This window comes from Rhodococcus sp. NS-SX18 (assembly GCF_057367935.1).
Genome location: NZ_CM170633.1, coordinates 686,892 through 799,337 on the forward strand (window position 1 = coordinate 686,892; position 112,446 = coordinate 799,337).

The 112,446-nt window shown below is 69.5% G+C and carries 108 protein-coding genes and 1 pseudogene (2 of these 109 running past the window's edge); 49 read left to right on the forward strand and 60 right to left on the reverse strand.

The features are described 5' to 3' along the window. The 4 genes from AC2IPW_RS03175 to AC2IPW_RS03190 form a co-directional block, all read right to left on the reverse strand. A protein-coding gene (locus AC2IPW_RS03175) for a hydantoinase B/oxoprolinase family protein (protein WP_486376265.1) crosses the window boundary here: on the reverse strand, positions 1-291 show its start. Its footprint begins 3,345 nt before the window's first position; 291 of the gene's 3,636 nt are visible here — the first part of the coding sequence; the start codon lies at positions 289-291; the stop codon falls past the left edge of the window. Between the two features lie 47 nt (positions 292-338). Beyond that, entirely contained in the window at positions 339-1,253 is a 915-nt protein-coding gene (locus AC2IPW_RS03180; RefSeq protein WP_486376266.1) for a metal ABC transporter permease, read from the reverse strand. Continuing rightward, positions 1,250-2,062 carry a metal ABC transporter ATP-binding protein gene (locus AC2IPW_RS03185; RefSeq protein WP_052033949.1) on the reverse strand — a complete coding sequence of 271 codons (813 nt, stop codon included), beginning with the start codon at positions 2,060-2,062 and terminating at the stop codon, positions 1,250-1,252. The genes AC2IPW_RS03180 and AC2IPW_RS03185 overlap by 4 nt, the downstream gene beginning before the upstream one ends. A gap of 135 nt (positions 2,063-2,197) precedes the next feature. Then, positions 2,198-3,265: a metal ABC transporter solute-binding protein, Zn/Mn family gene (locus tag AC2IPW_RS03190; protein WP_486376267.1), complete on the reverse strand. Its 1,068-nt coding sequence runs from the start codon at positions 3,263-3,265 to the stop codon at positions 2,198-2,200. A gap of 154 nt (positions 3,266-3,419) precedes the next feature. On the opposite strand from AC2IPW_RS03190, the gene AC2IPW_RS03195 reads away from it, so the two are divergent. Continuing rightward, positions 3,420-4,529, forward strand: coding sequence for a LacI family DNA-binding transcriptional regulator (locus AC2IPW_RS03195; RefSeq protein ID WP_040781927.1), 1,110 nt, complete (start codon positions 3,420-3,422; stop codon positions 4,527-4,529). Here AC2IPW_RS03195 and otsB (AC2IPW_RS03200) read toward each other — a convergent pair. Then, entirely contained in the window at positions 4,517-7,111 is a 2,595-nt protein-coding gene (gene otsB / locus AC2IPW_RS03200; RefSeq protein WP_486376268.1) for a trehalose-phosphatase, read from the reverse strand. The genes AC2IPW_RS03195 and otsB (AC2IPW_RS03200) overlap by 13 nt on opposite strands. A 93-nt stretch (positions 7,112-7,204) precedes the next feature. Then, positions 7,205-7,867 carry a cholesterol catabolism transcriptional regulator KstR gene (gene kstR, locus AC2IPW_RS03205; RefSeq protein WP_003935941.1) on the reverse strand — a complete coding sequence of 221 codons (663 nt, stop codon included), beginning with the start codon at positions 7,865-7,867 and terminating at the stop codon, positions 7,205-7,207. Between the two features lie 92 nt (positions 7,868-7,959). On the opposite strand from kstR, the gene AC2IPW_RS03210 reads away from it, so the two are divergent. The 11 genes from AC2IPW_RS03210 to otsB (AC2IPW_RS03260) all read left to right on the forward strand — a co-directional run bounded on the left by AC2IPW_RS03210 (position 7,960) and on the right by otsB (AC2IPW_RS03260) (position 22,621). Then, positions 7,960-10,104 carry an acyl-CoA dehydrogenase family protein gene (locus tag AC2IPW_RS03210; protein WP_486376269.1) on the forward strand — a complete coding sequence of 715 codons (2,145 nt, stop codon included), beginning with the start codon at positions 7,960-7,962 and terminating at the stop codon, positions 10,102-10,104. 65 nt (positions 10,105-10,169) lie between these two features. Next, positions 10,170-11,228, forward strand: a complete 1,059-nt coding sequence (locus AC2IPW_RS03215; RefSeq protein WP_486376270.1) for an acyl-CoA dehydrogenase family protein — start codon at positions 10,170-10,172, stop codon at positions 11,226-11,228. Beyond that, positions 11,213-12,364: an acyl-CoA dehydrogenase family protein gene (locus tag AC2IPW_RS03220; protein ID WP_486376271.1), complete on the forward strand. Its 1,152-nt coding sequence runs from the start codon at positions 11,213-11,215 to the stop codon at positions 12,362-12,364. Before AC2IPW_RS03215 ends, AC2IPW_RS03220 begins: the two co-directional genes overlap by 16 nt. A 14-nt stretch (positions 12,365-12,378) precedes the next feature. Further along, entirely contained in the window at positions 12,379-13,416 is a 1,038-nt protein-coding gene (locus tag AC2IPW_RS03225) for a bifunctional MaoC family dehydratase N-terminal/OB-fold nucleic acid binding domain-containing protein (protein ID WP_486376272.1), read from the forward strand. Next, positions 13,413-13,814: a MaoC family dehydratase gene (locus AC2IPW_RS03230; protein ID WP_486376273.1), complete on the forward strand. Its 402-nt coding sequence runs from the start codon at positions 13,413-13,415 to the stop codon at positions 13,812-13,814. Before AC2IPW_RS03225 ends, AC2IPW_RS03230 begins: the two co-directional genes overlap by 4 nt. Then, positions 13,811-14,983, forward strand: a complete 1,173-nt coding sequence (locus tag AC2IPW_RS03235) for a lipid-transfer protein (protein ID WP_486376274.1) — start codon at positions 13,811-13,813, stop codon at positions 14,981-14,983. The genes AC2IPW_RS03230 and AC2IPW_RS03235 overlap by 4 nt, the downstream gene beginning before the upstream one ends. Before the next feature lie 81 nt (positions 14,984-15,064). Continuing rightward, the gene (locus tag AC2IPW_RS03240; protein WP_003935934.1) at positions 15,065-15,781 is read left to right on the forward strand and encodes a TetR/AcrR family transcriptional regulator; all 717 of its coding nucleotides are present in this window, start codon (positions 15,065-15,067) and stop codon (positions 15,779-15,781) included. Positions 15,782-15,839: 58 nt separating this feature from the next. Continuing rightward, the gene (locus AC2IPW_RS03245) at positions 15,840-16,658 is read left to right on the forward strand and encodes an SDR family oxidoreductase (protein ID WP_054371540.1); all 819 of its coding nucleotides are present in this window, start codon (positions 15,840-15,842) and stop codon (positions 16,656-16,658) included. Between the two features lie 77 nt (positions 16,659-16,735). Then, on the forward strand, positions 16,736-17,719 hold the full coding sequence (locus AC2IPW_RS03250) for a daunorubicin resistance protein DrrA family ABC transporter ATP-binding protein (protein ID WP_003935932.1): 984 nt from the start codon (positions 16,736-16,738) through the stop codon (positions 17,717-17,719). Continuing rightward, on the forward strand, positions 17,716-18,519 hold the full coding sequence (locus AC2IPW_RS03255; protein WP_416062624.1) for an ABC transporter permease: 804 nt from the start codon (positions 17,716-17,718) through the stop codon (positions 18,517-18,519). Before AC2IPW_RS03250 ends, AC2IPW_RS03255 begins: the two co-directional genes overlap by 4 nt. Before the next feature lie 145 nt (positions 18,520-18,664). Then, complete coding sequence (gene otsB / locus AC2IPW_RS03260; RefSeq protein ID WP_416062625.1) at positions 18,665-22,621, forward strand: trehalose-phosphatase; 3,957 nt, start codon at positions 18,665-18,667, stop codon at positions 22,619-22,621. Between the two features lie 15 nt (positions 22,622-22,636). Here otsB (AC2IPW_RS03260) and AC2IPW_RS03265 read toward each other — a convergent pair whose 3' ends face one another. The 6 genes from AC2IPW_RS03265 to AC2IPW_RS03290 form a co-directional block, all read right to left on the reverse strand. Beyond that, positions 22,637-23,038, reverse strand: coding sequence for a TIGR02611 family protein (locus tag AC2IPW_RS03265; RefSeq protein ID WP_003935927.1), 402 nt, complete (start codon positions 23,036-23,038; stop codon positions 22,637-22,639). A gap of 205 nt (positions 23,039-23,243) precedes the next feature. Further along, on the reverse strand, positions 23,244-23,591 hold the full coding sequence (locus tag AC2IPW_RS03270) for a hypothetical protein (protein ID WP_486376275.1): 348 nt from the start codon (positions 23,589-23,591) through the stop codon (positions 23,244-23,246). 105 nt (positions 23,592-23,696) lie between these two features. Then, complete coding sequence (locus AC2IPW_RS03275; protein WP_486376276.1) at positions 23,697-24,770, reverse strand: patatin-like phospholipase family protein; 1,074 nt, start codon at positions 24,768-24,770, stop codon at positions 23,697-23,699. A 100-nt stretch (positions 24,771-24,870) separates the two neighbouring features. Further along, entirely contained in the window at positions 24,871-25,908 is a 1,038-nt protein-coding gene (locus AC2IPW_RS03280) for a DUF5914 domain-containing protein (RefSeq protein ID WP_486376277.1), read from the reverse strand. Next, positions 25,905-27,470, reverse strand: coding sequence for an FAD-dependent oxidoreductase (locus tag AC2IPW_RS03285; protein WP_486376278.1), 1,566 nt, complete (start codon positions 27,468-27,470; stop codon positions 25,905-25,907). The genes AC2IPW_RS03280 and AC2IPW_RS03285 overlap by 4 nt, the downstream gene beginning before the upstream one ends. Positions 27,471-27,571: 101 nt before the next feature. After that, a complete protein-coding gene (locus AC2IPW_RS03290) occupies positions 27,572-27,808 on the reverse strand; it encodes a hypothetical protein (RefSeq protein WP_289377150.1) in 237 nt (78 codons plus the stop codon). Positions 27,809-28,092: 284 nt separating this feature from the next. Between AC2IPW_RS03290 and AC2IPW_RS03295 the strand changes: the two genes are divergently transcribed. From AC2IPW_RS03295 to AC2IPW_RS03315, 5 genes are all read left to right on the forward strand, one after another. Next, positions 28,093-29,526: a glycoside hydrolase family 140 protein gene (locus AC2IPW_RS03295; protein WP_486376279.1), complete on the forward strand. Its 1,434-nt coding sequence runs from the start codon at positions 28,093-28,095 to the stop codon at positions 29,524-29,526. A 234-nt stretch (positions 29,527-29,760) separates the two neighbouring features. After that, on the forward strand, positions 29,761-30,663 hold the full coding sequence (locus tag AC2IPW_RS03300; protein WP_486376280.1) for a hypothetical protein: 903 nt from the start codon (positions 29,761-29,763) through the stop codon (positions 30,661-30,663). Next, entirely contained in the window at positions 30,660-31,079 is a 420-nt protein-coding gene (locus AC2IPW_RS03305) for a phage holin family protein (protein WP_486376281.1), read from the forward strand. Before AC2IPW_RS03300 ends, AC2IPW_RS03305 begins: the two co-directional genes overlap by 4 nt. Next, positions 31,076-31,672 carry a DUF3618 domain-containing protein gene (locus tag AC2IPW_RS03310; RefSeq protein ID WP_486376282.1) on the forward strand — a complete coding sequence of 199 codons (597 nt, stop codon included), beginning with the start codon at positions 31,076-31,078 and terminating at the stop codon, positions 31,670-31,672. The genes AC2IPW_RS03305 and AC2IPW_RS03310 overlap by 4 nt, the downstream gene beginning before the upstream one ends. Before the next feature lie 546 nt (positions 31,673-32,218). Then, positions 32,219-32,500, forward strand: a complete 282-nt coding sequence (locus AC2IPW_RS03315; RefSeq protein ID WP_486376283.1) for a hypothetical protein — start codon at positions 32,219-32,221, stop codon at positions 32,498-32,500. 208 nt (positions 32,501-32,708) lie between these two features. Here the strand turns inward: AC2IPW_RS03315 and AC2IPW_RS03320 are convergent, their stop codons facing one another. Beyond that, complete coding sequence (locus AC2IPW_RS03320) at positions 32,709-33,650, reverse strand: ADP-ribosylglycohydrolase family protein (protein ID WP_486376284.1); 942 nt, start codon at positions 33,648-33,650, stop codon at positions 32,709-32,711. 137 nt (positions 33,651-33,787) lie between these two features. Here AC2IPW_RS03320 and AC2IPW_RS03325 point away from each other — a divergent pair, with 137 nt between their 5' ends. Both AC2IPW_RS03325 and AC2IPW_RS03330 read left to right on the forward strand, forming a co-directional pair. Further along, positions 33,788-34,534 (forward strand): flavodoxin family protein, encoded by a 747-nt coding sequence (locus AC2IPW_RS03325; protein WP_289377160.1) that lies wholly within the window; start codon positions 33,788-33,790, stop codon positions 34,532-34,534. 128 nt (positions 34,535-34,662) lie between these two features. Next, positions 34,663-35,034, forward strand: coding sequence for a COG4315 family predicted lipoprotein (locus tag AC2IPW_RS03330; RefSeq protein WP_235157221.1), 372 nt, complete (start codon positions 34,663-34,665; stop codon positions 35,032-35,034). 61 nt (positions 35,035-35,095) lie between these two features. Here the strand turns inward: AC2IPW_RS03330 and ligD are convergent, their stop codons facing one another. Further along, positions 35,096-36,073, reverse strand: a complete 978-nt coding sequence (gene ligD / locus AC2IPW_RS03335; protein ID WP_486376285.1) for a non-homologous end-joining DNA ligase — start codon at positions 36,071-36,073, stop codon at positions 35,096-35,098. Between the two features lie 241 nt (positions 36,074-36,314). Between ligD and shiA the strand changes: the two genes are divergently transcribed. Then, positions 36,315-37,676, forward strand: a complete 1,362-nt coding sequence (shiA, locus tag AC2IPW_RS03340; RefSeq protein WP_486376286.1) for a shikimate transporter — start codon at positions 36,315-36,317, stop codon at positions 37,674-37,676. A 243-nt stretch (positions 37,677-37,919) separates the two neighbouring features. Here the strand turns inward: shiA and AC2IPW_RS03345 are convergent, their stop codons facing one another. Beyond that, complete coding sequence (locus AC2IPW_RS03345) at positions 37,920-38,699, reverse strand: IclR family transcriptional regulator domain-containing protein (protein ID WP_486376287.1); 780 nt, start codon at positions 38,697-38,699, stop codon at positions 37,920-37,922. Positions 38,700-38,856: 157 nt separating this feature from the next. Between AC2IPW_RS03345 and AC2IPW_RS03350 the strand changes: the two genes are divergently transcribed. Next, complete coding sequence (locus AC2IPW_RS03350) at positions 38,857-41,430, forward strand: non-ribosomal peptide synthetase (RefSeq protein WP_486376288.1); 2,574 nt, start codon at positions 38,857-38,859, stop codon at positions 41,428-41,430. A 33-nt stretch (positions 41,431-41,463) separates the two neighbouring features. Here AC2IPW_RS03350 and AC2IPW_RS03355 read toward each other — a convergent pair whose 3' ends face one another. Genes AC2IPW_RS03355 through kstD form a run of 3 tightly spaced genes read right to left on the reverse strand, consistent with a single transcriptional unit; the run spans position 41,464 to position 45,888 of the window. Further along, complete coding sequence (locus AC2IPW_RS03355; RefSeq protein ID WP_486376289.1) at positions 41,464-43,209, reverse strand: cholesterol oxidase substrate-binding domain-containing protein; 1,746 nt, start codon at positions 43,207-43,209, stop codon at positions 41,464-41,466. A gap of 55 nt (positions 43,210-43,264) precedes the next feature. Beyond that, positions 43,265-44,125 carry a MaoC/PaaZ C-terminal domain-containing protein gene (locus AC2IPW_RS03360; RefSeq protein ID WP_486376290.1) on the reverse strand — a complete coding sequence of 287 codons (861 nt, stop codon included), beginning with the start codon at positions 44,123-44,125 and terminating at the stop codon, positions 43,265-43,267. A gap of 50 nt (positions 44,126-44,175) precedes the next feature. Next, the gene (kstD, locus tag AC2IPW_RS03365; protein ID WP_486376291.1) at positions 44,176-45,888 is read right to left on the reverse strand and encodes a 3-oxosteroid 1-dehydrogenase; all 1,713 of its coding nucleotides are present in this window, start codon (positions 45,886-45,888) and stop codon (positions 44,176-44,178) included. Between the two features lie 130 nt (positions 45,889-46,018). Between kstD and AC2IPW_RS03370 the strand changes: the two genes are divergently transcribed. Genes AC2IPW_RS03370 through dmpG form a run of 3 tightly spaced genes read left to right on the forward strand, consistent with a single transcriptional unit; the run spans position 46,019 to position 48,827 of the window. Then, a complete protein-coding gene (locus AC2IPW_RS03370; protein ID WP_289377175.1) occupies positions 46,019-46,804 on the forward strand; it encodes a 2-keto-4-pentenoate hydratase in 786 nt (261 codons plus the stop codon). 29 nt (positions 46,805-46,833) lie between these two features. Further along, positions 46,834-47,763: an acetaldehyde dehydrogenase (acetylating) gene (locus AC2IPW_RS03375; protein ID WP_003935901.1), complete on the forward strand. Its 930-nt coding sequence runs from the start codon at positions 46,834-46,836 to the stop codon at positions 47,761-47,763. A 5-nt stretch (positions 47,764-47,768) separates the two neighbouring features. After that, complete coding sequence (dmpG, locus tag AC2IPW_RS03380) at positions 47,769-48,827, forward strand: 4-hydroxy-2-oxovalerate aldolase (protein ID WP_003935900.1); 1,059 nt, start codon at positions 47,769-47,771, stop codon at positions 48,825-48,827. A gap of 84 nt (positions 48,828-48,911) precedes the next feature. On the opposite strand, the gene AC2IPW_RS03385 is transcribed toward dmpG, so the two are convergent. From AC2IPW_RS03385 to AC2IPW_RS03400, 4 genes and pseudogenes are all read right to left on the reverse strand, one after another. Then, positions 48,912-49,223, reverse strand: a complete 312-nt coding sequence (locus tag AC2IPW_RS03385; RefSeq protein ID WP_486376292.1) for a DUF6191 domain-containing protein — start codon at positions 49,221-49,223, stop codon at positions 48,912-48,914. A gap of 138 nt (positions 49,224-49,361) precedes the next feature. Beyond that, positions 49,362-50,794: pseudogene (locus tag AC2IPW_RS03390) on the reverse strand (DUF1254 domain-containing protein). A 463-nt stretch (positions 50,795-51,257) separates the two neighbouring features. Beyond that, positions 51,258-51,950, reverse strand: coding sequence for a response regulator transcription factor (locus tag AC2IPW_RS03395; RefSeq protein WP_289377181.1), 693 nt, complete (start codon positions 51,948-51,950; stop codon positions 51,258-51,260). Further along, positions 51,947-53,188, reverse strand: coding sequence for a sensor histidine kinase (locus AC2IPW_RS03400; RefSeq protein ID WP_486376293.1), 1,242 nt, complete (start codon positions 53,186-53,188; stop codon positions 51,947-51,949). Before AC2IPW_RS03400 ends, AC2IPW_RS03395 begins: the two co-directional genes overlap by 4 nt. Before the next feature lie 229 nt (positions 53,189-53,417). Here AC2IPW_RS03400 and AC2IPW_RS03405 point away from each other — a divergent pair, with 229 nt between their 5' ends. Together AC2IPW_RS03405 and AC2IPW_RS03410 are read left to right on the forward strand one after the other, a co-directional pair. Then, positions 53,418-53,813 carry a DUF6223 family protein gene (locus AC2IPW_RS03405; protein WP_486376294.1) on the forward strand — a complete coding sequence of 132 codons (396 nt, stop codon included), beginning with the start codon at positions 53,418-53,420 and terminating at the stop codon, positions 53,811-53,813. Positions 53,814-53,899: 86 nt separating this feature from the next. Further along, a complete protein-coding gene (locus AC2IPW_RS03410; protein WP_486376295.1) occupies positions 53,900-55,408 on the forward strand; it encodes a protein adenylyltransferase SelO in 1,509 nt (502 codons plus the stop codon). A 165-nt stretch (positions 55,409-55,573) separates the two neighbouring features. On the opposite strand, the gene AC2IPW_RS03415 is transcribed toward AC2IPW_RS03410, so the two are convergent. Then, the gene (locus AC2IPW_RS03415; RefSeq protein ID WP_486376296.1) at positions 55,574-56,218 is read right to left on the reverse strand and encodes a dihydrofolate reductase family protein; all 645 of its coding nucleotides are present in this window, start codon (positions 56,216-56,218) and stop codon (positions 55,574-55,576) included. A gap of 672 nt (positions 56,219-56,890) precedes the next feature. Here AC2IPW_RS03415 and AC2IPW_RS03420 point away from each other — a divergent pair. From AC2IPW_RS03420 to AC2IPW_RS03430, 3 genes are all read left to right on the forward strand, one after another. Further along, the gene (locus AC2IPW_RS03420) at positions 56,891-57,547 is read left to right on the forward strand and encodes a TetR/AcrR family transcriptional regulator (protein WP_003935892.1); all 657 of its coding nucleotides are present in this window, start codon (positions 56,891-56,893) and stop codon (positions 57,545-57,547) included. Positions 57,548-57,576: 29 nt separating this feature from the next. Further along, a complete protein-coding gene (locus AC2IPW_RS03425) occupies positions 57,577-58,836 on the forward strand; it encodes a hemerythrin domain-containing protein (RefSeq protein ID WP_486376297.1) in 1,260 nt (419 codons plus the stop codon). Positions 58,837-59,295: 459 nt separating this feature from the next. Beyond that, positions 59,296-60,627, forward strand: coding sequence for a class I SAM-dependent methyltransferase (locus tag AC2IPW_RS03430; protein WP_450120985.1), 1,332 nt, complete (start codon positions 59,296-59,298; stop codon positions 60,625-60,627). Positions 60,628-60,808: 181 nt separating this feature from the next. On the opposite strand, the gene AC2IPW_RS03435 is transcribed toward AC2IPW_RS03430, so the two are convergent. Next, complete coding sequence (locus AC2IPW_RS03435) at positions 60,809-61,321, reverse strand: GAF domain-containing protein (RefSeq protein ID WP_486376298.1); 513 nt, start codon at positions 61,319-61,321, stop codon at positions 60,809-60,811. Between the two features lie 17 nt (positions 61,322-61,338). Here AC2IPW_RS03435 and AC2IPW_RS03440 point away from each other — a divergent pair, with 17 nt between their 5' ends. The 3 genes from AC2IPW_RS03440 to AC2IPW_RS03450 all read left to right on the forward strand — a co-directional run bounded on the left by AC2IPW_RS03440 (position 61,339) and on the right by AC2IPW_RS03450 (position 63,575). Beyond that, positions 61,339-62,028: a hypothetical protein gene (locus AC2IPW_RS03440; RefSeq protein WP_486376299.1), complete on the forward strand. Its 690-nt coding sequence runs from the start codon at positions 61,339-61,341 to the stop codon at positions 62,026-62,028. A 465-nt stretch (positions 62,029-62,493) separates the two neighbouring features. Next, complete coding sequence (locus tag AC2IPW_RS03445; protein WP_450120988.1) at positions 62,494-62,871, forward strand: hypothetical protein; 378 nt, start codon at positions 62,494-62,496, stop codon at positions 62,869-62,871. A gap of 203 nt (positions 62,872-63,074) precedes the next feature. Beyond that, positions 63,075-63,575, forward strand: a complete 501-nt coding sequence (locus tag AC2IPW_RS03450; protein WP_486376300.1) for a hypothetical protein — start codon at positions 63,075-63,077, stop codon at positions 63,573-63,575. 144 nt (positions 63,576-63,719) lie between these two features. Here AC2IPW_RS03450 and AC2IPW_RS03455 read toward each other — a convergent pair whose 3' ends face one another. Both AC2IPW_RS03455 and AC2IPW_RS03460 read right to left on the reverse strand, forming a co-directional pair. Then, positions 63,720-64,214, reverse strand: coding sequence for a hypothetical protein (locus AC2IPW_RS03455; RefSeq protein WP_486376301.1), 495 nt, complete (start codon positions 64,212-64,214; stop codon positions 63,720-63,722). Between the two features lie 73 nt (positions 64,215-64,287). Next, on the reverse strand, positions 64,288-64,569 hold the full coding sequence (locus AC2IPW_RS03460; RefSeq protein ID WP_486376302.1) for a hypothetical protein: 282 nt from the start codon (positions 64,567-64,569) through the stop codon (positions 64,288-64,290). Positions 64,570-65,289: 720 nt separating this feature from the next. Between AC2IPW_RS03460 and AC2IPW_RS03465 the strand changes: the two genes are divergently transcribed. Then, a complete protein-coding gene (locus AC2IPW_RS03465; RefSeq protein WP_486376303.1) occupies positions 65,290-65,667 on the forward strand; it encodes a VOC family protein in 378 nt (125 codons plus the stop codon). A gap of 277 nt (positions 65,668-65,944) precedes the next feature. Here the strand turns inward: AC2IPW_RS03465 and AC2IPW_RS03470 are convergent, their stop codons facing one another. From AC2IPW_RS03470 to AC2IPW_RS03480, 3 genes are all read right to left on the reverse strand, one after another. Further along, on the reverse strand, positions 65,945-66,310 hold the full coding sequence (locus tag AC2IPW_RS03470) for a histone-like nucleoid-structuring protein Lsr2 (RefSeq protein WP_003935884.1): 366 nt from the start codon (positions 66,308-66,310) through the stop codon (positions 65,945-65,947). Between the two features lie 781 nt (positions 66,311-67,091). Beyond that, positions 67,092-67,373 (reverse strand): GlsB/YeaQ/YmgE family stress response membrane protein, encoded by a 282-nt coding sequence (locus tag AC2IPW_RS03475; protein ID WP_003935883.1) that lies wholly within the window; start codon positions 67,371-67,373, stop codon positions 67,092-67,094. 383 nt (positions 67,374-67,756) lie between these two features. Further along, complete coding sequence (locus AC2IPW_RS03480) at positions 67,757-68,602, reverse strand: sulfurtransferase (protein ID WP_003935882.1); 846 nt, start codon at positions 68,600-68,602, stop codon at positions 67,757-67,759. A gap of 233 nt (positions 68,603-68,835) precedes the next feature. Here AC2IPW_RS03480 and AC2IPW_RS03485 point away from each other — a divergent pair, with 233 nt between their 5' ends. Further along, positions 68,836-68,976 (forward strand): hypothetical protein, encoded by a 141-nt coding sequence (locus AC2IPW_RS03485; RefSeq protein ID WP_486376304.1) that lies wholly within the window; start codon positions 68,836-68,838, stop codon positions 68,974-68,976. 405 nt (positions 68,977-69,381) lie between these two features. On the opposite strand, the gene AC2IPW_RS03490 is transcribed toward AC2IPW_RS03485, so the two are convergent. The 4 genes from AC2IPW_RS03490 to AC2IPW_RS03505 form a co-directional block, all read right to left on the reverse strand. Next, complete coding sequence (locus tag AC2IPW_RS03490) at positions 69,382-69,675, reverse strand: IS3 family transposase (RefSeq protein WP_003935880.1); 294 nt, start codon at positions 69,673-69,675, stop codon at positions 69,382-69,384. Between the two features lie 645 nt (positions 69,676-70,320). Beyond that, a complete protein-coding gene (locus AC2IPW_RS03495; protein WP_486376305.1) occupies positions 70,321-71,127 on the reverse strand; it encodes an ABC transporter permease in 807 nt (268 codons plus the stop codon). Continuing rightward, positions 71,124-72,050: an ATP-binding cassette domain-containing protein gene (locus AC2IPW_RS03500; protein WP_486376306.1), complete on the reverse strand. Its 927-nt coding sequence runs from the start codon at positions 72,048-72,050 to the stop codon at positions 71,124-71,126. The genes AC2IPW_RS03495 and AC2IPW_RS03500 overlap by 4 nt, the downstream gene beginning before the upstream one ends. Positions 72,051-72,952: 902 nt before the next feature. Further along, positions 72,953-73,159: a zinc-ribbon domain-containing protein gene (locus AC2IPW_RS03505; RefSeq protein ID WP_486376307.1), complete on the reverse strand. Its 207-nt coding sequence runs from the start codon at positions 73,157-73,159 to the stop codon at positions 72,953-72,955. Between the two features lie 133 nt (positions 73,160-73,292). Here AC2IPW_RS03505 and AC2IPW_RS03510 point away from each other — a divergent pair, with 133 nt between their 5' ends. Beyond that, positions 73,293-73,577: an MGMT family protein gene (locus AC2IPW_RS03510; RefSeq protein ID WP_003935876.1), complete on the forward strand. Its 285-nt coding sequence runs from the start codon at positions 73,293-73,295 to the stop codon at positions 73,575-73,577. 73 nt (positions 73,578-73,650) lie between these two features. Here AC2IPW_RS03510 and AC2IPW_RS03515 read toward each other — a convergent pair whose 3' ends face one another. Both AC2IPW_RS03515 and AC2IPW_RS03520 read right to left on the reverse strand, forming a co-directional pair. Further along, on the reverse strand, positions 73,651-73,989 hold the full coding sequence (locus tag AC2IPW_RS03515) for a hypothetical protein (protein ID WP_003935875.1): 339 nt from the start codon (positions 73,987-73,989) through the stop codon (positions 73,651-73,653). Positions 73,990-73,991: 2 nt separating this feature from the next. Next, positions 73,992-75,134: a 3-ketosteroid-9-alpha-monooxygenase, oxygenase component gene (locus tag AC2IPW_RS03520; RefSeq protein ID WP_486376308.1), complete on the reverse strand. Its 1,143-nt coding sequence runs from the start codon at positions 75,132-75,134 to the stop codon at positions 73,992-73,994. 190 nt (positions 75,135-75,324) lie between these two features. Here AC2IPW_RS03520 and hsaA point away from each other — a divergent pair, with 190 nt between their 5' ends. Genes hsaA through hsaB form a run of 4 tightly spaced genes read left to right on the forward strand, consistent with a single transcriptional unit; the run spans position 75,325 to position 78,872 of the window. Then, positions 75,325-76,500: a 3-hydroxy-9,10-secoandrosta-1,3,5(10)-triene-9,17-dione monooxygenase oxygenase subunit gene (gene hsaA / locus AC2IPW_RS03525; protein WP_486376309.1), complete on the forward strand. Its 1,176-nt coding sequence runs from the start codon at positions 75,325-75,327 to the stop codon at positions 76,498-76,500. A gap of 11 nt (positions 76,501-76,511) precedes the next feature. Continuing rightward, positions 76,512-77,396, forward strand: a complete 885-nt coding sequence (gene hsaD, locus AC2IPW_RS03530; RefSeq protein ID WP_289377216.1) for a 4,5:9,10-diseco-3-hydroxy-5,9,17-trioxoandrosta-1(10),2-diene-4-oate hydrolase — start codon at positions 76,512-76,514, stop codon at positions 77,394-77,396. A 1-nt stretch (position 77,397) separates the two neighbouring features. Continuing rightward, a complete protein-coding gene (gene hsaC, locus AC2IPW_RS03535) occupies positions 77,398-78,300 on the forward strand; it encodes an iron-dependent extradiol dioxygenase HsaC (RefSeq protein WP_003935871.1) in 903 nt (300 codons plus the stop codon). Next, positions 78,297-78,872 carry a 3-hydroxy-9,10-secoandrosta-1,3,5(10)-triene-9,17-dione monooxygenase reductase subunit gene (gene hsaB, locus AC2IPW_RS03540; RefSeq protein ID WP_003935870.1) on the forward strand — a complete coding sequence of 192 codons (576 nt, stop codon included), beginning with the start codon at positions 78,297-78,299 and terminating at the stop codon, positions 78,870-78,872. The genes hsaC and hsaB overlap by 4 nt, the downstream gene beginning before the upstream one ends. Before the next feature lie 27 nt (positions 78,873-78,899). On the opposite strand, the gene AC2IPW_RS03545 is transcribed toward hsaB, so the two are convergent. The 10 genes from AC2IPW_RS03545 to AC2IPW_RS03590 all read right to left on the reverse strand — a co-directional run bounded on the left by AC2IPW_RS03545 (position 78,900) and on the right by AC2IPW_RS03590 (position 89,436). Beyond that, the gene (locus AC2IPW_RS03545; protein WP_486376310.1) at positions 78,900-79,400 is read right to left on the reverse strand and encodes a DUF4190 domain-containing protein; all 501 of its coding nucleotides are present in this window, start codon (positions 79,398-79,400) and stop codon (positions 78,900-78,902) included. Then, entirely contained in the window at positions 79,397-80,065 is a 669-nt protein-coding gene (locus AC2IPW_RS03550) for a PRC-barrel domain-containing protein (RefSeq protein WP_486376311.1), read from the reverse strand. Before AC2IPW_RS03550 ends, AC2IPW_RS03545 begins: the two co-directional genes overlap by 4 nt. Before the next feature lie 76 nt (positions 80,066-80,141). Next, positions 80,142-80,834, reverse strand: coding sequence for an acetoacetate decarboxylase family protein (locus AC2IPW_RS03555; protein ID WP_486376964.1), 693 nt, complete (start codon positions 80,832-80,834; stop codon positions 80,142-80,144). Positions 80,835-81,032: 198 nt separating this feature from the next. Then, complete coding sequence (locus AC2IPW_RS03560) at positions 81,033-81,908, reverse strand: aldo/keto reductase (protein ID WP_486376312.1); 876 nt, start codon at positions 81,906-81,908, stop codon at positions 81,033-81,035. Positions 81,909-82,102: 194 nt separating this feature from the next. Beyond that, complete coding sequence (locus tag AC2IPW_RS03565; protein ID WP_486376313.1) at positions 82,103-83,533, reverse strand: DUF1254 domain-containing protein; 1,431 nt, start codon at positions 83,531-83,533, stop codon at positions 82,103-82,105. Between the two features lie 300 nt (positions 83,534-83,833). Then, a complete protein-coding gene (locus AC2IPW_RS03570) occupies positions 83,834-84,883 on the reverse strand; it encodes an acyl-CoA dehydrogenase family protein (RefSeq protein ID WP_486376314.1) in 1,050 nt (349 codons plus the stop codon). Beyond that, entirely contained in the window at positions 84,880-85,848 is a 969-nt protein-coding gene (locus AC2IPW_RS03575) for an acyl-CoA dehydrogenase family protein (protein ID WP_054371640.1), read from the reverse strand. Before AC2IPW_RS03575 ends, AC2IPW_RS03570 begins: the two co-directional genes overlap by 4 nt. Beyond that, positions 85,845-87,005 carry an acyl-CoA dehydrogenase family protein gene (locus AC2IPW_RS03580; RefSeq protein ID WP_003935862.1) on the reverse strand — a complete coding sequence of 387 codons (1,161 nt, stop codon included), beginning with the start codon at positions 87,003-87,005 and terminating at the stop codon, positions 85,845-85,847. The genes AC2IPW_RS03575 and AC2IPW_RS03580 overlap by 4 nt, the downstream gene beginning before the upstream one ends. Continuing rightward, entirely contained in the window at positions 87,005-87,892 is an 888-nt protein-coding gene (locus AC2IPW_RS03585) for an enoyl-CoA hydratase (protein ID WP_010594488.1), read from the reverse strand. The genes AC2IPW_RS03580 and AC2IPW_RS03585 overlap by 1 nt, the downstream gene beginning before the upstream one ends. Further along, entirely contained in the window at positions 87,889-89,436 is a 1,548-nt protein-coding gene (locus AC2IPW_RS03590) for a FadD3 family acyl-CoA ligase (RefSeq protein ID WP_450121001.1), read from the reverse strand. The genes AC2IPW_RS03585 and AC2IPW_RS03590 overlap by 4 nt, the downstream gene beginning before the upstream one ends. Before the next feature lie 44 nt (positions 89,437-89,480). Here AC2IPW_RS03590 and AC2IPW_RS03595 point away from each other — a divergent pair, with 44 nt between their 5' ends. The 4 genes from AC2IPW_RS03595 to AC2IPW_RS03610 all read left to right on the forward strand — a co-directional run bounded on the left by AC2IPW_RS03595 (position 89,481) and on the right by AC2IPW_RS03610 (position 93,352). Further along, positions 89,481-90,704: an acyl-CoA dehydrogenase family protein gene (locus AC2IPW_RS03595; protein WP_486376315.1), complete on the forward strand. Its 1,224-nt coding sequence runs from the start codon at positions 89,481-89,483 to the stop codon at positions 90,702-90,704. Further along, positions 90,701-91,501, forward strand: a complete 801-nt coding sequence (locus tag AC2IPW_RS03600; protein WP_450121003.1) for an SDR family oxidoreductase — start codon at positions 90,701-90,703, stop codon at positions 91,499-91,501. Before AC2IPW_RS03595 ends, AC2IPW_RS03600 begins: the two co-directional genes overlap by 4 nt. A gap of 66 nt (positions 91,502-91,567) precedes the next feature. Then, the gene (locus AC2IPW_RS03605; protein ID WP_003935857.1) at positions 91,568-92,170 is read left to right on the forward strand and encodes a TetR/AcrR family transcriptional regulator; all 603 of its coding nucleotides are present in this window, start codon (positions 91,568-91,570) and stop codon (positions 92,168-92,170) included. Between the two features lie 33 nt (positions 92,171-92,203). After that, complete coding sequence (locus tag AC2IPW_RS03610) at positions 92,204-93,352, forward strand: acetyl-CoA C-acetyltransferase (RefSeq protein ID WP_486376316.1); 1,149 nt, start codon at positions 92,204-92,206, stop codon at positions 93,350-93,352. Positions 93,353-93,418: 66 nt separating this feature from the next. Here AC2IPW_RS03610 and AC2IPW_RS03615 read toward each other — a convergent pair whose 3' ends face one another. Together AC2IPW_RS03615 and AC2IPW_RS03620 are read right to left on the reverse strand one after the other, a co-directional pair. Next, on the reverse strand, positions 93,419-93,823 hold the full coding sequence (locus tag AC2IPW_RS03615; RefSeq protein WP_486376317.1) for a hypothetical protein: 405 nt from the start codon (positions 93,821-93,823) through the stop codon (positions 93,419-93,421). Positions 93,824-93,886: 63 nt separating this feature from the next. After that, complete coding sequence (locus AC2IPW_RS03620; RefSeq protein WP_486376318.1) at positions 93,887-95,284, reverse strand: cytochrome P450; 1,398 nt, start codon at positions 95,282-95,284, stop codon at positions 93,887-93,889. Between the two features lie 88 nt (positions 95,285-95,372). On the opposite strand from AC2IPW_RS03620, the gene AC2IPW_RS03625 reads away from it, so the two are divergent. Continuing rightward, a complete protein-coding gene (locus AC2IPW_RS03625) occupies positions 95,373-95,957 on the forward strand; it encodes a TetR/AcrR family transcriptional regulator (RefSeq protein WP_003935853.1) in 585 nt (194 codons plus the stop codon). Positions 95,958-95,980: 23 nt separating this feature from the next. Further along, positions 95,981-96,250, forward strand: a complete 270-nt coding sequence (locus AC2IPW_RS03630) for a DUF2277 domain-containing protein (protein WP_003935852.1) — start codon at positions 95,981-95,983, stop codon at positions 96,248-96,250. A 91-nt stretch (positions 96,251-96,341) separates the two neighbouring features. Here AC2IPW_RS03630 and AC2IPW_RS03635 read toward each other — a convergent pair whose 3' ends face one another. From AC2IPW_RS03635 to echA20, 4 genes are read right to left on the reverse strand one after another with little or no spacing between them, the layout of a single operon-like run. Next, positions 96,342-97,421 (reverse strand): NAD(P)H-dependent flavin oxidoreductase, encoded by a 1,080-nt coding sequence (locus tag AC2IPW_RS03635; RefSeq protein WP_371384546.1) that lies wholly within the window; start codon positions 97,419-97,421, stop codon positions 96,342-96,344. Next, positions 97,418-98,194, reverse strand: coding sequence for a cholesterol ring-cleaving hydrolase subunit IpdB (gene ipdB, locus AC2IPW_RS03640; RefSeq protein WP_486376319.1), 777 nt, complete (start codon positions 98,192-98,194; stop codon positions 97,418-97,420). Before ipdB ends, AC2IPW_RS03635 begins: the two co-directional genes overlap by 4 nt. After that, positions 98,191-99,072, reverse strand: a complete 882-nt coding sequence (ipdA, locus tag AC2IPW_RS03645) for a cholesterol ring-cleaving hydrolase subunit IpdA (RefSeq protein WP_486376320.1) — start codon at positions 99,070-99,072, stop codon at positions 98,191-98,193. The genes ipdB and ipdA overlap by 4 nt, the downstream gene beginning before the upstream one ends. A 19-nt stretch (positions 99,073-99,091) precedes the next feature. Continuing rightward, the gene (gene echA20, locus AC2IPW_RS03650; RefSeq protein ID WP_054371628.1) at positions 99,092-99,853 is read right to left on the reverse strand and encodes a (7aS)-7a-methyl-1,5-dioxo-2,3,5,6,7,7a-hexahydro-1H-indene-carboxyl-CoA hydrolase; all 762 of its coding nucleotides are present in this window, start codon (positions 99,851-99,853) and stop codon (positions 99,092-99,094) included. 150 nt (positions 99,854-100,003) lie between these two features. Here echA20 and AC2IPW_RS03655 point away from each other — a divergent pair, with 150 nt between their 5' ends. Continuing rightward, complete coding sequence (locus tag AC2IPW_RS03655) at positions 100,004-100,918, forward strand: SDR family oxidoreductase (RefSeq protein WP_289377253.1); 915 nt, start codon at positions 100,004-100,006, stop codon at positions 100,916-100,918. 58 nt (positions 100,919-100,976) lie between these two features. Here AC2IPW_RS03655 and AC2IPW_RS03660 read toward each other — a convergent pair whose 3' ends face one another. From AC2IPW_RS03660 to AC2IPW_RS03670, 3 genes are all read right to left on the reverse strand, one after another. After that, positions 100,977-101,636 carry a GNAT family N-acetyltransferase gene (locus tag AC2IPW_RS03660; protein ID WP_416062655.1) on the reverse strand — a complete coding sequence of 220 codons (660 nt, stop codon included), beginning with the start codon at positions 101,634-101,636 and terminating at the stop codon, positions 100,977-100,979. A gap of 79 nt (positions 101,637-101,715) precedes the next feature. Further along, positions 101,716-102,189, reverse strand: coding sequence for a nitroreductase family deazaflavin-dependent oxidoreductase (locus AC2IPW_RS03665; RefSeq protein ID WP_416062656.1), 474 nt, complete (start codon positions 102,187-102,189; stop codon positions 101,716-101,718). A 1-nt stretch (position 102,190) separates the two neighbouring features. After that, positions 102,191-103,354, reverse strand: a complete 1,164-nt coding sequence (locus AC2IPW_RS03670; RefSeq protein ID WP_486376321.1) for a steroid 3-ketoacyl-CoA thiolase — start codon at positions 103,352-103,354, stop codon at positions 102,191-102,193. A 182-nt stretch (positions 103,355-103,536) separates the two neighbouring features. Between AC2IPW_RS03670 and AC2IPW_RS03675 the strand changes: the two genes are divergently transcribed. The 3 genes from AC2IPW_RS03675 to AC2IPW_RS03685 all read left to right on the forward strand — a co-directional run bounded on the left by AC2IPW_RS03675 (position 103,537) and on the right by AC2IPW_RS03685 (position 108,248). Next, positions 103,537-104,790, forward strand: a complete 1,254-nt coding sequence (locus AC2IPW_RS03675; RefSeq protein ID WP_054371623.1) for a cytochrome P450 — start codon at positions 103,537-103,539, stop codon at positions 104,788-104,790. A gap of 322 nt (positions 104,791-105,112) precedes the next feature. Beyond that, positions 105,113-106,714 (forward strand): FAD-binding protein, encoded by a 1,602-nt coding sequence (locus AC2IPW_RS03680; protein WP_486376965.1) that lies wholly within the window; start codon positions 105,113-105,115, stop codon positions 106,712-106,714. 97 nt (positions 106,715-106,811) lie between these two features. Further along, the gene (locus AC2IPW_RS03685; RefSeq protein ID WP_081005103.1) at positions 106,812-108,248 is read left to right on the forward strand and encodes an MFS transporter; all 1,437 of its coding nucleotides are present in this window, start codon (positions 106,812-106,814) and stop codon (positions 108,246-108,248) included. Here the strand turns inward: AC2IPW_RS03685 and AC2IPW_RS03690 are convergent. The 6 genes in view from AC2IPW_RS03690 to AC2IPW_RS03715 are tightly spaced (at most 16 nt apart) and all read right to left on the reverse strand, a layout consistent with a single transcriptional unit that may run on beyond the window. Then, on the reverse strand, positions 108,229-108,828 hold the full coding sequence (locus tag AC2IPW_RS03690; RefSeq protein ID WP_140188279.1) for a nucleotidyltransferase family protein: 600 nt from the start codon (positions 108,826-108,828) through the stop codon (positions 108,229-108,231). The two genes, AC2IPW_RS03685 and AC2IPW_RS03690, sit on opposite strands and share 20 nt — an antisense overlap. A 9-nt stretch (positions 108,829-108,837) precedes the next feature. Next, positions 108,838-109,266, reverse strand: a complete 429-nt coding sequence (locus AC2IPW_RS03695) for a nuclear transport factor 2 family protein (RefSeq protein ID WP_486376322.1) — start codon at positions 109,264-109,266, stop codon at positions 108,838-108,840. Next, on the reverse strand, positions 109,263-110,141 hold the full coding sequence (locus tag AC2IPW_RS03700; protein ID WP_289377273.1) for a TIGR03619 family F420-dependent LLM class oxidoreductase: 879 nt from the start codon (positions 110,139-110,141) through the stop codon (positions 109,263-109,265). Before AC2IPW_RS03700 ends, AC2IPW_RS03695 begins: the two co-directional genes overlap by 4 nt. Positions 110,142-110,153: 12 nt before the next feature. Further along, positions 110,154-111,329 (reverse strand): thiolase domain-containing protein, encoded by a 1,176-nt coding sequence (locus AC2IPW_RS03705; protein ID WP_054371618.1) that lies wholly within the window; start codon positions 111,327-111,329, stop codon positions 110,154-110,156. Continuing rightward, positions 111,329-112,390, reverse strand: coding sequence for a thiolase domain-containing protein (locus tag AC2IPW_RS03710; protein WP_416062660.1), 1,062 nt, complete (start codon positions 112,388-112,390; stop codon positions 111,329-111,331). The genes AC2IPW_RS03705 and AC2IPW_RS03710 overlap by 1 nt, the downstream gene beginning before the upstream one ends. A gap of 16 nt (positions 112,391-112,406) precedes the next feature. Further along, positions 112,407-112,446 carry the 3' portion of a Zn-ribbon domain-containing OB-fold protein gene (locus AC2IPW_RS03715; RefSeq protein ID WP_486376323.1) on the reverse strand. The gene runs 938 nt beyond the window's last position, so the window shows 40 of its 978 coding nt (coding positions 939-978); its start codon lies beyond the right edge, outside the window — the gene reads right to left on this strand; it ends in the stop codon at positions 112,407-112,409.

Consider the following 112,446-nt stretch of genomic DNA (forward strand, 5'->3'; position numbering starts at 1 on the left):
GTCGCCCGTGCGCTCGAGCAACGCATTCGTCGCGACGGTGGTGCCCATGCGCACCTGCTCGACGAGGCCGGGGGTGACGGGTTCGCCGACCGGTACCCCGAGCAGCTCCCGGATCCCGGCCACGGCCGCGTCCCGGTAGCGGGACGGGTTCTCCGACAGCAGCTTGTGGGTCACCAGGGTGCCGTCGGGCCGACGGGCGACCACGTCGGTGAAGGTGCCGCCGCGGTCCACCCAGAACTCCCAGCGCCCGGGTGCCCGGTCTCGTCCGCTCGTCTGCTCCGCTGTCGCCATGCCAGCAGGTTAGTCACCGCGTACGGGACGGCTCCGGACCCCGGGACTCAGGTGGTGACGGCAGCGGCCGTCGCCGGGGCCGGCGCGATCTCCCCGCGTCCGATGCCGCGCCGGGCCCGGGCCGCGCCGATCCCGCGGCACGCCAGGTAGATGACGAATGCGATGGCGGTGATGAACGCCGAGACCGGCACCCCCGGTGCGAGGGCGAGCAGGATGCCGCCGACCGCGGAGACCTCCGCGAAGAGTACGGCCAGCATCGTCGCGGCCAGCGGGCCGCTCGCCACGCGGGCCGCAGCGGCGGCCGGGGTGATGAGCAGCGCCATCACCAGTAGCGCCCCGACGATCTGCACGCCGAGGGCGGCGGTGATTCCGACCAGAACGGCGAAGACGATGGACAGCGCCCGCACCGGCACTCCGCGTGCCGCGGCGACCTCGGGGTCGGTGCTGGCGAACAGCAGTGGCCGGTAGATGACCAGCATGGTGCCGATGACGCCGACGGCGCAGGCGGCGAGCAACGCGATGCCGGTGCCGCCCGGCGCGACGATCTGGCCGGTGAGGAGGGAGAACGCGGCGCCGGTGCGGCCGTCGTAGGCCCAGAGCAGGAGCACGGCCAGCCCGAGCCCGAACGCCATGACGACGCCGATGACCGAGTCGCGTTCGCGGGCTCGGGTACCGAGAACGCCGAAGAGGACGGCCGCCACCACGGCACCGACCACCGCACCGAGCCCGACGGAGACCCCGACGATCAGGGCCGCGGCGGCACCGGTGAGGGAGAGTTCGGAGGTGCCGTGCACGGAGAACGCCATCTGACGGCTGATCACCAGCGGCCCGATCACGCCCGCGAGCAGGCCGAGGATCGCGCCGGCGAGCAGTGCCTGCTGTACGAAGTCGTACTGGAGCAGGTCGACGGTGGCCTGCACGTCGAACATCCGGCCCATCGCGTCGGTGAACTTGCTGCTCAATGCTGATCCTCGTGATGGTCGTGGTGGACGCCCTCCCCGGGGCGTAGTCCGCCGGCACTGCCGAGTGCGTCGATGGCGTCGCCGGTGCCGACGACGACGAGACGGCCGCGGATCTCGAGGACCTCGACGTCGGTCCGGTACAGCTCGGAGAGCACCTCGGAGGTCATCACCTCGGCCGGGGTGCCGATGCGGAACTGTCCGTCGACGAGATAGAGCACGCGGTCCACCAGCGGCAGGATCGGGTTGATCTCGTGGGTGACGAACAGCACGGCGGTGCCGTGTTCGCGGCGGCGACGGTCGATGAGGGACGACACGAGGTGCTGGTTGGCCAGGTCCAGGCTGAGCAGCGGTTCGTCGCAGAGCATGACCCGGGGGTCGCCGACGAGTGCCTGCGCGATGCGCAGCCGTTGCTGCTCGCCGCCGGAGAGGGAGCCGATCGGGGCGTTTGCGTAGGCCTCGGCGCCGACCTGCCGGATCGCGGCGTCGACGGCGCCCCGGCGGGCCTTCCAGTAGCGCAGGCCGGTGCCCCAGCGGTGGCCGTCGACGCCGAGCCCGACGAGGTCGCGTCCGCGCAGCGGCACACCTTCGTCGAGCGACTTCTGTTGCGGCACGTAGCCGACGTGCGAGTTGCCCGTGCGGGCGGGCACGCCGGCGATCGTGGCGGTGCCGCCGCTGAGCGGGAGCTGGCCGAGCAGGACCTTCAGCAGCGTGGACTTGCCCGCGCCGTTGGGGCCGAGCACCGCGACGAACTCGCCGGGCTCGACGGTGAGATCGAGATCCCGCCACAGGACACGGTCGCCGAAGGCCATGCCCGCGTTGCGGAGTTCGACGGCGGCGCTGAGGCCGGGGGCCGTCGCAGGCGCGCCCGGTGCCGTGGCGGTGCCGTCCGGGGTGACGTCGGCCGGTGTGGTCACGGAAGTGATGTCCTTGCCCTGCTCGAAGGGTCAGCGGGCGGCGTCGAGGGCGGCGGAGAGCGCCTCGGCCGTCTGCTTCTGCCACTGAATGTAGTCCACACCCTCGGGCAGGGTCTCGGTGACTTCGACGACGGGGATGCCCGCGGAGTCCGCGGTCGCCCGCATGTCGCGGCTGACCTTGTCCTCGGTCTGGGGGTTGTGGATCAGGACGTCGACCTGCTTGTCGAGGAGCAACTGGCGGGTCGCGGCGATCGCGGCGGGCGACGGGTCGGTGCCGTTCTCGATCGCGTTCGTGAAGTCGGTGGGGGTGCGGTCCTCGAGCTTCGCGGACGTGACGAGGTAGTGGCCGATGGATTCGGTCTGCGCGACGGGGGTGTTCGCGTGGGCGGCGGCGATCGCGGCGGTCACGTCGGTGACCTCGTGCAGCTGCGAGTGGAACGCGTCGGCGTTGGCTCGGTAGGTGTCGGCCCCGGCCGGATCCAGCTCGGCGAGCCGGTCGGCGACGGCATGGGCGACGGCGTCGGCGGCGGCCAGGTCGTACCAGACGTGCTCGTTGATGCCGCTGTGGTCGTGCCCGGCGTGTGCGTCGCCTTCCTCGGCGGCAGGGGACTCGCCCTCGTGTTCCTCGGCCGCATGGGTCTCGCCCTCGTGGGTCTCGTCCTCGGGCGCGCTGCCCGCCGAGTGGTCGTGGCCGTCGTCGAGATCACTGCCGGTACCGGACTCGAACAGGGCCATGGCGTCGACCGTGGCGGCGCCGGCTCCGGTGGAGTCGAGGATGTCGTCGACGAACTGGTCGTAGCCGCCGCCGTTGTAGACGACGAGCGAGGCGTCGCTGATCGCGGCCGCGTCGGCGGGGCTGGCTTCGTACGAGTGCGGGTCGGCGGACGGTTCGGTGATCAGGGACTGCACCTCGATGCGGTCGCCGGCGACGGCCTGCGCGACCGAACCCCACACGTTGGTGGAGGCGACGACGCGGATCTCGCCGGATCCGGTGGCCCCGTCGCCCGAGTCGCTGCCGCACGCGGCGAGGGTGAGCGCGGCGGCGCAGGTCAGGCCCACGGTCGCGGTGGCGGCGCGCATTCGGCGAGGCAGTCGCACTGTTCCATCTCCTGTGATCACGTTCGGCCGGACGGCCGGGAGGGGCGCGGTTCTCCTTATTGGAAACCGTTACCGTTCCACTTTAGCGGATGTCCGGGTGTGCGCCCATCCGGCCCGATTCGTCGCCGCGGCGCCGACCGGATACCGTCCGTTCATGCCCAGGTCTCGTCAGCCGCGTCCCCAGGCCACCCTGGCGTCGATTGCTGCCGAGCTGAAGATCTCCCGCACCACCGTCTCCAACGCCTACAACCGGCCGGACCAGCTGTCCGCCGAGCTTCGCGAGCAGATCCTCGAGGTCGCCAAGCGCCGGGGCTACGCCGGCCCGGACCCGATGGCCCGGTCGCTGCGTACCCGCCGGGCCGGGGCGGTGGGCGTGCTGCTCACCGAAGCGCTGAGTTACTCGTTCCGGGATCCGGCCGCGATGAGTTTCCTGTCCGGCCTGTCCGAGTCCTGCGAGGCCGCCGGTGAGGGCCTGCTGCTCATTCCCGCCGGACCGGACCGCGACGAGGAGGAGGCGGCGCAGGTCGTGCACGGCGCCGCGGTCGACGGCTTCGTCGTCTACTCGGTGCCGTCCGACGATCCGTATCTCGCCGCGGTCCTCGAACGGAACCTGCCCCTGGTGGTGTGCGACCAGCCCCGCGGCATCGCGAGCGCGCCGCTGGTCGGCATCGACGACCGCGGTGCGATGCGCGGGCTCGCCGAGCACCTCATCGGTCTGGGCCACCACCGGATCGGGGTGCTGTGCATGCGTCTCGGCCGTGACCGCCGCGACGGCGTCGTCGATACCGCCCGGTTCGAGTCCGACCGCTTCCACGTCCAGCACGAGCGGATCCTCGGCGTGCAGGAAGCCCTGCGGGCGGCGGGGATCGACCCCGCGAGCCTCACCGTCGTCGAACGCTATGCGCACACCGCGGAGGACGGCGCCTCCGGTGCCGCGCAGGCGCTGGCGGCGGACCCGGCGATCACCGCCCTGATGTGCACGACCGACGTGCTCGCGCTCGGCGCGCTGGCGTGGGCGCGCAGTGCCGGTCTCGAGGTACCCGGACAGTTGTCGATCACCGGCTTCGACGGGATCGGCGAGGCCCTGCGCGAGGGCGTGACCACCGTGCGCCAGCCTCAGGAGGAGAAGGGCAGACGCACCGGCGCCCTGCTCATGGCCGCACCGTCACATTCCGGGGTCGCGACGGTGGAGACGCTCCCGACGGAACTGCTCATCGGCCAGACCACCGGCGTGCACGACGAGACGTCGATCTACGCCGAGTGATCGACGGCCGACAGTGTCCGGTCCGTCTCCGCAGGTGCCGCCAGCAGCTGCGCGCACCGCAACAGCCCGAGGTGGCTGTACGCCTGGGGGTGGTTGCCGAGTGACCGCTCTGCCACGGGGTCGTACTCCTCGCTGAGCAGGCCGGTGGGCCCTGCCGCGTCGACGAGCTGCGCGAACAGCGCCTCCGCCTGCGGACGGGCACCGACGAGGAGATATGCCTCCACCAGCCACGCCGCGCACAGGTGGAAGCCGCCCTCGGTGCCCGGGAGGCCGTCGTCGTGCAGGTAGCGGTACACCGTCGAACCGCTGCGCAGTTCCGCCTCCGTCGCGACGACCGTCGCGTGGAATCGCGGGTCGTCGGGGTCGATGAGTCCGGACAGGCCGATGAACAGTGTCGCCGCGTCGAGATCGGTGCCGTCGTAGGCCGCGGTGTAGGAACTCACGTCGTCGTTCCAGCCCTTCTCCAGCACCTCCTCCGCGATCTCGGTGCGCAGCCCGACCCAGCCGGCGCCGGCGGGGCGCCCGAAGTTCTCGGCCAGCGTCAGCGCGCGGTCCACGGTCAGCCAGCCCATGACCTTCGAGTAGACGTGGTGGCGCGGGTTGTCGCGGATCTCCCAGATGCCGTGGTCGGGCTCGAACCAGCGGCACTCCACTGCAGTGACCATGGCGCACACCAGTTCCCAGTCCCGGTCGGTGAGCGCCTGATCGTGCGGGACGCCACGCTCCTCGCGGCGGTGCGCCAGCGCCGAGATCAGATCCACGATCGGACCGAACACGTCGAGCTGGACCTGCTGACTCGCGGCGTTGCCGACCCGGACGGGCCGGGAGCCCGCGTAACCGGGCAGCGTGTCGATGACCGCCTCGGGTGGCAGGGCACCGCCCGCCAGCGTGTACAGCGGGTGCAGGCGCTCGGGGCCCGGAACGGTCTCGAGCACTCGGTGCACCCAGTCCAGATAGGCGTCCGCCTCGGCGAGCGATCCGACGCTCACCAGCGCGTGCGCGGTCAGCGCGGCATCGCGCAGCCAGCAGTAGCGGTAGTCCCAGTTGCGGACGCCGCCGATCTCCTCGGGCAGCGACGTGGTCGCGGCCGCCATGATGGATCCCGTGGGTGCGTGCACGAGACCGCGCAGGGTCAGTGCCGACCGCTTCATCAGGTCCCGTTTGAGCGGCGGCAGGTCCAGACCCGCCGCCCACTTCCACCAGTACTCCTCCGCGGAGGCGCGCCGCTGCACCTCGGCGACCGGGTGCGGTCCGATATCATCTGTGCCACAACGGAATTCGAGGATGATGTCGCCGTCCGACGGGTCGACGACGGCGTGGGCGGTCTGATGGGCACCGTCGGTGGTGATGTTCCACTCGACGCCGGGGGAGCGCAGCACGTACGGCTCGTTGAAGCCCAGTATCCGCAGGCCGTCCGCCACGGGCTCGAGCCCGACCTGGCCCTGTCCGAACTCGGGGCGCGGGGCGAACGTCACCACCGCCCGGGCCTTGCCGGTGATGACGCGGGTCAGGTCGGTGCGCCCCGGTTCGACGTCGTGCGGCAGGTAGTCGATCACCGCGAGACTCGCCCAGCGGGTCACCACGGTCATGGTGCCGTCGATGTAGCGCTGGCTCAGGGGCAGGGCCTCACGGCTCGGCCCGATGGTGAAGTGCCCGGCGGGTTCGCCGCCGAGCAGGTGCGCGAACACCGCCGCGGAGTCCGGCTCGGGATGGCACAGCCACGTCACCGTGCCGTCCGGGGTCAGCAGGGCCTTCGCGCGCGGGCTCGCCAGCATCGTCAGCCGCTCGATCGGGCAGGCCGCCGCCCCCGAGAGCCAGGTGCGGCGCTGCTCGAGCAGGAACGCGAGCGCGGCCGCGACGTCCTCGACCGTGCCGATCCGGTACTGCGCGGCGGTCTCGCCGTCGCCGACCTTGACCCCCACGTCCGGGCCGTGGAGGGACGCGAAGGCCTTCTCGTCCGTCACGTCGTCGCCGAAGAAGACCGCGGCGCTCGCCGACTCCTGATGGCGGATGATGTCCAGTGCGTGGCCCTTGTCGGTGGGCACGACCGCCAGTTCGATGACGGCCTTGCCCTCGGTGACCTGCACACCCGGATGCCGGGCGAGATCACCGCGGACCAGCGACAGTGCCTGCTCGGCGTCCCCCGGATCGGCGTTGCGCACGTGCAGCGCGGCACTCGCCGGCTTGGACTCGACGTGCACGCCGTCGTAGCGGGCGGCGATCACCTCGAGCTCGGCGACGATGTCGCGCAGCAGCTGCCGGGCATCGCTGTCGATGGCGTGGACGAAGCCGATGTCGAACTCCGAGCCGTGGCTGCCGACGAGCTGCACCTCGGCGGGCAGGCGGGAGAGGGCGGCGAGATCCTTCAGGGCCCGGCCGGAGATCACGGCTGCAGCCGTGGACGGCAGCCCGGCGAGCGCGCGCAGGGCGCGGACCGACTCGGCGTTCGGGAACGCCTTGTCCGGATCCGAGACGATCGGCGCGACGGTTCCGTCGTAGTCGGAGGCCACGAGGAGTCGCGGGGTCCGCGCCAGCGCGACGAGGGCACGGCGCAGGTCGATCGGGAGGTCTTGGGCGCTCACTCACTCAAAGGTAGGTGATCGGGCCGCCGGCGTCGTCTCCCATGTCCGGTTCGGGACGTGTTTCCTGTTACATTCTGCGTCTCGCGGCGCAGGTCAGCCTTCCTGGACCGGAATCGAGGCCGGACGGTGGGATCCGTCGCCGAGCAGCAGCTCGACGGTCAGCTCCAGCCGCCGCGCGACGTCGGTCGCGGACGAACGCCGCGTCAGCCACGCCACGAGGTTCGACAGCCACACGTCGCTGATGACGCGGGCGATCGCGAGCTCCTCCTCGGTGGGCTCGCCCTCGTTCATCGCGCGGGCGAACAGCCGGTCCATGAGCAGGCCGACCTGATCGACCTCGGCAGCGGCAGAGGCGTCGGCGAACATGAACGCCCGGGTCATGGCCTCGGTGAGCAGCGGGTCGCGCTGCATGGCCTTCGTGATCAGACTCAGGATGAGCTGCATCCGCTCGAGCGGTGTGTGACCGGGCGGGATCTTGCCCTTGCCTTCGATGCGTGCGAACTCGCGACCGAGGGCGGAGACGAGCAGATGCACTTTCGACGGGAAGTACCGGTACAGGGTGCCGACTGCCACGTCGGCCTTCTCGGCGACGGAGCGCATCTGCACGGCCTCGTACCCGCCCTTGGACGCGAGCGCCAGGGTGGCGTCGAGTATCCGCTTGCGGCGTTCCTTCTGGGCGTTGGAACTGAGATCGTCCTCGGTGAGGGCGGTAAGAGTTCCGCTGCCGGTGGAACGCGAGCGCGACGATGTCGTCATCGAGATGTCTTCCTCTGCCTTGACTCTGAACCGGCTGTCATATTAGAACACGTTCTAGGCATTGTGTCATTCCCGAAAGGCGGAAACCCGCTGTGAGCATCGCCACCACCGACGAACAGCTGGCCGCCCAGGCCTCGGTACGATCCTGGGCGCGCGCCATGCCGCCGATCCAGAACCTACGTGACCACCCGGCCGGAATGTGGCAGCCGGGGTGGGCGTCGCTCGCCGAACTGGGGATCTTCGCCGTCGCCGTGCCCGAGGCGGCGGGCGGCGCCGACGCCACCGTCGTCGACCTGGGGACGATGCTCGAAGAGGCTGCGTACCACCTCGCGACCGGGCCGGTGCTGCCCACCGCCCTGGCCGCCCTCGTCTTCGGCCGGGCCGCCGGCTCCGACGGCGTCAAGTGGGCGGAGCTGCTCGCCGAGGGCGCCCTGCCCGCCGCGGTCGCACTGGACGGTGCGCTCACCGCCACCGCGCGGGAGGGCGGGTACGACCTCGACGGCGATGCGGGACCGGTGATCGGCGGCGAGCCCGGGGTCGCGGTCCTCGCCCGTATCGGCGTCGACGACGGAACCGAACGCTGGGCGCTGCTCGATGCGGACGCCCCCGGGCTGAGCCTCGAACCGCTCGACACCCTCGACAAGTCCCGGGCCCTGGCACGAGTGCGGCTCACCCGCGTCGCCGTCACGTCCGACCGCGTCGTCTCCGTTCCGGCAGGTCTGGTCCGCGACCTCGCCGCCACCCTCGCCGCGGTCGAACTGTCCGGGGTCGCCGGGTGGGCCCTGACCACGGCCGTGGAGTACGCCGGGATCCGCGAACAGTTCGGCAGACCCATCGGCTCCTTCCAGGCGGTCAAGCACCTGTGCGCCGAGATGCTGTGCCGCACCGAGAAGATCCGGGCGACGGCCTGGGACGCCGCCGTGGCGGCCGACGCGGCGCCGCACGAACTGCCACTGGCCGCGGCCGTCGCCGCTGCCGTGGCGCTCGACGCCGCCGTGCAGAACGCCAAGGATGCCATCCAGGTGCTCGGCGGCATCGGCTTCACGTGGGAGCACGACGCGCACCTGTACCTGCGCCGCGCCGTCGCCACCCGTCAGCTGCTCGGCGGCTCCGCCGCCTGGCGGGCCCGGGTCGCCGGTCTCGCCCGCTCGGGGGCGCGTCGGCACCTCACCGTCGATCTGAGTGCCTTCGACGACGAACGCGCGCGTATCCGCGCCGAGATCGCACAGCATCTCGATCGGCCCGAACCGCAACGGCGGGCCGCGCTCGCCGAGGCCGGGCTCCTGGCTCCGCACTGGCCGCCGCCGTACGGACGGGGCGCACACGCCGCGCAGCAGATCCTCATCGAGGAGGAACTCGCGGCCGCCGGGGCGGAGCGGCCCGACCTGGTCATCGGGTGGTGGGCTGTGCCCACCATCCTCGAGCACGGCACCGCCGAGCAGATCGAACGTTTCGCCGCACCGACCCTGCGCGGGGAGATCGTCTGGTGCCAGCTGTTCTCCGAGCCCGGCGCAGGATCCGACCTGGCGTCGCTGCGCACCACCGCGGAACGGGTCGACGGCGGCTGGCGCCTGCAGGGGCAGAAGGTGTGGACGTCGCTCGCGCAGGAGGCGGACTGGGCGATCTGCCTGGCCCGCACCGATCGTGAGGCCCCGAAACACAAGGGCATCACCTACTTCCTCGTCGACATGAAGTCCGCAGGCATCACCGTCTCGCCGCTCCGGGAGATCACCGGCGACGCACTCTTCAACGAGGTGTTCCTCGACGGCGTGTTCGTTCCCGACGAGTGCGTCGTCGGTCCGCTCGGCGGCGGGTGGCGGCTCGCGCGCACCACGCTCGCCAACGAACGGGTCGCGATGAGCGGCGGGTCCTCGCTCGGGAAGGCGGTCGAGCAACTGCTGGACCTGGTGGCGCCCGGCGACCCGGTGGCCGAGGACCGGATCGGCGGGCTCGTCGCCGAGGCCACAGCCGGTTCGCTGCTCGAGCTGCGGACCACCCTTGCGCAGCTCGACGGTCAGGATCCCGGTCCGGCGTCGAGCGTGCGCAAGCTGATCGGCGTGCGGCAGCGTCAGGACACCGCGGAACTCGCGATGGATCTCGCCGGCGAGGCCGGCTGGGTCGAGGGGCCGCTGACGCGCGAGTTCCTCAACACGCGTTGCCTGACGATCGCCGGGGGCACCGAGCAGATCCTGCTCACCCTCGCGGCTGAGCGCCTGCTGGGTCTGCCGCGCGGCTGACCGGTACTTCCACGTGCCGCGCCGAGGTGATACAACTAGAACACGTTCTAATCGAAGGTGGATTCGTGGACTTCGCTCGTGACGACACGCAGGAGGCCGTGGCCGAGGTCGCGGTGGGCCTGCTGGCCCGCGACCTGGGCCCGGACGAACTGTGGCGTGCCCTCGCCGACGCCGACCTGCTCTCCCTCGCCCTGCCCGCGCGGCTCGGCGGTGACGATCTCGGCGTCGCCGAGGTCACCGCTCTGCTCACCGAGATCGGGCGTGGCGCCGCACCCGTACCGGCCCTGGCGACCCTGGGCTTCGGCGTGCTGCCCGTCCGGACTCTCGCCACCGAGGCGCAGCAGGACGAACTGCTCGCGGGCATCGGTGCCGGCGCCGTCCTCACCGCCGCGCTCGCCGAGGCCGGCCGCGCCTTCCCGGCGTCCCCCGCCGCCTCGGCGGTGCCCGACGGGGACCGCCACACCGTCACCGGGCACTTCGTCGGCGTCCCGTACGCGGCGACGGCGCGACGGATCCTGGTGCCCACCGCCGCCGGCGTGATCGCCGTCGAACCCACGGCGCCGGGCGTCACCCTCACCGAGAGCCCGTCGTCGGCCCGTTCCCCCGAGTTCTCGGTGCGGCTCGATTCCGCGCCGGGCCTGCGCCTCGGCGACGGCGCCGACCCGGCCGCCGACGTTGCCGTCCTGTACCGTCTGGCACTCGCCGCGGTGGGCGCCTACGCGGACGGACTGCTCTCGGGGGCAACGCGACTCACCGCACAGCACGTGAGTACCCGGCATCAGTTCGGCAGGCCGCTCGCGACGTTCCAGGCGGTGGCCCAGCAGATCGCCGACGTCTACGTCACCTCCCGCACCCTGCACGTCGCGGCACTCGCCGCGGCCTGGCGCGTCGCGCAGGACGCCCGCAGCACCGGCGCGGACGACGACCTCGACGTCGCCGCGTACTGGATCGCAACGGAGCTGCCGCCCGCGATGGGCGTGCTGCACCACTTGCACGGCGGTCTCGGTGTGGACGAGACGTACCCGCTGCACCGCTATTCCTCGACCGCAAAGGACTTGGCGCGCCTGCTCGGCGGCGCCTCGTACCGACTAGACCTCGTGGGGGCCCGGTGTTCATCGATCTGACCGACGAGCAGCGCGCGCTGCAGGCGGAACTGCGACGGTACTTCGCCGACCTGATCTCGCCCGAGGAAGCCGCGGTCATGCGCACCGAGCGTCACGGACCCACCTACCGGGAGGTCGTGCGCCGGATGGGCAAGGACGGCTGGCTCGGTGTCGGCTGGCCCGTCGAATTCGGCGGCCGCGGCTTCGGTGAGGTCGAGCAGCAGATCTTCGTCAACGAGGCCGTGCGCGCCGACGTGCCGCTGCCCAGCGTGACCCTGCAGACCGTCGGACCGACCCTGCAGGTCTACGGGACCGAGGAACAGAAGCGGAAGTTCCTGCCCGCCATCCTCGCCGGGGAGGTGCACTTCGCGATCGGCTACTCCGAGCCCGACGCCGGAACCGATCTCGCGGCGCTGCGCACCACGGCCGTGCGCGACGGCGACCACTACGTGGTGAACGGGCAGAAGATCTTCACCACCGGCGGCCACGACGCCGACTACATCTGGCTCGCGGTACGCACCGGCAGCGCCGACTCGCGGCATCGCGGTATCTCGATCCTCATCGTGGACACCAAGGATCCCGGCTTCGGCTGGACGCCCATCATCACCTGCGACGGTGCGCATCACGTCAACGCCACCTACTACAGCGACGTGCGCGTCCCGGCCGAGATGCTCGTCGGCGAGGAGAACAAGGGCTGGCGACTGATCACCACCCAGCTCAACCACGAACGCGTCATGCTCGGCCCCGCCGGTCGCGTGGGCGGACTCTACGATCGGTTGTCCGCCTGGGCCCGTTCCCGGGACCTGCTCGGCGAGCCCGACGTGCGGCGCGCGCTCGGCGAGATCCATGCGACGTTCCGGCTCAACGAACTACTCAACTGGCAGGTCGCCGCGAGCCGATCCGAGGCAGTCGACATCGCGGACGCGTCGGCCACCAAAGTGTTCGCCACCGAACGCATCCAGCGCGCGGGCCGGCTCGCGGAGGAGATCGTCGGCCGATTCGGGGACCCGGGCGACCCGGCGACCGCGGACCTGCTGCGCTGGCTCGACACGCAGGTCAAGCGGAACCTGGTGATCACCTTCGGCGGCGGTGTCAACGAGGTGATGCGCGAGCTGATCGCGACGGCGGGCCTGGCCATGCCCAGGGTTCCGCGGTGAAGGAGGACGTGTCGATGAGCACCGGCGTGCCGGATCCCAACGACGAGATCCGCGCGGCCGCCGAACGCATCCGCGCGGACGGCCCCTCCAAACCCCGCGCGGGCCGGGACCCGGTGAACCTGCCGCTGATTCGCAACTGGCTCGAGGCGATCGGCGACGAGAACCCGATCTACACGGACGACGCCGCCGCGATCGCGGCCGGCCACGACGGCGCCGTCGCGCCACCGGCGATGGCACAGGTGTGGACCATGCGGGGCCTCGGCGCCAAGCGCGAGGAGGACGATCCGCTCCGCCGGATGACGGAGATGCTCGACGAGGCGGGCTACACGTCGGTCGTCGCCACGAACTGCGATCAGGTCTACCACCGCTATCTGCGCCACGGGGAGGAAGTGACGATCGAGTCCACCCTCGAGGATCTCGCCGGACCGAAGAAGACCGGCCTCGGCGAGGGCTGGTTCTTCACCACCCGCAGCGTATGGAAGGTCGGCGACGAGGTGGTCGCCGAAATGCTCTTCCGCATCCTGAAATTCGCGCCCCCCTCCCGCGCTACCGACCGAATGTCACATTCCGTCGGTTCGATCGAACCGATGTCACATTCGGCCCCCACGGTTCCGGAGGATCTCGACCCCGGTCGCATGCTGCGGCCGTCCGCGTCGCAGGACACCCGGTTCTTCTGGGACGGTGTCGCCGCGCACGAACTACGGATCCAGCGGCGCCCGGACGGCACGCTGCAACACCCACCCGTGCCGGCCCTGTGGCTCGACAAGGACGAGACGACGGAATACGTCGTCGCGTCCGGCAGGGGCACCGTCTTCAGCTACGTGGTGCACCACGCGCCGAAGGTGCCGGGCCGGACGGTGCCGTTCGTCGTCGCCCTCGTCGAACTCGCCGAGGGCGTCCGGATGCTCGGCGAACTGCGTGGCGTGGACTCCGGCGACGTGCGCGTCGGGATGCCCGTCGAGGCGATTTTTCTCGATTTCCCGGGCGACGACGACACCGGCGGTGCCCCCTGGACCCTGTACGCCTGGCAGCCGAGCGAGGAGCGCGAATGAACGTGGCAACGGTCGGACAAACCCTGCCATCGTTGACGATCCGGGCCGACCCGACATTCGTCGTCTCGACTGCGTTGGCCACCAGGGACTTCCAGGATGTGCACCACGACCGCGACAAGGCACAGCAGCGCGGATCGAAGGACATCTTCGTCAACATCCTCACCGACACCGGACTGGTGCAGCGGTACATCACCGACTGGGCGGGCCCCCGCGCGGTACTGAAATCGATTTCGTTGCGGCTGGGGGTGCCCTGGTACGCGTACGACTCGCTCACGCTGACCGGAACCGTCGCCGCCGTCGAGGACGACGGTCGCCTCACCGTCGACGTCGTCGGAAAGAACGGTCTGGGCGATCACGTCACCGCGAAGGCCGTCCTCGTGATCGGAGCCTCCGCATGAGCGAACTGTCCCGTCGTGCTGCCGTCGTCGGCATCGGTGCCACCGACTTCTCCAAGGACTCCGGCCGCAGCGAACTGCGCCTGGCCGCGGAGGCGGTGCGGGCGGCGCTGGCCGACGCCGGACTGCGCCCTGCCGACGTCGACGGCCTGACCTCCTTCACGATGGACACCAACACCGAGATCGCCGTCGCCCGTGCGGTGGGCATCCCGAGCCTGAAGTTCTTCTCCCGCGTCCACTACGGCGGCGGCGCGGCCTGTGCCACCGTGCAGCAGGCGGCCATGGCCGTCGCCACGGGGGTCGCGGAGGTCGTGGTGGTGTACCGGGCGTTCAACGAACGCTCCGGTGCGCGGTACGGCCAGGTCGACACCGCGCTGTCCAGCCAGGTCAATTCCTCCGGCACCGACTACGCCTTCTCCTATCCACACGGTCTGAGTACTCCGGCGTCGTTCGTGGCGATGGCGGCCCGGCGCTACATGCACGTCACCGGCACCACCAGTGCGGACTTCGGGAAGGTCGCCGTCGCCGCGCGCAGGCACGCCGCGACGAACCCGCAGGCCTTCTTCCACGGCAAGCCGATCACCCTCGAGGATCACCAGAATTCGCGGTGGATCGCGGAACCGCTGCACCTGCTCGACTGCTGTCAGGAGTCCGACGGTGGTGTCGCACTCGTCGTCACCACCACCGAACGGGCCCGGGACCTGCCGCAGCCGCCGGCCGTGGTGGCGGCCGCCGCGCAGGGCAGCGGACCGGACCAGTACATCATGGCCAGCTACTACCGGGACGGGCTGACGGGGCTGCCCGAGATGGGTGTCGTCGGCCGCCAGTTGTGGGAACAGTCCGGCCTGAGCCCGCAGGACGTGCAGACGGCCGTGCTCTACGATCACTTCACCCCGTACGTGCTCATGCAGCTCGAGGAACTCGGCTTCTGCGCGCCCGGCGAGGCGAAGGACTTCGTCGCCGACGGCGCGATCGAGCTCGGCGGCCGGCTGCCGCTCAACACCCACGGCGGTCAGCTCGGTGAGGCGTACATCCACGGGATGAACGGCATCGCCGAGGGGGTGCGTCAGCTCCGCGGCACCTCCGTCAATCAGGTTCCCGACGTGGAGAACGTACTGGTCACCGCGGGCACCGGGGTGCCGACGTCGGGACTGGTGCTGACGCGGGCCTGAGGGCGGTGACTCCTGCCCGGACCCGGAAGGATCCAGCGGGACATCACGGCCGGGAATCGAGCGGGACGGTATAAGTAGGACATGAATTCCGCCTCACACTCAGGCCGCGGCGACGCGGGCCGCGACGCCGACTGGGACGGCCCGGCGCCGTCCATGGCGCCGGCGGACCTGCTGCACGACCCGCCGGTCACCCAGCGCGGGGCGCGCCGCCGTGCCGAGCTGATCGCAGCGGCGCGGGTCGTCTTCGAACGGTCCGGATTCCTCGACAGCAAGCTCACCGACATCACGCGTGAGGCCAAGTGCTCGACGGGGTCCTTCTACACCTACTTCAACAACAAGGAGGAGGTGTTCGCAGCCGTCCTCCAGGAGGCCCAGGAGGACATGCTGCACCCGGGGATGGGCCGGGTCGCCGGGACCGACGATCCCTACGCGGTGCTCGAGGCCAGCAACCGGGCGTACCTCGAGGCGTACCGGCGCAACGCCCGTCTGATGGTGCTGCTCGAGCAGGTTGCCAGCATCGATCCGCGGTTCCGGGAGCTGCGGCGCCGGCGCGGTGAGACCTTCATCCGCCGCAATGCGCGCAGCATCGCGGACCTGCAGAAGCGGGGCATCGCCGATCCGGAGATCGATCCGATGCTCGCCTCGCGTGCGCTGTCGGGCATGGTCAGCCGCCTGGCCTACTCGACGCTCGCACTGGGCGACGGCGACGGTGTGGATTTCGACGTGCTGGTGTCCACTTTGACGCGGCTGTGGGCGAACGCCCTGCGGATTCCGGAGCGAGCCGCCGCAACTACTTGAACTTGAAGTCTGATTCAACTAAACAGGGGGGACCATCCCGCGACGAGAGGAACGCCCCGTGCACGTCGAAGACAAGGTTGCCGTTGTCACCGGAGCCGGGAACGGAATCGGCGCGGCACTCGCTGCCCGGCTCGTAGCCGCGGGAGCACGGGTGCTCGTCGCCGACCTCGACGGCGACGCCGCGCGCCGGGTGGCCCGCGAACTCGATCCGGAGGATGCCGGTCTGGCCGTGGGCGTCGGTGCCGACGTCTCCGATCCCGACCGCATCCGCGAGATCGTCGATCGCGCCGAGGCCGACCTCGGTCCCGTGGCGCTGTACTTCGCCAATGCCGGGATCGCGGGCGGAGCGGGACTCGAAGCCGACGAAGCCGCCTGGGATCGGGCGCTCGATGTGAATCTGCGCGCGCACGTGCGTGCCGCGCAGCTGATGGTGCCGCGGTGGCTCGAGCGTGGGGAGGGCTACTTCGTGAGCACCGCCTCCGCCGCGGGACTGCTCACCCAGATCGGGTCGGCGACCTACTCGGCCACCAAGCACGCCGCCGTCGGATTCGCCGAGTGGTTGTCGGTCACTTACGGCGGCAGGGGAATTGGTGTCAGTTGTGTGTGCCCCATGGGGGTGAACACCCAGTTGCTGCACGAGGGTGAGACCGCCGGCGACAGCCTGGGCGCGGCGGCCACGCGGGCCGTCACCTCCGCGGGCGCGGTCCTCGAACCGGCCGACGTCGCGGAAGTGGTACTCGCGGGTGTCGAGGCCGAGCAGTTCCTGATCCTGCCGCACCCCGAGGTCCTCGACATGTACCGGATGAAGGGGGCCGACTACGACCGCTGGCTCGCCGGAATGCGGCGCTACCAGGAACGTTTGCTGGCCGGAATCTGACGGACCGGGAAAACCGCTCGAAACCTGTCGGAGGTCTGTAGCACACTGGGGCGCACATCCGACGACGGGGAGGACTCATGGCCGACGCCATAGTCGCCGAGGGGTTGATCAAGAGGTACGGACAGGTCACAGCCCTCGACGGAATCGATCTGCGAGTCCCGGAAGGGACGGTGACGGCGCTGCTCGGGCCCAACGGTGCCGGCAAGACGACCACGGTGCGGGTGCTCACCACCCTGCTCGTGCCGGACGAGGGCCGGGCCACCGTAGCGGGACTCGACGTCGTCGCCGATGCGCGCGCTCTGCGTTCGCGCATCGGCGCCTCGGGCCAGTACGCCGCGGTCGACGAATACCTGACCGGCTTCGAGAATCTCGAAATGGTCGGCCGCCTCTACCATCTGGGCATCAAACGCAGCCGTGAACGGGCCCGTGAACTGCTCGAGCAATTCGACCTGGTCGAAGCCGGGGACCGTCCGGTCAAGGGTTACTCCGGCGGCATGCGCCGCCGCCTCGACCTCGCCGGTGCGCTCGTGGCACGACCACCGGTGCTGTTCCTGGACGAACCCACCACGGGTCTGGATCCGCGGGCCCGGCTCCAGCTGTGGGAGGTCATCGACCACCTCGTCGCCCAGGGAACGACGCTGCTGCTCACCACGCAGTACATGGAGGAGGCGGAGCGGCTCGCGGACCGGATCGCAGTCATCGACCGGGGCGTCGTGATCGCCCGCGGCACCGCCGACGAACTCAAGAGCCTCGTCGGTGGGGAACGCATCGAGTTGGGAATCGCCGACGCCGCGACGATCCCGGTGGTACGCCGCGAACTCGACGATCTCGCCGTCGGCGAGATCCAGGTCGACACGGGCTCCGGTCGCGTCACCGTGCCGGTCAGCGACACCGGCTCGACCGGCAGCGGCACCGAAGCGCTGGCCACGGCGCTCGGCCGGCTCTCCGTGGCCGGGGTCCGGGTCACCGATGTGGCACTGCGCAAACCGACGCTGGACGACGTGTTCCTCGCCCTGACCGGGCACGAGGCGGACGAGAAGATCGAGGAGGCGGTGGGATGAACGCGGCTCAGATGATGGTGTCGGACGGCGTCACCATCGCCAAGCGCAATGTCATCAAGATCAAGCGGGTGCCCGACCTGATCGTCTTCACGATGCTCTCGCCGATCATGTTCGTGTTGCTGTTCGCTTACGTGTTCGGCAGCGCGATCCAGGTTCCGGGGATGTCCTACCGCGAGTTCCTCATCGCCGGCATCTTCACCCAGACGGTGATCTTCGGCGCCACCTGGACCGGTCTCGGCATGGTCGAGGACCTGCAGAAGGGCATCATCGACCGGTTCCGCTCGCTGCCCATGGCACCGTCGGCGGTGCTGGTGGGCCGCACCTCCACCGACGTACTCATCAACGTGCTCAGCCTGGTGGTCATGTCGCTGACGGGCCTGCTCGTCGGGTGGCGGATCCACTCGTCGTTCGGGGAGGCCCTCGCCGGATACGCGTTGCTGTTGCTGTTCGCCTACGCGCTGTCCTGGGTGATGGCGGTGGTGGGGATGTGGATCCGCACCCCGGAGGTGTTCAACAACGCGAGTTTCATGGTGATCTTCCCGCTGTCGTTCGTCGCCAACACCTTCGTCGACATCTCCTCGCTGCCACCGGTGCTGCAGACGATCGCGGAATGGAACCCGGTGTCGGCGCTGACGCAGGCTGTGCGGGAGCTGTTCGGCAACACCAATCCGATGATGCCCGTCTCGGATGCGTGGCCGTTGCAGAACCCGATCCTCGCGTCGCTGCTGTGGACGGCCGCCATGCTGATCGTGTTCGTGCCCTTCGCGATCCGTCGCTACCAGAAGGCCGTCAGCCGCTGAGGGACCTTGGACCGGAGACTCAGGTCCCCGGTCGGCGCCGGATGTCCCAAGGAGCCGGAGCGAGGCCGGTCCGCGTGGGATAGTGGGCCTGCCGAGCCAGGACAGGGAAGCAGGCCGACATGGACGAAGCGACCGGGAGAGACCGATGAGCGGGCCGGTGATCGACCCGCGTCGCTACGATGCGGTGATCTTCGACCTCGACGGAGTGGTCACCGACACCGCAGCGGTACACGCCGCGGCCTGGGCGCAACTGTTCGACCGGTATCTCGCACAGCGTCCCGACCACGACGGTGAGAACCACCGTGAGTTCACCGACGAGGACTACCGCAAATTCGTCGACGGCAAGCCGCGTGTCGACGGCGTCGCGGACTTCCTGGCCTCGCGCGGGATCACGTTGCCGTGGGGGAATCCCGACGACGGCCCGGATGTGGAGACCGTGTGTGGCCTCGGTGCCCGCAAGGACGAGATGTTCCGGGAGCGCATCCATCGCGACGGTGTCCCGGTGTTCGAGTCCAGTGTCGAGCTCGTGCGCCGGGTGCAGGAGGCCGGACTCGACACCGCGGTCGTCACCTCGAGCCGCAACTGCGCCCTCGTGCTCGAATCCGCCGGGCTCGCCGATCTGTTCGGCGTCCGGGTCGACGGCGTGGTCTCCGACGAACTGGGGCTGCCCGGCAAGCCCGACCCGGCAGCCATGCTCGAGGCCGCACACCGGCTCGGAGTCCGGCCGGCCCGGTCCGTCGTCGTCGAGGACGCGGAGGCGGGCGTCGCCGCGGGCCGACGCGGGGGATTCGGGCTCGTCGTCGGCGTGGACCGCGTCCACCATCGCGAGGAACTGCAGCGCCGGGGCGCCGACGTGGTGGTCGAGGACCTTGCCGAGCTGGTGGTGCGCACCGGTGACCGCCGGATGTCCCAGATTCCGGATGGTCTGGCGTCGTTCCAGCAGCTGACTGCACTCCTCGGCAAACGTCGGCCGGCAGTCTTCCTCGACTTCGACGGCACGCTCTCCGAGATCGTGAACGATCCCGCGGCTGCCGCGCTGGTCGACGGCGTGTCGGCGGTGCTGTCTGCCCTCGCGAGCGAATGCACCGTGGCCGTCGTCTCCGGACGGGACCTCGCCGATGTGCAGACCCGGGTCGGACTGCCGGGTCTGTGGTACGCGGGAAGTCATGGCTTCGAACTGACCGGACCCGACGGGCAGCACCGGCAGCACGATGCGGCGATGGCCGCCGTGCCCAGCCTCGAACGGGCCGCCGTCGCGCTGCAGGAACGGCTCGACGACGTGCCGGGTGTCGTGATCGAGCACAAGCGGTTCACCGTGGCCGTGCACTACCGCAACGTCCCCCCGGACCGGGCCGACGGGCTCGTCGCCGCGGTGCGCGAGATCGCCGCCGAGGACCGTCTCCGTGTCACGACCGGCCGCAAGGTCGTCGAGCTCCGCCCCGATGTCGACTGGGACAAGGGCCGAGCCCTCGAATGGGTGCTCGAGCACGTGCGCGACGACGACAACCCGATCCCGGTCTACATCGGTGACGACATCTCGGACGAGGACGCGTTCGACGCGCTTGCCGGCACCGGACTCGGAATCGTGGTGCGCCACACCGAGGACGGTGACCGCCGGTCGGCAGCGCAGTTCTCGCTGGACGGTCCCGAACAGGTCCGCCGGCTGCTGCAGCAGCTCGCCGAACTCTGGGGCGAGAACCAGGAGGTCGGTCCGCGCCACGACGCCTGGACGCTGTACTTCGAGGGTTACGATCCGCCGGCCGAGAAGCTGCGCGAGGCCGTGTGCACCGTCGGCAACGGGTACTTCGCCACCCGTGGCTGCGCCCCCGAATCCCGGGCCGGTGCCGTGCACTATCCCGGCACGTACGCCGCCGGGATATTCAACCGCCTGACGGACGAGGTGGCGGGTCGCACCATCGACAACGAGAGCATGGTGAACCTGCCGAACTGGCTGCCGGTCACCTTCCGCATCGACGGCGGACAGTGGTTCGACATCGACGCCGTCGACGTGCGGGAGTACTGCCAGTACCTCGATCTGCGCCGGGCCGTGCTCACCCGACGGTTGCGTTTCCGCGACGCTGCGGGCCGCACCACGACGGTCGTGCAGCGACGGTTCGTCGCGATGCACCAGCCGCACGTGTGCGGCCTCGAGACGACGATCGTCCCGGAGGACTGGACGGGACGGCTCGAGATCCGGTCGGAAATCGACGGCGCGGTCCGCAACACCCTCGTCGAACGCTACCGCCACCTGGACGGCAACCACCTGCGGCTGCTGCACACCGCCCGGCTGTCCGAGGACTCGGTGTGTATGACGGTGCTGACCAACCAGTCCCGGATTCCCGTCGCGGTTGCTGCCCGCAGCACCCTGTGGCGTGACGGCGAACGCGTGCCTGCCGAGTACACCCTTCTCGATTCGGGCGGACGGGTCGGACACGTCATCGCGCTCGACGTGGCGGCTCGCCAGCCCGTGACCCTGGAGAAGATGGCGACCCTGTTCACCGGGCGTGACCTTGCGATGTCCGAGCCGTCGGAGGAAGCGGCACGCAGGCTGGCCCGCACGGGGCGCTTCGAGGAAACACTCGAGGGACATGTGCTCGCCTGGGTGCACCTGTGGGACCGGGTGGACATCTTCCTGGGTGGCGACGGCGAAGGCCTGCGCATCGTGCGGTTGCACCTGCTGCAGATGTTGCAGACACTGTCGCCGAACACCGCCGAGCTCGACGTCGGTGTTCCGGCGCGGGGCCTGCACGGTGAGGCGTATCGCGGGCACATCTTCTGGGACGAGCTGTTCGTGCTGCCGGTGCTGAACCTGCGGTTGCCGGGACTGACCCGCTCCCTTCTGCGCTACCGGTACCGCCGGCTGGACGAGGCCCGCCGCGCGGCGCGGGAGGCGGGGCACGTCGGTGCGATGTACCCGTGGCAGTCGGGCAGCGACGGGCGTGAGGAGAGCCAGCAGGTACACCTCAACCCGAAGTCGGGCCGGTGGAATCCCGATGCCAGCTGGCGCCAGCACCACATCGGGGTCGCGGTCGCACACAACGTGTGGCAGTACTACCAGGTGACCGGGGACCTCGGGTTCCTCGCGGACTACGGTGCCGAGATGCTGGTGGAGATCGCCCGGTTCTTCGTCGACATCGCCACCTACGACCACGCTCGCGATCGATACGTCATCCGGGGCGTCATCGGCCCCGACGAGTTCCATTCCGGTTACCCGGACGCGCCGTTCGACGGGATCGACAACAACGCCTACACCAATGTCATGGCGGTGTGGGTGATCCTGCGGGCTCTCGATGCGCTGGAGATCATCCCGCTGCGGATGCGCACCGAACTGGTCGACACCCTCGGCCTGACCGCTCGCGAGACGGCGCGCTGGGAGGATGTCAGCCGCCGCATGTTCGTGCCCTTCCACGATCAGGTCATCAGCCAGTTCGAAGGCTACGGGGACCTCGCCGAACTCGACTGGGAGGGATACCGGCGCCGGCACGGCGACATCCAGCGTCTGGACCGGCTCCTCGAGGCCGAGGGTGACGACGTCAACCGCTACCGCGCCTCCAAGCAGGCCGACGTGCTCATGCTGTTCTACCTGCTGTCGGCGGACGAACTGCGGGAGTTGTTCGAGCGGCTCGGCTACGAGCTGACGGGTGAGACCATCCCGCGGACGATCGACTACTACATGGCACGGACGTCGCACGGATCGACGCTGAGCGCGGTCGTCCACTCGTGGGTGCTGGCGCGGGCCCACCGTGGTCAGGCCATGGAATTCTTCGACCGCGTGCTGGCCTCCGACATCGCCGACATCCAGGGTGGCACCACGTCGGAGGGGATCCATCTCGCGGCCATGGCCGGCAGCGTCGACCTGCTGCAGCGTTGCTTCTCCGGTCTCGAGGTGCGCGGTGACCGCCTGGTCTTCGGCCCGCAGTGGCCGGAGGAACTCGGAGTGCTCGCATTTCCGATCTTCTATCGGGGACACCACCTGCAGGTGCGGATCTCCGGCCGTCAGGTCGAGGTCAGTGCGGGGGCGGGCATCCAGCGGCCGATCGAGATCGAGTGCCGGGGCCGGGTCGAACGCCTGCATCCGGGCGACACGGTCCGGATGCTGTGACGGTCCGGCAACCGGTCAGAGCGGGCTCTCGAGCCACGAGTAGTCGACCCCCACCCAGCCGCCGGCCAGGCTGAGGGTGCCGAGCAGCCACAGGGTCATGATCACGATCGCGCCGGTCGTGAGCGCCCCCGCGCCCCGCACCACCAGCGACTGCTGCCCGAACCAGTGCATGAACCGGTCGTAGCGGCCCCGCGCGAAGTGCAGCAGACGGTGTGCCCAGGCGAACTCCGAGGCCAGGATCCCGAGGCCGGCGAAGACGATGAGCCAGCCCGGGCCGGGGTAGGGGATGGCCACGATGCCGGCCAGGAACACCAGTGTTCCGAAAGTCCCGACGGTGATGCGGTACGTCAGGTTCAGCGAGGGACGCCTCTCGATGCGCCGACGCCAGCGGAGCCACCGCTGCTTCAGTCGGCGCAACGATGATGCCGGGGTCCGGGTCTCGGCCCGGCCGGGCGCAACCGCGTGCCCACTCCGTCCTTCACTCACGATCTACCGAGCCTGCTTCTCGTCATACCAGGGGTGCCGTGCACGGCAGGGTCGACCTTCAGTCTACCGGTGACCGGCGGTCACGGCGGAGCCCGGGAACGCGGACCTGCACGTCGCGGGCCGTTGCGCCGGCCGGTCAGGCTGCCGCGACATCCGTCGGAACGCGGCCGGCGGCGGTGAGCCGGTCCAGGTAGGCGGTGAAGACGGCGCCGAGGGCCACCGCGGTGTCGATCGTGTCGAGTCCGTGTATCGCCCCGACGAAGCACTCGTAGACGAGGGCGGCCGCCTGCGACGGGAACAACCCGCCCTCGTCGGCGGTGAGCACCCGCACCGCGTCGTCCACGCTGCTCGCCACCGTGCCGGACACCGACCCGTGCAGCGGCACGTCGGCCGCCGCAGCGACCAGAGCCCCCGCGAGCGCGGAGGAGGGGAACGCCACCGCGGTCGGCGCGATCACCCGACGGAACATCGTTACGTTCGCCATGTCGAACCTCCCGTGGAATCTCCCGAGCCGTTCGGTCGAGTGGTACCCGTACGGGCACGCTCTACACAGTGCCGGAGGGGTCCGACAAGTTCGGTGGCCGACGAGTCATGCCGCCAGGGCACGCCGGGCGGCGGCACGTCCGGCCCGCATGAACTCCGCCCAGTCCCGGGTGCCGAGGAACTGCCGGTAGAAGCCGACGCCCCGCACCTTCGCGTACGGAACCGGCTCGACCATCGTGACGTCGGAGGCCGCGCGCAGCCGCGCCAGGTTCTCCCGTGCCAGCTCGACCTGCTGGGACGTACGGACCTGAGAGGCGATGTAGAGGATGCTCGCGCGACGTTCGGCCCACCCGGTGGCGTCCTCGCCTTCGAAGCCGGGCGGATAGAAGCCGTTCACGCCGAGGGTCACCTCGCACGGCTGTTCGAGGTCGAGCAGCGGGTGGACGGGGAAGATGTCGACGATCCCGCCGTCGCACCAGTGGAACCCTCCGAGCTCCACGGGGGCGACGAACAGGGGCAACGCGACCGCCATGTGCACGGCCCGCGCCACCGGCAGGTCGGGATACGTTCGCGGCCCGAGGTACTCGAGGCGGTTCTGCTCGATGTTCCAGATCGGCGCGTAGGCGGGCACGGGCATCGCGGCGAGCGTCATGTCGCCGAGCAGACGCCGGTACGTGGCCTCGAGCGCATCGCCGCGCAGGATGCCGGCGAAGCCGCGGCCCACGGTCGGTGCGACGGTGAGGAGCCGTCGCCAGTCGACGTCGACATAGTCCGCGGGGTCGAGCGCGAGGGTGAATGCCGCGACCTCGTCGGCGGGGACGCCCGCTGCGATCGGGAAGCCGAAGAGCGCGGAACCGGAGCACACCGAGACGACCGACGGCCGGATCCCACCTTCCTCCAGGGCGCGGGCCACCCCGACCAGCGAGGCGAGCGCTCCGCTGCCCCCGGTCGCGGCCAGCGCAATCCGATCGCCCTCCCGGATCCGGACCCGGAAGGGCTCGAACGGGGGAAACGGATGCAGTTCCCGGTCCAGCGTGCCCGACGGGCGCTGCAGGGCTGCCCGCGCGACGTCGACGAGGAATCCGGTGTCGGTGCGCACGCCTTCGACCACGTCCCGGCCGCGGGCGAGAACATCGAAGTACTGGCGCACCCGGAAGATGTCGAGAACGGTGTCGAGCATGCCTCGACTGTGCGCGCGAGCCGCGGCGCGGACCAGGGTCCTCGGACCCGAATCCGAGCCGACGTGGGCGCGGTGCGGCGGATCACCGACGCGGCGGCAGCTACCGGCCGGGGACGTGGCCCGGCGAGGTCGCGGCACGGAGCTGATAGCGGCGCTCGGCGTAGTCCAGGTCGTCGCGCCACAGCCGGGTGGCCGTGCGCTGCATGAGGGGGCGGAGGGCGGCGGCGACGCGCCGGGTGGCGATGCCGAACCCCGGGCGCGGGGAATCGGCGACGACGGCCTCGACGATCGCGGTGCGGGGACGGCCGTCCGGGCCGGTGCCCCGCGGGGTCGCGTGGGTCTCGACCACGCTGCCGACGCCTTCGCCCGAGACGATGCGCATGACGACGGTGCGCGGTTCGGGGCTGGTGAACTCGGCACGGACCGGAACCCCGATCCGGCCGGCGACCCGGAAGGTGACGTCGACGAGGAATCGGTCCTCTCCGTCCGGGCTGCCGTGGGTGGAGGGTGCCTCGACCACCTCGAGGTGGGCGAACGAGTACGGATGGAACCAGGCGCCGTGCCACGGGTCGAGGCGGTTGGCGACGATGTCGTCGGGTTCGCACACCCCGACGAGGGTGGCGACGGCTGCGATGCGGGACTCGGCGGTCGGACGCTCGGGGACGACGGGAAGTTCCGTCGGTGTCTCGCCGCCGACGTGGTCGAGCCGGACCCATACGAGCACCCCGTCGTCGTGACTGGGGAAGGGTTTCCAGCCGTACGCGCCCGCGGCGTCGATGCGCAGACCGTGCCAACGGCAGATCAGCGCACCACAGTCCACTGCCGCCAGCGACATCGGCGCGCCGAGGTGAGGGCACGCGCCGGGTCCGACGATCACCTGATCGCCGTCGCGCCAGGCGACGAGCTCGACATCGGCGACGGTGATGCCGAAGGGACGTTCCGTACCGATGTCCCGACTGGCGGCTACGACGTACCAGTTGCCGGAGGGCCGGCGCTGCGAGCGGTCGAGGATGGCGTTGATCAGTTCGGGCCGGGCGCCCCGGTAGGTGGGCGCCTGTGCGGCCCAGCGGTCCGGATCCATGGGCTGGACGGGCCACGTGGCGGGCCAGCGACGGTACAGCGGATCGAGCACGCTCATGCGGGACGCCTTTCCAGGGCGGCGAGCCGGCGCAGGACCGTCGAGCGGCCCCGGGTGGGAACCGTGTACAGGTCGTGGCCGGCGATGTTCCATTGGGCGAGAAGGGAATTGGCGGCCTCCCACCCCGTGGTGGCCGCACGTTCCATGAGGGCGACCGGCAGGTCGATCCGGATGCCGTCGCCGGCGAGCATCAGCCGCTCGTGCGGGGTGCGGACGGTCGGCCGCTGCGCGAAATCGCCCACCCCGAACAGGGGGCAGTCCTGGCGCCACAGCGTGCGTTCCTCGACGACGCGGGCGGCGGCCGTCTCCGGATAGATCGCGTGCAGGCGCGCGAGCACCTGCGCCTGCACATCCTCGGGCGAACGCGATTGGCCGACTCCGTCGCCCGTGGCGGCGTACGCGTGCAGCTCCACGACCGAACCGCCCGTGCGTGCGGCCCAGGCGCGGGCCTCCTCCTCGTAGCGCTCGAGCACGCTGATGTTGTCGAGCGGGCGCAGGCCGCCGGTGCCGAGGAATGCCGGGCGGTCCGCGGCGACGGGACGGTCCAGCCAGAGCCGCTGCACCAGGAACGGGGGAGCGGACCGCAAGTGCTGCACCTGCGAGCGCCATCCGGAATCGCCGAGGTCGGGCGAGGCGTCGACGAGGGCGCGCAATCCGGCCACATCGAGGGCGAGGACGAGGCCATCGGCGTCGGTGCTGCCGCCGGTGTCGTCGTGGATGCGGAAGGTGCGGGTGCCGCCGGGTTCGATGCCGGTCACCGCGGTGGCGGTCCGGATGCGCGCGCCGTGGCCCTCGAGATACCGGCCCAGCGGTCCCCACAGGGCGGTGTCGAAATTGCCGGTGGCGACGTCGAACAGCAGGCCCTCCGCGGAGCCGAGGAAGTAGATGTGGAACATCGTGGCCAGCTCGGCGGCCGACATTCCGGCCGGGGGAGCGAAGAAGCTGCGCGAGAACACCTCGAACGCCAGGTGATTGGCTGCCTCCGGAAAGCGGATGCGCTGCAGGAACGTCTGGGCGTCGACGCCGTCGAGCCGGTCGTAGATCTCCGGCACGGACACGGTCGCGAGCGGAGCCGCGGCCCGCACGTCGATGCGCACCAGGTCCTGCAGCCGGAACGTGGGGCTGCGCAGCGCGAACACCAGAGCGTTCCACGGTGGGGTGTTGGGAATTCCGCGAAAGGTGTCGCGCCGGCCCGCGCCGTCGACGAGCGGATAGTCGTCGACCGCCGTCAGCCGCTGCAGATCGGGGTCGGTCCGTCGCAACAACCGGCGCAGGTTGTAGTACTGCCGGAAGAAGGCGTGGAACCCGCGGTTCATGGCGAGCCCGGTGCCGTCGTCGAGACGCTCACGCCACCCGCCGACCCGCCCGCCCAGGTATGCCTCGCGTTCGAGTACCTCGACTTCCACGCCGCGCTCGGCGAGCGCGGTGGCGGCTGTCAGTCCTGCGATGCCGGCGCCGACGACCACCACGCGGGGCCGCTGCGGCAGATGCCCGGTGTCGGGCGCACCCCTGACGGCGGGGTGGTGGGCGATCCGTGGGTCGCTGCCGACGGCACCGTTCATGTAATTGCCTCCTGCGGCGCCGGTGTGGGACCGGCCGTCGTGGTCGAACAGTGGCGAGCCCGAGCCTACCGCGACGATGTCCGTTGCGGCGGTCGACGAGGTCAGCCGCGGAGGCGTGCCGCGTGCGACGCGGCAGCTTCGAGGTGCTTGTCCGCCGTACTCAGATCCAGATGGGCGTCGCTGAGGCTGTCGATGACCTCCCGCAGGTTGGCTTCGCCGGTGTCGTCGTCCGGCGCCGGCTCCACCAGGTCGAACGCGTCGGCGAGGGAACGCACCCGCCGGTCCAGGTCCTGCAGATCCGTGCGCAGTTCGGCGACCTGCCGGAGGAGATCGTTCATCGTGCCCCTCTCCGTGCGGCCGGTGATCGTCCGGGCGCGAACATGCCGCCGCACGCTCACGGTAAGCCGGACCCGGCGGCGTTCGCGGCGGAACGGGCACTCGGTTCACGGCGCGGGGACCGGGCCGGACCGGTCGGCATCCTGGGTACGGCGGGCCGGGGCACGAGGGCATAGACTCGGCTGAGCGCATCCGGAGTCGAACCATACGACACCGGGGTCGCTGGATCGGCTGAAATCTCGGCAGGCGCGCACTTCTCCGGGGAGCGCAGCCGGGTGGGAGAAGCGTGAACAGACACTCTGCTCTGGCCCTTCCGGTCCTGCTCTGTGTCGCCGGTTGCACGGACGGCGGCGGACCGCAGATGCCCTCGTCGCCGCCCGCGACCGTCCTGGCGGCCGCCGCGTGCGACGTCGCCGAGAGCGCCGGACACCGCTACGTCTCCTCCGTCGGTCGCAACGGCCGCTACTTCGAGGATCAGCACGGTGACCCGATTTCGATCCGCGGGGACTCGCCGTGGTCCGGCATGGCGGACTGGTCGCCCGAGCAGGCCGAGCTGTACTTCGCGAATCGCGCGGCGCACGGATTCGACGCCGCCATCATCTCCGCGATCGCCGTCCCCGACAACGGCGGGCCGAACGAGAACGGAGCCACCTTCGACGGCATCGAGCCGTTCGTCGACGGCGACATCACCGCATGGAACGAGCCGTACTGGGAACGCGTCGACGAGTACGCCCGAATCGCTTGCCGGTACGGAAACACGTTGTTCCTGTACCCGATCGACGGATGGAACCTCTCCAGCGTGTTCGCCTCGACAACCCCCGAACAGGCGGAGGTCTACGGCCGGATGATCGCACAGCGATACGCTCGGTTCCCGAACATCGTGTGGCTGACCGGCGGTGACTATTCGCCCGACACGGACGATCCCGCCGCCGGTGCCGAATCCGACCGGGTCCTGCGCGCCGTGCTCGAAGGGATCAGGGCGGCCGGCTCCGACAGGCCGTTCTCGATACAACTCGGGCCCCAGAAATCGCTCTCCACGGACAACCCGTTCTGGGAACCACTGGTGGACTGGAACTTCGTCTACACCTACCTGCCGACCTACGAGGCGGTGCTGGACGGGTACGAGCGACCGGCAGGCATCCGGGATCCACGTCCTGCAGTGTTCGCCGAGGGCAACTACGAGGGCGAGAACAACCAGCCCGAGACCGCCCCGACGACCGACGAGACGCTTCGCCGCCAAGCCCTCTGGGCGTTGACATCCGGCTCCCCGGGGGAATTCCGTGGCTCCGACGACTGGGAGTTCCGGGACGGCTGGGAAGCGCGCCTCGATACCCCCGCCGTCACGCAACTCCGAGCCATCCGGGACCTGTGGGCGTCGTGGGCGTGGTGGCAGTTGGTGCCGGACGTCGACGAGCCGTTCGTCCTCGACGGGCGCGGGACCCGCTCGACGGACGACGAGATGGTGGACGTCCTGGACAACGACTATGTCACCGCTGCACGTACGCCGGACGGCTCCCTCGCCGTCGTCTATGTGCCGACGGAGCGGACGATCCGGCTCGCGCTCTCCCTGATCCCGCAGGGAGCGCGCTACGCCTGGATCGATCCCGCCGATGCCGCGGCGCCCTCGTTGCCGGCGCAGGTGGACCGGGACGGAAACGTGTCCACGCCGGGATCGAACTCCGGTGGCGCCGGAGATTGGCTGTTGGTGATCACCGGCTGATGCGGGCCCGGGGTGGGTGCTTCCGGTGGGCTGCCGGGACTGCCCGAACCGTCGTTAATGCCGGATATGCGGCACGTTTGCCTCTTCCGGACCCGGGTAAACGGGGGGCGTACGGCTGGTGGAGATCGACGACCATCGGCGACCGCCGGTGACACGGCGGGACGGCCCCGGCACATGCAGGACCGTGTAGAAGTGCCGGCCGTAATTCCCGATCCCCTCGGAAGGACAACACTGATGACGTACAGCGGATACCCGGACCCGGGTGGACGGAGCACCGACCCGCTCACCGAGCAACCCTTCACCTCCCCGGACGGGCCGATACCGGAGCCCCGGCACCGTCTCGACGAGTATCGGACGGCACGCGGCGAACCGGACGATGCCTCGTCGGCGCAGGTCGCACAGGAACAGGCCGGCCGGGTCGCCGGTCGAGCCGCGGACGCAGGCCGGGATGTGGCCGGAACGGCCGGCGATCAGGCCGCCCGGGTGAAGAACGAAGCGACTGCGCAGGCCCAGGACGTGCTGCGACGCACCCGGGACGAGCTGACCGACCAGGCCGCTCGACAGCAGAAGAAGGTCGCCGAGGGGTTGCGCACGCTCGGAGCACAGTTCGGCTCGATGGCGCGTGACTCGGAGCAACCCGGCATGGCCGGCGACCTCGTCCGTCAGGCGGCCGATCGAGCGGACACCGTCGCCTCCTGGCTCGAGCAGCGAGAGCCGGGTGGAGTCCTGCACGAGGTCAGCGGTTTCGCTCGGCGCCGGCCGGGGGCCTTCATCGCCCTCGCTGCGGGAGCGGGATTCGTCCTGGGCCGGCTCGGTCGCGGACTGAAGGACGCGGACTCCGGATCTGATTCCGCGACAAGGGATTCCTCCGCTTCGTACTCGTCGGCGCCCCATTCTGCGGTGCCACAGCCTCCAGGGGTCGCGCACCCCGGCTTCACCGCCGCCGATCCCGGCGCCGGCGGGCCCGCCGGATACGCGTACCCGGCACAGGGACCCGGCACGTCGGTGCCCGGAACGTATCCTGCGGGACCCGCGACGGGCGCGCCGATGCCCGGCGGCTACTCGGCGCCGGGGACAGGCACCCCGCCGCCCGGCGGATACGCACCGCCGTATCCCGGTGGTGAGGTGTGGCCGTGACTCTTCCTCCCACAGACCACAATCGAGCTGGCGACCAGCGCTCCCTGGGCGAGTTGCTCGCCGATGTCAGCGGTGACCTGTCCACTCTGATGCGGCAGGAGCTGGCACTGGCGAAGGCCGAGGCGACCCAGACCGCGACCCGTGCCCGCAAGGGCGCCGGCATGCTTGCCGGCGCCGCGGTGGCGGCGCACTTCGTGCTGCTGTTCCTGTCCATCGCCGCATGGTGGGCGCTGGGCAACGCGATCGGCCGCGGCTGGTCGGCGCTCGTCGTGACCGTCGTATGGGCGGTGGTCGCGACGCTGCTGGCCGTGCTGGGACGCTCGGAGATGGCTCGCGCCAGAGGACTTCCCCGCACCACCGAAACCCTTTCCCAGGTGCCCGGAGCACTTGCCCCTCATCCTCAGGAGAAGCGATGACGAACACCGATGATCCGGATCGGATCCGCGCCGAAATAGACCGTACGCGACGCAGCCTCAGTGCCGACGTCGACACTCTCGCCGATCGGGCGCGGCCCTCGACGATCGCCCGGCGCAAGGTCGGCGGGATCGGCGGCTCGCTGTCCCGGATGCGGGACAGGGTCATGGGCACGGCGCAGGACGCGACGTCGCAGTTGTCGGACACCGGCCGTTCGGCCGTGTCGTCGGCGACCGACGCGGCACGCGGCGTGCCCGCCACCGCGCAGCAGCAGGCGCAGGGCAATCCCCTGGCAGTCGGGCTGATCGCGTTCGGCGCCGGTCTCGTGGCCGCCGCGCTGGTGCCCGCCAGCCGGTCCGAGCAGCAGGCCGCCGTCGCGCTGAAGGAGACCGCGGAGCCCGCATTGCAGGAAGCCGCCGGCGCCGCCCAGGAAACCGCTCAGCGGCTCACGCAGCCCGCCCAGGAGGCGGCGCACGCTGTCGCCGCCACGGCTCGGGATGCGGCGACGACTGTCGCCGAGGAAGGTGCCGACGCTGCGCGTGCGGTGCAGGGCGACGCACGCGACGCCGCACACACCGTCCGCGACCAGCGCTGAGCCGACCTGGAAACGTCCCGCCCTGGCCGAGGGCGGGACGTTCTCGGTTCGGACCGACGTGTCGTCGTCGCGAGGAAGAACGCGATCCGGCTGTGCCGAGTCCTCGACGCCCCGGACGAGTCCGGTCCCCGTGACGTCAGATCATGACGGCGGCGATGGCGACAGCCACCAGAACGGATACCGCGATCGCGAGTCCGAGCAGCGCCGAACCGGTGACGGCCACCGTCATGGCTGCCGCTACCGCGCAAGCGACACCCGCCGTGCCGGACGTGTGCCGTAGACGCGAGCAGGACTCGCCGGCATCGTCGTTATCGGTCGGTAACCTGTGCCGACCCTCGAATGTATGGATCACTGATGTACCCCCTGCCGTACCACAGTGTGATCGCTCTCACATTATGCACTGATTTGTATCGCATCACAAAACGATGTCGCCAGTCGAACGCGTATCGCGTTCGTTGCGGTGTCTCTCGGGTTCGTGCACCCGGGGTGTGGATTCCGTCCGAGCGGGGTATCGGATACCGAGACGGCAGGAAAGGAGACGGGCGTATGGAGCCGAAACGGCAGGGCAACGACGAACCGCTGGTTGCGCATCCCACGATGGCTTTCGTGCTGGACGGCATGCTGCTACTGGCCGTGGCAGTGGTGGGGATGTGGATGTTCGGTTCGCTGCTGTGGGCAGTACTCGGTGGGATCTTCTGTGCGGCCACACACCTGTTGTGCAGGGCGACCGGGCACTGCGGCGCGGCCCCGACCGTTACGCAGGCGGAATCGCGGACATCGATCCCTGTGGCGGCAAGTGCCCCGGCCGAGGTCGCCCAGGCGGCTTGACGCTCTCGGCGCCGCACCCCGGCGACTGCTCCGCCGGTTCTGTGCCGGCAGCCGAGGCCGGCAGCCGAGTCCGAGTTCCACGGTCTCCGGTACAGACGCCACATCCGTTCCTGTCGACCGTCACGGACGACACCGATATGAACGTCGCGACGCCTTCGCCTCCCGGCCGGTGACGCCGTACCGAGATCACGCCCTGTGACCGGCGGGTCTACCGGACGGCGGCACGCGCCGAGGCGAGACCGGCCGCGAATCCGGTGACGACGGCCGCGTCCGGCAGCAGCACCGCGGACGACCAGGGGATCTGCGTGAGCGCTGCCTCTGCGGACGGGAATCGGGCACCGAGCAGACCGCCCACGAGGGCGGCGACCGTGTCGGTGTCCCCGCCGAGCGCGACGGCGGCGAGCATGGCGTCGACCGGCGACCGCACCGTGACGATGCAGTGCAGCACGGCGGCGACGGTGTCGTACGGTTCGAGCGAGACACCCGACGGTGCGGCACTCCAGCGGTCCGCCGCGACCGCGGCGAGGAGGTCCTCGAGAAGACGGCTACCACCGAATTCCCCGGTCGCGATGCGCGCCTCGTCGCGAGCTGCCTCGAGCAACCGCTGCGCGTCCGCGCCTTCCAGCGACCACGAGGCGCACGCCGAGATCACCGCTGCCGCGCACTGCGCGTCCGGTGACGGATGCGTCACCCGGGACAGATTCAGGGTGAGTGCGCGCCGGCGATCCGGGTCGTCGACCGGAACCGCCCAACCGGCCGGAAGAGCCCGCATCGCAGCACCGTTCGTGTCGCCACCGGCCTCGGGACGCCGGCCCGATTCGCGGAAGGTCCGGATCGCGGCCAGTGTGGAGGGCCCCATCCCCGGGACGGTCTCGGCGCGCTCGCTGAGCAGACGCAGGAACATCGAGCCCGGATCCTCGTTCGCGGCCGTTGTCAGCACCTCGGTCACGAGGAGGGTGAGCGCCGTGTCGTCCGACGTCACACCCCGGGGCCAGCCGGGCCGGACGGGCAGGGTTGCCGCCGTCCCGAGGTCGATGTCCGCCGCGGCCGCGCCCTCCCAGGGAACGCCGAACGCGTCGCCGCAGGCGTACGTGGTCAGCGCGGCCGCGATCCGGTCGCGGTAGGAGGTTGCGTCGAGTTCGTCCGTCACCGGTGCCGGTCCCTCTCCCTGGGCCAGATGTTCCGCACGTTACCGGAGGGCGCCCGCAGCCGGCCGGACACGGAACCGCTTCCGTGCGACGTTGCCCCGGCTTATCGTGGGTGTGCGGATCTCGTATGGGAGGACCCATGACCGAACCGGCGTTCGAGGGGTTGCAGGGCGCGGATGGATCGCGCCGGTTCGAGGGACTGCGCGCCATGTTCGTCAACTGCACCCTCAAACGGTCGCCCGAGACCAGCAATACGCAGGGTCTGATCGATCGCAGTGTGGCGCTGATGGAACGGGAAGGCGTCACTGTGGACCAGATCCGGGCCGTCGACCACGACATCGCGACGGGCGTGTACCCCGACATGACGGAGCACGGGTGGCCGAGCGACGAATGGCCACAGTTGTTCGAGCGGATCCTCGCCGCGCACATCCTCGTCGTCGCCGGGCCCATCTGGCTGGGTGACAACTCGTCGGTCACCAAGAAGGTCGTCGAACGTCTCTACGGCTGTTCGTCGCTGCTCAACGAGCACGGCCAGTACGCGTACTACGGACGCGCGGGCGGTTGCCTGATCACCGGCAACGAGGACGGCGTCAAGCACTGCGCGATGAACATCCTCTACAGCCTCCAGCACCTCGGATACGTGATCCCGCCGCAGGCCGACGCCGGCTGGATCGGGGAGGCCGGTCCGGGCCCGTCGTACCTCGATCCGGGGTCGGGCGGTCCGGAGAACGACTTCACCAACCGCAACACCACGTTCATGACCTACAACCTCATGCACACCGCCGCGCTGCTCGTGCAGGCCGGTGGATTCCCCGTGGGTGGCAACCAACGCTCGCTGTGGGATGCCGGTTGCCATCCCTCCTTCGAGAATCCCGAGCACCGGTGAGATCGGCGCGGATCCGTGGCCGTGCGGACGTGCGGTGCTCGGTCCTCCTGCTCGCTGTGTTCGGCGCCGCGGCCTGTGGGACGTCGGACGAGGGCCCCTACGATGCCGTGCCGGCGTCGGAACCGGCGGTGACCACGACCGGAGAGTCGACGGTGGTCACCACGGCGAACGGTCCCCTCGGGGAGATGCTCTTCGACCGGACGGACCAGGCGATCTACATCTTCGACCGGGAGGTGGGCACGGTCCCCGACTGCTACGGCGACTGCGCGGTGGCGTGGCCGCCGGTGCTCACCGTCGGCGCCCCCGTCGCGGCCGGCGACGCCGACCAGGGGCTGCTGGGGACCACGGCGCGCACCGACGGGACCACCCAGGTCACGTACGCCGGGCATCCGCTGTACTTCTATGCCGACGAGGACCCCGGGCAGGTGCTGTGTCACCGGGTCGAGGAATTCGGCGGGCTGTGGCTGGCGATCGACGAGGCCGGCGTGCCACTCCCGTGACCCGAGGCCTTCATCGGCCGCCGTGACGGTGCGGGGCTCGAGTCCGGGAGATCGGGCACCGCTACGTCAGCGGTGGAATCAGAATCTCGCCCGGTTCCCTGTCGGGCCGCAACCCCTTCCAGCTGGGGTGCCGGAGACTGTCGCCGGTGAACTCCCGGTACTCGACGTCGCCGACCAGCACGGGTTCGGCCCACCGGGCGGCCCGGACGACGGGCGCCGGCGGCGTGACGTCGAACGGATAGGTGGGCCGCTCGAGTTCGTCGAGCCGCTCCCACAGCGCCCGTCGCCCGGCGGTGGTGAAGCCCGTGCCGAGGTTGCCGATGTGGACGAGACGACCGTCGTCGTCGTGAGCGCCGAGGACCAGGGATCCGAAGGTGACGCGGTGCGGCCCGGTGCCCGGCAGCCACCCGGCGACGACGACCTCGGTGTTCTTGCGCAGCGCCGTCTTGATCCATGCCGGGGACCGGCGCCCCGGCTGGTAGGTCGAGTCGGTCCGCTTGCAGACGATGCCTTCGAGACCGTGGTCGCGGGCGAGGTCGAGCAGGATCTTCGTGTCGGTGCCGACCCAGTGCGGTGGGGTGCGGACGAGAGGACCGGACATCGACAGGTCGATCAGCCGGCGGCGGCGTTCGAGGTACGGCAGCCTGGTCGTCGGTGCGCCGTCGAGCGCGAGCAGGTCGAACGCGTAGAACTCCACGGGTGTGGTCCTGATCAGCGCGGCCGTCGGTTTCGCCACGTGGATGCGGCTCTGCAGCCGGGGGAACGACGGCGCCCCGGTCCGCGGGTCGGGCGCGACGATCTCCCCGTCGACGACCATCGGACGGCCGCGAGCCAGCGCCGACAGCGCGATCGTCAGTTCCGGGTAGATCCCGGAGACGTCCCTGCCGTTGCGGCTGAAGAGCCGGCACCGCTCGCCGTCGCACATCGTCACCGTGCGTGCACCGTCCCACTTCATCTCCACCGCCCATCCGGTGCCGATCGGCGGCCGGCCGGCGGCGGCGAGCATCGGAGCGGGGACCGCGGAGCGAGAGGCGGGCATGGAGGGAATTATCCGGTCTCCCGTGCCGGGCCGCATGGTAACGAATCGGAATAGCCCTGCGCCGGAAAGAATTACACCGTTGTATTCCGACGACCTTCGTCGCTGTGGTGCGGGCTGTCGTCGGCTCGGGCCGGGGCTGCCGCTCCTCGTCTTGACGGCACTCCTGCCGAGTGGCTACCGTCACATGTATCCACTCAGCGGACATGCGTTCGCATTACGAACAAACGGATAGAGGATCGGTATGCACGACCGCCCCACCGGCACCGACGAGCGCCAGGCGCGGCGCGCCGCGTTCGGCAGTTTCGTCGGCGCTGTCATCGACTGGTACGACTTCATCCTTTACGGCCTGGTGGCCGCGCTCGTCTTCAACAAGGAGTTCTTCCCGAACGTCAGCCCGGCCATCGGCACGCTCGCCGCGTTCGCGACATTCGGTGTCGGGTTCCTCTTCCGGCCACTCGGCGGAGTGGTCTTCGGTCACTTCGGTGACCGCCTCGGCCGCAAGCGGATGCTCGTGCTCACCATCGTGATCATGGGAAGCGCCACCGCCCTGATCGGTCTGCTGCCGACCTTCGCGTCGATCGGGTGGTGGGCGCCGGTCCTGCTCGTCGCGCTCCGGGCTGTGCAAGGATTCGCGGTCGGCGGCGAATGGGGTGGTGCCGCTCTGATGGCGGTGGAGAGTGCTCCGCCGAAGAAGAAGGCTCTCTACAGCAGCGGGGTTCAGGTCGGCTATTCGGTCGGCCTGATTCTGGCCACCGGATTCGTCATGCTGATGAGCAGCGTCACGACCGACGAGGCGTTCGCCCAATGGGGGTGGCGGGTCCCGTTCGTCGCCAGCATCGTGCTCGTCGCCTTCGGCCTGTGGGTCCGCGCGAGCGTGGAGGAGAGCCAGGAGTTCACCGAGACGGTCGAGGAGATCGAAGCGGAGCTCGGTGAACGCAGCCGCAAGCGCATCCCTCTCCTGGAAGCACTGACCAAGCATCCGAAGGCGTTTCTGCAGATCATCGGTTTGCGCTTCGTCGAGCTGTTCTCGATGTACATTGTCACGACGTTCGCACTGAGCTACTCCACCAACGAACTCGGCATGGAACGTAGCTTCATGCTCAACGTAGGGCTGCTCGTCGGCGCCCTCGGAATGGTGACGATCCCGGCGTTCGCATGGTTGTCCGACCGGTACGGACGTCGCCGGGTGTACATGCTCGGTTCCGCGCTCGGTGCCGTCTGTGCGTTCCCGTTCTTCGCGATGCTCGAGGGCGGCTCGATGATCGGAACGGTCGTCTTCGCGGTGCTGTTGGTCAACATCGCCCACGACATGGTCGTCAGCGTGCAGCAACCGTTGTTCACCGAGATGTTCGGCGCGGAGTACCGCTACAGTGGCGCCGGGGTCGGCTACCAGGTCGCCAGCGCGGTCGGGGGTGGTTTCACCCCGTTCATTGCGGCTGCCCTGGTCACCGTCTCCGGCGGGTCGTGGCATCTCGTGGCGGTCTACCTCGCGGGCGGATGCGTGATCTCGGGGCTCATCGCGTGGCGGCTCGGACACGACCATCGCGACGCAGGCCGGACCGCTCCGGCGTCACGGACATCCGGTGCCGTGACGATGCACTGAAGCGCGGATCGGCCGGAGACGACGGCGAGCGAGGGCCACTGGCGGCGTCTCCGCGTGGAGAAGCCGGCAGTGGGTCGACGGACAGTTCTCTCCCTCTGCCCGCCGCTCGGGATCCGACGGTCGAGAATGTGGAATCTCCTGCTGAAAGGTAACTTTCGAACCACGGTGGCTGTGATCGGGTGCATCCGCCTCGTCGAGCGGGGTGCGGCCCGGCCGGGGAGGGACGCCGGTACCGCGCACGGCTCAAGGTCCGCTGATCGCGAGATCGGCGCCGATCAGCCGGGCCGCGTCCTGCAATCGGGGGACCACTCGTGACTCGACGTCGTCGCCGGAATGCGCAGTGTTCTGCAGGGAGGAGTTGAGCGCGGCGACGATCCGGCCGGTTCGGTCCCGGATGGGCACGGCGACGCCGCGAATCCCCACTTCCAGTTCGTCCTCGGACAGTGCCCATCCCCGCTCGGCCGTGGCCCGGATCTCGGCGCGCAGCCGGTCCGGGTCCACCAGGGTCCGGTCGGTGAACGCCCGCAGTTCCGTCGTCTCGAGGTAGCGGTCGAGCTCCTCGTCGGTGAGTCCGGCCAGTAGGACCCGGCCGTGCGAGGTCGCGTACGCAGGGAAGCGCATGCCGACCGAGATCGCGATGCGCACGATCCGCGGCGAACGGACTCGCGCGACGTACAGTGCGTCCGCTCCGTCGAGCACGGTGACCGAGACGGTCTCCTCGAGCTCGGCGGCGAGTTTCGCCAGGTGCGGTTCGGCCAGCTGCGGAAGGCCCAGCCCGGACAGGTAGGAGAAGCCGAAACGTAGGACCCGCGGGGTCAACATGAAGCGACGGCCTTCCTGGCGGAGGAACCCGCGATCGACGAGGGTCAACAGGATTCTTCGCGCGGTCGATCGAGTGATCCCGACAGCTCGGGCCACTTCACTGAGAGTGCGCTCGCGGTGCTGTTCGTCGAAGCACTCGAGTACCGCGAGCCCCCGATCCAGAGACTCGAGAAAATACCGTTCACCCGCGGCCGCTCCCATGGGCCAATCCTAGGCACGAGCGGACTGTGCCCCTCGGGTGCCGCCGCCCACCTCGAAGCCCCGGAAGCGCGCCGACGCTCTGGCTCGGCCACCTCGCCCTGCCGCGTGAAAACCCCGAGCCTGGATTCAGGACAGCCAAACCTTATAGACTGCCGCGGTGTCACCACGTTCCACCGAGCTCGTCGACTGTCCGACGGTTCCGTTCGTCCGACACCTCGCCGAGCACGGCGAACGGACCGCACTCGTCTGCGACGGCGCCGAGATCACCTATTGCGACCTGGCCGAGCGGGTCGCCGACGTCGCCGACCGCCTCGGCACGACCCGGCGTCTCGTGCTCGTCGTCGGCGCCAACACCGTCGACGCGATCGTCGCCTACCTGGCGGCGCTGTCCGCCGGCCATCCCGTGCTGCTCGTGCCCGGCGACCGGCCCGATGCCCTCGCCGCGACGATCGAGGCGTACCGCCCCGACGTCGTCGTCGAGGACGGCCGCCTGAACGAACGCGCCGAGGACACCAGCCACGACCTGCACCCCGACCTGGCGCTGCTGCTCAGCACCTCCGGCTCGACCGGCTCGCCCAAGCTCGTCCGCCTATCGCAGCACAATGTGCAGGCGAACGCCGAGGCCATTGCCGACTACCTCGACATCCGCGACACCGACCGCACGATCACTACGCTGCCGATGCACTACTGCTACGGCCTGTCGGTGCTGCACAGCTACCTGTTGCGGGGCGCCGGCATCGTGCTCACCGACCGGTCCGTCGCCGACCCCGGATTCTGGGACCTCGTGCACCGGCACCGGGTCAGCGCACTCGCCGGCGTGCCCTACACCTTCGATCTGCTCGACCGCGCCGGGTTCGCGGACATGGACCTGCCCCATCTGCGCTACGTCACCCAGGCCGGCGGTCGTCTCGATCCCGACCGCGTCCGCCGCTACGTCGGCCTCGGCCACCGCCGCGGGTGGCAATTCTTCGTGATGTACGGGCAGACCGAGGCCACCGCCCGCATGGCCTACCTGCCTCCGCACCTCGCCGCGGAGCACCCCGACACGATCGGCGTCCCCGTCCCCGGCGGCGCCTTCCGCATCGACCCTGTGCCCGAGGCCGGCGACGGTGCCGGCGAACTCGTCTACACCGGGCCCAACGTCATGCTCGGCTATGCCACCGACCCGGACGATCTGGCCCTCGGGCGCACCGTCGACGAACTGCGCACCGGTGATCTCGCCGTCCGCACCGACGCCGGGTTGTACCGGATCGTCGGCCGCCGATCGCGCTTCGCGAAGCTGTTCGGTCTTCGCATCGATCTGCAACGCATCGAATCCGTCCTCGCGCGCCACGAACTCGTCGCGTGCTGCGCCGGCGGCGACGACGAACTGATCGTCGCCGTCGAGTCCGCCGACGCCGCGCACGTGCGGGCGGTCGCGGCGCGCGCGAGCGGGCTGCCCGAGTCCGCGGTGCGGGTGTGCGTCGTGGCCGAGATGCCCCGCACCCCGAACGGCAAACCGGACTACCGCGCTGTCGCCGCCCTCGGCGCCACCCCGGAACCGCCGCGGCCGGCGCCTGCATCGCGGACCGCCGACCTACGGCAGCTACGGGAGCTCTACGCGGACGTACTCTGCAGCGACGACGTCACCGACGACAGCACGTTCGTCGGCCTCGGGGGCGACTCGCTGTCGTACGTGCGCATGTCGGTGCGGCTCGAGCGGCTGCTCGGCCACCTGCCCGCGGACTGGCCGACGACGCCGCTGCGCGAGCTGAGCCCGTCGTCGCGCCGGACACCGCAAGGCTGGCGGACCGTCGAGACCAACGTGCTCATCCGTGCCGTGGCGATCGTGCTCATCGTCGGCTCGCACCTGCACCTGTTCGCCCTCGTCGGGGGAGCACACGTGCTGCTCGCAGCCGCGGGCTACAACTACGCGCGGTTCCAGCTGCCCAAGCCCCGTGTCGAACGGCTGCGCGCCACCCTCCTCAGTGTCGCGCGGATCGCCGCGCCCGCCGTCGCGTGGATCGGGGCGGTGCACGTGATCACCGGCGAGTACCGCTGGTCGAGTGTGCTGCTGCTCAACGGGGTCTTCGGGCCGCCCGCTTGGACGAGGGAGTGGCGGTACTGGTTCGTCGAGGCACTGGTGTACGCGCTGGTCGCGGTGGCTCTGCTGCTCGCCGTGCCGTGGTTCGACCGACGCGAGCGACGATTCCCGTTCGCGTTCCCGCTCGGACTGGTGGGTCTGGGGCTGCTGACCCGGTACGAGGTGCTCGGGCCGGACATGCCGACCAGTCAGATCCTCGCCTCGTACGTGGTGTTCTGGCTCTTTCCGTTGGGCTGGGCGGCAGCCCGGGCCGACGCGGGGTGGCAACGGCTGGTGGTGTCCGCGGTGGCGGTCGCGACCGTGCCGGGATTCTTCCACGCCGAACCCGAGCGCACCGCGCTCGTGATCGGCGGGCTGCTCCTGTTGATCTGGGTGCCACGGACGTGGTGGCCCGCGCTGCTGGTGCGGCCGGCCGAGGTGCTCGCCGCCTCGTCGCTCTACATCTACCTGACCCACTTCACGGTCTATCCGCAGCTGCGGGACATCGACCCGTGGTTCGCGTTCGCGGCGTCACTCGTCGTGGGTGTGGCGTACTGGCAGCTGTGGGTGCGGCTGGGACAGCTGTGGGGCCGCTTCGGCAGGAGATCCGTCGTCGCGATGCTCGCGCGGTCCGGTGCTACCCGCGCGCGTGAGGACGCGCGCGGGTAGCACCGGTGGGCGCGGATACCGGCCGGCTTCTCGTCAGGGCAGCAGCCGGTCGATGAAACTGTTGCTGAAGATCCGGTGCGGGTCGAGGCGGTTGTACACCGCTCGTGCGGAGTCCCAGTTCTCGTCCGCGGGCACGCCCTCGCGGTAGGTGTCGGGCAGGACCTGCTCGACGATCCGCTGGTCCGTGTAGGGCAGCTCGGGACCGAACGCCCAGCCCTTGGACCATTCGGGCCGGAATGTGGAGTCGTCGTTGTCGTAGTGTCCGCGCATCCACTGCTCCATCTCGCGGTAGAACGCGAACATCCCGGGTGTGCCGGGCACCCCGAGCACGTTGAGCCAGATCGCGGTGTCCCATTCGGGGTGGTCGGGTCGCGGGCGGGTCGCGGAGATTGTCGGCGGCCCGGCGGACGGGACCTGCACGTCGTCGGGCCGGTCGAGGCCGCAGCATCGGATCTCGACGGGGCCGTTGAGCGGGTACTGCCCCAGTGCCCGGTAGTGCTCGATGCGCTGATGGAACCACTGCGTGAAGTCGTGGATCACGTTCGCGATGTTGGCTCGATTGGTGAGGACTGCGCCGCCACCCTCCGTGAGCCGCAGGGTGGTGGCCTTGATGTAGAACTGCAGATCCTTCGACCAGCCCCAGATGTCGCTCGAGTTCGTGGCGGCGAGGCCGGCGACGGTGGTGTTGTAGTAGACCTGGCCGAAGGCCGGCGCGACGGCCGGATTCCCGGCGGTCATCTGCCCGAGCACGTCGGTGACCGGCTCGGGGACGTTGTCCGAGAACGGGTAATTGTAGGGGCCGAACACCTCGCGGGACGTGGCCGGCCGTTCGGGTGCGAGGGACCACACCTTCATCCACGGCTTGTCGGTGAAGGGGTACCAGATCGCCTCCGCACGCCCGGTAGCACGGACGAAGCTCTCGAAGGTGCGTCCGGCGGCGCCGGCGGGGGCGAAGAGTTCGCGCCAGTCGATGTCGGTGTAGCTCTGGCACCGCATCCGCGTGTTCGGCCCGGCCTGCAGGGTGACCGAGGTGACGAACGTGCGGCCCAGGTGCGTGAGCAGTGCGGTGCTGTCGGCGTCCGCGCGCGTGACGGTGCGCAGCGCGTACTCGCTCCCGTTCCACGCCACCACGGTCAGTTCCGTGACGAGGTTGCTCAGCGAGCCGAAGGTGTTCCCCGGCACGCGCGCTTCACCGTCGGCGGGCAACGCGGCGCCGTGGGCGTTGACGGCCAGGGAGCCGGCGATGGACAGCACGCCGGGCGCGGGGAGATTGGCCCAGCCGAGGCCGTTCGCCTGCAGTGCCGTGGTGATCGCGTCGAGCGTCGCGCCCGCACCGGCCGTGACGGTGGCGGGTGCCGATCCGGGATTCACCGACACCCCGTTCAGGTGCACCATCGTGTCCGCCAGGATCACCTTCTCGATCGGTGCGCCGTTGACGATGGTCAGCGGCGTCCACCCGTGCATCGCACCGCGTGGCCGGATGGTGTAGCCGTGGGCGTGGGCCCAGTTCGCGAGGCGGACGACGTCCTCGGGACTGCGCGGGGCGCAGGTCCAGATCGCGTCCAGCATGATCTCCTTGGACCAGTTCTGGTAGGCCTGCTGGTACAGGGCGATGCCGTCGGGGAAGGCGGCCGGGGTGGGCAGCGTGGCGCCGGACGAGCCGGCCGGCACGGCATGGACCGGGGTCCAGCCGCCGAGCGCGGTGGCCGCGAGGGCGCCCGCGCCGGCTGCGAGGAAACCGCGGCGGGACAGGCGCAGAGGTTCGGTGCGAATCGTCATGGATGCGCTGCTTTCTCACCGTCCCGTACCGGAACGGTGCTGAGGGAGGACGGGGTCAGGCGATGGTGAGGACGACGTCGGTGAGGGCGGGCGCGAGGTCACGCTCGACCACCGCGGCTGCCGCGAGCACGCGGTCGCCGGTCCGCCAGGCGCGCACCCTCAGTGTCTCGCCGGGGAAGACGACGCCGGCGAATCGAGCCTTGAATTCCCGCACGGCCGCGGCATCCCCGGCGAGGGCCGCATCCGTGATCGTCTTGCAGACGATCCCGTAGGTGCACAGTCCGTGCAGGATCGGGGCGGGAAATCCGGCGGCTGTCGCGAACTCCGGGTCCGAGTGCAGCGGGTTGCGGTCGCCGCACAGCCGGTACAGCAGGGCCTGCTGCGGCAGCGTCGCGACGTCCACCTCGAAATCGGGTGCCCGGTCCGGAAGTTCGACGGACTCGGACGGTCCGCGTTCGCCGCCGAAACCGCCCTCGCCGCGGGCGAAGATGGACGAGCGGGCCGTCCACAGCGGAGTGCCGGCCGGATCCGTGGTCGTCGACTCCTGGACGATGACCGCGGCCTTGCCCTTGTCCCACACCTCGGCGATCCGGGTCACTGTGCAGCCCTTGCCTTCCGGCGGGATGGGAGCGTGCACCGTCACCTCCTGGCCGCCGTGCACCACCTTCGCCAGGTCGATCTCGACACCGGGGAACGACACCTTCGGTGGCTCGGTCGCGTGGAACGTCGCCGCGACGGTGGCGAAGGTGGGCAGGACCTGCGGGTCGTCGTCGCGTAGGTAGCGCAGCTCACCGAGGTCGGTGGGACGGGCTCCGGCCCCGAGACCGAGGTGATAGAGCTGGACGTCGCTGCTGCTCCAGGTGAATTCCTGGACGGGCAGTTCGGCGCCGAGCGCGACGGCGGGATCGATGGGCACGGGTGAGCCTTTCTGTTCGGCGGACGGAGAGCGGCGCGGCCGGGTGCGGTTCAGTGTTGTTCGACGGTCTCGGAGACCTCCGGCGCCGCCGGCTGCTCCGGCCGGGCGAGCGCATCGAGGACCGCAAGATAGGCGAACGTCATGGCCGGGCCGATCGTGGCGCCGGGTCCGGCGTAGGTGTGGCCCATGACGGGGCCGCTGGCATTGCCGACCGCGTAGAGTCCCTCGATCACGGACCCGTCCTCGCGCAGGACCCGGGCGTCGGCGTCGGTGCGCAGGCCGCCTTTGGTGCCGAGATCACCGGGCACCACCTTGATCGCGTAGAAGGGGGCCTTGTCGATGGCGCCGAGACTCGGGTTGGGCTTGTTGCGCGGGTCGCCGTAGTAGTGGTCGTAGCCCGATTCCCCGCGCCCGAAGTCCTCGTCCCGGCCCGCCCGGGCGAAGCCGTTGAAGCGTTCCACCGTCGCGGTGAGGGCGTCTGCCGGCACCCCGATCTTCCCGGCGAGCTCGGTGATCGAGCCGGCGCGGACGACGACACCCGCCTTCAGCCACCGCTTGGGGAAGGGGCTGCGGGGCGTGATGCCGGCGAAGGTGTAGCGATTGCGGTAGCGCTGGTCGAGGATCATCCAGCACGGAATGTTCTCGCCCGGTCCGTCGCCCCGGCCGTGGCGACCGCCGTACATGGCGTGCACCGCCTCGACGTACGGGGCGGATTCGTTGACGAAGCGCCGGCCCGCCGCATTGACCATCATCGAGCCCGGCAGGCTGCGCTCGGACAGGGCGAACCACGGGCCGCCGGTGAGCGGAAACGACGGGCCCCACCAGGCGTCGTCCATGAAATCGACGGCGGCGCCGAGAGACTGGCCTGCGCGGATGCCGTCTCCGGTGTTGGCCTTCGCGCCGACGGTCCATTCGGTGCCGATCGGGGCGCGTTGGTACTGCCTCCGCATCTGCTCGTTGTGCTCGAAGCCGCCGGAGGCGATCACCACGCCGCGACGCGCCCGGATGGTGCGCTGCTGTCCGTCCGACTCGACCCGCACACCGCTTACCACCCCGTCCTCGACGACGAGGTCCGTCAGGGCGGTGTTCAGCAGCAGCGGCACTCCGGCGTCGCGCAGACCCGTGCGGAGTCCGGCCATGAGCGCCTGGCCACGGACCAGCAGGTGCTTCCTGCGTGCCCGCGCCCACAGGTACCGCACGCAGACCTTCGCGGCGCGAACCGGTCCGCGGGGATTGCGCACGAGCAGGTTGAGCCACTTGTAGTCGGCCTGGGTGATGACGAAGTTGGGTGGGCCCTCGACGTAGTCGGGTTCGAGCAGGGCGAGATCGTCGCCGAGTCGCTTGCCGTCGAACGGTTTCGGCTCGACGGACCGCCCACCGAGCCTGCCGCCGGGGGCCTCGGGGTAGTAGTCGGAGTAGCCCGGCACCCATTGCAGTTCCAAGGCGCTGTGTTCCAGGACGAAGGACAGCATCTCGGGACCGCGGTCGATGTAGGTGTCGATCTTGTCGGCGGGCACGACGTCGCCGATGATGCTGTGCAGGTAGGTGCGGGCCGCATCCGGGGTGTCGGTGACGCCGGCCGCCTCGAGGACCTCGTTGTTCGGAATCCACACGCCGCCGCCCGAGCGGGCACTCGAACCGCCGTAGTGCGGTGCCTTCTCGACCAGGACGACGCTCGCGCCCTGGTGCGCGGCGGTCAGCGCGGCGGTCATTCCGCCGGCACCGCTGCCGACGACGACGATGTCGTATTCCTGCTTGATCATGTAGAACACGTTATAGAATGATGGCGCGGTGAGTCCATCCCTTCTGCCAGGAAGATCACCCGCACACCACGCGCCGAACGGAAACAGGTTGCAGAATCTGCCGGTCGCCGGTGAACAGGAAGGAACCGCAATGCTGCCGACGCAACTGCGCACCCGGCTGGCGGACGAGCTCGAGGCCGCCGAGCGCGACCGTACCCCGATCGACCCGCTCGTGGCCCGGTACTCGGACATCGACGTCGTCGACGCCTACGAGATCCAGCTGATCAACATCCGGCGTCGCCTCGCGGCCGGTGCTCGCGTGGTCGGCCACAAGGTCGGGCTGTCGTCGCTGGCCATGCAGCAGATGATGGGTGTGGACGAGCCCGACTACGGTCATCTGCTCGACGACATGCAGGTCTTCGAGGACCGGCCCGTCGACACCTCGCGGTACTGCTTCCCGCGGGTGGAGGTCGAGGTGGCCTTCGTGCTCGGCAAGGACCTGCCCGGGGCGGACTGCACCGAGAACGACGTCCTCGATGCCACCGTCGCGTTCGCGCCGTCCGTCGAACTGATCGACAGCCGGATCAAGGACTGGAAGATCGGCCTCGCGGACACCATCGCCGACAACGCCTCGTCCGCCGGCTGGGTGCTCGGCACGCAGCGGGTCGCGCCGTCCGACATCGATATCAAAGGCATCGACGCGGTGCTCACCCGCAACGGCGAGCGGATCGCCGAGGGACGCAGCGACGCAGTGCTCGGCAATCCCGTCACCGCCGTCGCGTGGCTCGCTCGCAAGGTCGACAGTTTCGGAGTGCGGCTGAAGGCGGGTGACATCGTCCTGCCCGGTTCGTGCACGCGGGCCGTCGATGCGCGCCCCGGCGACGAGTTCCACGCCGAATTCGCGGGACTGGGCTCCGTCTCGCTCACGTTCTCGTGACCACCCGGTCCCGACTGCAAGGAGAAACCATGGCCAAGGCACGTGTCGCGATCGTCGGCTCGGGCAACATCAGCACCGACCTGCTCTACAAGCTGCAACGCTCGGAGGTGCTCGAGCCGCGCTGGATGATCGGTATCGACCCGGCGAGCGAGGGACTCGCCCGCGCCCGCACGCTCGGCCTGGAGACGTCCGCCGAAGGGATCGACTGGTTGCTCGCGCAGCCGGAGAAGCCGGACCTGGTGTTCGAGGCGACGTCGGCATACGTGCACCGGGAGGCCGCACCGAGGTACGAGGCGGCCGGCATCCGGGCGATCGATCTCACCCCCGCGGCCGTCGGGCCGGCCGTCGTGCCGCCCGCGAACCTCGGTGCGCACCTGGACGTGCCCAACGTCAACATGATCACGTGCGGCGGCCAGGCAACCATCCCGATCGTGCACGCCGTCTCCCGCGTCGTGGACGTGCCCTACGCCGAGATCGTGGCGTCGGTGGCGTCGGTGTCCGCCGGGCCGGGTACCCGCGCCAACATCGACGAGTTCACCAAGACCACCAGCCGGGGCATCGAGACCATCGGCGGTGCGCGCAGAGGCAAGGCGATCATCATCCTCAACCCCGCGGACCCGCCGATGATCATGCGCGACACCATCTTCTGTGCCATCCCCGAGGACGCCGACCGGGACGCCATCGCCGAATCCATCCACCGCGTCGTCGCCGACGTGCAGCAGTACGTGCCCGGCTACCGGCTGCTCAACGAACCGCAGTTCGACGATCCGACCGTCGTGTCCGGCGGGCACGCCACCGTCACCACCTTCGTCGAGGTCGAGGGCGCCGGCGACTTCCTGCCGCCGTACGCCGGCAACCTCGACATCATGACCGCGGCCGCCACCAAGGTGGGCGAGGAGATCGCCCGCGCACTCCTCTCGGCGGACGCCCTCCCTTCCAACACCTCCGTGAAGGCGTGAATCCGATGACCGCTACCGACCGCCGCGACGACATCTTCTTCGAACCGTCGTGGGACATCCGTGTGACCGACACGTCGCTGCGCGACGGCTCCCACCACAAGCGTCACCAGTTCGACCGGGAGGAGGTGCGTGCCGTCGTCGCCGCCCTCGACCTCTCGGGCGTCCCCGTCATCGAGGTCACCCACGGCGACGGCCTCGGCGGCTCCTCGTTCAACTACGGGTTCTCGAAGGTGCCCGAGCAGGAACTGATCAAGATCGCCGTCGACACCGCGCAGCACGCGAAGATCGCATTTCTCATGCTCCCCGGCGTCGGTATCAAGGAGGACATCGTCGAGGCGCAGGACAACGGCGCGTCGATCTGCCGCATCGCCACGCACTGCACCGAGGCCGACGTGTCCGTCCAGCACTTCGGGCTGGCCCGCGAGCGCGGACTCGAGACCGTGGGCTTCCTGATGATGGCGCACACCGTCACCCCGGAGAAGCTCGCCGAGCAGGCCCGCATCATGGCCGACGCCGGCTGCCAGTGCGTGTACGTCGTGGACTCCGCCGGCGCGCTCGTTCTCGAACAGGTCACCGAGCGGGTCGAGGCGCTCGTCGCCGAACTGGGTTCGGACGCCCAGGTCGGCTTCCACGGCCACGAGAATCTCGGCCTGGGCGTGGCGAACTCGATCGCGGCGGTCCGGGCCGGCGCCAAACAGATCGACGGATCGGCGCGTCGCTTCGGGGCCGGAGCCGGCAACACGCCCGTCGAAGCGTTCGTCGGGGTGTGCGACAAGGTGGGGATCAAGACCGGCATCGACTTCTTCGCGATCGCCGACGCCGCGGAGGACGTCGTGCGCCCGGTGATGCCCGCCGAATGCCTCCTCGACCGTCAGGCCCTGATGATGGGCTACGCGGGGGTGTACTCGAGCTTCCTGCGTCACGCCGAGCGCCAGGCCGAGCGGTACGGGGTCTCGGCTGCGGAACTGTTGGTGCGGGCCGGCAAGCGCAAGCTCATCGGCGGTCAGGAGGACCAGCTGATCGACATCGCCCTCGAACTCCAGCGCGAACAACAGTCCGCCTGACCGACCGACTGACCGACCGAATGTCACATCGCGTCGATCCGATCGACGCGATGTGACATTCGGCCACGGGGGGTGTGGGTGCCGCTACGGCCGACTGCCCCCGAACCGGGCCGTTCCGGACTCCACGTCGACGCTCAGCCATCCGGGCTCGCCGCCGGTGGCGTCCTCCCGGTCCATCAGTGAGGTCTGTCGCTGTTCGAATTCGAATCGCCGCGACCCTTCGAACACCGCACCGACCTCCTCGAACCCCGTTGCCGCCACCGGCCGTGTGCGACCGTCCCCGCTGCGCCGGAGGAGGCGACGACCCGTCAGGCGGCTCCACAACACCTCCACCACGGCCGCGCCCACCAGCAGGCAGGCCAGTCCCGGAATCGTCATCGCGAACAGCGCGCCCATCGTTCCAGGGTATCGAGCCCCGGAATGCAGCAACGATTCCAGGAACGCTCAGCGACGAGGTGTTGTGGGACTTCTGCCGCTTGCAGAACAGGTCGATCCACATGAACACGGCAGAGGCGGCCCGCTTCCTCGCCGACGCTACCCGACCGGTTCGATGTCCGGGAGTTTCCAGGTCTTGTCGAACCACGGCTCCAACGGCCCGTAGAGGCGGAACGCCGCGAACCAACTCTTGCCGGGCAGGGTCTGGACCCAGTTGTGACCGTCGGTGGGCGGTTCGGGCCCGTAGTGGACGTCGACCGAGCCGTCCTCGTTGGTGGTCACGTCCGCGTCCTCGCTGGTCACCGACGGCCACTGCTGATCGGTCTGCAGCATCGACCGGGTCTGGGTGTCGTAGACCAGCACCGACCAGAAGTTGTTCACCGGAACCTGCGGGGGCACACGCAACCGGTAGCTCCGGCCACCGTCGAACGGCGCGCCGGTGGCATCGACGAACGCGAGGGCGTACTGCGACCCGGTCCCGACCGTCTTCTGCTCCCACGACGGGCTCGTGCTCCCGTACAAGAAGTAGAGCTGGGCGGCGGCGTCGAGCAGCAGGACCCCGTCCTCCGTGCACGAATAGCCGCCGAGGAAGCCCGAGCGCCAGGCGCTGCCGGGGTAGTAGTACGCCTCCGGTTGGCGGAACCGGTAGGTCAGTGCGCGGGCGGTCGCATCCCCCACCGTGGCGGCCTCGGTCAGGATGGCGCGCATCCGCTCGTCCGGGGCGAACGGCCTACCCCGGCGGATCCCGATCGAGGCGAACATTCCCAGGGTGAGCGGGTCGGCCGAGTCCGGCGGTTCGGACTGCACCACCTCGTCGAGCATCTCCCAGAACCGGAAGTCGGCCGGGCGACGGCGCACATCGGCTCGGCCGAGACGTTCACGAACCGCGTCGACGGGGGGTCGGCGGCCTGGGAGAGCGGATGGATCCGGGTGTGCGCCTCGACCATCTCCACCGCCGGGCGCGGATCGCCGTGCTCGTCCCGGAAACCCCGCCAGCCCACCCACAACCCGATGGTGCGTGACCGCACCACGAGGTCACCGTCCGGCACCTGCCCGGCGTAACCGGGCGGCACGAACAGGTAGCGGCCGCCGCGGCCCTGATCCGGTCCGGTGATACCCACGTCGATCACCCACCGGCACCAGGAGTCGATCGCGCTGCCGTACACCTTCGGGGGTACCTCGACGACGACGGGCCCGTCGCGCAGGTCGAGCCAGGCGTAGTGGTACGAGGTGCTGGTGTTGTAGGCCAGGCCGATGAACCGCGGATGGGCCAGGTCCGCCCACATCACCAGCGTCGAGTTCGCCGGCCCCCACTGCACCAGCGCCTGCCGCATCGCCGCGATGGCCACCGGGGCCAGTCCCAGCAGGTAGGCCTGGACCGCCCGTTGGAAGTCCAGGTTGTCGAACAGCGTCCGGGTCGTCTCGTCGTCGGGGAACCCGTCGAAGAACCGCAGGGTGCCCAACCGGGTGCGGACCTCGTCCGGCGTCGCGATCCCGGGTGGAATCGGTGTGGTGTTCGCATGCGAGGTCATCGATATTCTCCTGTGTAGATAGCGCTTTCGAGATTCTCCGTCGCCGGCCAGACCGCCCACGTCACCCAGTGGGGATGGGTCATTCCTGTCCTCACTGTCTGCCGGCTCGACGAGAAGACACGTGACGACGTCGTACCCCGTCACGGACTCGAGGTCGCCGGAGGTCCATCGGAAACTGCAACTCGACCTGCTCGGCCCGCGGGCTCCGCACGCACCGCCGCGATCGCCGCCGGAAGTCCGATTTTCGTCATCGATACCTCCAACAGTCGCTCGTTGTGCTTCCAGCGCCCGCCACTCGCCCGACTGGTCCAGGATTGTCCGTAGCAGAACCAGAACGAGCCCCGTGGTTGGGACGATATGTCCTGGGGGAGCTTGGTGACAGGGTCCAATGGCCCCCTCCGGATCTCTCCGCGTGCCTGGCGCAGCGGAGAAGATCCGGAGCAAGGGGCGACGGGCTGATCGCTTACGGCTTCACAAGTCCTGTTCGGTAGGCGACGACGACCAGTTGCGCGCGGTCGCGAGCCCCGAGTTTCACCATGGCGTGGCTTACGTGGGTGCGGGCGGTGGCCGGGCTGAGGCAGAGTTCGGCGCCGATTTCCTTGTTGCTCATACCCATACCTACGAGCGTCAGGACCTCGCGTTCCCGATCGGTGAGAACCTCGAGCCGATGATCGGCGGCCTTGTCGGCGGTGCGCTGTGCGGTGAACTGGGCGATGAGGCGGCGCGTGATGCGCGGCGCGAGCAGAGCTTCTCCGGCGGCGATCACGCGGATACCGTGCAGGAGCTCGGCGGGGCCGGCGTCCTTGAGCAGGAAGCCGCTGGCGCCGGCCTGCAAGCCTTCGAAGACGTAGGCATCGGTGTCGTAGGTGGTCAGGATGAGGATGCGTACGTGCTGGAGCCCGGGGGTGGTGGCGATCTGCCGGGTGGCCTCGATCCCGTCCATCTTCGGCATCCGGATATCCATGAGGACGACATCCGGGCGCACGGCTCGGGCCTGCTCCACGGCCTCGGCGCCGGTTGTGGCTTCCCCGACTACCGTGATGCCGTCCTCGACCTCGAGCAGGATCCTGAAACCGGATCGCACGAGATGCTCGTCGTCGACGAGCAGCACCTTGATGGGAGCGTCGGGGCCGGATGCGCCCGTCACCGCGTTCATACGTTCACCGTTCCGGTCGGGGCCAAGGGCAGCCGGGCGGTGACGGCGAAGCCACCGCCGGGGAGCGGACCGGCGTCGAAGTCTCCGCCCAGCAGGTGGCAACGCTCGCGCATCCCCACGATCCCGTGGCCGCGTGTGTCCGTGCCGGCCAACCTGTCGTCGGCACGGTCGGCTGCCCCCTCGGTGTCCCCACCCGTGCGCGGGCCGTCGTTCGTCACACGGACTTCCACCGCGTCGGGGCCGTAGTTCAGTACGACCGCGACCCGGGTCGGGCCCACATGGCGGATCACATTGGTGATCGACTCCTGCAGGATCCGGTACACGGCGCTGCCGACCGCGCCGGGTACGGGCGGAGGGGGCGAGATCGTTTCCAACTCGACGTCGAGCCCGGCTTCGCGCGCCCTGGCGGTGAGTTCGCCGACCTGCCCCAGACCCGGGGGTGGAAGGCGGTCGTCGTGGTCGTCGCGAAGGACTCCGAGGATGGCCCGCATCTCCTGCAGTGCCCGGGAACTGGTTTGCTCGATGGTCTCGAGCGTTCGGCGCGCTTGTTCGGGTCGCTTGTCCAGCACGTGCGCGGTGACACCGGATTGGACGTTGATGACGGCGATGGCGTGCGCGACGGTGTCGTGGACCTCACGCGCGATCCTGAGCCGTTCCTCGTCGACCCGGGCGCGTGCTTCGTCCTCACGGGAGCGTTCTGCCAGTTCGGCGCGCTCGAGCGCTTCCTCCGCGATGACTCTCCTCGAGCGGACGCTCTCCCCGAGGGCGGCACTCATGCCCGCGGCGCCGATCCGGAAGTACACCCAGCCGACCGCGGCCGGGGGTTCGATGTCGGCCGCGGCGGTCAGCCACACCGCGGACAGTGCTGCAATGCCCACCCCGGCCGTCACCAGCGAGCGACGTCCGTCGCCGTAGGCGGTGAGGGTGTAGAGGGCCACGAACAAACCCAGCCATCCCGGGCCGTCCGGGAAATCGAGCGCGTAGTACACCATGCTGGCGAGCGCGGTCACGACGAACACTGCGACGGGCCGGCGGCGGCGCCAGAACAGGACTGCGCCACCGGCGATCAACAACAGATAGCCGAGATTTCCGAGGTCGGACAGCGGACGCAACACTGCCTCGGGTTCCCCGCTGTTGCGGACGACGGTTCCCTGGACCTGCATCACCGCGATGAATACCGCCAGCAGCGCATCCTGCGCCCAGGCGGGCGGGCGGAACAACGTGACGCGCTCCTGCATGGCGTGATCATATGGCTCCGGGTCGGGGAGACAACTCCTCCGAACTGCGCAGTCGCCTACGTCGAGGAGCGTGATTACGCGCGAGCGACTTACGTCGAACTGCGTATCCGCCGCCGCCCGCCGCCCGAGGACACCGCGCTGCCGAGACGCGACGATCGAGTGTGTCCGCTCGACGCCGCAGGCCTCCCGGAGGGCGGCCGGAGCCGTCGCTCGACCGAAAGGAACCGCAATGACTGTCCTCGACTTGCTTGCCGCACCGGCGATGACACCGGTCCCCGTTCTCGCCGCCGGTTACGAAGTCGGCGTCGGACGAACCGTGCCCACAGCGGCAGCCGCACTGGGCTTGATCAGCGCCGTCGCCGGTGGGCTGGCTCTGGCCCGATACCGCCGGCCCGGCACCGGACGGGCCCGGGCGATCGTGGCCGTGGTGCTGGGGTCGCTCAGCGTGATCGCCGGTGGGTTGCACGGGGTCAACTCCGCCGGGGGTCTCGGCACCGGCAACGGGCTCGCCGGTGCCGTCGTCGCCGTGGCGCTGGGGCTGATCGGCACGATCCTCGGTGGGCTGGCTCTGGCCCGCTCTCGTCGCCGATCCGGCCATGACTCCGGTCCCGTGCCCGCGTCGTGAACTCGGCCCTTCCGTCCGCCGCCACGGGGTGCTGCGAGGCGACCGGCGCTGCCGACGGCCGGTAGCGCGGTGGTTACCCTCGATTGATGACTGCATTCCCGGAGTCCACGCCGAGCACGAACCCGGCGATCGCCGGATTCGAAAGCACGTTTGCCGACGAGCTGGGTGCTCTGGCGGTGCCGTGGCAGGGCGTTCATGCTCCCGACCCGCAGTTGCTGGTGCTCAACGAGCAGCTCGCCGCGTCGCTGCGATGGGACGTGGCGGTGCTGCGGAGCGAGGTCGGGGTCGGGGTGCTGTCCGGATCGACGACACCGGCCGGGGCCACACCGGTGGCGATGGCGTATGCGGGACATCAGTTCGGCGGGTATACACCATTGCTCGGGGACGGCCGGGCGTTGCTGCTCGGCGAAGTGGTGGGCAGTGACGGTCGGCGGATGGATCTGCACCTGAAGGGTTCGGGGCCCACGCCGTTCTCCCGAGGCGGTGACGGCTTCGCGGTCCTCGGCCCGATGCTGCGCGAATACCTGGTCAGCGAGGCTATGCATGCCCTCGGTATTCCCACGACGCGCGCGCTGTCGGTGGTCGCGACGGGGCGTCGTGTGCGCCGAGACGGCGCCGAGCCCGGTGCCGTGCTCGCCCGGGTCGCGGCCAGTCACCTGCGGGTCGGCACCTTCGAACTCGCGGCCCGACAGGAGGGAGTCCTGCAGCGGCTGGCCGACTACGCGATCGCCCGCCACTACCCGGAGACGGCCGAGCTGCCGGCGACAGGTGCGGGCAGTCGCTACCTGGCATTCTTCGAAGCGGTGGTCGAGGAACAGGCAGCACTGGTGGCGCAGTGGACGCTCATCGGTTTCGTGCACGGGGTGATGAACACCGACAACACGACCATTTCGGGACAGACCATCGACTACGGTCCGTGCGCCTTCCTCGATGCGTTCGACCCGACGGCGGTGTTCAGTTCGATCGATCACAGCGGCCGTTATGCGTTCGGCCACCAGCCCGCTGTCCTGAAGTGGAACCTGGCCCGCTTCGCGGAAACGCTGCTGCCGCTGATCGACTCCACACCGGAGAACGCGATTGCGGCGGTGTCGGCAGTCCTCGACACCTTCGAGGAGCGATACGAGGGCCACTACGCGGCCGGGATGGCGGCCAAGCTCGGGGCGTCCGGCATGCTCCTCGACCGTGCGCTCGTCGACGACCTGCTGAGGCTGATGGCCGAACACGGCGCCGACTGGACGGGCAGCTTCCGTGCGCTCGCGGACGAGCTGCGCGGACATTCGGCGCCGCTGCACGCCCTGGTCCCGCGCGAGCGCATCGGGCCCTGGGTGCAACGCTGGCGTGGCACGCTGACCACGCAGGGGCGCGGGGCGGCGGCGGCCGCGGAGGCGATGGACCGGGTGAACCCGCTGTACATCCCGCGCAATCATCAGGTCGATGCCGCCTTGCGTGCCGCGACCGACGGTGAGTTCGCCGCGTTCGAGAAGCTGCTCGAGGTCGTCACACATCCGTTCGACCGCCGCGACGAGTGGACCGACTACACCACACCCGCCCCGCCGTCGTTCAACGCGACGTTCCGAACCTTCTGCGGCACATGACGTCCCGAGTACACGCCGCTGGGCGCGGCCGTGTTCGGGTCGGGGGACTCCCTCGCCGGTGATGCGCCGACGGGAACGACGGCGGTGTCGTCGTTCCCGTCCGCTCAGTTCGTGGTGTCGCCGACCTGGCGGAGGCACCGCGGAGGACACGGACCCAGGGCGGCTTCAGCCGTCCCGCCCGACGCCGCGGTCGGGTGCGCTCATGTCCCCGGTACCGGGTATGCCCTCGGCGAGCGCGTAGCGCAGGTACACGGTGCCCGTCGGGCCGGAGACCGGCGGTGCGAGGAGGGTGAGGTTGGTCGGCACCGCGCCGGCCTCGAACACCTTCTTCCCGACGCCGAGCACGATCGGGTGCACCCACAGGTCGAGCCGGTCGAAGAGTTTCTCGCGCAGCAGGGTCTGGACCAGATCCAGACTCCCGACAACCTTGACGTGCTCGTGCCGGTCCCGGATCTCGCGCACCGCGGCGGCCAGATCCGGGCCGAGCTGCGTGGATCCGGCCCAGGAGAGGTCGGGCCGGCCGCGGGAGGCCACGTACTTCGGGACGCGGTTGAAGAGCGTGGCAATCTCGTGGTCCTCTCCGCTGTCCTGGTGCGGCCAGTAGGCGGCGAAGATGTCGTAGGTCCGGCGGCCGAGCAGCAGGGCGTCGGTGCCTTCGTAGGCGGCCCCGATCTGCGCGCCGGTGACCTCGTCGAGCAGCGGTGCCTGCCAGCCGCCGAACGGGAACCCTTCCGGGTCTTCGTCGGGGCCGCCGGGTGCCTGTCCGACGAGGTCGAGGGTGGTGAACAGTTCGATGTCGATCAGGCCCATGGCTCAGCTCCCGGTGAGATGGTGTGTCTCGGTCGTAAAGGTAGACCCGCGGGCGTGGGCGGATTCATCGCTCGCCACGGCGCCCAGTGTGTCGACCGGCTGAGGCTGCCCCATGGGCTGGATACCTCGGCAATGGTTCGAGCGCCGCGGTGCGAATCGTCGGGAACTGCGTCGGAACGGTCGTCGACGGTAATGCCCACGCGGTCGGCCGGGGGACCGGTGGGGGCATCCGTCAGGGCGCGCCACGGACACTCGGGCGGAGTCGTCGCTGCACGTGCTGTGGCAGGTCGATGCCCGCAGCACACGCCCGACACGGGGCAGCTATCGGACGAGTCGGACCTCGGCCAGAGGAGCGTCCGGGAAGGTCTTGTCGGTTCCGCCGGGCATGAACCCATGATCCGTTCTGGGGACGAAGTCGTGGGTCGGGGATAGGTGTCTGCCGGCTCGGCGGAGGGGAGCGCCGTGGTGTGGCGGCTGCGGTGCTCGGTCGATCCGTTGCAGGACGGAGCGTCGAGTTCCCGGTTTGTGGGCAGCGGGACAGGGGGCGTGCAACGGGCCGGTCCGAGGTGACGAATGGGGTGGCCCTGTGGAGGTATTCGCGTACGAACAGGTGTGCCCGAATTTCACTGGAACGATGTTGTATCGAAAACGCAGACGTTCTAGAATCGGGGCATGTCCACGGTCGAGCACGACTCGACGGCCGGCGGCTCCGGAACCCGCCGGTACCGCTCTTCGCTGCGCCGGAGGCAGGCAGCCCAGACACGGGCGGTCGTCCTCGAGGCCGCCACCCGGTTGTTCGCCGAGCGCGGCTGGGTCGGCACCGGGATGAGGGATGTCGCGCGGGCCGCGGGGGTGTCCGTCGAAACCGTGTACGCGACGTTCGGATCCAAGGCGGATCTGCTGAAGTGGGCGCTGGAGGTAGCCGTCGTCGGCGACGATGCGCCGGTGCCGTTGGCTGCCCGGCCCGTCTACACGGCGATCGGTGCCGGGCGCACGACCGGCGAGCGCATCGAGATCACCGTACGCATGGTTGCCCTGATCAACGCGCGCCTCCACCGCCTGGCCGCGGCACTGCGCCAGGGGGCGACGGTCGATCCCACGCTCGCCGCGGTGGGCGCCGACCTGGAGGCGCAGCGCAGGCGCTCGATCACCGACGTTGCCGGCGTGATTCTGGGCCGCCGTCCTGATCCCGGTCAGGTCGACGAACTATGGGTCCAGACCGGCGACCAGGTCTACGCCCTCTTCATCGAGGGATGCGGCTGGAGTCGGGTCCGCTACGAGGCGTGGCTCATCGACCGCATCGAAGAAATTCTCGACCGCCCGGGGTGAGACTCGGGCGCTGTTGTCTGGAGTAGGTCATGACAACCGACACTCTGCCCCCTGCCGACACGCGGATCATGCGTATCGTGCACAGCGCGCTGCGCCGCGATCTGGCGCGCGCCGCCCAGGTGCTGCGCACCGAGCCTGCGCCCGAACGGACCCAGCGGGTCGCCCTGGCCGATCATCTGGTGTGGATGATGCAGTTCCTGCACCTGCACCACAGCGGCGAGGATCAGGGACTGTGGCCCCTGGTCCGCGCCGTGAACCCGGCCGCCGAGGCCCTGCTCGACGCGATGGACGCCGACCATGCGCGGATCGGTCCAGAGATCGAACGGGTGACCGCCGCGGCAGCCGACTACCGTGCCGATCCCGCAGCCCGGGAAGATCTGGTGCGTGCCCTCACCGCACTCGAACAGGTGCTGCTGCCGCATCTGCGGCGCGAAGAGGACGAGATGATGCCGGTCGTCGCCCGGACCCTGACCCGTGATCAATGGGACGAGGTGGAGCAGCGGGTATTCATCGCCTCGAAGACGAAGCGGGAGTTGGGGATCGAAGCGCACTGGGTGGTCGACGGGGTCGATCGGGACGACTACGCCGTCGCCGTCGGCAAGGTCGGGCCCGCCACCCGGTTCCTGCTGCTGCATGCGTTCGCGCGACCGTATCGGCGGGCATGCGCCGCTCGGTGGGGCGCCGACGTCGATGTGGGCCCGCGGCTGCACCGGCCGCCCCGCACCGACGGGTCGGTGGAACTGTGGATCGACGCCCCGGCCCGGCAGCTGTACGACGCGGTCGCCGACGTCACACGCATCGGCGAGCGCAGCCCCGAGTGCCGCAGCTGCGAGTGGCTGCCGGGGCGGCCGCCGGGGACAGTGGGGGCCCGCTTCCGTGGACGCAACCGCGCCCACCACATGCGCTGGTCCCGGGTCTGCGAGGTGACCGCCGCCGATCCCGGCGAGCGGTTCGAATTCCGAACCGTCTCGGATCGGCGCAACCCGCTGTACCACGACTCGACCACCTGGTCCTACGTGTTCCGGGCGGACGGCCACGGGACCCGGGTGACGCATTCGTACCGGATCGACGTACTGCCGTATCGTCCGCTGCTCGCGCTCTACTCCCGCCTGCACCCGCAGCACCAGGACATGCGGCCACAGATGCGACAGAACCTGGAGACGCTAGGGCGGCAGGCCCGCGCCGGCAGGTCTTCGGGGTCGGCCCTGCCGCGGACGCCCGTCGGGCAGCGGCTCGAGGGCGGGGACCGTCAGGAGTTCGCTGGATCCGGCTCCGACACAAGGGATTGATTGCTGTTCGGGATGATGCGCCCTGCGCCGGTGCCACCCGGATGATTCGCGATGGGCAGCAGTCCGCGTGAACGGAACCGACGAGTAGGTCGAGATCCCTGCCCCATTGGGACGTCCGAGACCGGGGGTCACCTGCCCGGATGACAACCGAGATTCCCGACGTCGACGTGGCGACGTCCGGACCCGGGTCGGTCGACGGTCTCCCGGTGTTGTCGACGCCGTCGGCGTGACCGCAGCCCTACCGGCTCACAGCCGGTTCCGCGGCGAGGTCCGGCACGCGAAGACGCGGTGGTGACGTGCGGAAAGTGGTGTGATGGTGTGCGGCGAGGGTTGCCTCGACTCCCTCGACGAGGGGGCGGCGGGAGGTCGGGGCGGGTCGACCGTGCCGGCCGGCACGACGTGGGACGTGAACCGAGCCGGCGCGATGGCGGACGGATCCCACGCGGGATGGAGGTGGGTATGACGGTGGCGGAGACGGTGGCGCCGTTGGTGCGTGCGGTGCTCGGCACGCAGGTGCCGGTGGGGATCAAAGGTTGGGACGGTAGCCGCGGCGGGCCGCCAGACGCCCCGTGGCAGGTGCACCTGGTCAATCGGCGTGGGTTGCGGCGGTTGCTGTGGGCACCCGACGACCTCGGTTTCGCACGGGCCTACGTTTGCGGCGACATCGACATCGAGGGCGACCTGCTCGCCGGCCTGGAGGCGCTCGAGCAGGTGTCGGATCCGAGCCGTGGCCCCGGCGTCCGGATCGACGGGCACACGAAGAAGGCACTGTTGACGGCGGCGCTGCGGCTGGGGATCCTCGGTCTGCCACCGAAGCCCCCGGCGGAGGAGATGATCCCGGCGCGCGGGCGCCGGCACGACAAGGGGCGCGACGCCGCCGCGATCAGTCACCACTACGACGTCGGCAACGACTTCTACCGCCTCGTGCTCGGTGAGTCGATGACCTACTCGTGCGCGTACTGGGGGCAGCCGAGCGCGGACCTGGATGCGGCCCAGTACGCCAAATGCGATCTGGTGGCCCGCAAACTCGGTCTGACGCCTGGCATGCGGGTACTCGACGTCGGCTGCGGGTGGGGGACCTTCGCACTGCACGCGGCCCGTCACTACGGCGCGCGTGTCGTCGGTGTGACCCTGTCCCGGGAGCAGGCGGACTATGCCCGTGCGCGGATGGTCGGCGCGGGCGTGGACGAGTCGGTGCAGATCCGGGTCCAGGACTATCGCGACGTCACCGACGGCCCCTACGACGCGATCGCGAGCATCGGCATGGCCGAGCACGTCGGTGCCGCGATGCTGGCGACCTATGCCGCGGACCTGTTCGCGCTGCTGCGCCCGCAGGGGCGGCTGCTCAATCATGCGATCTCGCGGCGACCGGGCACCTCGGCCACATTCTCCAAGACCTCGTTCATCGACCGCTATGTGTTCCCGGACGGGGAGATCCTGCCGCTCGCGACGATGATCGAGGCGCTCGAAGGGGCCGGTTTCGAAGTGCGCGACGTCGAGTCGCTGCGCGAGCACTACGCGGCGACGCTGCGCGCGTGGGTGGGGAACCTGGAGGCGAACTGGGACGAGGCGGTCGCACACAGCAGCGCCGGGCGGGCACGGGTGTGGCGGCTGTACATGGCCGGTGCGGCGTTGAGTTTTGCGGCGAACCGGCTCGGGATCAATCAGGTCCTGGCAGTCAAGTGCACCGACCGAGGCCGCAGCGGCATGCCCGGCACCCGCACCGAACTGCTGCAGCCAGCAGTGCCCGCACCGAAATCCTCTCCGCCGGATCACCTTCACTCCCAATGAGTGTTGTTCTCGACGTATCCGAGCGCATCGCAGCCTGCGGACGTGCAGTGATCATCGACGTGCACTCCTCCCCACCCCGTCCCTCCGGCTTCGAAGATCCCACCCTGGAGACGCTGATGAGACACCGACTTCGACCGTCCGACGAGCCGGGGCTGTCCTGCCGTGACCGGTGACGCCTCATCTACAGGCAGAGCCTTGCGCCCGAGGCGTGTCCCTTCGGGGGAGACGACGGTTCCGGAGTGTGTCCGGACTGGGGCGGATGTTCGGTTTCGGCAAGCTTGCGGAGTGATTTCGCCGAGCGGTTCGTTGCAGTCTTTGCGAGAGCGCGCGCAGTGGCCCGAAGGCGCGGTCGGCGTCGACGGAGAAGTGTTCCATCAGGATGCCTCTTGTGGCTGATGATGTCCCGGGAGGTCATGGCGGCGCGGAACTGCTCTTCGCGTTGCGCGGCGATCACCGCGATAGCGGCATGGGTGGCCACGGTGCCCCCCACGCTGATGCTGGTGTCGTCGAACGCGTTCGGCCGCGAGCTGTGCGGGTTCAGCGCGCCGAGGGTGTCATCGGTGATGAAGAGCTGGAACGCCGGCATCGACCCGGCGCCCAACGCGGCGGCCTGCGGCGCGAACGTCGGCCAGCTCTGCTCCTGGTCATGTCGTCGACCCGGATGGTGGTGTGCTCCCGGACCGAGTGCACGCACGGCCCGTCCTGCACCCGATGCTGCAGTTCGTCGATATGCTTCGGCAGCTCCGAGGTCGCGACCCGCGATTCGACGCGGGCGCGACGGGTGGCCAGGGTGATGCCTGCGTGCTCGACCCCGGGAATCAGGTCAACGGCGGCGTGGGTGATCACCTCGAGGGTGCGGTCCAGGCCGGCGTGCTCGTCGCGCATCTCGCGGTCGGTGTGTTCGAGTGCCTCGCACAAGCGCCGCTCGAACGAATCCACCTCCGGCTCGCCGCTGCCGGTGCTGCTGTGCTCACCGGCCAGCACCCCATGATCCTACGCAGGCTCGGCGGGCGGCCGGTTACCTGCGCCGGAAACGGGTTCTGCCGTATCAGCCGGGTGTTGCTTAAGCGGCGCCGCGGTCAGGCGTGGCCGGTTCAGCAGCGCAGCCGGTGGCGCCGTCCGCGGGGCGAGCAGACCCGGAGATCGGCCCCGGTCCTGGCTGGAGTCGGCGCAGCGATTTCGCAAGGCCAGACGAGGGATCTTCGCAGTGTCGTCAAGCGGGTACGCGGTACCACTCACCTGGTGCTTTTCGACGAGGACTGGGCCGATTCCGATGACGCGCGGGGGGTGCATGCAATCACTGAAAGCGAAGCAGGGCTTGGTGTCCGCACGGCCGTCTTCGACTGGGACGACGCGCGTTACACGTCGACCTATCGCGTGGAGCGCGACCCCTTCGGCTGACGAATACGAGGATCCCTGCCATAACCCGGACTCATCCAGCGCAGCGATATTGCATTTCGGATAGTTTCGGGAAATGGCAGGGATGCCTTTGCGCTGCTTCTGCGGTCCATGTTGTGAAGGAAGAATTGGGACGACGGTGCTGGTGGAAGTCCATTGTTCGGAGAAGAACTATTGATCTGAGCGGTTCTCAATACCCGGGTTACCTGGGACGATTCACTGCCATCCACCATATGCTGGCTGCCCGCTCTCGGTCCCCGTCCAGTCGGTCGCCACAGCACCCAGGCTCACTCCTGTGGTCTCGACCCGATTCATCGTCCTTTACCGATCTTGACTGTCCGTACGATGTGATGGATGCGCGATCGGTTGAAGGCTCGGGGCCCGCAGGTCCGCAACGTATGGTTGTGGCTCGTATGTGGGGTAATAGTGGTTGCTCTCCTCCTCACGGGTATGTCTACCGTTCCTCAGGTGTTTCATAACGACCCTTGCGACTCCGCTCTCTCCTTCGCGTCCGAGCTGGGACTGCATCTGTCCGGCGACGACGATGTCGTCTCCTGCGAATGGCACTCGGACTTCCCGGACTCCTCCGGAACTGTCATGGTGCGTACCGCATCACACGCCACGCGAGATGCTTTGCTGGAGCGGTCCGGTGTCAGCGAGGAGCTTGACCGATGGAGAGTGAGTATCGACGACGGCCCGTTCCGCGAAGAGATTCGCAGCCCGAACCTCGAACGCAGCGAGCAGGTGTACATAGCAACCGCACCGAACGGCCACCAGCTGAGAATCAGCTATGACGAGGATATGGAGTCCGGACTCCTGCTCACGGTGCGGGCTATCCAGGTGTGACTGCTCTTCCTGTCTCATCGCGTCTCGTTAGCGGTCAGCAAGTGCAACAGCATATTTGAGACTTCGTCGGAGCGCCGGACGAGTTCGATCATTGCGGAATGTTGATTTTGCGCAAGTAACGCCGACTGAACCCCACCCGAAGGAGGGGCGCTGTTGTGCGTGTCGCCGTCTCGAGTGCATGTCATCGATAGGAGACTTCTCGTATGGGCAGGACCGAAATGACGGCACTGTGGATGATCGAGGACCTCGAACCTTGGCCGGACGAGCCGGACGTCGGCCAGGTGTGTGAACCCGCCACGCAATGGATCACACCCGACATGATGGATATGCCCGCCGAACTGGTGCGCTCGATCTCGGCACGGGTGGAGGAGATCGAGACCGATGCGGGTGTCGAGCGCAGGGCCCATCTCGGTCACGGATTCTCCACGATGCTTCCCCCCGGTCTCGACATCACCGGTGACACGACGTTGACCGGCTGCCTGTTCTGGGACCGATACCTGTGGACGAGCTACCGCACCCAACCTGCAGGCCGTGTCCTGGTCACCGACCGGCGCCCGGTGATCCAGCGGGCCGTGGGGGCCCCGACCGAGTATGCGGACTTGTACAGCGTCGAATACCAGGGACCGCGGACTGTGCACCGAGACGGCCCGATTCCCGACGGCTACTCCGTCGTCGCGTATGCGCTGGCGGTGACGCTGCAATGACAGGCATGAGCGGGAGCCACGCTCCCGAGCCAGCGCGGTCCGCCGACAGCAACCGCCCACCGCGGCCACCGGCACAGCACCGGCCACACGACACCCTCCGATCAGCCTGTTGCGGTACTGCATGACGCGACAGGCGAAGTGAGGTCACCACACGGCTTCGCAGAGCCCGCCGATCGGGGCCACCATCTGGCCTGTGTGGCGATCGAACCACACCGCCACATCGTCCATGCACCGCGGGCTCAGCAGATGCCATCCTTGCGAAGGCCATTGCACGAAGTCGTAGCCCGCCAGTTCGGTTTGTGCCGTGTCCGCCACCCACCTCGCCGCCTGCGCGAACGAAGCGTCCGTCCGCATCGTGCCGTCGCACAGTGAGAATCCGCTGATCCCGGCGGTTCCGTTCCATCCGATCATGACGGTGTCGCCATGTCCGACGGTCAGCTCCCACATCAGCCGATCCGGGTTCACATCGCGGCCGTACCGGAAACATCGAAGATCACGCGCGACCGCCACGATCGCGTCCACCCATGCTTCGGGCGGATCACCACCCGCGGTGGGGTTGTCGTAGAAGTCCGGTTCGTCAACGACGACCGTGAACCGCCAGGTCAGCTGATCCTCATCTCGAATATCGGGCCAGGGCATGACTCCTCCTCGAATGGTGTGTCCAGTTGGTGTGCGTAATGGTGCTGCCCACCACGTCCGTGCCTCGTCTCCGTCAATCGAGATAGCCGGTCCCGGGGTTGATGTTGCTGAGGAAAGTGCTGATCGACGTGCGGTGCTCGGCGATCGTCATCAGGTACTTCGCGTTCGGATCGCCGACGGTCCGCACCGGGCCACCGCCGAAGCCATAGCCCTCGTTCGGCCCGGATTCCCAGTAGTAGTCGTCACCACCGTCTGGACGCATGCGGAGGGTGAAGACCTCTCCGTCGACGATGAGGGTTATCGGTCCTTCTCCTGGTTGCGGTCGATAGTCGCCCGGTAGCGCATCAGCATTCATCCGTCCGATTCTGTCGGATGGGACTCGCGTAATGCGATCTCGACATCCACGTTCTGACACCCTTCGAATCGGGTGGCATGGGCGGGTCGGGACTCATGCGCGATCGTCCCCATGCCGATTCGGTTGAAGATCGTCGGGCCGACCAACCAATAGACGAGATCACGCGATCTTATCGAGTTCGTGACTTCGTCGCAGTTCGTGGATCTGCACCATCTAGGCTCGCCTGAAGCAGCGCTCCAGCACCGTGTTGCATCGGGCCGAATAGTTCCCGGTTCCGCATTCATGATTCCCATACCTGCAACACGTGTATGGATATGTGGGTCTTTCCTCGGGAAGAGTGCGACCTCGTTCCCCCGCGCACCGCATCGATACAGCCCCGCTCGAGTCGAGGGCGAGGTTCGGGCAGCTCGTCGGGACGAGACGGCCTCACCCGGTCTCAGGCCTCGGCGTCATGCCGGGCGCGCTCGTCCGGGGGATCCATCAGTGCGTGCACGCCGGCCCGGGCCACCCGGCGCCGCTGGTGCCGCGGGTGGTGGCGTCGACGGTCACCTCCGGCAAGGTTGCCGTGGTCGTCTGTGCTGTCGGCGCTGTGGGCGCGGCGTCGGCCCGGCTACGGTGTGGGTGACGACCGTGTACCGAGCCGGCCGGACTGCCGCGACCGCGTCGGTGCGACCGGCACGTGGCCGCCCTTTGTCCCATGGATTTCAGGAGAAGTGCTCAATGTCGGTGCAGTTGAACCACACCATCGTCCACGTCCGTGACCGCGCAGCTTCGGCGCGGTTCTATGCGGACATTCTCGGGCTCCCGGCCCCGGAACCCTTCGGCCATTTCATGGTCCTGCCGCTGAGCAACGACGTCTCGTTGGACTTCCTCGACGCTCGTCGGGACATCTCGCCCCAGCACTACGCCTTCCTGGTCTCGGAGGACGAGTTCGACCGGATCTTCGAGCGGATCACGCAGCGGGGCTTGGACTACTGGGCTGATCCCGGGCATCAGCAGCCCGGCACGATGAATCACAACGACGGCGGCCGGGGTGTGTACTGGTCCGACCCGGACGGGCACAACCTGGAGATCATCACCCGCCCCTATGGCGGCTGACCGACGACCGGCAGACAGGGCGCATCATTCGGTTGAGGGGAGCGGGGCTGACTACGACTGGCGCGGAGATGAATCCGGCCTGCCGGGGTCGAGTTTCCGATCAAGTTGCGGATACTGTCGAACGATGTGGCGCGGGCCCCTGGGAAGATCTGCCCCGGGGGCGTCGGTCAGTGTCTCCGGGTGTGGGGTCCGGCAGGGGAGCGTGGGCAGTGGGTGTCCGCGCGGCCATGGGCACGCGGTCGGAGCTCTGCGCGGTGAAGTCGTTCGGCGGGGGTGGTCAGCGATGGGCCGCCTCGAACTGGTCGATCACGCGCTGGGGAATGCGGCCGCGGTCGGAGACTTGGTAGCCGTGGGTCTTGGCCCAGGCGCGGATGGCGGCGAGCTGCTCTTTCGTCCCGGCGACGGTCTTGTGGCGCTTCCGGGTGCCGGTGACGGGGGGCCGGCGGGTCGCGTCACGCTTCTGGCGTTGGGCGATGGTGATCCAGTGGGTGAGGTCTTTGCGGAAGGCGTCGGCGTTGGCCGGCCGCAGGTCGAGTTCGTATGTGACACCGTCGACGGTGAATTCGAAGGTTTGGGCCAAGCCGTCGTCGATCGGTTTGCCGTCGAGATCGTCGTAATAGGTGACAATGGTGCGTCGTGCCACAATCCCCGTCCTTTCCTGTCCATCATATCCACTTGCCACCGTACCGATATCCGACGCTCCAGCTCGAACAGCCGGGGCCAGTGCACATCCTGGATCCTGGCGATGCGCGGAACGTGCGGGAAACGAGTCACCTGTCGACACGGGTGAGCGGACTGTCCACGGTATCGGTCCACGTCGGACTCGACGCGTGGTTTGTCCGATGTGGTGATGCCCGCACTGTGCGTTCCGGTCGGTTCGGTGCGCCGCCGCGGCGAGGCTGGACGGGGACCGGGTAGTGCGAAGTGTGCGGCGGCGCTGGTCGAGCATCGCCGCGCGGTGCTCGGCGCCGGCAACCGTCTGCTGTCGATGCCGGCGCGGGTGAGCACATCGCAGATCGTGCCGACGTGGTGGTGCGGGACCGGAGCCGGGCGGTGGCGACGAGGGTGGCGGCGGCGCGGGTGGCGGCCACGGCCACAGCCCGATCCACGCGGATATGGTGCTCGCGTAACGCTTCTCGGATGGCGGCGGTGGCGAGGGCGTGGCACAGTCGGTGGTGCCGGCTGGTGCGGCCGGACCAGATGAGGACGGGGGCGTGCTGACCGTCCGGCCGCGTGGCCGAACAGTCTTCCGACACCGGGAGGGAGGATCTCCACATCCTGACGTCGACGTGGGCGACGCCGCGGTTGTCCGGTCATGGCCTCCCTCCGCAACTGCAGCGGCCGATCCGGTGGTCGGGAGGGCGTCGACCTCGACCGAGCTCACCTGCAACAGGCATGCCCGCCGCGGTCGACGCCGAGCACCCTCAGCGGTAGTGGTGTGCGTGGCGTCGCCCGGTGACGGCCTTGACCACGAACAACAGCAGCGCCGCTCCGAGCAGGCAGGTCAGGAAGCTGAAGATCAGTCCGCCGCCTGCGACGTCGACACCGAGGAGACTCAGTAGGAAGCCGCCGAGGAGGCCGCCGACGACGCCGACGACGATGTTGAGCAGAATTCCTTGTTGTTCGTCGGTGTGCATGATCTTGCTGGCGATCCAGCCGGCCAGTCCGCCGATGATGATCCAGCCGATGATTCCGAGTCCTAGCATTGCGGATGTCCTTTCGGGCGCACCGGCGAGATCCCCTGCCGGTGCTGCTGGCACGTCGAACCGGATGTCAACGGCCTATGTTGCATCGAATACCCTCGACTGCGGTAACCCACACCTGCCCACAGGCACCCTGCCGGATCCACCACCCGGTGTCACTGCCCCAGATTTCGTGGCGCGCCGGTGCCACTTTCGGAGGGTCGTCTCACGTGAGCATCGAAGCGTGCCTCGACCCAAGCCTGCGAGGTCGGGTCCGCACCCACGCTGAGGTGCATTGCCTGATGCTGGGCCGCAGACCAGCGCGACTGGCGGCGGTATGACGCACCATTGGTTTCCCGCGTCGGTTCGCCTGCTCGGCGCGTTTGCCGGTGCTGCGTATTGCCTCGCTACGAGCCCGTTTCGAGTGGCAGGTGCCGATCGGCGCACCACTCGAGCAGTCCGCCCTCGTAGATGGCGACATGTGGGTGGCCCAGACGGACGAGGACGTGCGCAAGGCTCGACGCCGCGGCGCCGGCGCCGCAGTAGGTGATGACGCGTTCTGCCTCCAATGCCGAGCCGACCTTGCTGCGGAGTTCGGGGAGGGGCCGGTAGCACTGGGTGGTTCGATCGAGGATCTCCCAGGCGGTGACGTTGCGGGATCCTGGGATGTGCCCGCGTCGTCCGTACTCGTTCACGTCGCCGCGGTGTTGGCGTCGGCCCAAGGCGTTGATCAAGACGACGTCCGGGTCCTCGAGTGCCTCAAGGACCGCCTGCTTGTCGACGACCAGGTCTGGACGCGCCGTGGCGTGGAAGGTGGCGGGCGGGTACCCACAGCGCGTGGTACACACCGGATAGTCCTGCTTCTGCCAGGCTGTCCAGCCTCCGTCGAGGACAGCGGCATTGTCGAACCCGAACGTGCGCAGCATCCACCACAGCCGCGCGGCCCACATGTTCTCGCGCCGGTCGTATACGACCACCTGACTGTCGTCTGCGATGCCGAGCGCCCCTGCTCTTGCAGAGAACCACTCGGGAGTTGGCGTGGTCAGCGTCCTCTTCGGCCGGTCCGGGTCCGACAGGTCGAACAGGTTCGCGAAGGCACTTCCCGGGATGTGTCCCTGCCGCCACTCGCGTCTGCCACTGCGAATGGTGGGCACCCATAACCGCCGGGTCACTTGCACGGTGGCATCGAACACCCGCAGTCGCGGATCGTCCAGATGCTCCGCGAGCCACTGCACCGAAACCAACTCGTCCATCTTCGACCGTCCCTTCAGTCATCAGCGTGGGCCCGTCGACCTCCACCGGCAAGGGCTCGAAGGCCCCGTGTCCCTCGACAGCCCGGGTCCGTCTGGCAACCCGACTCGGGTCTTCGTTAGTCGCCGCGGGGGTCGTGGCGGCAGTCTGCGTGTCCCCTGCAGGGGTCTCGGAGTTCAATGTCGGGGGCACCACGTTCGTCCCTTCCCCCACCAAGACCCAGGAGTGACACAGCATGGAGTGGATGATCTACGGAGCAACTGGCTATACCGGCGAGCTCATCGCGCGGGAGGCCAAGCAGCGTGGTCTGACGCCGGTGCTGGCCGGCCGGAGCGGGGAGAAGCTTCGCCTACTCGCCGACGAACTGGGATTGTAGGTCCGCGTGTTCGGTTCATCCGCGGTGAAGATGCGGCCGACGAGATCGTCGTGAACGGGTGGCCCGGAACGGCCCTTCTTCGAACCACGTTTCTCGCCGAAGACGCTCCACCGCCGATTTTCGGAGCAGATCCGCCAGGCTGTGCGGTCCGACATCGGCTCGCCGGCATAGGGGCCTCGTCAGTCAGGAGCCGGTAGCCGAATTCTTCGGTGTTGCGGTGGGCGTCGAACAGGGCGTTCGCCCGGTACGCCTGCTCGAGTTCGGCGTCGGTGACTGGGTCGGCGCGCCACCGGTAATACGGTTGGCGTGCGCTCCCCAGGACCCGGCACGTCACCGCGACAGGGATCCCGCGGACGACCAGCTCCCGGACGAGCGGTGGGGGTACCTCCCGCTTGCGGGGGAAGATCATTTTCCCGGGAGATTTGCCTGCGACAAGTAGGCGGCGGCCCGGCGGAGCACCTCGTTCTCCTGCTCGAACAGGCGGATGCGTCTGCGCGCTTCACGCAGTTCGGCGTTCTCACTGGCCGTGGAACCGAGCTTGATGCCGTCCTCGACGTCGGCCTTCCTCAGCCAGTTGGTCAGACAGGATTCGCTGATGCCGAAGTCTGCGGCGATCTGCCGCAGATGCTGGCTGGGTTCGCGACCTCGGGCCACCCCCACGACGTCGTCGCGGAACTCTTTCGGATAGGGCTTGGGCACGGGGTCCATCCTTCCAGCAGTGCCTGACGGCACCACAGATCAGATGTCACCTATCCGTGCAGCAGTCCCGTGGTGTACGTGTCATCGTGCGGTCCCCCGTCGGTGACTCTGGTAGTCACGGCAGTGGCCCGTGTCCTTGCCCATGTGCTGGGGTTCCTTTCCGTCCGCGGTGCCCGTGCCTTGTCGGCGCGGTTGTGACCCCTACGAGGGTCCGCGCACCGGTACCGACGGCCGATACCGCGAAAAGGCACACGTGCGTCCGCATCCGGGGTGCCTCGTCTGTAGGGGTGACGATGTCGAATCCCGGTGTTCCGGTTCGACGTACCGGTAGGCGCGCAGTCGAGGAGGTGAGAGCAATGCTGACCGCACACCTGCTGTCGGGCCTGACCGACGACGAGATCGAGCTGATCCTGGCGGAGGAACTGCAGCTGCTCGACGCCGTCACATGAGCGCCGTCGCCGCCCGCAGCGGGCACACCCACTGACCTCACCGCTCTGCCGGCCCCTCGCCATTCTCCACCGGGTAGGGGCCGGCAGAGTGCCTGGCGCCGTACGAAAAACAGACCCACGAGAACCCGCCCCATCCTTTCCTGTGGAGAAAGAACGAGGCGGGTGTCTCGTGCGCGCTGCGCGGTGGGTCTTGCGTTCAGTGGGCGCGGGCCGACCGCACCAGGCGGGTGAGGACGGGGACGGCGGTCACCAGCGCCCACAATCCGAGCGCTGCGACCAGCGCGGTGACCGTGTCGGCGGCGGTGGCAGTACCGAGCACATGGCCGCGGAGGGCGTCGGTGGCGTGCGCCACCGGATTCGCCGCCGCCATCGCCTGCATCCAGCCGGGCATGGTCTCGATCGGCGCGAACGCACTCGAGACGAACATCAGCGGCATCATCACCATCATCCCGGCGAACTGGACCACGTCCGGGCGGCGCAGCCGGTCCCCGATCAGCCCGAACAACGCGCTCATCGCCCCGGCCAGCACCACCAGCACCACGACCGCGGCGACCGCATCGACGGCGGTGCCGTGGAACCGAAAACCCAGTGCGAGGGCGGCGAGTGCGAGCAGCGCAGCCCGGGCGAGGGTGAACACGCCCTCGTTGAGCGTGCGGGCCATCCCCGGCAGCGCCGTCCGCATCGGCAGTGCCGCGAAACGGTCGTGCAGACCGTTGGTGTGATCGATCGCGGCCGAAACCCCGGCGTTGGTGCCGGCCATCACGGTCGACACGGCGAGCATGGCCGGGGTGAGGAAGTCGATGTAGCTGACGCCCGGCGGGAAACCGGGTCCGGCGGCGACGCTGCGGAAGACCTGGCTGAACAACACCAGCATCGCCATCGGCATGGTCAGTGAGAACATCAGCAGCTGCGGGACGCGGGCGCTGGTGCGCAGGTTCCGGACGGTCAGAGCGGTGAGCTGGTCCCCGATCGTGGACCGCTTGATCGCGGGCATGGTGGTCATCGGTGGGCTCCGGTGGTGTGGGCGAGGTGGGTGAAGACGTCGTCGAGGCTCGGGGAGGTCACGTCCAGGTCGGTGACCTCGAAGCCGCCGCGGTGCAGGTCGGCGACCAGCGCGGCCGCGGTGGGGGCGTCGTCGACGGTGACCGATACCCGCGCCCGGTCGCCGTCGACCCGCTCGGTGTCCGGGAGGAACGGCAGGACGGCGAGCCGACCGGTGGGGACGGTCGCGGTGAGGACCTTGCCGCCGACGATGCGTTTGAGTTCGGCAGGGGTGCCGCGGGCCGCGACCCGGCCGCGGCGCAGGACCACGATGTGGTCGGCGAGCCGGTCGGCTTCCTCGAGGTACTGGGTGGTGAGCACGACGGTGGTGCCCGCGCCGGTGAGCTCGTCGACGACCTCCCACAGGCCTGCGCGGGCGAGGGGGTCCAGGCCGGTGGTCGGCTCGTCCAGGAAGAGCACCGACGGGGACCCGACGAGGCTGGCGGCCAGATCGATCCGGCGGCGCGAGCCCCCGGACAGTTCCCCGACCCGGCGGGAGGCGTACTCGTGCAACCCGAGCCGATCGATCAGCGCGTCGGCCCGGGTGCGGGCGGTGCGGCGCAGCCCGGTCAGGCGGCCGATCAGTTCCAGGTTCTCGCGAGCGGTGAGAAAGTCGTCGAGACCGGCGTATTGGCCGGTCACCCCGATCCGGCGGCGGACCTCGGTGGCGTCGGCGAGCACGTCGAGGCCCTGGATCTGCACGCGGCCGATGGTGGGGCGCACCAGGGTGGTGAGGGTGCGGATCAGGGTGGTCTTGCCGGCCCCGTTGTGGCCGAGCACCCCGAGCGTGGTCCCGGCGGCGACGTCCAGGTCGATACCGTCGAGGGCCCAGGTTGTGCCGTAGGCGACGTGCAGGTCTTCGACCACCACGGCCGGGGCGCTCATCGCACACCCCCGGCAAGATCAGAGGCGAATCGGAGGGATAGGTGGGTGGTCATCGCCGGGTCCTTTCGAAGAACGGTCCGCCCCGTCCCGTTCCGGGCGAGGTCTGCTTCCTCAGACGAACCAACCGCGAGTTGGACGCACCAGCCGCCGCATCAGATCGGTCGAAACCGGCCACGCCAGTCGGCGCGGGCCGAAGGGCGACGATAGTAGTCCCACCTGTCACACCGGAGCCTCGACTCGTTCGGCGTCTGGGGGCGACAGCGCAGAGGGGCTGCCCCAGTGCGGCAAGTGCAACGATCTACGCCCGAATGCGCCGACGGAAAGAGACTTTCCCGAACCGAACCGGGTAGGGATGCCGCCCCGACGCACGATCGGGTGCGTGTCGTCCGTCTATCGGTGGATCGAGGTGCACATGTCAGTCCCACTCGGGACGCTCGCCTTGGTCGCCGAGGCGCTGACCCGCACCCACCCGCGGAGGTTTGCACGTTGCCGTACCTGGCGCGCGTTCGGCAACGACCACACCTACGCCGACAGAAAAGCCGCCGCGCCGAACACCTCCTCGCATGCACCGCCGCAAAGCGGAGTCCACGATCACCGGTAGTTCCCCGGGGCGTCGACGCCGCCGGCGACCTGCCTCCGCGCTCGGCCACCACCGGCAGAGGCAAAAGCGTTCAGCAATGGAAGTTCTCGCGAGGGCGAGGCACACCTCGTCGGCGACGACGATGTCACCACCGTGACGAGTGTCGCGACATATGGAAGATTTTGTTGCATATCGATTTTCATGCGAGTGCAAGCAATGCCACTTCTTCGGCACTGCTCTGCTGCTCGACCCGCTCCGTCGATTCCTGTATCAGATGAGCGGTCGACGTTCGCTCCGTTGGTGCCGCGTCACCGGAATGCGCTCAGATTCCGACGGCGGTGCCGCAGATGCCGCATTGCTCCAGCTTTCGGCGCTGCCATCGCGCGACCGGAACGAAGAACATCGTGAACTGCTTGAATTCCCGCATCCGTGCCCACTGTGTGGTGTTGTGGCAGCGCGGGCACGTTCGGGTCTGCCCTGAGCCGAGGTGTTGCCGCTTGGTGCCGTAGCCGAATACAAGGAACACCATGCCAGCATAGAGTGATCATCAGGAGACGGTCACCGTTGGAACGGCCACCACGGTGGTGCGCGAACCGGACCCGATCCTGCGTTCGTAACCGGACGAGGACGGTCATCGCGTGATTCGCGAGGAGTGAGATGAGATGAGCATCATCGACGCGGTCCGGGAGGCGGTTGTTGCCATCCCTCCGGGCTCGGTTGCCTCCTACGGCGATATCGGCAGGAGAATCGGGGCGGGTCCACGGCAGGTGGGCCGAGCGATGAGCCTGCTGGACGACGACGTTCCCTGGTGGCGCGTCGTCTACGCCGACGGAACAACCGCCTCGTGTCACGGCGGTCGTGCACCGGCACTCCTGCTCGAAGAGGGCACCGCCGTGACCGGGAAGCGGGTGGACATGCAACGCGCTCGGCATCGATGGAGGGACTGACCATCCCTGAGAATAGGTCGTTTCGAGGAGCAGTCGGTTCGAGGAGTACCGGGCGGGGCACATCCATGCGCCGTCAGTCCGGAATCGTGATCCGGCCGTCGAGTACCGCCTGCTCGATGCTGGCGCGCAGCTGCGGGCAGCCGTCGCGCAGGGCACCCGGGACTTCGGAGCCCCGGAAATTCGGGCACACCGCCGCGGGGTCCTCGCACCATTGCACGCTCGTGTGATCGAAGCTGTTCTTGCGCACCAGCACGCAGGTGCCGCACTCCCGGCACTGCACCTCGTGCAGTCCCGAATCGAGATAGTTGATCTTGTCGATGGCGGTCTGGGCGCGGACCGCCTCGACCCGCGCGGGCTGGCCGGCGAAGTCCGGGGCCTTCGCCCAGCTGCGCGCCCGGGTCGAGGGATCCATCGTCAGACCTCCGCTTCCTGCTTGCCCTGGTCGGCCTTCTGCCGCGCGAGGTTCTCGGCGACCTCCGCCTGCCATGCCTCATTGGCCTTGGTGGTGTCCACCTCGTACTCGAAGCGCTGCGTCATCGTCTCGGTGACGTCGGCGACGTCGACGTAGAACTGCTCGTACCAGCGTCGTAGCTGGTAGACCGGGCCGTCCTCCTCGCACAGCAGCGGATTGTCGATCTTGGTCTTGTTCTTCCAGATCTCGACGTCCTGCAGGAAGCCTTCGCCGATGCCTTCGGTCAGCTTCGCGGCCAGCTTGTTCGACGCCTCCTCGGGCATGCCGGTGGGCTTCTTGACGATGATGCCGTACTGCAGCACGAACGAGTCGTGGGTGACGGGATAGTGGCAGTTGATCAGCACCGACTCGACCTCGTAGCCGCCGTAGCTGTTGGTCATCGGATTGATCATGTAGGACGGACCGTAGTACGCGGCGAACGACTTCAGCAGCGACTCCATGCCGTACTGGGTGGACATGCCCTTGTCCGGCCGGCCCCGGGTGTTGAGGTACTGCGCGGCGACGTGTCCCTCGAAGACGTTCTTGAAGTACGTCGGGAAGGCGTAGTGGATGTAGTAGAAGTGCGCCATGTCCACGACGTTGTCGATGATCTCCCGGCAGTTGGCGCCCTCGATGAGGATCGAGTTCCACGTCCAGTCGGTCCACTCGTCCGACCCGTACTGCTCGATGTCGGGGATCGTGACCTCCGGCGGCGGGGTGTTGCCCTCGGGGTCGTTCCAGACGAACAGCTGACCGTTCTTCTCCATCGCAAGCCAGGCCCGGGTGCGGGCGAGCGGTGGGACACGGCGGGCGTAGGGGATGTCGGTGCACTTGCCGTTGCCTCCCCATCGCCAGTCGTGGAAGGGGCAGGCGACGGAATCGCCCTTGACCTCCCCCTGGGACAGATCGCCGCCCATGTGGCGACAGTAGGCGTCGAGGACCTTCAGTTCACCTGCGCTGTCGGCCCAGACCACGAGCTTCGTCCCGAAGGCCTCGACGGCATGCGGCTTGCCGTCCTTGAACGTCCGGGCCAGCCCGAGGCAGTGCCACCCCCGCGCGAACCGCGTGCGGACCTCTCCGACGTCGATCTCGCGAACCTGTGCCATCGTCCCCTCACTTTCCTTCGGATGCTTGGTAGAACACGTTATAGAATTTTGACGCATACCGGAAGCATTCGAGGACTTTCGTCCCACGGAAAGGCCGTCGACCTGGGCTCCGACTCCGGTCTCGACACAAATGGGAACGTGTTCTAGTCTCGAATCAAGCGATCAATTCCGGAACAGACGGGAGCGTCCAGTGGGCGACCACGAGAGCCACGAGGTGCTGCAGCGGATCGACGCGCTGCTGCCCGCCCTGCGGGAACGTGCACAGGAGACCGAAGACCTTCGCCGTATCCCCGACGACTCGATCAAGGCGCTGCAGGAGACCGGCTTCTTCCGGCTGCTCCAACCGAGCCAGTGGGGCGGGTACGAAGCTGATCCGGTGACCTTCTACACGGCGGTCCGCAACATCGCCGCCGCGTGCGGGTCCACCGGCTGGGTCTCCGGCATCATCGGTGTCCACAACTGGCATCTCGCGCTGTTCGCTCAGCAGGCCCAGGAAGACGTGTGGGCCGAGGACACCGATGTCCGCATCTCCTCGTCCTACGCTCCCATGGGCGCCGGCGAGGTCGTCGACGGCGGATACAAGGTCAACGGCGCGTGGGCCTGGTCCTCCGGGTGTGACCACGCCACCTGGGTCGTCGTGGGTGGGCCGGTGATCAAGGACGGCCGTCCCGTCGACTTCGGCAGCTTCCTGATCCCGCGCGCGGACTACGCGATCGACGACGTCTGGAACGTCGTCGGACTCCGGGGTACCGGATCGAACACCGTTGTGGTGCAGGAGGTGTTCGTGCCGCGGCACCGCTTCCTCAGCTTCCGGGCCATGAGCGAGCTCACCGCGCCGGGTCTCGAGCGCAACACCGCACCGGTCTACAAGATGCCTTGGGGCACCATCCATCCCACGACGATTTCCACCCCGATTGTGGGCATGGCCTACGGTGCGTACCGGGCCCACGTCGAACACCAGGGCAAGCGGGTTCGCGCCGCCTATGCGGGGGAGAAGGCCAAGGACGACCCGTTCTCCAAGGTCCGGATCGCGGAGGCGTCCAGCGACATCGACGCCGCGTGGCGTCAACTGTCGGGCAACGTCGCCGAGGAGTACGCGCACCTCGTCGCCGGCGAGGAGGTCCCGATGGAACTGCGGCTGCGCGCTCGTCGCGACCAGGTCCGCGCGACGGGCCGCGCCATCGCGTCCATCGACCTGCTGTTCGAGAACTCCGGCGCGACCGCCCTCGCCAACGGCACGCCGATCCAGCGGTTCTGGCGCGACGCCCACGCCGGGCGGGTCCACGCCGCCAACGACGCCGAGCGTGCCTACGTGATGTTCGGCGCCGGCGAGTTCGGCCTGCCGATCACCGACACGATGGTGTAGGGGAGGCCGAATTGACTGCAACGGAAGAGATCACCTACGAGTCCACGTCCCGGTTCGCTCAGGTGCGGGACGACCTGCGGTTGCATTACCACGAGGCGGGGGTCGGCCACGACACCACGATCGTGCTGCTGCACGGCGGTGGACCGGGCGCCTCCGGCTGGTCCAACTTCGCCCGCAACATCCCCGTGCTGGCCGAGTATTTCCACGTCCTGTGTGTCGACCAGCCCGGCTACGGCAAGTCGGACAAGCCCACCGAGCACCCGCAGTACTTCGTGCACAGCGCCACCGCGCTGAACGACCTGCTCGACCACCTCGGGATCGAGGGGCGCGTGCACCTGCTCGGCAACTCGCTCGGCGGCGGTGCCGCAGTGCGATTCGCGCTGGACTTCCCGGACCGGGCCGGACGGCTCGTGCTCATGGGTCCGGGTGGACTGAGCGTCAACCTCTTCGCCCCCGACCCCACCGAGGGTGTGAAGAACCTCGGCCGGTTCGCGGCGCCGCCGGAGGGCCCGACGCGGGAGAAGCTCGAGGCGTTCCTGCGGGTGATGGTCTACGACCAGTCGCTGATCACCGACGAGCTCGTCGACGAACGGTTCGCCGCCGCGAGCACCCCGGAATCCCTCGCTGCCGCACGCGCGATGGGGAAGTCGTTCTCCGGCCCGGACTTCGAGCTCGGCATGCTCTGGCGCGACGCCTACAAGCTCCGGCAGCGCGTGCTGCTGATCTGGGGACGCGAGGACCGGGTCAACCCGCTCGACGGTGCGCTCGTCGCGCTCAAGATGATCCCGCGGGCGCAACTGCACGTCTTCGGTGGCTGCGGACACTGGGCTCAGCTCGAGAAGTTCGACGAGTTCAACCGCCTGACAACGGACTTCCTGACCGACGGGAGCAACTGACATGGGTATCCGATCCCTCGCCTACCTGCGCATCGGCGCCACCGATATGGACGCCTGGCGGGAATACGGTCTGAAGGTGCTCGGCATGGTCGAGGGCAAGGGCGTCGATCCCGGGGCGCTCTACCTCCGGATGGACGACTTCCCGGCCCGGCTGGTCATCGAGCCGCACGAGAGCGACCGGCTCCTCGTCTCCGGCTGGGAGACCGCGAACGCCGCCGAGTTGCAGGAGGTACGCGACAACCTCGCCGCCGCCGGAGTGCCGTTCAAGGAGGGCACGGCCGAGCAGCTCGCCGATCGGCGAGTCGACGAACTCGTCGTCTTCCAGGACCCGTCCGGCAACACCCTCGAGGCGTTCCACGGGGTCGCGCTCGAGCACCGCCGCGTCGTCAGTCCGTACGGGCACCGGTTCGTCACCGGCGAGCAGGGACTCGGACACGTCGTCCTGTCCACCCGCGACGACGAGGAGGCGCTGCACTTCTATCGCGACGTCCTCGGCTTCCGGCTGCGGGACTCGATGCGCATGCCGCCGCAGATGGTGGGCCGTCCGGCCGACGGGAAACCGGCCTGGCTCCGCTTCTTCGGATGCAACCCCAGGCATCACAGCCTGGCGTTCCTGCCGATGCCCACGCCGAGCGGCATCGTGCACCTGATGATCGAGGTAGAGAATTCCGACGACGTCGGGCTGTGCCTGGACCGGGCCCTGCGCCGCAAGGTCAAGATGTCGGCGACGCTGGGCCGGCACGTCAACGATCTGATGCTCTCGTTCTACATGAAGACACCCGGCGGCTTCGACGTCGAGTTCGGCTGCGAGGGAAGGCAGGTCGAGGACCGGGAATGGATCGCGCGCGAGTCCACGGCCGTCAGCCTGTGGGGCCACGACTTCAGCGTAGGCTTGCAGCCATGACCGGACCCGGCGACGTCGCGATCGACCCCCGCACCTTCCGCACCGTGCTCGGCCAGTTCTGCACGGGGGTCACGATCATCACCACCGTGGACGCGGGCGAACCGGTGGGCTTCGCCTGCCAGTCGTTCGCGGCGCTGTCGCTGGACCCGCCGCTGGTGCTGTTCTGCCCGACGAAGACGTCGCGGTCGTGGACCGCTATCGAACGTTCCGGGCGCTTCTGCGTCAACGTGCTCGCGGAGGAACAGCGGGACACGTGCGCGCGGTTCGGGTCCCGCGAGCCGGACAAGTTCTCCGGTGTCGAGTGGCGTCCGTCGCCGCTCGGTTCGCCGATCCTGGCCGGTTCCCTCGCACACATCGACTGCACGGTGGAGACCGTGCACGACGGGGGTGACCACTGGGTGGTGTTCGGCCGGGTGTCGTCGCTGAGCGAGGTTCGGGACGAGAAGGAGCGGCCGCTGCTGTTCTATCGAGGCCAGTACACCGGGATCGAGCCGGACAAGACGGTGCCGGCCCCCTGGCGGGACGACCTCGAGGCGTTTCTCACGAGCACCTCCGAGGACACCTGGCTCTAGGGGCCGGCTCCGGTGAGCACCGGTCCGTCACTGTCCGGGTTGCGGCACCTCGATGCTGTCGGGCAGCTGGTCGCGCGCCCGATCGAGCTGCTCTTCGAGCTGCTCGACCATGCGGTCGTTGTTGAGCACCGTGACGACGCCCGCGACGTACGCGATGGACAGCACGAGCGAGACGGCGCTCAGGACGATGCCCGCGATGGCCACACCTCGTCCGGTCACCCCGAGGCGCCGGGCGGCGCGCACGCCGACGATGCCGAGCACGATGCCGATGATGGACAGCACGAGACCCACCGGCGACAGGACGAGCGAGAGCACGCACACGAGTGCGGCCGTGCCGACGGCGAGTGCGAGTGCGGCGGCGACGCTCGTCTTGGCGGGCTTCGTCGTCACTCGCTCCTCGAAGGGGGCGGCGGTGGTGGTGACGGCGCGGTCGTCCGCTACCACGCGGTCGCGGTCGGTAACGCGGTCGCGGTCGGAAACCGGTTCTCTGCCGGCGGCACTGGCCCCGGCGGGTTCGCGTTCGATCATCGTCGGTCCTCCTGGTCGGGATGCTGGCCGGGGGCGCCCTCGTCGACGTAGTACTCGGTGGTCACGACCCGCTTGTGGAGCCGTAGACCGGGCGAGGGCGCGTCGTGCGTCGTGCCGTGCTGCTGCGCCGTGCCCTGCTGCGCCGTGCCCTGCTGCGGTGTGCCCTGCTGCGGTGTCCCGGTGTCGCCACCGTGCGAGGGTGCCGACGGCGGGGCCGAGGTCGCGACACCCGGCGCACCGGTGGGCGGTGTCCGATCGGCGTCGCGCAGCCGGTCGGTGTCGGGTGTCCGGCCGGTGCCGTGACCGGTGTCGGGCCTCCGGTCGGAATCCGGCGCGCGTCCGGTGTCGGTATCGGTATCCGCCCTGTCGTAGTAGCGATAGAGCTGTGTCTCCTCCTCCGGAGTGAGACGGCCGTCCTCGTCGATGTTCGGAGCGCCGGTCACCGTGTCCTTGTCGAACGGCAGACGGACGTCCTTGCCGTCCAGCTCGGCGACGTCGATCGGCACGAAGTGCCGACGGGTGCCGAACAGGCCGGTGACGACGGTGATCCACGCAGGGTTGCCGGTCCGGTTGTCGAGATAGACCTCGCCGATCTTGCCGAGCTTGCCGCCGGGACCGTGGACGGTCGCGCCGACAAGTGCATCGATGTCGCTGTTGTTGATCATGGTGACCTCACCGATCGATTGTGTCTTCGACTCGGTGGGTGCCCTCTGCGGCACGTCCCGAAACCCGGTGGCCGGGTCAGATCGGTTCGGCGTCTCCGAAGGTCATCTGCAGACGGGAGATCGACGACGTGAGCAGTGCACGTCGGGGCAGTCCCAGGGTGCGCAGTTCCCCGGCGACGGGATGGGTGCCCAGACGCAGGTCCGCGCCGCCGATCCGGCTACGCACGCCGGAAGGATGCATCGTCCATCCGGTGCGCCGGGTGACCCCGTCCAGATGCGAGTAGGCCGTGACGGAGGCGGCAGCACCACGACCGGGAACTGCGAGACCCGGTCGTACCGACAGCTCCGCGATCAGCTGCCCGTCGCTGCGCACCGACGCGCGCTTGACGTCGCCGGTGTGGTCGGCCTCGAAGTCGGCGAGAGTCTTGGGAAAACCCCAGATGCTGCGCCCCGCCGCGAGGGTGAACTCGCCGTCCACCGGGAGCCGGTGAATGAGGGCACCCGCGCCGCCACGCGCGAGGTCCCGAAGATCTCGCAGCGCGGTGCCGCCGCGCCGGCGGTGGTCGCGAACGAGGAAGCACATGCCGAACTCGTTGTAGGGTCCGAGATCACCGTCGACGTAGTCCACGAACACCAGGACGCAGATTCCGCGACCCGGGCGGGGGTGCAGCAGTTCGAGTCCCGTGTGGTCGATCAGCGCCTGTGCCGGCGCGGCGGGCACCGAGTACATCGCGGTGAATGCCGTCGCGGCCCGGACCCGCACCGGCATCTCGATCTCGGTGCCCGAGATGATGTGTGTCGTCACGCCCTGCCCCTCTGCACGAACCGGATCGCGACCCGGCGGCCGGCCGGGTTGTGAATGAGAACGTGTTCTACTATTCGTGCTCCTGGCCGGGAGCGCAAGAACTCGGCGAAGGCGTCCGAACAGGCAGCCGCGCCGGATGGGCGCGGCTGCAGGGTGCGTCCGTCAGCGCGGTGCGCCGAGGTTCATCTCGTCCGGGTGCATGCCGACGCGCGTGCCGTCGTCGAGGGTCGCGATCTCGCTCAGATCGAGGTCGTCGAGCTCGAAGTCGAACACGTCGATGTTCTGCGTGATCCGCTCGTCGTGGACGGACTTCGGGATGACGATCAGCCCGTTCTGCAGATGCCAGCGAATCAGCACCTGGGCGGCCGACTTGCTGTGCCGGTCCGCGATGCGAGTGATGATCGGATCGACCAGGAGCGTGTTCGGCTTGGATTCGCGGCCCCAGCCCGAGTTGCTGGTTCCGCCCAGCGGGCTCCACGATTCGACGGCGATCCCGTGGTCGGCAGCGAAGTCGCGGATCTCCTGCTGGGGAAGGTGCGGGTGCAGCTCCACCTGGTCGACGGCGGGCAGCATGCCGCCGCGATCGACGAGCAGCTGCAGGTGGTGCGGCTCGAAGTTGCACACGCCGATCGCCTTGGCCCGTCCGGACTCGGCGATCTTCTCGAGCGCGTCCCACGTGCGCAGCAGCCGGTCGTTGTCCTGCAGCGGCCAGTGGATCAGGTACAGGTCGACGTAGTCGGTGCCGAGGCGGCGCAGGCTCTCGTCGAACGCCTTCGTCGCCCGGTCGTAGCCCTGGTCGGAGTTCCACAACTTCGTGGTGAGGAAGACCTCCTCCCGCGGGACGGACGCCGAAGCGATCCCGCGTCCGACGCCCTCCTCGTTCCCGTACGCGGCGGCGGTGTCGATGTGCCGGTAGCCGGCCTCGTCGAGGGCGTAACGCACGGCGTGTTCGGTCTGCTCGTCGGTGGCCTGCCAGACTCCCAGGCCGAGCTGCGGGATGGTGGTTCCGGAATTCAGCGTGATGACGGGAGTGCTCATCGTTCCAGGCTAACGAGTCCGGAGATGTCCTGCCGGGCTCGAGTCCGGCGCTCACTCGCCCAGCGGGGTACCGCGGAATCCTGGTTCGGTGTCCCGTCGGGAATGCCACCGGACGAGCACGCTCGAAGTCCGATCGGCGAAGGGTTGCGATCACACGAGCGGGCTTCCCGCGCCGAGACCGCCCCGCATCTCGGTCAGCCGAGGGGTTCGATCTCACCCGGTCGCCAGGTCCGGTCGAACCATGCCTGGAGTGGTCCGTACAGGCGCAGGAGTACGAACCAGCCCTTGCCCGGGACAGTCCGGATCCAGTTCGACTCCCGGCCCGCCGGCGAGGCGGGTCCGAAGTAGACGTCCACCGAGCCGTCTTCGCCGGCTGCGACCGTCCCGGTGTTGCTGTTGAGCGACGGGTACGGGTCGTCGGTCTGCAGCAGAGAGCGGGACTGGCAGTCGTAGACGCACACCGACCAGAAGTCCTTGGCGGGAATGCCTGCGGGCAGGTGCATTCGGTAGGTGCGGCCCCCGTCCAGCCACTCTCCCTCGGCGTCCTCGGCGGTGTAGGCGTACTGCGAGCCCACCCCCACCATCGGGGTCGCCATCGCGGGAGTGACGACGGTGGCGGCGTAGTGGAACAGCGTACGGGCATCCAGGAGACGAACGCCGTCACGCAGGAACTCGGAGCTCCCACCCACGAAGGCCGTCTTCCACGACGACACGTCCCGGCCGTAGAGGTAGGCCTGCGGGTCACGCGGCCGGTACACGATGGTGCGCGCAATCGCCGAACCGATCGGCGCAGCCTGAGACAGGATCGCGTGCATCCGCTCGTCGGGAGCGAAGGGCCGGCCCTTGACAATGCCGATCGCCGCGAGCTGCCCGGCCAGCTCGGGATCGAGCGCGTCGACGGGTTCTTCCTGGACGATCTGGTCGACCTCTTCGTAGAACGAGAAGTCGTTCGAGTGAACGGTGTTGAACGGCACGCCGTCGGCCTCGACGAACCGCATCTCCGGCGGGTCGTCGGCCTGGGCGAGCGGATAGACACGGGTCTGCTCGATGACATCGAGCCCGCCGAGATTGCGCGCGAACAAGAAGTTGGTGAACGTCCGTGAGCGGTAGGTGAAGTAGCCCTCGGGGACCTCGCCCTCGTACCCCGGCGGCAGCAACAGGTACTTTCCGCCCCGCCCCTTGTCGGGCCCGGCATTGCCCAGGTCGGCCACGTACCGGAACCAGAAGTCGTCGACCACGTCGAGCGACATCGGTGGGCACTCGACAACCGTCGGCCCGTCGGCCCTCAGATCGAGCACCGCGATCCCGTAGGTCGTCTCGGTGTTGGCTGTCAGGAAGCAGGGCACCGAGTCCATGCGGGGGCACACGGCCATCTCCCGCGACGTACGGATCCCGATCGAGCGGAACCCGGTACGCATGGCCACGAGCGACGCGCCGGGAACCGCGTTCAGGAACACGTCGACGCCACGCAGCAGGTCGAGACGATCCCAGCTCAACGCCATCGTCTCCGGGTCCGGCATCCCGTCGTCGAATCGGAATGTCCCCAGATCCGTCTCGACGACATCGGGGATCCCCACCGCGCGACGGACCTCGTCGGAGCTCCCGCCGGAAGACCGAGCCGGCATGACCCCTCCTTCCCCGGCTGCGCTCGGGACCGGGTCGCCGTGGTGCGCGACGTCTGTCGAGGGTCACCCGAGGAGCAGGCCGGGCAGTTGGCAGCTGCTGCGTCCTCTCTGCAAGATAAAGGCACCGCACTCGATCCGGCAAGGCTGCTTGCCCGGATCCGGGGTGGAGAGGCCTAGGCGCCGAACCGGGCGGACGATGTGCACGTTCCGCCGATACGGACCCGGGCAGGCGGCGTACGGACGTTGCGCCGCCGGCAACGGGGCGAGGAGGCGGCACCCGGTCGCGGGTGCCGCCCGCGCTCAACGCACGATCGCGGTCAGGAACTCCCGCGGCTGCCCGAACAGCTGGGCCGTTCCGTGCGCCCGCTTGAAGTACAGCTGCGCGTCGTGCTCCCAGGTGATCGCGATGCCTCCGTGCAACTGGATCGCTTCCGCGGCCACCTGCTCGAACGCCTCCGAGCAGTACACCTTCGCCGCGTACGCATCCTGCGTATCCTGCGACAGCGCGGCCGCGTACGACATCGACCGTGCGGTCTCCACCAATGCGTACATGTCGGCCATGCGGTGCTTGAGCGCCTGGAACGATCCGATGACCCGGCCGAACTGCTTGCGGTTCTTCGAGTACTCCACCGTCAGCTCCAGAGCCGCCTGAGCCGCTCCGACCTGCTCGGCCGACACCGCGATCAGCGCGACCGTCCGCAGCCGCTCCTCGAGACCGGCGGAAGCGGTGAGCCGCCGGCCCACCACCCCCTCGAAGCGCACCTCGGCGAGAGAACGGGTCGGATCCATCGTCGGCACCCGGCGTCGCACGACACCGTCGGCGTCCGGATCCACCTCGACGAGCGCGACGTCGTCCCCGTCGGCTGCGAGCACCAGCAGGGTCGTCGCGACGTCCCCGCCGAGCACGTAGTGGGCGGTGCCGCCGAGCCGGTCGCCCTCGAGCACGACACCGGGTGTGGACCAACCGGCCTCGGAAGCCCAGCACACGGCTGCGATCTCCCCGGCGGCGATGCCCGGCAGCAGGCGGGCGCACGCGTCGGTGTCACCGGAGAGCAGCAAAGCCTGTGCCGCGAGCACCGCCGAGCCGAGCATCGGCGACGGGGTGAGCGTGCGGCCGAGTTCCTCGAGCACGACGTGGGTCTCGGCGAGGGAGGCGCCGACACCGTCGTACTCCTCGGGCACGGCGAGGGCCGCGACGCCGATCTGTTCGACCATCTTCTGCCACAGGTCGGCGTCGTAGCCGTCCGGCAGGGTGATCGCCTTGCGCACCGCCGCGGAATCGGAGTGCCGGCCGAGCAGGCTGCGCACCGACTCCCGCAGCGCGGCGCGATCCTCGGTCTCGAAGGTCACGATGCGTCCTCCAGCGCGTCGACGACCCGCGCCCGGTGCACATCCGCGGTGCCCCATGCGGTGACGAGGGCCCGCACCCGAGTCAACGCCAGCGACAGATCGTGTTCGAGGGTGTAACCGATGGCGCCGTGCACCTGCAGTGCCGTCCGCGCCGCCCGGTAGGCCGCCTCACCGCAGGCCACCTTCGCCGCCGAGACGTCGCGGGAGGCGGTCGCGGCGCCGTCGCGCACCGCGAGCGCCGCACCGAGCAGCAGCGGGCGCGCCATCTCGAGGCCGACGGCGACCTCGGCGAGGTGGTGCTTGACGGCCTGGAACGATCCGATGGCGCGACCGAACTGCTTGCGCTGCTGCGCATACTCGACCGTGGTGTCGAGCAGGGTGCGTCCGAGGCCCTGCAGCTGCGCCGCGGTGGCCAGGGCTCCGTAGTCGAACGCGGCACCGAAGTCCGTGTCGCCCAGGGTGTCCGCTGCCGCGACGGCATGCAGGCGGCGGGCCGGGTCGACGGACTGCCGGGCGTCGCCGGCGGTGCCCGTCGAGACCGTGCCGCCGCCGACGTGCAGCACGAGGTCGGCGACGTCGGCATCGACCGCGTACGGCACGTGCGGTGCCGCGGCGACCGTCGCGAGCTCCCCGGAGGCGAGCGCGGACAGCCGGTCCGGCGCGACGGCGGCCAGCAGGATCGGCGCCACGGCCACGGTCTCGACGAGTGGGCCGGGCACCGCGTGGCGGCCGAGCTGTTCCATGGCGACGACGAGGTCGAGCGCGTCGGCCCCGAGACCGTCGTGGTCCTCGTCGACGAGCAGCGCGCCGACGCCGACCTCGGCGAGCCGTTGCCACACCTTCAGGCCGGGGCCGGTGTCACCGGCGGCCCACGACCGGACGACCGCAGGCAGATCGGACTTGGCGAGCAGCGCGTCGATGCTGGACGCGAAGTCCTCGTGGGAGGAGTCGAGCGCGAATCTCATCGGTCGCCCTTCGGAAGGCCGAGCAGCCGCTCGGCGATGACGTTCTTCTGAATTTCGTTGGTGCCCGCGTAGATCGGCCCCGACAGGGAGAACAGGTAACCGTCGGTCCAGTCGTCGGCGAGCTCCGCGGCCGGGCCCTGCAGGTCCAGCGCGGTCTCGTGGGCGGCGATGTCCCAGTCCGACCAGAACACCTTGTTGATGGACGACTCGGCGCCGAGCTGACCGCCGTCCTGCAGCCGGGTGACGGTGGCCCAGGTGGACAACTCGTACGCGCGCGCCCCGATCCACGCGTCGGCGACGCGGTTGCGCAGGGACGCGTCCCCGTGCCGGTCCGACGCCGCGTACAGCGCCAGCAGGCGGTCGGTGGTGGCGAGGAACCGTCCGGGGGAGCGCAGCGACAGTCCGCGTTCGTTCGAGGCGGTGCTCATCGCGACGCGCCATCCCTCGTTCACGCCGCCGATCACGCCGGACTCGCCGGGATTGCCGGGGTCGTCCGGGACGAACACGTCTTCGAGGAAGATCTCCGCGAAGCCGGGTTCGCCGTCGAGCTGGTCGATGGGCCGGACGGTGACACCCTCGGCACGCAGATCGAACATGAAGTAGGTGATGCCCTTGTGTCGCTGCGCATCCGGGTCCGAGCGGAACAGTCCGAAGCCCATGTCCGCGAAGGACGCCCGCGAGCTCCACGTCTTCTGCCCATTGAGCAGCCACCCGCCGTCGACCCGCCGGGCGGTCGAGCGCAGCGACGCGAGGTCGCTGCCGGACTCCGGTTCGGACCAGGCCTGGGCCCAGATGTCGTCGGCACGGGCCATGCGCGGCATGATGCGTGCGAGCTGGTCGGGGTGGGCGTGCTCGAACAGCGTGGGAGCGAGCAGGAAGATGCCGTTCTGGCTGACCCGGCCGGGCGCGCCGGCGCGGTAGTACTCCTCCTCGAACACCACCCACTGCTGCAGCGTGGCGTTGCGGCCGCCGAGTTCTTCAGGCCACGAGACGACCGACAGGCGGGCGTCGGCCAGGGTGCGTTCCCACTCGCGGTGTTCCTCGAAGCCCTCGGCCGTGTCCATCGACTTCAGCGGGTTCGACGGGACGTTCTCGGCGAGGAAGGCGCGGACCTCGTCGCGGAAGGCGAGGGTCGCGTCGTCGAGTTGCAGATCCACTACTTCGTTCCTTCCTGCGCGGCAGAGCCGCTCACCGGGCGTGCGCTCGCGGCCATCGATTTCGCGTTCATGCCGCCGAGGGAGTCGGTGCCGACCTCGGCGTTGTGGGCGTGCGCGAAGTGGTGCAGGCCGAACACCGAGTCCATGCCGTTGCGCATGCCCATCTGGTCCTCGCACTGGTTGACGGCACGTTTGGTCAGGGCCAGCCCGAACCGCGGCATCTCCGCGATCCGTCCGGCCAGGGCGAGGGTCTCCTCCTCGAGCTTCTCGCGTGGCACGACGCGGTTGACCATGCCGACCTCGTAGGCGCGCTGGGCGCCGAAGCGGTCACCGGTGTAGAGGATCTCCTTGGCGAAGCGCGTGCCCAGCACCCAGGGGTGGGCGAAGTACTCCACGCCGGGAATGCCCATCCGCACCACCGGATCCGAGAAGAACGCGTCCTCCGAGGCGACGATCAGGTCGCACACCCACGCGAGCATGAGGCCGCCGGCGATGCACGCGCCCTGCACCATCGCGACCGTCGGCTTGGGGATCTCCCGCCAGCGGCGGCACATGCCCAGGTACACCTCCATCTCGCGCGCGTACCGCTGGTCGCCGCCGGGCTTGTCGACGTGGTCCCACCACATGACGGCCTTGTTGTCGTAGTGGACGTGGTGATCACGACCGGGGGTGCCCAGGTCGTGCCCGGCGGAGAAGTGCTTGCCGTTGCCCGCGAGCACGATCACCTTGACCTCGTCGTCCTCGACGGCGCGTTCGAAGGCGGCGTCGAGCGCGTAGGTCATCACGGAGTTCTGCGCGTTGCGGTAGTCCGGCCGGTTGAGGGTGACGATCGCGATGCCGTCGCGCACCTCGTAGGTGACGACATCGGGTTCGTAGGGGACGGTCATGACTTCTCCTCACGCAGAATATTTTTCAGAACCTTGCCGGACGGGTTGCGAGGCAGGTGCCCGGCGAAGCGGACCGAGCGCGGCACCTTGAAGTTGGCCAGCTTCTCCTTGCAGAACGCGATCACCGACTCCTCGGTCAACCCGCTGCCCTCGAGGGCGACGACGTGCGCGCGGCCCACCTCGCCCATGCGCTCGTCGGGCACGCCGACGACCGCGACCTCGTGCACGCCGGGCAGGCGCATCAGCGCCGCCTCGATCTCGGCGGGATAGACGTTGAACCCGCCGCTGATGTACATGTCCTTGAGCCGGTCGGTGATGTCGAGGTAGCCGCGTTCGTCGAGGGTGCCGACGTCGCCGGTGTGCAGCCAGCCGTCGGCGTCGATCGTCTCGGCGGTGGCCTCCGGGTCGTCGAGGTAACCGAGCATCACGTTGGGGCCGCGCAGCAGGATCTCGCCCTTGTCGCCGATGCGGACCTCGAAGCCGGCGGTGGCGCGGCCGGAGGAGGTGGAGACGGTGACGGGGTCGTCGTCGGTGCGGCACATCGTCGCGACCACGGCCTCGGTCTGGCCGTACGCGGTGAGCACGGCGTCGAAGCTCAGCTCGTTCTGCATGCGCTCGACGAGCGCGACGGGTACGGGGGCGGCCCCGGTGACCGCGATCCGCAGGGACGACATGTCGAACTCGTCGCGGCGGGGGTGGTCGAGGATGCTCTGGTAGATCGTCGGCGCGCCCGGCAGCACGCTGATCCGCCGGTCGGCGACGGTGGCCATCACCTTCTCGACGTCGAACACCGCCATCGGCACGACGGTGGTGCCCGCGAGCAGCGCTGCGACGAACCCGGCCTTGTAGCCGAAGCTGTGGAAGAACGGGTTGATGATCAGGTAGTTGTCGTCCGGTGTGAGCTCGGCGCACTCGGCCCACGCCTGCGCGACCCCGATCAGCTGCCGGTGGGCGCTGAGTACGCCCTTGCTGCGCCCGGTCGTGCCGGAGGTGAAGAGGATGTCGCAGACGTCGTCGGGGGAGACGGCCCGCGCCCGGGCGTCGGCCTCGGTGCGCGCGTCCGCCGTCGCCGCGGCGAGGAAGTCGTCCCAGTCCACGACGCCGTCGGCCGGTGCGTCCGTCCCACCCAGCGGGACCCGCACCACGGTGGGCACGTGCAGACCGGGCGCGGCGGCGCGCAGAGCGGCGTACCGGTCCGTGCCGAGGAAGTCGCCGGCGACGACGAGGGCCTCGGCGCGGATGCGGTCGAGGATGTCGTGCGCCTCGGCCCCGGTGTAACGGGTGTTGACGGGGACGACGACGCCGCCGGCCCACTGGATCCCCAGCGCGGCGACCATCCAGTGGTGGGTGTTGGGCGACCAGATCGCGACGCGTGCACCGGGCCCGACGCCGTGGGCGACGAGCGCGGCGGCGAATTCGCGGACGCGATCGCGAAGTTGTGCGAACGTCGGTCGCACGTCGCCGTCGACGATCGCGATCCGGTCGGCGTACACCGATGCGGCGCGTTCGACGGCGGCCGGTGTGGTTCTCGGTTGTGCAGTCACGGAGCTCCCTACCTAGCAAGTGCTTGGTAGGTTATCGTACAGACGTGCATGAGAGCGAGAGACTGGACGACACGGGTTTGGCCGACACCGAATTCGCCGCGACCGTCCGCCGGTGGCTGGAGGAGAACCTGACCGGCGAGTTCGCCGACCTCAGAGGCAAGGGCGGACCGGGAAGCGAGCACGAGTTCTTCGAGGAGCGCCTGGCCTGGGACCGGCACCTCGCAGCCGCCGGATGGACCTGCATCGGCTGGCCCACCGAGCACGGCGGCCGCGGTGCCACCCTCGAGCAGCAGGTGATCTTCCACGAGGAGTACGCCAAGGCGAACGCGCCGGCGCGCGTGAACCACCTCGGCGAGGAACTGCTCGGCCCCACCCTGATCGCCTTCGGCACCGAGGAACAGAAGCGCCGCTTCCTGCCGGGGATCCGCAACGTCACCGAGCTGTGGGCGCAGGGCTACTCCGAGCCCGGTGCGGGTTCCGACCTGGCCAACGTCTCCACCACCGCCCGGCTCGAGGACGGGAAGTGGGTGATCAACGGCCAGAAGGTGTGGACGTCGCTCGCGCACGTCGCGCAGTGGGCGTTCGTGGTGTGCCGCACCGAACCCGGCTCGACCCGGCACCGCGGCCTGAGTTTCCTGCTCGTGCCGCTCGATCAGCCGGGCGTGACGGTCCGGCCCATCCAGCAGCTCACCGGCACCTCCGAGTTCAACGAGGTCTTCTTCGACGACGCCGTCACCGACGCCGACCTCGTCGTCGGCGCGCCCGGCGACGGCTGGAAGGTCGCGATGGGCCTGCTCACCTTCGAGCGGGGTGTGTCGACCCTCGGCCAGCAGATCGGTTTCGCCCGGGAACTGCAGAGCATCGCCGATCTGGCGGTCTCGACCGGTGCGGCCGACGACCCGCACATCCGCGAACGGATCGCCCGCGCCCGCATCGGGCTGCGCGTCATGCGGGCCCACGCCGTGCGCACCCTCGGCGACGCCGACCCCGGCCAGGCGTCGGTGGCGAAGCTGCTGTGGGCCAACTGGCATCGCGACCTCGGCGCACTGGCGATGGACGTGCAGGGTCCCGCCTCGCTCACCGGACCGGACCACGACCACGCCGGCAACCCGTCGCTGCTGTCGGACCCCGAGCACCTCGAGCTCGCCGAATGGCAGCGGCTGTTCCTGTTCACCCGCGCCGACACCATCTACGGCGGATCCAACGAGATCCAGCGCAACATCATCGCCGAGCGCGTGCTCGGCCTTCCCCGAGAGGCCCGACCGTGACCACTTCCCCCCTCGTCACCCCGCCCGTCGAAACGCCGGGCCACGGCCTGCTGAGCGGCAAGAAGGTCGTCGTCACCGCCGCCGCCGGCACAGGCATCGGGTTCGCGACCGCCCGTCGCGCCCTGCTCGAGGGCGGCGACGTGCTCGTCTCCGACTTCCACGAGCGCCGGCTCGGGGAGACGGTCGGCAAGCTCGCCGCCGAGTTCCCGTCGCAGCAGGTGGAGTCCATCGTGTGCGACGTCTCCTCGACCGAGCAGGTCGATGCGCTGATCACCGGTGCCGCCGAGCGGCTCGGGCGCATCGACGTGCTGGTCAACAACGCCGGACTCGGCGGCGAGACCCCCGTGGTCGACATGACCGACGAGCAGTGGGACCGTGTCCTCGACATCACCCTCACCAGCACCTTCCGAGCGACGCGCGCGGCGCTGCGCTACTTCCGGTCGGCCGACCACGGCGGCGTCCTCGTCAACAACGCCTCCGTGCTCGGGTGGCGTGCGCAGCATTCGCAGGCGCACTACGCGGCCGCCAAGGCCGGCGTGATGGCGCTGACCCGCTGCTCGGCGATCGAGGCCGCCGAGTACGGGGTCCGGATCAACGCCGTCGCGCCGTCGATCGCGCGGCACGCCTTCCTCGCGAAGGTCACGAGCGAGGAACTGCTCGACCGGCTCGCCTCCGACGAGGCGTACGGGCGGGCCGCGGAGGTCTGGGAGATCGCTGCGACCATCGCCATGCTCGCCAGCGACTACACCACGTACCTGACCGGCGAGGTCGTCTCGATCTCGTCGCAGCGGGCCTGACCCGTGCGCGGTTCCGGTAGCTGCCGCTACCGGAACCGCGCACGGCAGCCCTGAAAGGATGCCTCCATGACTCCTCCCAGAGACGATGCCGCCAAGTCCGGGCGCCGGGCCGAGCTGCTCGACATCGCCGCGGAACTGTTCGCCTCGCGCGGGGTGCGTGCCACCACCGTGCGCGACATCGCCGACGCCGCAGGCATCCTGTCGGGCAGTCTCTACCACCACTTCGACTCCAAGGAGTCGATGGTCGACGAGATCCTGCGGGGATTTCTCGACGACCTGTTCGGTCGCTACCGCGAGATCGTCGCCTCGGGTTCGGACTCCCGCGCCACCCTCGAAGCGCTCATCACCGCGTCGTACGAGTCGATCGACAAATCGCACGCCGCGGTCGCGATCTACCAGGACGAGGCCAAGCGGCTCGTGGAGAACGAGCGGTTCTCCTACATCTCCGACCGCAACACCGAATTCCGCGACCTGTGGGTGGGGGTGATCGAGCGCGGCATCGCCGACGGCACGTTCCGGCCGGACGTCGACGTCGAACTCGTCTTCCGGTTCCTGCGCGACACCGTGTGGGTGGCCGTGCGCTGGTACCGGCCCGGCGGCACCCTCACCGCCGACAAGGTGGCCCAGCAGTACCTGTCCATCGTGCTCGACGGACTTGCCAATCCCTGAACCGACTTTCCCGGAACCGACTAGGAGTCCCTCATGACCGAGGCATACATCGTCGATGCGGTACGCACCCCGATCGGCAAGAAGAACGGCGGCCTGTCCGGCGTCCACCCCGCCGACCTGGGCGCGCACGTGATCAAGGCGGTCGTGGACCGCACCGGCATCGACCCGAGCGACGTCGACGACGTCGTCTTCGGCTGTGTCGACGCCATCGGCGGCCAGGCCGGCAACATTGCCCGCACCGCGTGGCTCGCTGCGGGCTACCCGCAGCATGTCCCCGGCGTCACCGTCGACCGGCAGTGCGGGTCGAGCCAGCAGGCCCTGCACTTCGGTGCGCAGGCCATCCTGTCCGGCACCGCCGACCTCATCGTCGCCGGCGGCGTCCAGAACATGTCACAGATCCCGATCTCGGCGGCCATGATCGTGGGGCAGCAGTACGGCTTCGACACCCCGTTCGGCGGGTCGACCGGCTGGACCGAGCGGTACGGCGATCAGGAGGTCTCGCAGTTCCGCGGTGCCGAGATGATCGCCGACAAGTGGGATCTCAGTCGTGAGGACCTCGAACGTTGGGCGCTGCAGAGCCACGAGCGGGCCAAGGCGGCCATCGCCGAGGGCCGCTTCGAGGGCGAGATCGTCCCGCTCGGCGACGCCACCGTCGACGAGGGGCCCCGCGAGACGAGCCTCGAGAAGATGGCGTCCCTCGCGACGCTCGTCGAGGGCGGCAGGCTCACCGCCGCCGTCGCCAGCCAGATCTCCGACGGTGCGTCGGCGGTACTGCTCGCCTCCGACGAGGCCGTGCGCAAGTACGGACTGAAGCCTCGTGCGCGGATCCATCACCTCAGCGCCCGCGGTGACGACCCGATCTTCATGCTCAGCGCGCCCATCCCGGCCACGCAGCACGCGCTGGCGAAGACCGGCCTGAGCATCGACGACATCGACCTGATCGAGATCAACGAGGCCTTCGCCCCCGTCGTGCTGGCCTGGATCAAGGAGATCGGCGCAGACCCGGCCAAGGTCAACGTGAACGGCGGCGCTATCGCGCTGGGTCACCCGCTCGGCGCCACCGGCACCAAGTTGATGGCGACGCTGCTCAACGAGCTCGAGCGCCGCGAGGGCCGGTACGGCCTGCTGACGATATGCGAGGGCGGCGGCACCGCGAACGTGACGATCATCGAGCGCGTGTAGCCGGGCGGCTGCGCCGCCGGTGTGTCCTTCGGGCTGTCAGGGCAGCCCGAAGGACACACCGGCGCGTCAGCGCAGGGTCGGGTCGGTGACGCGGTCGCTGCTCCCGGCGGTGCGGAACACGTGGTCCGCGAGATCGGCGAGCGGATCGGCGGGCAGGACGTGGACGATCTGCTGGTGCACGACGCCGCCGTCCGGGCACCAGACGACCACCCGCCGGGGCCCGGGCGCCACCTGGTGGGCGACCATCGATCCGGACGGCTCGACGGGCAGACTGCGGGTGTCACCGTCCGCGTCGGGGTCCACGCGGCAGCTCTCCGGGTGGACGGGCACGCCGTGCACCGTCACCTTCACCCGCTCGCGGCCCGCGACGACGTCGGCGGTGGCGGTCGCCTGTGCCGTGGCCGGAACAACCACTGCCGCAACGATCGTGGACAGCACCGCCACCGTCGCACCTGCATACCCGAATCGCATGGTTTCTCCCTCCCGCGCGGGCCTCTCCCACCCGTCGGGCACAGCGTACGGGTGGGCGGCGGCTCAGGCCCGGAAGGACACCCGGGCGTGCATGCCGTCCGGCATGAGGGTGAGTCGCTCGGCGACCTTCAGCCGGTAGCCGGGATCCATCGCCAGGTCGTAGCGGCGCAACAGGGTTCCCAGCACGAGGGTTGCCTCGTGCAGCGCGAACTGCCGTCCGATGCACGCGCGTTCTCCGGTGCCGAACGGCTTGTACACGTGCGCGGGCCGGGCCCGGACCCGTTCGGGCAGGAAACGGTCGGGGTCGAACTCGTCGGCGTCGTCGCCCCACACTGCGCGGTCCCGGTGCACCGCGGGCAGCAGCACGAGCACCCAGTCGCCGGCGCGCATCCGGTACCGGCCGCCCAGAGTGGTGTCCACCTTCGCCTCCCGTGCGTACGCGGGCGCCGTCGGCCACAGCCGCAGCGCCTCGTCGAGCACCCGACGGACGTACCGCAGCTTGGCGATCTGTTCGAAGGCGGGCTCGCCGTCGCCCCAGACCTCCTCGACCTCCGCCCGCGCCCGCGTGTAGGCCTCCGGGTCGCGCATCAGGTAGTACAGGGCGAACGACAATGCGCCCGAGGTGGTTTCGTGTCCGGCGACGAGGAAGGTGAGCACCTGGTTGCGGATGTTGACGGCGTCGAGCTTGTTCGGATCGTCCTCCCGGGACGCCCGCAGCATCAGCTCGAGCAGGTCGTCGGGGGCGGGGCCGGGCGCATCGCTCCTGCTACGGATCACCGCGTCGACGACGTCGTGCATGTGCGCCCGGTCGAGGTCGTACTGTCGCTTGGCGGCGGGGAAGAGGAAGCGCCCGACGACGGGAACGGTGCGCAGCATACTGCGCTGCGAGAACGACAGTCCGCCGACCATCGCCTCGACGAACGGATGCCGCTCTTCGCGTTCGAACGGCTCGAACGAGTAGCTGAACCCGGTGCGGCCGATGGTTTCCAGCGTCAGTTTCGTCATGTCCGCGGCGACGGCGACGTCGCCGCCGCTGCGTGCCCGGCGGTCCCAGTGCGCGACGAGCTGGGCAGTGACGTCGAGCATCGTCGCGTGGTACCGGCGCATCGCCTGCTGCGTGAACGCCGGCATCAGCAACTCGTGGGCGCGACGCCAGTTCGGTTCCTCGTTGTAGGCGGTGAACAGCCCGTCGCCACCGATCGCCCGCAGGGCCTCCACGCCCGGCGCGAGGTGCTTGGCGAAGCGCTTCTCGTCGGACAGCTCGGCCGTGAGTTCGCCGGAGCAGACGAACACGAAGCGGCGGCCGAATGCGGTGCGTTCGAACACCGGGCCGAGGGCTTTGTGGGTGGCCATCGAGTTCTGCACCGGGGTCTTCAGCGACATGCCCAGGACGTCGCCGGCGAGGGGCAGGCGTTTCGGCGGGCGTGGAATCTCCGTGTCGAACACTCGCGACGTGGCCATGACCATGCTCCGACCCCCAGTTATTGAACCCGCGTACAGTAGTCACGCTACGCCGGGACGGATACCTGTCAAGAACTAGATTGGATCCGTGGCCCAACCCCGCCGACGTCTCGACCCCGAGCAGCGCCGCGCGCAACTGCTCGACATCGGCGCGCGCCTGTTCGCCGAGCGAGCCTACGAGGACGTGTGGATCGAGGAGGTCGCCGAACTCGCGGGGGTCTCACGCGGCCTGATGTACCACTACTTTCCGACCAAGCGGGACTTCATGGCGGCGGTCGTCCAACGCGAATCGGACCGGCTGCTCGCCGTCACCGAACCCGATCCGCGGCTCACCGTCGCCGAGCGGATCACCGCGGGCCTCGACGCCTATCTCGACTACGTCGCCTCGCACCGGCAGGGCGTCGCGGCGGTCAACCGGGCCGCGGACTCCGCCGATGCGGGTATCCGCGCGATCGTCGATACCGAACTCGGAGTGCAGCAGGAACGCATCCTCGACGCCCTCGCCCCGCCCGACGACGAACGCGAACTCGTCGCGGTCGCCGTGCAGGGCTGGATCGCGCTCGTGCGCAGCGTGTGCGTCGACTGGCACGATCACCCCACCGTCACCGAGGCGCAGCTGCGGGAGCTGTGCCTGAACGCTCTGCGCGGGATGCTCGGCGGTCGCCTCGGCTGATGTTCCGGCGTTACCCTCGGTTCATGTGCCGGAACATCACGGAGCTGCGCGGGCTCGAGCCGGCAGCGACCGACGAGGAGATCGAGGCCGCCGCCCGGCAGTACGTGCGCAAGGTCAGTGGCGTCCACAAGCTCTCCGACGCCACCCGCGAACCGTTCGAGGAGGCCGTGGCCGAGGTCACGGCCGTCACTATGCGGCTGCTCGACCGGCTCCCGCCGCGCCGGCAGCCACCGCCGACGGTGCCCCCGCTGCGCCGGCCGGAGGTGCAGGCGCGGATCGCAGCTCGCGGCTGACCGGGTCGCGGATGGATCTGCTCGCGCTTCGGGAATTCGCGCCGTCCGCGGAGGGGGCGAATCCCGAAGGCGCAAGCAGATTTCCGTACGTCTATGCGCGCGACTCCTGACCGCGCAGCGCGGCCATCGCGTCGATCCGCTCGACGGCCTCGGCGACGATGCGGTCGATCAGTTCCTGGCAGCTCGGCAGGTCGTCGAGCATGCCGACGACCTGCCCGGAGGCGAGCACACCGGCCTCGGTGTTGCCCTCGACGAGCCCGGCCTTGAGCAGCATGGGGGTGTTGGCCGCCATGATGATCTGCTGCCACGTGCGGTCGCTCGCCCGCTTCATCGCGATGCCGTCCTTCACGAGCGTCGACCACTTCATCCCGGTCATGGCCTTGAACTTGGCCGCGTTCCTGGCGGCGGCGACGAGACCTTTCGCGTAGCTGCCACGTTCGAGGCTGTCCACGAGTTCGGTGTTGAGCACCCGGTGCGGCATGCCGTCGACCTTGACCGAGACCGTCGTGTCCTGCAGACCCCGGCTCAGATACTCCTGCTTCACCGAATCGGGCACGGCGCTGTCGCTGGTGAGCAGGAACCGGGTGCCCATGGCGACGCCGGCCGCCCCGTAGGCGAGCGCCGCTGCCAGGCCTCGGCCGTCGAAGAACCCGCCGGCCGCGACGACCGGGATGTCGACGGCGTCGAGCACGCTCGGCAGCAGCAGCGTGGTGGCCACCGGTCCGGTGTGCCCGCCGCCCTCGCCGCCCTGCACGATCACCGCGTCGGCTCCCCAGGAGGCCACCTTCACCGCGTGCTTCGCGGCGCCGATGGACGGGATGACCACGACGCCGTGGTCCTTGAGCTTGGCGATCAGTTCCTTCCTGGGCGCGAGCGCGAAGGAGGCGACCCGGACGTTCTCGCGGATGAGCAGGTCGATGCGCTGGGCGGCGTCGGACGCGTCGGCGCGGATGTTCACGCCGAAGGGCTTGTCCGTCGCCGCCTTGGTCTTCGCGACGGCGACCTCGAGTTCCTCGTACGTCATCGTCGCCGAGGCCAGGATGCCGAGGCCGCCCGCATTGGAGGTGGCGGCGGTCAGCCGGGGGCCGGACACCCAGCCCATGCCGGTCTGGACGATCGGATGCTCGATGCCGACGAGGTCGGTCAGTGCCGTCGTCAGGCGTGGACTCATACCGCCACCTCCCGGTCTCGCAGCCCACGCGGATCGAGGACCTCGCGGATCAGGCGCAGTTCCTCGGCGGTGGGCTCCCGGGTGACTGTGGCCTCGTCGAGGCCGGCCACCTCGAAGGAGGTGTTCTCGGCGACCTGCTCGGCGGTGACACCCGGGTGCAGGGTCAGCGCCCGGAACGTGTGGCCGGGACCGCCGAAGTCGAACGAGCCGAGATTGGTGACGACCCGGTGCAGGTGCAGGAACCGGAACGCCGGGTTGGCCGGATCGACCTGGTCGTAGCCGACACCGGAGACGATGTCGACCCGGTCGCAGAACACCCGCGGATTGTGCTTGCCGACCCAGTAGCTCGTCGCGTGGTTGATCGTGTTGCCGGGGGCGCCGCGCACACCGAACATCTGCCGGGTCGGGCGCTGCAGCGGCCCGAACGCCGACAGGTTCTGGTTGCCGTGCCGGTCGATCTGGTTGGCGCCCATGACGACGTGGCGGCGGCCGGAGGCGACGACGTCGAACACCTTGCGGAACGGCATCCAGCCCTCGATCGGGCCCTTCGCACCGACGGCGGGGGTGTCGGCCAGGATCAGGGCCTCGCCGTCGGTGATGAGCAGGTCCGGTTCGGTGGTCAGCCGGGCGAGGCGCGCGCCGATGAGCGGCAGTGTCGCCATCGGGCTGGCCATGATCTCGCCGGCGCCGGCGAAGATCTCGGCGCATGCGATGGCGCAGTACTCGGCGCGGGTCACCGTGCCGGAGGTCTGCGGGGTGGTCGTCTCGGTCATGCCTGCTCCTCGCTGAAGGCCTGCACTGCGGCCTGGTAGTCCTCTTCGCTGCCCGAGAGGAAGCGGTCGACGAATGCCTGCCACGCCTGCGGGTCCTTCGCCGATTCGGCGTAGTGGCGCTGGAACTTCTCGTCGCGACCGTAGCTGTCGCCGGCAAGGGTGAAGTGGGCGCCGTTCGGTGCCTCGACGACCCCGTCGACCATCATGCGGTTGAGGACGAGGGACTGCAGGGGGACGGACTTGACGAGTTCCTCGGTCTCGACGATGCGTTCGACCGAGACGTACCGCTTCTCGGCAGCCAGGCAGTACAGGTCGTCGAAGTAGGGGTCGACGCCGGTGTAGGCGGCGTTGCCGTGCGCATCGCCGAGGTTCAGATGCACCAGGGACGCATCGAGATTCAGCGCCGGCATCGCGATCAGCGTCTCGGCCTCGCCCGACTCGTGGGGGTACGGCGAGGTGACGGTCTGCAGCTCGCCCTCCCAGAAGTCGACGACGGCCGAGCCCAGGCCGGCGCGGATCGGCAGGAACGGCAGCCGGGCGGCGGCCGCCTCGAGGCCGCACTTGACCATGCCCTCGTCCATCTCCCGCGCGACGATCTCGCCGTTCGTGCGGGCCTTGGCGAACCAAGGGTCGTAGAACGGAGCCGAGTCGAGGGAGACGAACCCGTAGTACGCCTTCTTCACCTTTCCGGCCGAGCACAGCAGTCCCAGGTCCGGGCCGCCGTAGGTCACGACCGTCAGGTTCTTCACATCCGAGCGCAGGATCGCGCGGACGAGCGCCATCGGCTTGCGCCGCGACCCCCAGCCGCCGATGCCGATCGTCATGCCGCTGCGCAGCTCGCCGACCACGTCGTCGAGCGACATCCTCTTGTCACGCATGGTGTTTCATGTCTCCTGATCAGTGGTTGGCGCGCGGCTTGCCGGTGGCGACGAACTCGTCCCGGTGCTCGTCCGCGATGCCGGCGAGGTTGAGTTCGAAGGTGAAACCCTGCTCGAATCGGTAGCTTTCCTTCACGTCCACCGGATCGATGCCGTTGATGGCTTCCTTGGCGCACCTGATGACGCGGGTGTCCTTCGCCGCGATCTTCTCGGCGATCTCGCGGGCGGTGGCGTCGAGGTCGGCGCGCGGGACCACCTTGTAGACGGAACCGAAGTGCTCGAGCTGCTGGGCGGTGACGTTCTGCGCCGTGTAGTAGAGGGTGCGCATCATGTGCTGCGGCACGAGCCGGGCGAGGTGGGTGGCGGCGCCGAGCGCGCCGCGGTCCACCTCGGGCAGGCCGAAGACGGCGTCGTCGGAGGCGACGATGACGTCGGCGTTGCCGACGAGGCCGACGCCGCCGCCGACGCAGAACCCGTTCACGGCGACTACGACGGGCACGGCGCAGTCGTAGACGGCGGCGAAGGCGGCGGCGCAGCCGCGGTTGGCGCCGATGAGGGCGTCGTGCCCGTCGGTGGCCTGCATCTCCTTGATGTCGACGCCGGCGTTGAAGCCGCGGCCCTCCGCACGCAGGATCACCACGTGCGTGGCCGGATCCTTGCCTGCGGCCAGGACCGCGTCGGCCAGTTCGAACCACCCCTGGGAGGGGATGGCGTTCACAGGCGGGTAGTCGACGGTGACCGTGGTGATGCCCGCGCCGTCGGTGGTCGAGGTGATGCCCATGGCAGGTTCCTAACGTCTGTACCGAACCAAGCGATTGCTTGGTAAGTTAGCACATGCGGGGCGAAGACCCCAGGGAGCGGAATCGTGGAGGCGGGGCGAGCGTGTCGCCCGGATTCCCCGGCAACGACATCTATTCGAGGAGAAGAGATAGTGAGCGGACTGGTCAACGGGCGCGTCGTGATCGTCACCGGCGCGGGGCGCGGCATCGGGCGGGCCCACGCGCTGGCCTTCGCGGCCGAAGGCGCGAAGGTCGTGGTCAACGACATCGGGGCCGGCGCGGACGGTTCCGCGACGGGGGAGAGCCCCGCGGAGCAGGTCGTCGCGGAAATCCGCGCGGCCGGCGGCGAGGCCGTCGTCAACGGTGACGACGTCGCCGACTGGGCCGGCGCGCAGAACCTGGTGCAGACGGCCCTGGACGCCTTCGGGCGGCTCGACGTCCTGGTCAACAACGCCGGATTCCTGCGGGATCGCATGCTCGCCAACATGAGCGAGGAGGAGTGGGATGCGGTGATCCGGGTGCACCTCAAGGGCCACTTCGCCCCGATGCGGCACGCGATGGCGTACTGGCGCGGGGAGGCGAAGGCCGGCAACCCGGTCGACGCCCGCATCGTCAACACCAGCTCGGGCGCCGGCCTGATGGGCAGCATCGGCCAGGGCAACTACGCCGCCGCCAAGGCCGGGATCGCCGCTCTCACGATCCAGGCCGCCGCGGAGTTCGCGCGCTACGGCGTCACCGTCAACGCGATCGCGCCGGCCGCGCGGACCCGCATGACCGTGGGCGCGGGCGGCGCGATGGCCGAGTCGATGGCCGCCCCCGAGGAGGGCTTCGACGCGATGGCCCCGGAGAACGTCTCACCGCTGGTGGTGTGGCTCGGCAGCGCCGAGTCGAAGGAGGTCACCGGCCGGGTGTTCGAGGTAGAGGGCGGCAAGGTCTCCGTCGCCGACGGCTGGCGGCACGGCGAGGCGATCGACAAGGGCGAGCGCTGGGATCCGAAGGAACTCGGTCCGGTCGTGGAGAAGCTGATCGCGCGCAGCGAGCCCCCGACCCCGGTCTACGGGGCCTGATCAGTCGTGCGCGCTTTCGGTAGCGTCCGCTACCGAAAGCACGCACGGGTGGGGGCGACTATGCGGGCGAACGGACGATGATGGTGGTGCCGGGGAAGTACGCGGCCAGCTCGGTGCGGGCGTGCTTGAGGGTCGCGGTGCCGTAGCCCTGCTTGCGCAGCTCCGGGTGGACCCAGATCGCGACGTCGACCTCATGGCCCTGGAGCTCACCGAACGCGAAACCGACCGGCTTGGGTTCGGTGCCGGACAGGTCCTCGGCGACCAGCCACACCGCGGACTCGTCGTCGATGCGCGACAGGCCGGCGGCGCGTTCCTGCTCGACCCGGTCCTCGCCGGCGTCGCCGAGCTGCTCTTCGCACCGCGCGCGGAACAGCTCGCGGTCTCGATCGCTGTTGCTGAACTGACGCAGCCGGAAGTGGGCACCGGTGGCGTACGGACGCTCGGCGGGCGTCCACTTCAGCACCGCGTCGAGGTCGTCGAGCTCCTCCCGGATCTTCTTCCGCTCCGCCTTGGTCAGCCGCCGGAACGGAAGGTTGAGCACCGCCTCGGCGCAGGACTCGTTCGTGTCGAGCAGCCGCGCGACGGTCGTGACGGCCTCGGCTCGGTCGTTGCTCTCGACGATGGCATCGAGGACCTCGTGCCGGCGTTCGAGCGCGCGCAGCAGTGCCGCGGCGATCTCCCGCTTGTCGAGTACCCGGTCGTGGTCGGCGGTTGTCATCGGGTGACATCCCTTCTCGAGAGCAGCTCGACCGGGCACCCCGCTGGTTCGTGCCCGGCCGTGCCGGCTCCCGCGAAGATCACTCGCACACCACCACCGGGATGACCCGATCCGTCCAGGACTGATAATTGTCGAAATCCGCGTACATCGCCACCAGCCGCGGCCAGTAGTGCGACCGTTCCTCGGGCGTCGCCACCCGCGCCGTCATCTGCCGCACCCGCGAGCGCACCTGCACGGTCACCCGCGGATCGGCGCGGATGTTGCGGAACCACAGCGGGTGCTGGGGCAGGCCGCCCTGGGAGGCGACGAGCACCACCCGCTCACCGTCCTCGAGGAACAGCAGGGGAACGGTCCGTGGCTGCCCCGTCTTCCGGCCCGTCGTCGTGAGCAGGCAGACGGGGATGCCCCACGGGAAGGCGCTGCCCACCCGCCACTTTCCACCGATCCGGCCTCCGGTGGCCTGGTAGGCCGCCACGTTGGCGCGCGACATCCACTTGATGATCGGCACGGTCCACTTCGAATCGAGGCCCTTCGGCGCGGCGGCTGGGCTCATGTCAGATCCGCTCGATGATCGTGCCGGTCGCCAGCGCGCCGCCGGCGCACATGGTGATCAGCGCGGTCGACCCGTCGCGGCGCTCGAGCTCGTGCAGGGCGGTGGTGATCAACCGCGAGCCGGTGGAGCCGACGGGGTGACCCAGCGCGATCGCGCCACCGTTCACGTTGACCTTGTCCATGTCGGGCTCGTGCACCCGGGCCCACGACAGCAGCACCGACGCGAACGCCTCGTTGACCTCGAACAGGTCCAGGTCGCCGATCGTCATCCCGGACTTGTCGAGGACGCGGCTCGTCGCCTGCACCGGACCGTCGAGATGGAATTCGGGTTCGGCGCCGACGAGGGCCTGCGAGACGATCCGGGCCCGCGGCTTCAGGCCCAGCGCGGCGGCGCGGTCGGAATCCATGAGCAGCACCGCGGCTGCGCCGTCGGAGATCTGCGACGAGGTACCGGCGGTGTGGACGCCGCTGTCGAGGACCGGCTTCAGCTTCGCGAGCGACTCCGCGGTCGTCTCGCGCAGACCCTGGTCGCGGGCGACGGTCTGCTTCTCACCGGTGAGGGCGCCCGCCTTGTCGACGACGGGCGCGACGACGGGCAGGACCTCGCGGTCGAAGCGGCCCTCGTCCCAGGCCTGCTTGGCCAGCGCCTGCGACCGGACACCGAGAGCGTCGACGTCCTCGCGGGTGATGCCGCGCCGGCGGGCGATGCGCTCGGCCGCCTCGAACTGGTTGGGCATGTCGATGTTCCACGACTCGGGACGGCGCGGGCCGGCGAGTTCGCCGACGTTCGCGCCGAGCGGCACCTGGGACATGGCTTCGATACCGCAGGCGATGCCGACGTCGATGGCGCCGGTGGCGATGAGCCCCGCGATCAGATGGTTGGCCTGCTGAGCCGACCCGCACTGGCAGTCGACCGTGGTCGCGCCGACCTGCCACGGCAGTCCGGCGTGCAGCCACGCGGTGCGGGTGATGTTGTTGGACTGCGCGCCGGCCTGCGTGACGCACCCGCCGATCACTTGCTCGACAAGGGCGGGATCGAGGCCCGCGCGCTCGAGCAGCCCGCTCTGGGCGGCCCCGAGGATCTCGGCGGCATGCAGGCCGGCGAGCCAGCCGCCGCGCTTGCCGATCGGGGTGCGTGCCGCCTCGACGATGACTGGTGTGCCCACGGTGGGCTCCTTTCTGATCCTTGTCCTCGCAAAGTAGAACAGGTTTTCGTGGCGGACAAGACGTGGTCCGAATGATCGGGACTTGGCGATTCCTTGGCCTCCGGGCCGCCCTGTGCTTGAATGCTTTTAGAACGTGTTCCACATCACGACCCGGTGCACTCGTCAGGGTAGGAGAGAATTCAGTGGCGCAGCCCAACATCCCCGAAGACATCGACTTCACCGATCCGGATCTCTACGCCGAGCGGATGCCGTTCGAGGAGTTCGCCGAGCTGCGTAGGACCGCCCCCGTCTGGTGGAACAAGAAATCCCCGGACGTCGGCGGGTTCCACGACGAGGGATTCTGGGTCGTGTCCCGGCACGAGGAGGTCCGTGAGGTCTCCCGCCGCAGCGACGTGTTCTCCAACTGGGAGAACACCGCGATCCCGCGATTCAACGACGACATCCCGCGCGAGGCCATCGAACTGCAGCGGCACGTCCTGCTCAACAAGGACGCCCCCGAGCACACCAAGCTGCGCAAACTCGTCGCCCGCGGCTTCACCCCCCGCGCCATCAACGGCCTCCGGGCCGAGCTGAACGCCCGCGCGAAGAAGATCGTCGAGGACGCGTGCCAGGCCGGCCGGGGCGACTTCGTCACCCAGGTCGCCGCGGAACTGCCCCTGCAGGCCATCGCCGAACTGATCGGCGTCCCGCAGGAGGACCGGGACAAGATCTTCGAGTGGTCGAATCAGATGACCGGCTACGACGACCCGGACAACACCGCCGACCCCGCGGCCGCGTCGATGGAGGTCCTCGGCTACGCGTACCAGATGGCTGCCGCGCGCAAGGAGTGTCCGGCCGACGACATCGTCACCACGCTGATCGAGGCGGACATCGACGGGGACGAGCTCTCACCCGAGGAGTTCGGATTCTTCTTCATCGTGCTCGCCGTCGCCGGCAACGAGACCACCCGCAACGCGATCACGCACGGCATGGCGGCATTCCTCGACAATCCCGAGCAGTGGGAGATCTTCAAGCGGGACCGGCCGAAGACCGCGGCCGACGAGATCATCCGCTGGGCCACGCCGGTCATCTCGTTCCAGCGCACCGCCCTCGAGGACACCGAACTCGGCGGGCAGACGATCCACAAGGGTGACCGCGTCGTGATGCTGTACGCGTCGGCGAACAACGACGAGGAGGTGTTCGACAACCCCCGGACGTTCGACATCCTGCGAGATCCCAACCCGCACCTCGCCTTCGGCGGAACCGGTGCGCACTACTGCCTCGGCGCCAACCTGGCGCGGATGGAGATCGACCTCGTCTTCAACGCGATCGCCGACTACATGCCCGACATCACCAAGGTCGCCGACCCGCGCCGGTTGCGGTCCGGCTGGCTCAACGGACTCAAGGAGTTCCGGGTGGACTACAGGACGGAGGGCGGCTGCCCCGTCGAGCACTGACCGGATGCGACGGCGCGGGAGATCGGAATCCTTCCGCGTCGCCGTGCCTTCCGCAGGCTCCGGTCGTCCTTCGGATCCCGGCGGTTCCCGGATCGGCGCGCGGAGGGACGGCGGACGGAAGGGGAGTACCGCAGAAACCGACGACATGGGTGCACCCCGCCGAAATTGGGGGTGAGGGCGGGGTGCCCGGCCACAGTATTCGGCCCGCCGGGGCCCGGTAGCTTCCGGTCCTGCTGACCGGGACCGGGCGGGCCGAACCGCGGAGATCTCGCGTGCAGCAGGGCCCGTGTCTGGTGTTCCACCCAGTGAGACGCCTTCTCCCGTGCGCCGCGGTTGCGGAAATAGTGTCACGTGCTCCCCGGAACGGAATCGGCGAAAGGCTTCGAGCATGGTGGATTGGGCAGAGGAATGCGACGTCCTCGTCGTGGGATCCGGGGCGGGAGGCTGCTGCGGCGCCTACACCGCCGCCCGTGAGGGACTGTCGGTCGTCCTGGTCGAGGCCTCCGAGTACTTCGGCGGCACGACCGCCTACTCCGGCGGCGGTGGGGTCTGGTTCCCCACCAACGCCGTGCTGCGCCGGGCCGGCGACGACGACACCATCGACGACGCCCTGACCTACTACCACGCGGTCGTCGGCGACCGCACCCCCCGCGACCTGCAGGACGCCTACGTCCGCGGCGGCGCACCCCTGATCGACTACCTCGAGGCCGACGAGGACATCGAGTTCACCGCCTACCCGTGGCCGGACTACTTCGGCAAGGCTCCCAAGGCCAGCGCGAAGGGTCGCCACATCGCACCGACCCCGCGGTCCGTCGTCGACGACCCGGAACTCAACGAATCCGTCCGCGGGCCGCTGGGTCGCGAGCGCAACGGGGATCCGTTGCCGGACAAGCTGATCGGCGGACGTGCCCTCATCGGCCGGTTCCTGCTCGCCATGCGCAAGTACCCGAACGTGCAGTTGCACCGGAACACCGCGCTCGAGGAACTCCTCGTCGAGGACGGCGCCGTGGTCGGCGCGATCGTCTCCCACGGCGACCAGCGGCGGGCGGTGCGGGCCCGCAAGGGCGTCGTGCTCGCCGCCGGCGGATTCGACCACAACGACGAGATGCGCGCGCAGTACGGCGTCCCCGGCGCGGCCCGCGATTCGATGGGGCCGTGGTCCAACCTCGGCAAGGCGCACCAGGCGGCCATCGCGATCGGCGCCGACGTCGACCTGATGAGCGAGGCGTGGTGGTCGCCGGGGTTGACCCACCCCGACGGGCGCTCGGCCTTCGCGCTGTGCTTCACCGGCGGCATCTTCGTCGACCAGGACGGCAACCGCTTCACCAACGAGTACGCGCCCTACGACCGGCTCGGCCGCGACATCATCGCCCGGATGGACAAGGGCGAGATGACGCTGCCGTTCTGGATGATCTACGACGACCGGGGCGGCGTCGTGCCGCCGATCGCGGCGACGAACGTCCCGCTCGTGGAGACCGAGAAGTACGAGGCGGCGGGACTGTGGAAGACCGCCGACACGCTCGCCGAACTCGCCGGGCAGATCGGAGTGCCGGCCGAGGCGCTCGAAGCGACCGTCGCGCGGTTCAACCGCCTCGCCGCCACCGGCGTCGACGAGGACTTCGGCCGCGGGGACGAGCCCTACGACGTGGCGTTCACCGGCGGCGGCTCGGCGCTGGTCCCGATCGAGAAGGGCCCGTTCCACGCCGCGCAGTTCGGCATCTCGGACCTCGGCACCAAGGGCGGCCTGCGCACCGACACCGTCGGCCGCGTGCTCGACGGCGCCGGGACGCCCATCGCCGGGCTGTACGCGGCGGGCAACACGATGGCCGCCCCGAGCGGCACCGTCTACCCCGGCGGCGGCAACCCGATCGGCACCAGCGCGCTGTTCGCCCACCTGGCGGTCCGGCACATGGCCGGAGCGTAGGAACGCCGCCACTCGTCCGGTCCCGCTCAGTGGGTCCTGCGTCACACTCGGAGCACTCCGTCCGTACGGTTCACATCGACGAACCGTAGGAGTTTTCATGAGTACATCGTTCGCACCCGAACGGACACCCTCGACCCGTGCCGAACGCCGCTACGAGCGGACCCGACCCGTGTGGGCGGTGGTGGCCATTCTCATCGCCGTCGAAGTCATCAGCGCATTCGAGACGTCGATGATGTACGCGGCGCTGCCGACGTTCGCCCGGGTCTTCGAGGCGGACGCCTCCGCGGTCGGATGGACCGTGACGGCGTTCCTGCTGGTGGCGGCGGCCTCGGCGGCGGTGTGCGGCCGGCTCGGCGACATGTACGGCCGCGAACGGGTGCTGATGTTCGTGCTGGCCTGCGCCGCCACCGGCTCCGTCGTCAGCATGGCGTTCGGGACCCTCGAGGCCATCATCGCCGGCCGGGCGATCCAGGGGGTGGCGGGCGCGATCCTGCCGCTGTGCATCGGGCTCGCCCGTGAGCATCTGCCTGCGGAACGCGTCCCGATGGCCGTTGCACTGATCTCCGGGTCCGCCGTCGCGGCCGGGGCCGCCTCGCTACTCGTCGCCGGCATTCTCATCGACCTCGGCGACTGGCGGTACATCTTCGTCGTCGCCGCGGCCTACGCCCTCGTCTGCCTGTTCCTGGTCGAGGCCGTACTGCCGTGGCGGCGTCGCAGCCACCATCGGCAGCCGATCGACGTCGTGGGCGCGACCGGCCTGGCGACGGCCGTGGCCGCCGTCCTGTTCGGGTTGACCCAGAGCCGCGCCTGGGGCTGGAGCGACGGCCGCGTCCTCGCACCGATCGTCGTCGGTGCGGCGATCTTCGCCTGGTGGGTGTGGTGGGAGCTCGGCCGGCCGTCCCCGATCGTGAACCTGCGCCTGCTCGCCGAACGCAACGTCGCGCTGACGATGCTCGCCGGGGTGGCCCTCGGCGTCGGGCCGATCGGGGTCGGGACGATGATCATCCCGATCATCATGCAGAGCCCCACCTCCGCGCCGTTCGGCCTGGGACTCTCACCCACCTACGCCGGAACGCTGTCGTTCGTCGGCGCGATGATCGGCATGGCGTTCACGCCCGTCGCCGGCCGGATCGCCGCCGCGGTGGGGGCACGGTCGTCGCTGCTGCTCGGCAGCGCGGTCTTCCTCGTGGCGTGCGCCGGATTCTTCTTCTTCCGGGCCTCGGTGATCGGGATGACGCTGCTGGTCGTGGCCGTCTCGGTGGCGACGGCGTTCGCGTACACCGCGCTGCCGAATCTGCTCGTCGAGTCCGTCCCGGAACACAACACGAGCGAGATGGCCGGCAGCCAGACCGTGCTGCGCACCGCCGCGTCGGCCGTGGGCACCTCGGTGGCGTCCCTCCTGCTCGCGTCCCTGGTGGTGCCGGGGACGGCCACGCCGACGGTCGCCGCACTCGGGGCCGTCTGCACGATGCTGGTGCTGTCCTGCGCCGTGACGATCGTGCTGGGCGCGGCGATCAGGTATCGCCGCGCGTGACGCCCCGCCCCTCCAGCAGCGCCAGATCGCCGGGCACGTCGACGTCTCCCGGATCCGCCAGGCCCGTGCAGTCGAGCCGGCGCACCCGGTCGCGGTGGCCGGCGAGGAATCGCCGGGCGCCCTCGTCGCCGACGGCCTCCCGGGCCGCCACCTCGGCATCAGGCCGGTCGAACACCACGGGATGGCCGGGGCGGTCGCCGAACGTCGGCAGGGTGATCGTGCCGGGACGGTGCGCGGCCAGCACGGTCCGGACGAGTTCGGCGGTGATGCCGGGAAAGTCGACGACGGTCAGGGCGATCACGTCGTGGCCCGTCGCGGCGTCCACGCCGCACCGCAGCGACGTCGACATCCCCTCGGCCCAGCGCGGATTGACGACGGTGCGGACGCCCGGCGGACACGCGGCGACGACGTCGTCGGCGTAGGCGCCGGCGACCACCGTGATCTCGTCGCAGCCCCCGGCGGTGAGCGCGGCCACCACGGTGTGCAGCAGGGGGCGGCCGCGGTGGGGGAGCAGCGCTTTCGCGCGTCCGCCCAGTCGCGTGCCGCCCCCCGCGGCGAGGACGATCCCGGCGACGGTCATGGCCGGACCCTAGCCGCGCGCCGCCTCGGCTGCGGGGCGAACCGTCTTCATGGCCCGTTCGACCTCCCAGAAGGCGCGCAGCGACGCGATCCGGCCGTCGTCGTCCACGCGGTAGACGAACACGCCCTCGGCGTCGATCACGTTGCCGCCGAGCGTGGTGCGGATGGTGCCGATGTTGACGCACTCGTCGCCGCACACCAGCACGTCGTCGACGAGGAACTCGAGCCGGTCGGTGTTCGCGATGGTCATGTCGTAGAAGCGCGAGATCGCCTCCCGGCCGTGGTGCCCCTTGCCCTCCGGGTCGAAGCCGGACGGACCGACCGGGTCCTCGACGACCCCGTCCTCGGCGAACAGTGCCAGCCACTCGTCCTTGCGCCTGCCGGCGGCCGCGGCCTGGGACGCCCGCGCGGCCACCCGCGCCGGGTGTTCGTCGCTCATACCTGCTCCCTTCGATGGATGTACTTGTCGGCGAAGCTGCGCAGGGACTCCTGCTTCGCCTCGAGGGGACTGTCGAAGCCGTGCCCGTCGAAGATCCACGGCACCACGATGATGTCGGTGACCCCGGCGTCCTCCAGTTCGGCGTACCCCGCGCCGCCGAACCGGTCGACGCACACGGCCTGGATCTCGAACGGCTCGTCGGCGCGGCCGTAGCCGGCGCGCAGTTCGCGCAGGCGCGCGATCACGTCGACGAGGTCGTCGAAGCGGATCATCGCCGAGGTCCAGCCGTCGCCGATCCGGGCCGCGCGGCGCAGCGCGACGTCGGTGTGGCCGCCGATGTAGAACGGCACCGGTGCGCTGGGGGCGGGGCTCATCTGCAGGCGGTCGAAGTCGAAGAACTCGCCGTGGTGTTCGACCATGCCGCCGCCGAGGATGAGCCTGATGACCTCGATCATCTCGTCGACCCGCTTGCCACGCCGCGCGTACGGGACGCCGCACCACTCGAATTCCTCCGGGGCCCAGCCGATTCCCACGCCGAAGCCGAAGCGGTTCCCGGTCAGATTGGCCACCGAGCCGACCTGGCGGGCCAGCAGCACCGGGTTGCGGGAGCCGAGCTTGAGGACCTGGGTGTAGAACCGGAGGGTCGACGTGACCGCCCCCATCGCGGCCGCGGCGATCAACGGATCCACCCACGGCGTGTCCTCGGTCCACATCCGTGACCCGTCGGGTGTGTACGGGTAGTCGACGCTCTGCTTCTCCATGTAGAACAGGGAGTCGGGCAGCGCGATCGAGGCGAACCCGCACTCCTCGGCGGTGCGGGCCAGGCCCGCGAGCTGGTCGAGCGGCGTCATCGCGACGCCGACGGTGAAGTCCACCACGGTCCGTGCCTATCGTTCCGGTCGGTCCGAGCCGACGACCCACATCGAGAAGTACTGCGAGCCGCCTCCGTACGCGTGCCCGAGCGCCTTGCGCGCACCGTCGACCTGATGTTCGCCGGCACGGTGCATCACCTGCATCGCCGCCTCGGCGAACCGGATCATGCCGGACGCCCCGATCGGGTTGGACGACAGCACACCGCCGGACATGTTGACCGGCAGCTGACCCCCGAGGGCCGTTTCCCCGGACTCGGTGAGCTTCCAGCCGGAACGTTCGGGGGCGAAGCCGAGGTTCTCGAGCCACATCGGTTCGAACCACGAGAAGGGGACGTAGATCTCGGCGCAGTCGATCTCGGTGAGCGGATCGGTGATGCCCGCGGCCCGCCACAGCGCCGCCGCGGCCATCCGGCCCGCCTCGGGGTTGACCTGGTCGCGTCCGGCGTACGTGGTCGGCTCGGTTCGCATCGCGGTGGCGTGGATCCACGCGACGCCCCGGCCCTGCGCCTCGACCGTCGCGGCCGAGTCCTCGTCGCCGATCACCACGGCGCACGCACCGTCCGACGAGGGGCAGGTCTCGTCGTAGCGGATGGGATCCCACAGCATCTGTGACGCCTGCACCGACTCGAGCGTGATGTCCGGCTGCTTGAGATGCGCGTAGGGGTTCTTCGCCCCGTTCAGCCGGTCCTTGACGGCTACCATCGCGCCGATGTGTTCGGGGGCGCCGGAGCGCCGGATGTAGGAGCGCACGTGCGGGGCGAAGTAGCCGCCGGCGCCCGCACCGACCGGCATGGTGAACGGCACCGGGGTGGACAGCGCCCACATGGCGTTCGATTCGGACTGTTTCTCCCACGCCACGGCCAGCACCCGTCGGTGCACGCCGGCCTGGACGAGGCTGGCGGCGACGTTGGCGGTGGACCCGCCGACGGACCCGGCGGTGTGGACCCGGAGCATGGGCTTGCCGGTGGCGCCGATCGCGTCGACCATGCCCAGCTCGGGCATCATCACGCCCTCGAACAGGTCCGGGGCCTTGCCGATGACGACGGCGTCGATGTCGTCCCAGCCCACGTCCGCGTCCGCGAGCGCCCGGTCGATCGCCTCGCGGACGAGGCCGGACATGGACACGTCGTGCCGTTTGGCGACGTAGTGGGTCTGTCCCGTGCCGAGGACAGCGGCGAGTTGCTTACCCATCAGTTGCGTCCCTCCAGAACGGCTACCAGATTCTGTTGCAGCACAGCCCCGCTCGTCGCGTGTGCGAGCGCACGTCCGGCGCGGCCGTCCATGATCGCCTGCGCGGCACAGCCGATGCGTTCGAGTCCGCCGGAGAACATGGGGTTGCCGGTGAGCGGACCGCCGGTCGGGTTGACCGCCGTCGCGGCCGAGAGGCCGAACGCCTCGCGCAGGATCAGCTCCTGATGCGTGAACGGGGCGTGCAGCTCGGCGACGTCGAAGGCGGTGTCCCCGCCGGTCACCGCCGCGGCGGCCGCGGCGGCGGACGGCGCCTGCGTCAGGTCCCGCGAGCCGAAGTTCGGGGTGTCGATGCGGTGCTCGATGCCGGTGATCCACGCCGGGTTCTCGCACAACTCGCGGGCCCGGTCGCCGGCGGCGAGCACGACGGCTGCGGCGCCGTCGGTGACCGGGGCGCAGTCGTGTCTCCGCAACGGGTCGGCGACGTAGGGCCGGCCGAGCAGGTCCTCGACCGTGACGTCGCCGCTGATCTGGGCGTTCGGATTGTCCTTGGCGGCGGCCCGTGCGCGTACGGCGACCTCCGCCATGGCTTCTTCCGTCCACTTGCCGGCGTCGAGTCCGAACCGGGCCTGCAGCCCGGCGAGCGAGACGGAGTCGAGGCCGAGCGGTGCGACGAGGTACGGGTCGAGCTGCACGCCGAGGACCTGGCGCAGCGTGCCCGCCGAGGACTTGCCGAAGCCGTACACGAGCGCGGTGTCGACCTCCCCGGTGATCAGCTTGACCCACGCCTCGTACAGGGCCCAGGCAGCGTCCATCTCGACGTGGGATTCGTTGATCGGCGGCACCGCGCCGATCGCGTCCACGGCCGAGATGAACGAGAACGCCCGGCCGGCCAGGTAGTCCGACGACCCCGAGCACCAGAACCCGATGTCGGACTTGGTGATCCCCAGCTTGTCGTAGAGCTCCCGGAAGCACGGGACGAGCATCTCGACGCCGTTGGTGGTGCCGGTGGTCTCGCGCACGTGAGGTGCCTGCGCGAAGCCGACGACTGCGATGTCTGTCATGGTGGGCGCGGCTCCCTTACAGGTGGTGTTCGAAGGTCTCGTAGGCGGCGTCCGGT

Coding starts and splice junctions, on each gene's coding strand:
- AC2IPW_RS03185 (WP_052033949.1), bottom strand. CDS start 2,062: ATGGCCTTCGGCGACCGTGTCCTGTGGCGGGATCTCGATCTCACCGTC.
- AC2IPW_RS03195 (WP_040781927.1), top strand. CDS start 3,420: ATGCCCAGGTCTCGTCAGCCGCGTCCCCAGGCCACCCTGGCGTCGATT.
- kstR (WP_003935941.1), bottom strand. CDS start 7,867: ATGACGACATCGTCGCGCTCGCGTTCCACCGGCAGCGGAACTCTTACC.
- AC2IPW_RS03225 (WP_486376272.1), top strand. CDS start 12,379: ATGAGCACCGGCGTGCCGGATCCCAACGACGAGATCCGCGCGGCCGCC.
- AC2IPW_RS03230 (WP_486376273.1), top strand. CDS start 13,413: ATGAACGTGGCAACGGTCGGACAAACCCTGCCATCGTTGACGATCCGG.
- AC2IPW_RS03235 (WP_486376274.1), top strand. CDS start 13,811: ATGAGCGAACTGTCCCGTCGTGCTGCCGTCGTCGGCATCGGTGCCACC.
- AC2IPW_RS03240 (WP_003935934.1), top strand. CDS start 15,065: ATGAATTCCGCCTCACACTCAGGCCGCGGCGACGCGGGCCGCGACGCC.
- AC2IPW_RS03250 (WP_003935932.1), top strand. CDS start 16,736: ATGGCCGACGCCATAGTCGCCGAGGGGTTGATCAAGAGGTACGGACAG.
- AC2IPW_RS03255 (WP_416062624.1), top strand. CDS start 17,716: ATGAACGCGGCTCAGATGATGGTGTCGGACGGCGTCACCATCGCCAAG.
- otsB (WP_416062625.1), top strand. CDS start 18,665: ATGAGCGGGCCGGTGATCGACCCGCGTCGCTACGATGCGGTGATCTTC.
- AC2IPW_RS03270 (WP_486376275.1), bottom strand. CDS start 23,591: ATGGCGAACGTAACGATGTTCCGTCGGGTGATCGCGCCGACCGCGGTG.
- AC2IPW_RS03275 (WP_486376276.1), bottom strand. CDS start 24,770: ATGCTCGACACCGTTCTCGACATCTTCCGGGTGCGCCAGTACTTCGAT.
- AC2IPW_RS03280 (WP_486376277.1), bottom strand. CDS start 25,908: ATGAGCGTGCTCGATCCGCTGTACCGTCGCTGGCCCGCCACGTGGCCC.
- AC2IPW_RS03285 (WP_486376278.1), bottom strand. CDS start 27,470: ATGAACGGTGCCGTCGGCAGCGACCCACGGATCGCCCACCACCCCGCC.
- AC2IPW_RS03290 (WP_289377150.1), bottom strand. CDS start 27,808: ATGAACGATCTCCTCCGGCAGGTCGCCGAACTGCGCACGGATCTGCAG.
- AC2IPW_RS03300 (WP_486376280.1), top strand. CDS start 29,761: ATGACGTACAGCGGATACCCGGACCCGGGTGGACGGAGCACCGACCCG.
- AC2IPW_RS03310 (WP_486376282.1), top strand. CDS start 31,076: ATGACGAACACCGATGATCCGGATCGGATCCGCGCCGAAATAGACCGT.
- AC2IPW_RS03315 (WP_486376283.1), top strand. CDS start 32,219: ATGGAGCCGAAACGGCAGGGCAACGACGAACCGCTGGTTGCGCATCCC.
- AC2IPW_RS03325 (WP_289377160.1), top strand. CDS start 33,788: ATGACCGAACCGGCGTTCGAGGGGTTGCAGGGCGCGGATGGATCGCGC.
- ligD (WP_486376285.1), bottom strand. CDS start 36,073: ATGCCCGCCTCTCGCTCCGCGGTCCCCGCTCCGATGCTCGCCGCCGCC.
- shiA (WP_486376286.1), top strand. CDS start 36,315: ATGCACGACCGCCCCACCGGCACCGACGAGCGCCAGGCGCGGCGCGCC.
- AC2IPW_RS03345 (WP_486376287.1), bottom strand. CDS start 38,699: ATGGGAGCGGCCGCGGGTGAACGGTATTTTCTCGAGTCTCTGGATCGG.
- AC2IPW_RS03355 (WP_486376289.1), bottom strand. CDS start 43,209: ATGACGATTCGCACCGAACCTCTGCGCCTGTCCCGCCGCGGTTTCCTC.
- kstD (WP_486376291.1), bottom strand. CDS start 45,888: ATGATCAAGCAGGAATACGACATCGTCGTCGTCGGCAGCGGTGCCGGC.
- AC2IPW_RS03370 (WP_289377175.1), top strand. CDS start 46,019: ATGCTGCCGACGCAACTGCGCACCCGGCTGGCGGACGAGCTCGAGGCC.
- AC2IPW_RS03375 (WP_003935901.1), top strand. CDS start 46,834: ATGGCCAAGGCACGTGTCGCGATCGTCGGCTCGGGCAACATCAGCACC.
- dmpG (WP_003935900.1), top strand. CDS start 47,769: ATGACCGCTACCGACCGCCGCGACGACATCTTCTTCGAACCGTCGTGG.
- AC2IPW_RS03385 (WP_486376292.1), bottom strand. CDS start 49,223: ATGGGCGCGCTGTTCGCGATGACGATTCCGGGACTGGCCTGCCTGCTG.
- AC2IPW_RS03395 (WP_289377181.1), bottom strand. CDS start 51,950: ATGAACGCGGTGACGGGCGCATCCGGCCCCGACGCTCCCATCAAGGTG.
- AC2IPW_RS03400 (WP_486376293.1), bottom strand. CDS start 53,188: ATGCAGGAGCGCGTCACGTTGTTCCGCCCGCCCGCCTGGGCGCAGGAT.
- AC2IPW_RS03405 (WP_486376294.1), top strand. CDS start 53,418: ATGACTGTCCTCGACTTGCTTGCCGCACCGGCGATGACACCGGTCCCC.
- AC2IPW_RS03410 (WP_486376295.1), top strand. CDS start 53,900: ATGACTGCATTCCCGGAGTCCACGCCGAGCACGAACCCGGCGATCGCC.
- AC2IPW_RS03415 (WP_486376296.1), bottom strand. CDS start 56,218: ATGGGCCTGATCGACATCGAACTGTTCACCACCCTCGACCTCGTCGGA.
- AC2IPW_RS03420 (WP_003935892.1), top strand. CDS start 56,891: ATGTCCACGGTCGAGCACGACTCGACGGCCGGCGGCTCCGGAACCCGC.
- AC2IPW_RS03425 (WP_486376297.1), top strand. CDS start 57,577: ATGACAACCGACACTCTGCCCCCTGCCGACACGCGGATCATGCGTATC.
- AC2IPW_RS03430 (WP_450120985.1), top strand. CDS start 59,296: ATGACGGTGGCGGAGACGGTGGCGCCGTTGGTGCGTGCGGTGCTCGGC.
- AC2IPW_RS03440 (WP_486376299.1), top strand. CDS start 61,339: ATGCTGCAGTTCGTCGATATGCTTCGGCAGCTCCGAGGTCGCGACCCG.
- AC2IPW_RS03450 (WP_486376300.1), top strand. CDS start 63,075: ATGGGCAGGACCGAAATGACGGCACTGTGGATGATCGAGGACCTCGAA.
- AC2IPW_RS03455 (WP_486376301.1), bottom strand. CDS start 64,214: ATGCCCTGGCCCGATATTCGAGATGAGGATCAGCTGACCTGGCGGTTC.
- AC2IPW_RS03460 (WP_486376302.1), bottom strand. CDS start 64,569: ATGAATGCTGATGCGCTACCGGGCGACTATCGACCGCAACCAGGAGAA.
- AC2IPW_RS03465 (WP_486376303.1), top strand. CDS start 65,290: ATGTCGGTGCAGTTGAACCACACCATCGTCCACGTCCGTGACCGCGCA.
- AC2IPW_RS03475 (WP_003935883.1), bottom strand. CDS start 67,373: ATGCTAGGACTCGGAATCATCGGCTGGATCATCATCGGCGGACTGGCC.
- AC2IPW_RS03480 (WP_003935882.1), bottom strand. CDS start 68,602: ATGGACGAGTTGGTTTCGGTGCAGTGGCTCGCGGAGCATCTGGACGAT.
- AC2IPW_RS03485 (WP_486376304.1), top strand. CDS start 68,836: ATGGAGTGGATGATCTACGGAGCAACTGGCTATACCGGCGAGCTCATC.
- AC2IPW_RS03495 (WP_486376305.1), bottom strand. CDS start 71,127: ATGACCACCATGCCCGCGATCAAGCGGTCCACGATCGGGGACCAGCTC.
- AC2IPW_RS03500 (WP_486376306.1), bottom strand. CDS start 72,050: ATGAGCGCCCCGGCCGTGGTGGTCGAAGACCTGCACGTCGCCTACGGC.
- AC2IPW_RS03505 (WP_486376307.1), bottom strand. CDS start 73,159: ATGGTGTTCCTTGTATTCGGCTACGGCACCAAGCGGCAACACCTCGGC.
- AC2IPW_RS03510 (WP_003935876.1), top strand. CDS start 73,293: ATGAGCATCATCGACGCGGTCCGGGAGGCGGTTGTTGCCATCCCTCCG.
- AC2IPW_RS03515 (WP_003935875.1), bottom strand. CDS start 73,989: ATGGATCCCTCGACCCGGGCGCGCAGCTGGGCGAAGGCCCCGGACTTC.
- AC2IPW_RS03520 (WP_486376308.1), bottom strand. CDS start 75,134: ATGGCACAGGTTCGCGAGATCGACGTCGGAGAGGTCCGCACGCGGTTC.
- hsaC (WP_003935871.1), top strand. CDS start 77,398: ATGGGTATCCGATCCCTCGCCTACCTGCGCATCGGCGCCACCGATATG.
- hsaB (WP_003935870.1), top strand. CDS start 78,297: ATGACCGGACCCGGCGACGTCGCGATCGACCCCCGCACCTTCCGCACC.
- AC2IPW_RS03545 (WP_486376310.1), bottom strand. CDS start 79,400: ATGATCGAACGCGAACCCGCCGGGGCCAGTGCCGCCGGCAGAGAACCG.
- AC2IPW_RS03550 (WP_486376311.1), bottom strand. CDS start 80,065: ATGATCAACAACAGCGACATCGATGCACTTGTCGGCGCGACCGTCCAC.
- AC2IPW_RS03555 (WP_486376964.1), bottom strand. CDS start 80,834: ATGCCGGTGCGGGTCCGGGCCGCGACGGCATTCACCGCGATGTACTCG.
- AC2IPW_RS03560 (WP_486376312.1), bottom strand. CDS start 81,908: ATGAGCACTCCCGTCATCACGCTGAATTCCGGAACCACCATCCCGCAG.
- AC2IPW_RS03565 (WP_486376313.1), bottom strand. CDS start 83,533: ATGCCGGCTCGGTCTTCCGGCGGGAGCTCCGACGAGGTCCGTCGCGCG.
- AC2IPW_RS03575 (WP_054371640.1), bottom strand. CDS start 85,848: ATGAGATTCGCGCTCGACTCCTCCCACGAGGACTTCGCGTCCAGCATC.
- AC2IPW_RS03585 (WP_010594488.1), bottom strand. CDS start 87,892: ATGACCGTCCCCTACGAACCCGATGTCGTCACCTACGAGGTGCGCGAC.
- AC2IPW_RS03605 (WP_003935857.1), top strand. CDS start 91,568: ATGACTCCTCCCAGAGACGATGCCGCCAAGTCCGGGCGCCGGGCCGAG.
- AC2IPW_RS03610 (WP_486376316.1), top strand. CDS start 92,204: ATGACCGAGGCATACATCGTCGATGCGGTACGCACCCCGATCGGCAAG.
- AC2IPW_RS03615 (WP_486376317.1), bottom strand. CDS start 93,823: ATGCGATTCGGGTATGCAGGTGCGACGGTGGCGGTGCTGTCCACGATC.
- AC2IPW_RS03620 (WP_486376318.1), bottom strand. CDS start 95,284: ATGGCCACGTCGCGAGTGTTCGACACGGAGATTCCACGCCCGCCGAAA.
- AC2IPW_RS03630 (WP_003935852.1), top strand. CDS start 95,981: ATGTGCCGGAACATCACGGAGCTGCGCGGGCTCGAGCCGGCAGCGACC.
- AC2IPW_RS03635 (WP_371384546.1), bottom strand. CDS start 97,421: ATGAGTCCACGCCTGACGACGGCACTGACCGACCTCGTCGGCATCGAG.
- ipdB (WP_486376319.1), bottom strand. CDS start 98,194: ATGACCGAGACGACCACCCCGCAGACCTCCGGCACGGTGACCCGCGCC.
- ipdA (WP_486376320.1), bottom strand. CDS start 99,072: ATGCGTGACAAGAGGATGTCGCTCGACGACGTGGTCGGCGAGCTGCGC.
- echA20 (WP_054371628.1), bottom strand. CDS start 99,853: ATGGGCATCACCTCGACCACCGACGGCGCGGGCATCACCACGGTCACC.
- AC2IPW_RS03660 (WP_416062655.1), bottom strand. CDS start 101,636: ATGACAACCGCCGACCACGACCGGGTACTCGACAAGCGGGAGATCGCC.
- AC2IPW_RS03665 (WP_416062656.1), bottom strand. CDS start 102,189: ATGAGCCCAGCCGCCGCGCCGAAGGGCCTCGATTCGAAGTGGACCGTG.
- AC2IPW_RS03685 (WP_081005103.1), top strand. CDS start 106,812: ATGAGTACATCGTTCGCACCCGAACGGACACCCTCGACCCGTGCCGAA.
- AC2IPW_RS03690 (WP_140188279.1), bottom strand. CDS start 108,828: ATGACCGTCGCCGGGATCGTCCTCGCCGCGGGGGGCGGCACGCGACTG.
- AC2IPW_RS03695 (WP_486376322.1), bottom strand. CDS start 109,266: ATGAGCGACGAACACCCGGCGCGGGTGGCCGCGCGGGCGTCCCAGGCC.
- AC2IPW_RS03705 (WP_054371618.1), bottom strand. CDS start 111,329: ATGGGTAAGCAACTCGCCGCTGTCCTCGGCACGGGACAGACCCACTAC.
- AC2IPW_RS03710 (WP_416062660.1), bottom strand. CDS start 112,390: ATGACAGACATCGCAGTCGTCGGCTTCGCGCAGGCACCTCACGTGCGC.